We start from the raw sequence: 93,458 nt of genomic DNA, 5'->3' as shown, positions 1-93,458 counted from the left end.
CTATCATACTGTTAATCTGATAAATAGCTAGAAAGAATCCTTTTACCCGAGCGGTTCGATGTTGCTTACCGTAAAAAACGATGTTTTCGGGGAAGATCGAATCAATTATCTTTCTTCTAATTCCCAAATCAGCAGTATCAAAAAGTAGATCAAGACTCTCAGCCATTTCAAGGGCCTTTTTGACTTTTTCTGGAATATCTTGGGTAATGATTGATTCGATTTTTGTCCCTTTGGCTTCCAAGCGCTCTATCTCCTCTTCACAACTTCTTTTTACCATTCGATAATCCTCAATATCCAGTTTTTCATCAATGTACAAATCCCTGATTTTGGAAATCTTTTGTTCCAGCTTTTCTATGGCTGATTTCAGCTTTCTTTTTTCGCTCAGGTCAATTTTATTTTCGCTTAAAAAAGCTTGATTAAAGACCATTTCGAATAAGTCTATCATACCCTTTTTGGGCTTGTATTTCGATAGGAATTTTCTGAAAGAGGTATTTACATCCTTGGCCTTAAACCTCACACCACATTTTGATGTACAGTGGTAATAATGATAATATTGGTTCCTACCTTTTGAAGCACTTGCTGTCAGGTTCCTGCTGCATTTAGGACATTTTAAGAAACCTCTTAAAGGAATCTCTTCTGGACTTACAATTTCAGTCCTTCGTTTTCTCTTTTTCAACTGTAACGAATCTTGCACCCTATAAAACAACTCCTCTGAAATTAGCGGTTCATGTTGGGCTTTTACAAAATGCCCCTTTTCTCCATTAAATTCAGGGACATAAAGCTTTCCACAATAGAACGGATTTCTAACAATCCTCCAAAACTTGTTTTTCCGCAGTTTAGCCCCTCTTCTTCTGGCATGCAAAAGCACCTGTTCTGATGAGTAATTAGCAGCTGCTAGGCTTTCAAAAATCCATTTTACATGAATTGCCTCTTCCTGCTCTATCTCAATAATAGGACGCTTAAAACTGTCCCTAGCATTTCTATATCCAAAGGGTGCCATCCAAAGCCATCTTCCTTCTTTTAATCCTCTCCGCATACCATGAAATATATTCAATGCCCTACGATCATTCTCTACTTCGGGTGCTGCCAGATAAAAGGCCAACATCATTTTATTTTCAGGGATTGACAAGTCCAAGGGTTGTTCGATGGCCTGTGGCTCTACCCCCAGCTTTCGGAGGGTATTGATCATCATATAGGCATCTCCGGCATTTCGACTAAAGCGGTCCCATTTGGTAAAGAGTAAAAGGTTGCTCTTATTCCCTTTCTCTTTAAGTTGTCCAAGAAGTCTCGACCATTCAGGTGTAAGTCTTCAAACAAAACTGGACTTTTATGGATAAAAAATAAGATAGAGTTTCGGCTAATTTAAAGCTAATTTTTGGTTTAGTGTTTTCCTTGCCATCAAGGTTTGTTTTTTGATCGATTTTCTTGCTTTCATCTTTTGTTTTTCCCTTCCAAAATAGACCTCTGCAGGTGTTAGGTTTTGTAGGGATTCATGATATCTATGGTAGTTGTAATGCTGCACAAACTCCTCCATTTTTGCCTCCAATTGTCCGGGGCTGAAGTAATTCTCAAGCTTTACCACATTTTTCATTGAGCGGTGGTAGCGTTCTATTTTTCCTTGGGTCTGCGGGTGCAAAGGCCTTCCCCTGACATGCTTTATGTTTAGATTGTCCAGATATTCCGATAAGCTTTTGGAGATGTAACAGGCCCCATTGTCGGACAACAGCTTTGGACGATTGTCTTCCGCTATGCCCGTTTTCAGCAAAGCCTCATCAATGGTCATCTGCACATCCTTGGCCTTCATGGAAGAACATAACCTCCAGTTGACGATATACCTACTGTAATCATCCAGAACAGTGGACAGGTAGTACCATCCCCACCCATGTATTTTGAAGTAGGTAAAGTCTGTCTGCCACATCTGGTTGGGACGGTTGGTCTGGTCGTGGAAGCTGTCGGATGCGGACATGAGCATAAAACTGGCAGGTGCTATCAATCCATTGGCCTTCAATATCCTGTAAACACTGGATTCGCTGATGTAATAGCGGTACTGGTCAGTAATGGTCCAGGCCACTTCCCTTGGTGACAGCTCGGGCTTTTCCAAGGATATCTCAACTACTTTATCCCTGTCTTCTGGACTGATGCTGTTCCAGGCAGGTTTCCTTTGTGTTCTTTTCCTGGCCAAACCATCAAAACCGGAATCTCTATAGGCCTTGTACCAGCTGTAAAAAGTCGCCCTATTGACTTTCAATTCCTTGAGTGTCCTTGAAACCCCTAAGTCCGAAGCTTCAACCAAACGGATGATCTCCATCTTTTCAGATTGTGTGTAGTGCATATACTTCCCTCTGTTCAGTCGTTTCCATTTAGACTTTTTTTGAGCACTTTGTTCTCCAGGGAAAGCTCGGCTACCAGTTCTTTTAAGGATGTATTCTCATCCTTCAGCTCCTTTACTTCTGACGTATTGGCCTCACGCATGGTGTCCCCATTCAGGCGTTTCTTCCCTGCCTCCATAAAATCCTTGCTCCACTTGTAGTAGTTGGCCTGGGAGATTCCTTCTTTGCGGCAAAGTTCGGATACACTGACTTCGCCACGCATTCCATCTATGATAATCCGAATTTTTTCTTCTGAGGAATAGGTGCGTCTTGTTTTTCTCTTTAGATCACTGATCAGTGCACTGGCACTTTGTTTTTTACTCATTATAGACTGTTTTTAGAGGTGAATAAAGTTAATAAACCTCTATCTTAATTTCATCTCTTAAACTGTCCACTTTTTGCTGACGTCAAACAAAGTAATTTTAGAAAGGTCTGATAAAAAACTATTGTATGGATATGAACAAACATTAAATATTTGTCATCGATAAATCGACTAACACCAGTCGATACTAATTATAAAACTTCCCGAACTGACGAACAGAATCGCGCTTGCCCAACATCACCTGATGATCAATAAATGGATCATTGGTGTCTTCCATCCATTCTTGAAGAGCTTCAAACAGTTCCTCTTTTTTGGATTGTAAGGACTCTTTTTCTATCAAATTCACCTTTTCAAAAGGATCATTATCCAAATCATAAAGTTCCAATTTTGAAGGAGAGGCCAATCGATCAAAAACCTCTCTCACCCATGTCCCTTCATATTTATCACCTCTGGAATAATAATAAGCACTATCCTTATCTATATAAAGGTCTTCATTATCAAAATCCCCTGATGGCAAATTGTAAATCAACTTATATCGTTGATCCCTTACTGTCCTCCTCGGATAATAATTATCGATAAAATGGGTATGGAAATTATACTCAGTGAACAAATAATTCCGGACCTTATTACTCTCCCCATAAACAAGTGGCTCCAATGACTGGCCCTGGACTTCCATTGGCGTTTCAATACCTAGGGCATCCAAAATAGTGGGATAAATATCTATAGTGGACACCAATTCATCTGACTCCTTAATTGTTTCCATTCCCTCTGGATACTTCACCAAAAATGGAATCCTCACGGAATATTCATAAGAAGCTGCTTTTCCTCTTGAAAATGGCGGTCCGTGATCCCCTACAAAAACGATCAGCGTATTGTCCAATACATCCAATTCCTCTAACTTCCTCATCAGCAAACCAATACCTTCATCCAGTCTTTTGACGCAATTATAATAATCGGCTATTCTTTCCAACTCCCCAGGATCATACACCCCCTGAAAGGCAAATGCCTGTACCTCCTCGCTTATTACCTCTTGCTCTGGATGCCCCTTAATGTTCCTGATCAAAGGTGTATGTGGATCAAAATAATTCAGATAAAGAAAAAAGGAACTGTCAGGGCTTGAAGTAATAAATTCATCCACCCACTCGCTTACCAATTCCACATCACGAGTTTCATGAACTTGGTCACTCCTATCCAGATCAAAAGGAAATTGTTCTTTTGGTTCAACATGAAGTTTACCAATCACTCCAGTTTTATAGCCAGCCTGCTTTAAACTAGAAGCAATATTTGGCAAGGTTCTGTTCATGCTAAAGCCTCGATGAGCCAAACCTATCTGGCCATTAAAATGAGGATAAGTACCTGTTAGAATGCTGCTTCTAGATGAGCTACATGAAGCTTGTGTAACATAGGCATTATTAAACTTGATCCCCGAGACGGCTAATCTATCTAGGTTTGGGGTTGAAATGGTACTGTCCCCATAACTGGATAGCTGCAGGCCCAGATCATCAGCCGTTATTACCAATACATTGATCGGGGGCTTAATTTCCCCTTGATTACCTGCTGAAGAACAGCTCATCAAAACCGGCAGGCTCAATAGCAATATCCCCCCTATTATCAAGGTACTTTTGAGTTTTGTCATTTTGGTTAGTGGTTAATAAATTCTTAAACTAATTATTTCCTGCCAAAATCCCCATTTCCAGTCCTCTAAGCTCAGCCAATCCCTTCAATCTTCCTATGGCAGAATATCCCGGATTGGTTTCTTTATGAAGGTCATCCAACATTTGATGTCCATGATCAGGACGAAAAGGAATTGCCTGGGCCCTTTTTTGGTTAAGCTCCACCAGTATTTCCATCACCTTGACCATATCCACATCTCCATCCAAATGATCGGATTCATAGAAATTGCCTTTTTCATCTCTATGGACATTTCTAAGGTGGGCAAAATACACCCTTTCTCCTACTGCCTCTAATATATCAGATACCTTATTATGCTTCCCGGCTCCCAAAGAACCTGTGCAAAAGCAAATCCCATTAAATGGGCTGTCCACCCTTTGAGTTATATCCAATAAATCCTCCTTGGAGGTGGCAATTCTCGGCAAGCCCAGTATGGCAAAAGGAGGGTCATCAGGGTGAATGGTCATTTTGATACCTTCTTCCAAGCTAACATCTGCAATGCTGGTAAGAAAATAGGCCAAGTTTTCCTGTAGCCCCTCTTTTCCAATTTTACTATAGATATCGATGCTCTCCCGCAGAGCTTCCAATGTCACCCCACCTTCAGTAGGAATTCCCATCAAAATAATCTCAGTAAGTTCATCAATCCTTTCCTTTGAAATGGACTTATACCTCTCCTTCACTTCCTGCATAATTTCCTTATCATAAGAACCCTCAGCCCCTACCCTTTGCAATACATGGCAATCAAACAATGCCAAATCAACCCAATCAAAATACAGGGCCTTAGCCCCATTGGAAAGAGAAATACCAAGATCTGTCCTAGTCCAGTCCAAAACCGGCATAAAATTATAGCAAACCGTCTTTATTCCGCAATCGGACAGGTTTTTGAGGCTTTGTCGGTACCTTTCAAGATACATGTCACAATCCTCCCTTCTGGTCTTTATTGCCTCGTGAACAGGCAAACTTTCTACCACATTCCATTTGAGTCCTGCCTGCTCAATAAAGTTTTTTCTCTCCTGAATTGCCTCTATTTCCCAAACCTCTCCATGGGGAATTTGATGTAAGGCCGTTACCACCGAACTGGCTCCAGCCTGCTTGATATCCTGAAGACTTACAGGATCATTCGAACCATACCAGCGCCAACTTTGTACAAGTTTATTTTTTGATTTCATTGAATACTATCTAAAGTTTTAATCCTGAACCATTGGGTATCCAAAAGCTTCCAACTCAGAAAAGCTGAAAGAACCTTTTTCATTATTGGCCACCAATCTCAAATATCTGTAGGCCTTCTTATTATTAAGGAAAACTTCCCACATATTGGAGCATTTGGTATCCGTCTTATAATAGGAAACCACTTCATTTTTAAAAGCCAGTACCTTATAATCATTGAAGTCAGGATCATTTGACGCTTGGATTTCATAATTGGATCTTGAGCTTTCCTCAAACCTTTCCTTTACTGGAATGATGCTCACTTTTTCAATAACATACTCTCCTTCCATATCTACCTGATACCAAGCCTTTCCACTGGAGTTTCCTGCTGTATGCCAATAGGTTTCCCAGTCATTATCATTACCCTTAGCAGCCTCATTTTCCTTTTCTTCTGAAGAGCTGCTTACTGGTTTCCCCTCCAATAAGCTGAAATGTCCATAACTCTCACTGGCCAAATCCTGATAATCGGACAAAACGCCTGCATTTTGCATGATCTTCTGGGCAGCTTCCGGCCATTCTCCATTTTCTACATACACATAGTTGATCAACTGTGCCCATCCTGCAGATGGACATGGAGCATCCCCATAATTGGTATCAAAAATCACCCTATCAGAGCTGCTCATCCAAGCCCTACAAACATGCTCAGCATGGGAGTTCATGCTTACGTTATTTTGCCAACGTGAATCATTGCTCCAGTTATCCGCATAAAACACATCCATTACATTATGGCTGGTGTATGGGACAAAATTCTCTTCAACCAAACAGTTGGGGTAGTAACCATGGGTATAAAGTGTTCCGCCGTCCCTAATCCCCCATTTATGCAAAGAAGAAGATCGGGAAACCTTATTTCTTCTGTAAGTTAATCTCCCAATTGCAGGATTATGTGTAGGCTTGTCCCCAATCCTTGCATGAATTCCTGCATAGGCAATATCAGAAATATCATTATTTTCTATATGTACATTATAGGCCGCAAAAGTATTGATGGCACTGGCCTGATAATAGTCCCTGCCAATATTTCTAATGACATTATTGAGCACATAGGTATCTTTACAAACAGAACTTGGATCACATTTCATTTTGTCCAAATACCATTTTCCGATACTTACCCCCGCCGCACTAAGATCATAAAATTTATTACCTTCAATACGGGTCCTATTGGTTCCCTCATAAGGTTGGATTCCTGATGAACCGTGATGGCGGAATATGGAGTTTTTGATCTGTACATCATCGGTATAGTTCAAAACTACTTGACCAGGAACTTCATTATCATATTCTCCAGTAATTTCTGCTTGGGATCTTCCCAGCATATGTTTTTCAGGATAGAACCAATTTCCATGTTCAAATACAAGTCCATCGAACTGGATATTTTTCAATCTACTTTCAGGAGTACCTTTCAGACTTATCATTCCCTCCAAAACTGGAACATAAGCCTCAACCTCTTCCATATTCTGCCAAGGTAGTGGGTAATAATATATTTTATCCTCTGTGGTATTCAGGCACCATTCACCAGGTTCGTCTAACTCCTCTATGGCATTCACAATAAAATGGTCCATGGCCCCAGAAGCATCTTGCCATGTCGTCCACCATGCAAATCCAGGGTGGGGTAGCCTAAAAATATAAGCATCTTCGGTCTCAATAATTTCCTCCACAGGAATTTGCATCATCTTAAACACCAATAAGGCATGTAGGCTCAAATCCTTAATATTACTGTAAGAATGCCCCATATCCCCCTTGCTAAATAGTATTCCATCATACTTTTCCTCGGTATTGGGATCATCCCACCAAAACCTAGTAGGATGCTCCTTGGTCTTTTTTCTCATCTCAGAGCTTAGCACATCCCCTTCTTTGGGGGCATCCGCAGCTCTAAACGGTTTATTAGACATAGAGATTTGCGCCCTTAATCCATCCACATACAATTGCTTAAAATAAGGAGCAAAACCTCCATTTTCCTTTACAGAGGCTTCAAAATAAGGCTTTCCTGGAACAGGGTTCCAATTTTTAACCTGCTTCCCTGCACTGAACCTTGGCTTGTCTTCACTCAGGTTTTTATAGATAATATCATAGCCATTTGACCCTCCATCTTCAGGGCCAAAAACTACCGTTTCATTCAATTCATACCTACCGCCTTCAATAAAGACATAAAGGTCTTCGCGCATATTTTGGTTTAAGCCCTTTTCTCTGATTAAATCCCTTGCTCCGGCAAGGCTTTTCAAGGCTGTTTTTAAACTTGTTCCATCTGCGCTATCATTTCCATCAGGACTGATATAAATATTGATATGGTCCTGATCCTCGTTTTTTACCGATTTACAGGATTGGATCCCCAATATCCCTACAAGAGTAATGGCCACTACTTTCTTTACTCGCAACATTTATTTTCTCTTTTATTCGTATTCATTCATTATGACCACATCATTAATTCGGAAAGCTGGACTTACCTTTAGACCTATTAGCTTGCCTCTCTCAACCTTTCCCTCAACAGTTGTTTGCTTGGGCGCATGAAGCTTAAATTCCACATCCCAATCTTTTGGCCAGGCTGGAAATAAATAAATCTTATCCTCAAAAGTTTGCATCAGCATTTCTTGAAGCCCAATCATTCCACTCCCTCCCCAGTTATGATCTGGAACCCAGTCATGTCCCGGTCCCCAAAAGGTGGGAAACCTTCTGTCTGAATCTTTCAGTTTTTTTACATTATACTCTGCTGCTTCCTTTGTCATCCCCATTCTGGCAAAGAAAATCCCATCCTGGTGCCAACTAATTACCATATCCTTAGGGAAGTCACCATGTTTCCATGTCTGCTTAAATACTGTCATATCATCTTTGCCCAAATGGAATTGATTGAATGGAAACAATGGGTAGAATTGGGGACACTCCACATTTTGGTATCTCTCCCATGATTCTGCGGGATTTAAAATTTGATCTCCCGCCACTTCACTATAGAAATAACCTGGCAGACGTTCCAAATACCCCTCAAAATAAGACCTTTCCTCTTCAGTAAAATATTCTGAATTCAAGGCCAATATAGATTTTATACTAGCCCTCAGACCTGAGATCAAATCCACCGGATTTTTTGCGCCTCTATAAGATTCACAAGAAGTAGAGGGATAAAGCACTAATTTCCCATTTTCATCTAAGCTATTTCCATCTCTAATTTGCTGCCTTTTTTGATAATGTTTATCAAAAAACACCAAAGCAGATTTTATAAATGGTATATAAGCCGAAATATCATTGCCAGAAAAACGATGGTACTCCAAAATCATATAGGCATGCTCTACCTGCGATTCCCAGTGATAAGAAATGGCAGAGTTTGCCATTACCCCCTTTTCTACCGGTTCATCATAGCCACGAAGTGCATCTGCTCTTGGATCCCCAAAGGAAATTTCCTCACCCCTATTCCGCTGAGTACCATTCTCCCAACCATAGCCTGCTCCCATAGCCAATCCAGATGCAGCCATATATTCGCTGTAAATACCACCCTCATGTCCGAAATTTTTCTTCACTCTAGCTTCCGCTCCTCCAAGTCCTTTTCTGTAAAGCTCAAACTGGGGTAACATGGCCTCAAAATCCCCTGTTTTCAATAATGGCCAATAAAGTAACCGCTGATTTTGAGCGGTAAAAGTGGCACCGCCCCATGCTCTCCAATCAGGTCCAAAATCCCTATTGGATTCTACCATTACAGGGTCAAAAGTAAGGTTGCCCCCGTTAAATTTCGTTGGGTATTCCCCGTAAGCATTCCCTCCCAACTGATACCGAAATAGTTGGTAATTCCTTCCTGCCTGCCATACTTCATTATTGGTATCTGGCCTGTCAGGAAAAATGTTTATATAGCTTTTGTCCCAAAAAGCTTCCCACCAATTCAATGTAGCATTTTTTGATTCCTTTATTGTGGACTTTGCTCTTGAAGCAACATGGCTTAGGCCTTTTTTCCAATCCTCTAAATCTTTTACTTGGGCAATATGGCTAACTACCATTATTTCATGGCATTGAGCTGCCTTTGAACTTTTTATCTTCCAAGCCTTAAACGGTGTCGCTAAGTATTCCCCCTGATAAACCCCGTCAGAAACAAAGCCGGTTCCAAGTAGCAAACCACCAAATACTCTGTTGTTTATATCATCAGTAATTTCTGTGCGATACTCCTCTAATCCTTGTTGCTTAATCAAAACCTCTGGAATCAGGGCATTTCTAGGGTTTTTATGGAAGAACATTACTTCCCCTTCATTTTCAAAGTCGATTTGATCTTGATGAGTGACTACAGTATCACGAAATCCTTCCAAATTAAACATCCCCCAACGGGACTTTGAATTATCCGAAAAAATAGGTTTGTCCTCTATTCTCCAATTTTCATAATAAGCTTCGACATCAACCTCTTTTTCAGAACTTACTTCGACATGAACCACAGGCTGATGAATATCTACCCATAAATTCACCTTGGTTTCAATGGCTTGGTCACTAACCTCTGAAACCCCTGAAATAATAATATTGCCCTGTTCTAAGTTCAATTTCTGAGAAAACTTACTCCCTATCTCAAAAGGATTTGGGCTTATTTTTATACGCACTCGGCCCAATTTTAAGTACTCACCATTTTCACTCAAAGAACCGCTTCTTTGTACATAAAAGAGGATTTCCCCATCTTCTACCCAAACATTGCAACCAATATCACCTCCAACCAAAGGCATAGAACCTGCACTGTTTTTACTTTGTGAATCCCAGGTAATATTATAGTTGTCCAAGCTAGTCCTCTTAACCGGTGCCTGAGCCCTGACCATAAAAGACAAAATCGAAATAAATAAAAAGGATAATAAAGTCCGTTTCATTCTAAATTATTTTTTTAGTGATTTCAATAGAATTTCTTCTCCTTTTTCTGTTTTGAAAGAAAGGGATTTCCCCTTTAGAATTTCCGATGCTTTTCCATCACGGTATATTTGCACCCTTTCACTATGCCATGGATTTATCAAATTACATTCTCGCCCCTGCTCGCTCTCTATGCTTATTTGGATTACCTCTCCATTTTTCAGTTCACTGGAAACCAAAAAAGCTCCATGCACCCTAATATTTTCAAAGGAGGCATCCTTATGCCTTGACCAAACAGGGAACACCCTCAAAACCCCATTATGCCCCATACAAAGCATTTCATTAATGGTATTGGGAACAGTACTGTAATTTTCTATGCCGTGGGGGTTATTCAACTGAAATCCATTAGCATAAGTGTTTTGGGTGTATTGACGGAGTTTTTCAAGAATTACCTCAGGGTCATAGCCCACCCTAACTGCTGCAGGAAAAAAGCTATTGGAACCATTAAAGTCAATCCAGCGCTGCATCACATCTATGGTATTATGGGCCACTTGCAACAAGTCTGGCTCACTGTCCAGACCTATTTGACCAGCCGGATAAATGTGCTGAATACCCAAGGTATTATTCCGCCACCAGTCTGTACCTATTTCTGTATAGCGGAAAACCTTCTTCCCTTCCCTTTCTTGATAGGTATAACTTGACATATTTTTCAGAATATGCTTCCACTTTTTCCTAGCTTGTGAATCCATGTCCAATAGATCACTCATTTCCATTGCCGTCTGCATCACCATTCTCACCAAGCCCAGAGAAAGGATAGGATTCATCGTCCCAACGGTTCCTTCATGGATAGCATCATCATAGATTACATAGCGTCCCTTTTCCCAAGTGAGGTAATTTTTCCAAAAAGTAGCCACACCTTTCACATAAGGATAATATTTAGCTGCTACCGCTTTATCATAGGTCAAATAAAAATGAGTGGACATATTAACCATTCCATAAGCAGCATTGCTTTTTTGACCAAAGAAAAGCCCCTCATCTTCAATATTCCCCTCCTCAATATAGCGGTGCACAAATTTATCCACTATTTCATTCCTTCTTGTGGTCTCGATCCCTACTGGACCTGCACCAACCGGCAACATGATCCCTCCCTGGATTCCAGTTAACTTATCTGAATAATATTCACCCCGATCGATTAAAGCCAATAGAGGAGCATTCACCGTACTTGCCTGCTCAAGGTGATTGGAAGAAAACAACCCATAAAACGGCGCATAATGATTATAATTCAAATGATAATCTCCATTCCAAGCTGGTCGTTCCTTGGTTACCAGACCAAAAATTCCGGGAGGAAAATCAGGGTCTCTACTTAAACTCCCCATATTATATTGGGACAAATAATATTGTTTTTCAAGCAATTCATCCCCTATATTGACCTGTGAGGAATTCCAATATTTTTCCCACCATGCAAGGTGTCCTTCTTTAATGGATGCAAGATCATTTATATCCAGATCTCTCAGTCTATCCACTACTGCCATTTCACAATCATCACTTTTGAAATTACTTGAAAAGGCCAAGACAATGGTTACTGGCTTATCTTCCTGAAGTATAAAAAAAGTCCCTTCATTAGACAGGATTTTCATTCCTACAGCAGCTTTGGTCGGAATATCCACCTCTTTTTCAAATGCCCTACTAAAGAAAACTATACCTTCCTCAGTCTGGGAATATTTGGTACTGGCAGGAAATAATAGATCCATGGGTGGATTTATCGCAGACTCCACTTCCCCAGGCAGGGATAAGTTGAGCTGTACTGGCAATTCCCCTTTTCCCTCCATGCTTAATTCAAGGATCATTAGATCCTCATTGGCAGACATATATACTTCATAACTCACCTTTTGATCATTCTTTTCAAAATTTGCGGTGGTGATAGCCTGTCCTAAATATTGTTCCAAATGATAGGTGGCCCCTTTAAGTGCTGGAATATGAACCTCCATCTTTCCCAATACTGCCGGGAAAGATTCATTATAAGCTGATTTTAGTCTCCAAAAATCGTTTCTGCCAAAATGAAACACTTGTTTCTCAGGGTTTCCTGAAACGGCAACTTTGGTATAGCCATTACCTAAAAATGGTGCATCAACGGATGAACTAGAGGGTATTTTTTGAGGGGCCTTTTTATACAAAATGGGCAAGCGTTCCAGCTTTTCCATAATTGAAATTCCACTGCCCAGTTCTTGGGGATATCCGACATAAATTGATGCAAAAAACATCAGAATAACCAAACAATATTTTAACCGTATTTTACTCATATATTCAAACAATTATACATTTTATTAGGGCAAGTTAACTTTCAATTAAAACCTGTGTTATGCCTATTTTACCTGATATCCCCATTTATTTAACAAATAATCGGAGCTCCGTTTTTAAAGGGGCTCCGAAATTCCTAGTAGTATAATAATTCAAATAAATTAATTCACATATCCTGGATTTTGCTCCAGAACAGCTTCTGTATTTCTTTCAATTTCGCTATATGGTATAGGATACAATTCATTATGAGGCTGAATACTCTCATCTGACCATCTACCATATTTCTGAGTTCTTTCTACCAGTTTACCTAATCTGGACAATGTCAAACGACGTGGCTCTTCATAACTTAATTCTCGAAGTCGTTCATCCAATATATAATCGATATCCACATCACTTGGAACAACTGGAGTAGCATTGGCACGCTCTCTAACTTTGTTGATATCTGCTGCAGCCTTATCTAAATCACCTAAGCCTAAATAAGCCTCAGCTCTTAACAAATAAGTTTCCGCCAATCTCATCAGATAAAAATCCAAATAAGTAATCCCTGAATTTCCAGAAAGAATTCCTCGCTCCACATCTATCATAATTTCTTCTGGATGTTTGTTATGAGTAGTCAACTTGGTTGGATAAGCATAAACCAGCCTCATGGTATCATATTCAGTTGGATATCCTTCAATACCTGCGTTGAAGACTTCCTGAACACTCTGTCCAAAATAGGCAGAGGCAGGATTGTCAAAAGTATAGTCGCGCTCCATATTGTGCTCGGCATTTCGGATATCATTATCCCAATCGCCCTTCCAAATTTCATGGGTAAAATGGTCTGTACCACGAACCCATCCAATCCCTCTCCCTCCATTTTTGGTTGTTGGCCCAATAAATCCAGCCACACCATCAGGATCTTTCAATTGCCAGTATAAAGGAGCTATATATCTCTCAAACTTATATCCAGTTCCCCAGTTAACGTTAGAACCGCCACCACCAGGAATATTAAACTCTACTTGCAATACCAAAATAGCTTCCGTGTTTCCACTTGATCTGTTCTGATTATTTGGTTCAAACAAGTCAAAATAAGCATCACCAGGCATTTCATCAGCACTTGAACCAAATCTACTGGTCATTAAGGCAAAGTTTGGATTCTCAATTACGGCAGAAGCAGCTTGAACAGCCTTATTATATTCTTTCAGGCTGATATATATTTCTGAAAGCAAGTGGTTGGCGGCAGCCTTACTTGCTCTGCCGTCTCCCTTCACATTGTTAATATCAGGCAAATTTGCCGCAGCAAATTCCAAGTCAATAGCACATTGCTGGTATACTGCCTCTCTAGACTCTCTAACAAAGTCTCTTTTTGGAGAAGTGACTTCCTCCAAGACTAAAGGAACTCCTCCGAAAAAGTTAGCCAAGCAATTATAGGCATAGGCACGGAAAAACATTGCCTCAGCTATATGAGCATTTTTTGAGGCTTCATCTGGATAGTCAACACCTTCAATACGTGAAATAATCACATTTGCATCAAAAATAATCCTATACAAATTGCTCCATCTTGAATTAGGTCTACCAGCTGTAGGCACGACTTCATTTTGATAATCTGCATATCCCAAGGTATTTTGAAAACCAGAGGCTAAATCAGTCCCATAATAAACATCACTTTGATTAACATTACCATCCCAAAGATTCCTCACCCTGGCATAGAGATATGCCATAGAACTTTCAATATGCTCAGGTTTTGTAAATGAATTTTCTGGACTATAAAAATCCAAAGGTACTTCATTAAGAATTTCATCTTCATTACAAGACACAAGTCCCAATGAAAACAGCAATAAGAAAATATAATTTATTTTTTTCATCGTTTTTTCAATTAGAATGACACATTTAGACCCACTGTGTAACTTCTCAAAACAGGATATCCGCCTGAAGTTATACCCGTACCTGTCTCAGGATCTAAACCTTTCCATTTTGTCCAAGTAGCAAGGTTTTTCCCACTACCATAAATTTTCAAACCTTTAAGACTTAATCTGTCTAGTAGGAATTTTGGGACATTATAAGAAAGAGAAACATCTTGAAGTCTTACAAAACTTCTTTGTCTGTAAATTGCTGGATCAACTGACCCTGCTGTATTCAATTGTCTATATTCTGCATTTGGATTATTTGGAGTCCAATAATCCCACTCTTCAACTATATTCCAGTTTTTGATATTATCTCCACCTCCCCATGCTCCATCATTTTGAGGACGGTTATTTCCATAATAATATTGTTTACCTCCCTGAATGGAATTGATAAATGCTCTTAATGTCCAGTTTTTGTAAGTAAAGGTATTCTGGATACTGAAGCGATAAGACGGAACAGAATAGCCCAATATCTTTCTATCCTCAGCAGCAGAAATAGTCCCATCACCATTGATATCTTCTATTCTATAATGACCAGCTTTATATCCAGCAATAATATCCTCATCTCCAAGCTGGTAAATCCCCAAAACATTATAATGATAAATTATACCACGGCTTTTACCTATCCACAAGCCACTACTGATTAAATCATCTTCCTTTCCATCGCCATCATTATCCTGGCCTAAAATTGAAACAACCTTGTTTCTGTTCATTGAAAAATTAAAGGTACTCTCCCATTGGAATCCTGACTTTTTCACATTAACAGTGCTAATTGAACTTTCCAATCCCCAGTTGGCTACCTTGCCGATATTGGTATTGATACTGTTAAACCCTGTTATACTAGGCAAATTAATGGAATAAAGAATATCTCTTGTTTGAGTATTATAGTATTCTATATTTCCACGAATCCTTTGTTTCAACACTGCAAAATCAATCCCCAAATTCAGACCTCTAGTGGTCTCCCAGCCTAAATCAGCATTTTCAAGGTTAGCAATTGTTTGGCCAATGACAGAAGAACCCCCATCACCATAAACATAAGAATATCCTGAAGACATTTTCGCCAATGTACCATACCTGCCTACCGTTCGGTTTCCACTTTCACCAAATGAGCCCCTAAACTTTAACAAGTTCAATCCAGGCAAAGTATTTTTCAAAAATGGTTCCTCGGTGGCTGTCCAAGCCAAGCCTAGTGAAGGGAAATAACCTGTTTTTTTATTTTTCCCAAAACCAGAAAATCCGTCCCTTCTTACTGTCCCGGTAAAGAAGTACTTTCCATTATAATCATATTGAGCCCTAGCCATTGAATACAAACTATTTTCTTCATAGGCTGAAGCAGAAACAGTTTGTCTTTCGATATCACCATCTTGAAGACGATTATAACCCAAATCCATATTGGTAAAAATGGAAGAAGAGGTATTGGTGCCTTCAAAAACCCGCTTTTCATGTCCATAAACCAATGTTGCCTTGATTCCGTGAACATCATTGATTTGGGTAGAATAATTAACAATATTATCAATAATCCTATCATAGGCAGTTCCATTATTTTTGAAACCACTGCCCAGTTGATTTTGGGCAAACCTGTCAAAACCAAAACTCCTTGAATTTCTATAGTTATTTGAGAAATTTAGACGGTAAGTCAACCCCTTAACATAAGGGATGGATACTATACCATAGAAATTCCCAACTAGATTCATTCTTTTGTCCAAATCCTCACGTTCTAAAGGCACCAATGGATTGGTCAGTGGGCCCTGAGGGTAAAGATTCAATGAACCATCTTCATTATAAGCTGAAACCAAAGGACTCAACAAATAAGCGGTCCTCATATCCGGTGAACTTCCTGAATAATCAGCAAAAGCAGCAAAACTATTCAAACCAAACGTAAACCATTCACTGATTTCATTCTCCAGATTAATCCTAGTGGTCCATCTGCTATAACTATCATTAATAATATACCCCTCCTGATCTGTATAAGAGGTAGAAAGGTAGTATTTTGAACCGTTGCTATTACCGCTTACGCTAAGGTTATGATTTTGGATGTAACTGTCCTGAGAAATTAGATCCAACCAATTGGTTTCGGTTCCAGCAGCATAGCCATCCGCAACAGTTTGATAAACAAAGGAGGGTTCATAATCTGGATTAGGTTGCGTATAGTCCGGGGCCAAGAAGCTTTTTTCCCATTCCACATTTCTCACTTTTTCAATATAACCTTCTCTATCCAATGGTGTCAAAAGATTCGATGGCGACTGGAATGTCATGGTTCCGCTGTAATTAAACACTGGTTTTGACTCTTTACCGCCTTTTTTTGTAGTAATGATCAACACCCCATTGGCAGCCCTCGAACCATAAATAGCCGTGGAACTGGCATCCTTCAATACATCCACAGACTCCACATCATTAGGATTGATTTCATTGATGTTTCCATTATAAATAACTCCATCTAGTACAATCAAAGGAGCAGAGGATCCTGAAATGGAATTCAAGCCCCTAATTGATAAAGAGGGAGAAGATCCTGCAGTAGTGGTCATCCCCACATTTAGCCCTGGGACAGATCCTTGTAGGGATTGCATGATATTGGTATTTGGGGACTCGCGAAACGCATCAATATCTGCCCTTACTACCGCGCCGGTCAAGTCAGATTTTTTTGAGATACCATAGCCCACTACTACCACCTCATCCATATTGGTTAAATCAGGTGCCAAGCTTACATTTAGTTGATTCTGATTTCCAACAGAAATTTCCTGATTAACATAGCCTATATAAGAGAATATCAAGGTTGAATTCTTAGAGACACTTATTGCAAAATTCCCTTCCAAATCTGTAATTGATCCATTGTTGGTTCCTTTTTCAAGAATAGTTGCTCCAGGAAGTCCTTCACCATTTTCATCCGTGACCCGGCCTTCTATTTTATTATTCCCAGTCTGCGCATTCGTTAAGGAACACGCCAAGAAAAAAATTATAAAGAAAAGAAAAGACAAGCTCTTTTTCTTTTCACCTGTCCGACTCTGCTTCCTTCGGACCATAATGGTAGAATTTCCATTCATAAGATAAGGTTAGTTTTGGTTAAACATTAATTTCAGAACAGTCCTAAAGCTGCTCCAGGATGAGCCTGCTAAATGGCTTCATCAAAGACATTTATCCCGTTCTGCCATAAACTTCAATATAAAATTTAATTTATGCAACCGATTTCATTCTTTTTCACAAAAATATTTGAACGAACATTCAATATAAAACCTATAATTAAACCATATTAACACATAAAACAATAAACCCTACCATATACATGTCAAAAAAACACGTAAAATAAAAAACCAAATATGAAATCGATTTCAATTTTTAATAACATTTCGTAACTTTAATCACATCATATAACCAAATCACTATTTCTGGGAGAAATTCTTCTAAAATAGAAACACCTCACAAATCAGCCGCTTAAATTAAATCTCATAGTTAAGATGATTTAAGCTAAATTTGTAATTTGAGTTTTTATCAAAAAAGTCATGGATAAAGAGATCACTATTTACGATATAGCAAGTGAAACAGGAGTATCTCCTACTACTGTCAGCCGTGCCCTAAACAACCACCCTGCAGTAAAAGATAAAACAAAAAAGAAAATTTTTGATGCCGTAGACAAACTTGGCTATCGATCAAATATTTTTGCCTCAAATCTCAGAAGCAAATTCACCAACAATATTGGGGTAATTGTACCTAGACTTAACAGCTCTTTTCAGTCGGCAGTTTTAGCTGGAATGGAGAAAATAGCCAACGAAGCGGGTTTCAACCTAATCATAAGTCAGTCATTTGAATCTGAAGAAAAAGAAAAAGCAAATGCTAAATCTATGTACAATAGCCGTGTAGACGGACTATTGGTCTCTCTAGCAAGCAACACTAAGGAAATTGCTCACTTCAAACCCTTTATCAAAAAAGGCACTCCTGTAATATTTTTCGACAGAATCGCAGAAGACAGCAATATGACTGGAGTCATCATAGACAATTCAAGAGCCGCGTATAATTCCACACAACATCTCATTGAACAAGGCTGTAAAAACATAGTTCATGCATTGGGAAATCCAAATATCAATATTTATGCTGACCGCCTGAAAGGCTATAAATATGCCTTAATGGATAATGGACTGGCATTCAAAAACAACAATATAATTTTTTCAGATCTTAATGAGGCCTCAGGAGAAGAAATCGCCCATAAAATCCTTTCGATCAAGCCACTTCCAGACGGACTTTTCGTATCCAATGATATTTGTGCAGCGAGCTGTGTGAATCACCTGAAAAAAGCAGGAATACGAATCCCTGAAGATATAGCCATTGTAGGTTTCAACAATGACACAGTATCTAGATTAATAGAACCCAATTTAACCACTACAAACTACCCAGGGTTTGAAATGGGAGAAGTAGCTATGAAAAACCTCATCAACCGCCTGAAAGACAGAAGTGATGACGTTTTACAAAACACAAACACCATTACTTTAAAAGCAGATTTAATAATTAGGGACTCATCTTTAAAAACAAAAAAACTCACAGGTCATAAACGCAATCTGAAGGATGATAAAAAATAATGGTCGACCAAATTATAAACCACCAACTGAAGAGAAGAAAAAGCTATTTCAATTTGTAGCCATAGTTACAGGATGAGCGTATGGAATTAGAATTGTGACTGCCAAAACAATATAGAATGTTATTTTGGCAGAAACAAAATCAACCTGATTGAGGCTCAGAAAAATTTGGGAACAAACTGTTGTTATTATGTTTTGATCCTAATAACACAAGCGCTATTCCCTAACTTATTGGGCAAATTGTACCTGAACAAGGAGATATTCAAACCTTAGTAAATAATGCTTGGATAAATATTAAAAGCCAATACTGGAGGTAATTAACAAGGATTTCCAAATATCTTTCCTTCAAACCAACTAAACAACAGCCTACTCCCTAAGTAGGGAAATAGCCAAGGAACCTATTAGGCAAGGTTCAGGCAGTATTATCAATTTCAGCTACTTGGTTACTCAATATAGAAGCCTAGCCCTTATTGCTTAAGCTGTTTATTTTCTTTAATCTGAAAAATCCTCCTATGTGACTTGAACCATTTTTTCCAGTAAATGGAAGAGATTCCACTGGTTTATTAATCTAAGGTTAGGATTAATAAATCACTTGGGTACTTACAAAAGAAGGAAGGTTCATGTATTGCTCAAATCTACCCCTTGTAACACCCGGGTAATTTTAGCTCAATAAACTATTGTTTCCTAGGATTACAACCTGGCAGTGGTCCTGCTTTTTCTATAATAGAATCACAGCCCATTATCTTCTCACCATTATTCTCAAAAGTATTGTTTCGGGAATGATTATGAGAACCTCCAATTGGAGAATTCTTTATCACATTATTTCGCACTAAGATAAATTGGGAGTAATTATCCAAATAAACCCCATCTACAAACCAATCACCTGCCCAAGGGCTCCTTTCAATGTCATGGATATAGTTTTCTTCAATGACAGTTCCTCTTTGATTTCCTCCAAGGGTGTAAATGGCTCCTCCGTCATCATGTAATTGAACAACATGATGAATGTGATTTTTCCTGATAATATTGCTGTGACAGCCAGTATCATTATATCCTCCTGGCTGGTCACCTATCTGCATGCCACTGTAAGGCATATCATACAATTCATTATGCTCTATTATCATGCCATTGACATTATGGGCCAGAATCCCTCCCCCATTGGTATAGCTTCTACCGCAACGAGTAATTGTATTGTTCCAAATGGCTAAATTATTACTCATTTCATCCTCCCCTGCATTCATCTTGGCATGCACATCTATCTCAATGGCATTTGCCCCTATCTGGTCGAAAAGATTGCCCTCAATATCAGCATTATCCACATTGGCAAAAAACTGCACGCCATTGGCTCCAGTTTTTCGAATGGCACAATTCCTCAACACAAAGCTATCCGCATTTATTGCCTTGATAGCCGCCTGTGGATATGCCTTGTTTCCATATGTCCTATTAAAGGATTGGGAATAAGGCTGAACAAACTGGGTAGCCGATAAGCCAATTTCAGAAGGACTGATCCAATTGGTACATTCAAAACTAATTCCTTCAAACTCCAAGTTTTTTACTGGACTTTCCTTACTTCCCACTACCGAAATCAACACATCCAAAATCGGATATTCAATATCCAAACTTTCCACTTCCAGGCCTTGGTCTACCTTCAGATATAATACACTTTCTTTCCTATCCAAATACCATTCTCCTGACTGATCAATCAACTCATAAGCATTTTCAAAATGAAAAGCGGCATTATTAAAAAAGCCTTCCCCCTTATTAAAGCAGCTAGCACTTTCAGTATCCTGAGGACTTAGCCAAACAAATTCACCCTCTACTTCATGTTTCTTATAACGGGCATTGTGATGGATCCAATGGGGCTGAACCACCAATTCCATTCTCTCCTTATTTTCAACCTCTTCCACCTCTTTCCAATCATCGACAGAAATCCTGTAGCGCTGCTTTGCCACATCCGCTCCTTTCATTCTCAAATAAGGACCAAAATTACTTTCTGACTCTTTATTAGGAAATCTTGCTCTTACAGCCGGCTCTCCATCAATATACAGTTGACGAAACTCATCATACCCCACATGGGCCTTGTATATGTTTTTCGCAGCATCATGAAGTTCCCAGGCCCTTATTTTCTTACCTCCACTGAGTACAGGTTTCTCCTGGTCATAAGCTTTATAAATCACCTTAAAACTATCTCTACCAGCATCATTTGCATTAAATTCAATAGTTCGACTTAGCTCATACCTACCCCTTCTAATATAAACAATCACATCTCCTTCAGACTTCAATTCTCTTACAGCCTGCTTTGCCCTTTCAAAAGAGGCAAAAGGTTTATTTTTTGTCCCAGGATTTTTATCATTACCATCTGTGGCCACAAAAAACTTGGTTTCTTTACCTTTCTTTATCTCATCCGCCTTGACAGAAAAGGCATTCAACACTACAAATAATGCTATAAATAATAATCTCATTGGAATTAGTTTAATTTATTAATTCTAAGGAATACTGCCCCACCATTTCTCAGAAAGCAGGTTTAAATTATTTTTCATTTAATGACCTCCCAAATAATGACAAGGAAATTCAATTGACTTTTACATAAAGGCCTGAATCACTTTCATCATTATTTTGAAGATTTTTCTTCAAACTCACCTAAATAATGATTAACGGCCTTTTCCATCCCTTCTTCTCCATGTAAACTGTCTGTGCCTAACATAAAACTGTAAGGCAAATATAAACTGGCTGATTCTGGATGGTCATTTTTTAAGTCCTTGAACGCTACCCACAGGGACCTATATTCCTCATAAAGTGTCTCTATTTTGGGCTCTGTCCAATTACCAGTCTTTTCTGCTTTAAGTCCCCTTAGCATAATTTCCCAACCGACTTGAATAATACTGTATTTGATACGACCATATGAGGACGAAACCTGAAGGTATTCAATGGCCTTTTCATCCCCACTCTTCACCTCCTGAGCCAAGACTTCTATTTGTTTCCAAATATCTACCGCCTGTTTCTTTTCTTCGATGATTTCCTCCTCAATCCCTTCGGCTAATATCCTTTCAAAGTCCTCATTGGTCTTTCCCCAAGCCTCCTCCGTAAAATCATTAAATTCATCCGTTGTTACTCCTCCCATAAACTGGTCCCTGATCCACCAAGGGTTAATCCTGGTCAGCTTACTACTTCTTCCCAACAGAACTCCCTTTGGCGAAAGCTCTGCGATCTTTTGAAACCTTTTTGCATCTTCCTGATCCATTCCAAGCACTTCCATAGCATACTTGATCACTAGCTCAGATTCTTCCAATGCCATATTATTTGCCCAGCGCCCCAAAACATAGGCATTCAGATCCGGCCAAAGTTCATTTTTGATATAGGGTCCCTTCCATCCTCCACCTCTTGACCAGGTCCAAACCCCTTTGAGTTGAGGGTTATCTTTGATATCATTTAAGCCCTGCGGACCTTCTTGCCCTTCAAATTCCTCAAAACCGTTCAGCACAGACCCTGCTATATAATTCGGATGGGCTCCCTTTCCTTCATACTCCCTTTGGCATTGCACCTCTACAATTTGATCGTGCTTACCTATTCCTAAAGTGGGATTAAATGGAAATGTCCTTAAAAAGTCTCCCTTTGTATGCTTGATGGAAAATATCAGGTTTTCATGTGGTTCTACCTGATTGGTGATGGCCAGATAGACATCAGGCTGGGTATGGAACCAACCAAAATCCCAAGTTCTGTAGAAGAGCTTTTTATTACGCTTTACGCAAATTTCCTCACGTAAAATATTCAATAATTTCACATGGTCCTTAATCCCTTCTTCTCCTTCTCTTACTGGCTTCCCCCCCATATGAAAGGGGGTATCATGCAAATATGTCTCTCCAAATCTTATCACAAGGCCATCTAAATCAGTAAAGCGGTCAAAAATCCCGGAAATTTGAGCCTTGATCAATTTTTCAATCATGGGATATTGGATATTAGGCCTCCTTGCTTTTTTCCCCTCTCCTCCCAAAGTGGAAGAATGGCCGGTCTCCTGACTTCCCATTTCATCACCATACTTTTCCCATAGTGACCTTGGAGCAACAAAAACATCCGTGAACGCATATGCCTCAATACCCGCTGACTCTGTTTCAGCAAGCCTTTCATCAATCCATTCCGCCTTTTGTTCAATCCAATTACTTTCTTCACTTCCCTTTGGTATAATTCCCGCTTCGAAGCCATCATAATCAATGGCACAGTTTACATACCAATGGCCAACCATGCCATTAAATCCCCGGTCTTTAAGAAAGCTTGGATTATTATAGGCAGATTGCGTAAGTGCTTCTCCGGGATTATTATAAACCATATCAATCACATAAGGAAGGCTAGCACTATGCTCTTCCAAAGCTTGTTTGCCTTCTTGGTCACAGCCCATCATCAAAGCAAACATGATGACCATAATGAGATTTCGAAAAAACATATTCATTTTCTTTTATTTCACTTCAAACTCTCCCCTCAATCGGATATCCTGTGAGGAACTGCCCACCTGAATCTCAAAAACACCCGGCTCTACCACCTTTTCCATCTTCTGATTCCATAGACTCAATTCCTCATAAGGTATTTCAAATTCCAATTCAATATCCTCCCCTGGCTCCAGCTCTGGTTTTTGGAAGGCTTTCAAAAGTTTCACTGGAGTAGTGATGGAACTGATTTTATCCCTGACATACACTTGGACAACTTCTTTCCCCTTAAGATCACCGGTATTCTTCACCTTAACTGAAAATTTCACCGACTCACCATTTTCTAGATGTGGAGTTTTAATTTTCAAATCACTGTAATCAAATGTGGTATAACTCAGTCCATAACCAAATTCAAACAAAGGGTCAGGGGTAGAAAACACATAATCCCTTCCTGGTTTTTCTAATGTACCACGTTGCTTATAATATCCTTTTGCAGAAGGTTTATGGTCGTAAACAGCAGGAATATGACCTGCAGAACGAGGCACGGAAACTGTTAGCTTTCCAGAAGGATTGGCTTCACCGAATAATATATTGGCAATAGCATTCCCTCCTTCTTCACCTGGATACCAAGCGTCTAAAATGGCCGGGATATTTTCTTTCTCCCAATTGATGGAGTAAGGGCGACCGTGGATCATTACCAACACGATAGACTTACCAGTTGCCTGAATTTCCTTTATTAGTTCAGGTTGCACCCCAGGGATTTCAAGACTGGTTCTGTCCAATCCTTCTCCAGAGGTATTATGTCTGTCCAATTGATCATTACCCCAACCAATACCTGAATAGATGATACTGGTGCTACCTACTGCCAAAACCACCACATCACTTTCATTCGCCAATTTAACAGCTTCTTCAAAACCACTTTTATCTAAATCAGTGATTCCGCAACCTCTGGCATAGTTAACCTTTACATCAGTGCCCACATAACTCTTTATACCTTCCAATAAGGTCACTCCATAATCATTGCTTTTGGTAACCGAATAATCTCCAAACTGTACCTGATCCCCATTTGGACCAATTACAGCAATGGATTTCAAAGCCTCTTTTTTAAGGGGAAGTAGATTATTATCATTTTTCAAAAGGATGATCGACTCTTCGGCCATTTTCCTGGCCAGTGCTACACTTTCCTTTTTTCTGATTTTGCTTTGTATATCCGCTGGGACAATATAAGGCTTGTCAAATAAACCAGCCCTGAACTTGGACAATAAAACCCTTCCCACAGCTTGGTCCAAAACCGCTTTATCCATTTCTCCACTTTCCACCAATGCTTTCAATTCTCCATAGGCATATCTTGATGGGGCTTCCAGTTCCACCCCTGCTGTCAATGCCATATGGGCCGTTTCTTTTTTACTTTGGGACACTCCATGGAAAAACTCAAGCATATTGATGGCGGTATAATCGGAAAAGACATAGCCCTCAAAGCCCCATTCTTTTCTCAAAATATCCGTCAATAACCAGTCGCTAGCATGAACTGGCACACCGTCCACCTCATGATAACCCGGCATGATACTGTATATATTGGCTTCCTTCACTGCCGCTTCAAAGGGCACCAAATGCCTACTTCTCAACTCTCTTTCTCCCACAATAGCTGGAGCGATATTGATCCCCGCCTGAGGCACGCTATAGCCTACAAAATGTTTGGCAGTAGCCATCAAGTAATCATCTGGAATATGTGTTTTCGTCACTTCAGGAGCCCCTTGGACACCGGTAACAAAAGCCACTCCCATTCTGGAAACCAAATGAACATCTTCCCCATAACATTCTTCCAAACGTCCATATCTTGGATCTCTGGCCAAGTCAAACAGGGGACTCAAAGCCTGATCCACGCCGGATGATGAAGCTTCTCCAGCAATCACCTCTGCCATTTGAAAAACCAATTCAGGGTTCCAGGTGCTGCCCTGGCTAATAGCTTGTGGAAAAATGGTTGCTCCAAGGGCCATCTGACCATGTAAACATTCTGCAATCTGAATGGCAGGAATTCCCAAACGGGTATTTTCCCGTAAATACCGATCTGCTGCTTCTGAAAACTGGGCAATTTTATCATGTTCGATAAATGGACTTTCCAAACAGCCTATGCTCCCTCCATTAAATAAGGCTTCCAATGAGGCACTTGTTACCTGACCATTTTCATCCATTTTAAGATCTTTCAAACTCTTCATGGAAAGCTGATCTATTTTTTCCTCAAGGGTCATTCTGGACAATAGATCTTTAACACGGTCCTCCTTTGAGATTTTAGGATTCTGATAAGGGTATTCATGTGTTTGGGCGATCACTTTTCCGATGAGTAAAATTGAAGCTAAGAACCCAATAAATACCTGTTGTTTAATCATTGTAAATTTATTTATTATTTTTATTCAAACCCATATTCCTAAATACGACTTAACTGAATACAACTATTTCAGAAGCATTTTTTGCAACAAATTAAAATGGGTAAAAAAACCATTCATTAATTATTCTATATTATTTTAGATAAACCAATCGCATTAAGTTAAAGCTATAGGTACTTTTCCATTCACTTTTGAATAAACTCCCACCCTAACCTGACCCCAACACTAGTTTTTTTTTTTTCGGAAAGTGCAATTTCCCTACCGATGCAACTCCCCTCTCCAATCAAAACCACTTTACTAAACCTTGATTACACCCTAAAGAGGTTAAATCCTGGACCTTTTCCAAAACTCTTTGTATTGTTTCTAAAAGACGTTTTTCAGTTCCGGCATTATTGTTATTGCCTTTAAGGAAACCAGAAAGTAAATATTGGGCATTCCCCTCCAAAAAACAGCTCATCATTAATAAAACGTATAATAATCCTCTCATATAGGTTAACTTCATTAGTCTAACAATCCAAGACCGATGGCAATCATGATTTTTTTTAGGTATAGTCATTTTTTGAAAAAGATGGATTTGTAAGTTCCTGCTAAATTGATCTCAACAAACTTAAACTATTAAAGAAATCGATTTCAAACATTATCATATGGACTTAAAACGGTATACACAATAAATACAAGACTAAATGAATCTATTTATCATACCACAAATATACATAAAGCAATTAAAAATGAAATCGATTTCATTTTTAATTGCAGCAAATATGGATACATGTTTTATTTAGAAACTATTATATAGTAACCTTGAAACCAGTGCTAAATTTCTAACTAATCATACCAATTTCATTTAATAAAGAGTTCGCCCTAGGCAACTCCTGGTCCAGCGAATAGGCTCATAAACAATTATCCTTGTATTAATTTCATCAGAAAGTTTCGAAATTATTCCCAAATCCTCCACAAATCGGTTCGAAACAAGTACCGAGTGGTCAACAACTCGGTCCAAAGTTGATTTTTTTCGACTTTGGACTTATTTTTTTTTTAAAGGCTATCATACTGTTAATCTGATAAATAGCTAGAAAGAATCCTTTTACCCGAGCGGTTCGATGTTGCTTACCGTAAAAAACGATGTTTTCGGGGAAGATCGAATCAATTATCTTTCTTCTAATTCCCAAATCAGCAGTATCAAAAAGTAGATCAAGACTCTCAGCCATTTCAAGGGCCTTTTTGACTTTTTCTGGAATATCTTGGGTAATGATTGATTCGATTTTTGTCCCTTTGGCTTCCAAGCGCTCTATCTCCTCTTCACAACTTCTTTTTACCATTCGATAATCCTCAATATCCAGTTTTTCATCAATGTACAAATCCCTGATTTTGGAAATCTTTTGTTCCAGCTTTTCTATGGCTGATTTCAGCTTTCTTTTTTCGCTCAGGTCAATTTTATTTTCGCTTAAAAAAGCTTGATTAAAGATGATTTCTAATAAGTCTATCATACCCTTTTTGGGCTTGTATTTCGATAGGAATTTTCTGAATCCCCCGAATTTGGAGGTTTAAAAGAGGTTTTTGTATAAAAGCTATATCTTACTATAATATCAATACATCATCAGCACACCGCAGCATACTTTTTTTAAAATTCTCATTTAATTTTCTTGATAAGTAATATAAAGGGGAAATTATACGAAAACCACCTATATCAATATGTTATTGGTCATACTTAACTCTCCCTTGGTACTTATGGAGCTTAAATAGCTGATAATTTATTTTATACAATAGAACTTAAACATATATCTCAATTGCGAGGTCCATTCTAATAAATAATTCTAAATACCAGATGCAATTAGTTTTTGTTACTCTTAACCTTTTACAGAAGATAAGTTTTTAACAATTTCCAATAATAACCATGAAATTCAAACTCCTTTTACTAATCGGAGAATTCCTCCTATTTCATTGTCCGCATACCCAAATAACCATCTATAATTTCAATTCTGACTGGAAAGTGGAAAAATGAAAGACCGCAAGTACCCCATAGTTCAAAGAGTTTCTTAACTCAGGGCATACAAATAATTATGCAATAATATAATCACATAAACCCCATATAAACCAAATCATGAACAATTACATAGCTTACAAAAAGACAATACTACTTATGGCATTGACGTTTTTATTTGCTTGCCATACGGCCATTGGCCAAAAACATAATATTAAGAATGATACATTTTGGGACACCCAAGATGGTGAACCCATTTATAGCCAAGGCGGTGGCATTTTCACTTTTACTGACCCTGAAGATGGGGTAGAAAAATACTATTGGTATGGTGTACATTATGAAGAAGCTGAATTGTACCGGGAGGATCCATCAGTTACCCATAAGCGTACCAATTTTAAGGCTGTCACCTGCTATACCTCTACGGATTTGGTCAACTGGAAATCTAAGGGCCCCGTACTGGATAAGGCAGAAGTTGAAGAAAATTACCAGCGTGTATTTTGGATGGGAAGATTGGGCGTGGCCTATATAAAGGAAATGAACAAATATGCCATTTTAGTCCAGCATAACAGCAATGTGCTTATTGCCCTTTCGGACAGTCCCAATGGTCCTTTCAAATGCCATAACCGATTAGACATGACCGATAGGATCGGTACGCCTAACACAGGCGACCAAACAGTATTCACCGATCCTGACACAGGTATTTCTTATTTAGTATATTCTTATGGAAAGGGTAGACATAAGATTTATATTTCTGAAATCGGTGTAAAGGACGGCAAAGTGGATTTACTTGATGTCACCCAAATATTCAAAGGAAAGGGTCGTGAGGGAAATTGCATGGTAAAATATAACGGCAAATACTATGTTTTTGCCTCCAACTTGTACGGCTGGGACTCTTCCTTAGCTTATTATTTAGTTTCTGATGATATTCGAGGCCCATACTTGCCTGAAAATAAAATGTTGATTACCCCGGGAAGTTATGATGACTATGCCCATATTACTCAGACAGGCTTTTTTGTGAATGTAAAAGGGAGTAAAAAAGAAACCGTCATATATTGTGGAGATCGCTGGGCAGACTTTGCGGGAAACGGTTTGGGATATAACCAATGGTGTCCAATTTCATTTGACGGAGAGACACCATTCTTTAACTCCCTAAACTCTTGGGATTTGAATGAATCGACAGGAGAATGGAGCGTTGCGGAGGATAATAATTTTGTAAAAAACAGCAGTTTTGAAGCTGACAGAAAGGCCATACCTAGTGGCGTAAAACCCATACAAGAACAACTTTTAGGGTGGCATTCAGAGGTTAAACAAGGCAGTACCATTGTCATTGACGATGAAGAATCGCCTGTGCTAAACCATGCCAATACCAAGGAAGACAGAATGCATGTCGTTGGGGAAAGAAGTTTGAATATCTCTGATCAGGTCACCTTCAAAAGAAAGGTTTATCAGATCATCACCTCTACGCCTTATGTAAACTTGGAAGATGGTACCTATACCCTATCGCTGAAAGTCAAAAGCACAGGGAGTTTTGATCGATTGGTAGCCTATGCCGAAAGCGGAGCACATCAAAAAAGTGTAAACTTGGGGCAAGCAGATGATTGGAAAACCGTAAGACTCGAAGAAGTCAACGTTACCAACGGTAAAGTTGAAATAGGATTTATTGCACATGGAGCTGCAGGCGCAAGTTGTCAAATAGACGATGTAACGTTCGTCCCTAGCAATGTCCTGGCTTATCAGAAATAATTTATTAGGGGCAAATTCCAAAAACGGAAAAGGCTTTCATGGAATTTTGTCCATGAAAGCTTTTTTTTCAGCAAGAACTTATCTTTATTTTATTGCTCCCTCAGAGGACAGCCGCCATCTAAAATATTCATCCAAGACATTGAGAGCAGGCTCACTAGGCACAGGCCCAACTTGAAGCGGATCAGTTAAGTACATTACTTTAGGATTAGCATGGTTGAAAACCGGCCATTTTTCCAGTCCATGACCGTTTGGATCACCATGCTTGGCAAAATTTGTCCAGTAGGCAGCCATTTTATTGGAAAGCGTTATATCCGATGCATTATTTCCAGCCCCTACTTTATCCAAAGTCTGAAAGACATAGGCTACATCCTGACCATGTGGTGAACCATGGCCATATCGAGGAGAATCTTTCGGATATTCGGGATGTTGGTCAAAGTAATATAGATAAACGTTCGAATTCCCTGTTTTGGACTGCAAGTTTGCCCAAGCCCATGTATGCCAACCAAAAGCAGCATCACGGTTAAGGTCCCTTGCAGACTTTGGGATATGGTTCTCTCCCACAGGATATACCTTCAGTAATTCATCAGCAAACCGACCATAGCGGGTTTTAGTATTCTTGATAAATTCCTCAGGGCTCCTTTCACGGGTAAAACTAAGGCCTTCATCGGAATTATAACCTATGAGTACAGGCACATCATTATATTCCCCCTTTTGATAACTATGGTATTGGTTCTCGGTAATAACATGGCCATCCACTATCGGCCAAGCACCGCCCAGCCCCATTCCCAAGGGCAGTTTAGCAGCGCTAAGCTCACGTAACGCTTCCAATGAGGAAGCTCCTGCCTTTTCGGTATATGCTTTCCCATCTATTTCTGCTTGGTCCAAGCTTTTCATGTTTTCTCCGGGAAAAGTCTGAGGGCGCGTAGGCCCAAAAGAACCTCCACTCTGTGAAATCGCCCCTTGAAACAAGCCATTTGCCAAGGGTGATGCACAGAGCATACTTACCGATATCCCCCCTGCCGATTCTCCAAAGATGGTCACCTTATCGGGGTTGCCTCCAAAGGCCTTGATATTTTTCTTTATCCATTTCAAACCGGCGATTTGATCCAAAAGACCATAATTCCCCGAAACGCCATTGGGGTTTTCTGCACTCAGTTCTGGATGAGCCAAAAAACCTAACTGACCTACCCTATAAGCAATGCTTACTACAACCACACCTTTTTGGGCAAGGTGTTTTCCTGTAGTGACAGGATCGGCAGTGGTACCAAAACTAAAACCGCCCCCATATATCCACACCATGACAGGTAAATTATCCTCCGGTGAGTTGGCTGGAGTCCAAATGTTCAGATACAGGCAATCTTCGCTTTTACCGGAAGCAGGATTTCCGGGTTGATAGGGCGAAGGCGCATAGCTAGTGGCTTCTCTGATGCCCTCCCAGGACACTGGAGGTTGAGGAGCCTTCCACCGGAGTGCTCCTACAGGAGGCTGAGCAAAGGGTACTCCCTTAAACACCGTTATGCCATTTTCTTCTTCACCCTGCAATACACCTTGCGCTACCTCTACCTGCAAAAGATCTTTACCAGGCCAAACTGCTGATATTAACAGAAAGGTAATCAACAAGATACCGAAACTAACTATTTTATTGTTCATAGGTTTATAGCTTAAAGTTCTTTGATTTTACTTCCCAACCGGGGTAATTGTCCAGCTCATATTCAAGGAACAAAGCACTATGGTCCTCTTCCTTAAATTGCCAGTTCAGCCAATCCAAAGCTATCCTCGCAAAAGAGCCTCCATATTCTTGATTAAATGTTCCCCCATGGCCCCCTTCCAGCAAGTTTGCCAATACCACTGGAACCTGATCGATGCGCTCATAATCCATTAATGCATTTTCGGTTGCCACATCAGATTCTCCCCCTACAATGTATATAATCTCTCCATGTAGGAAATTCAGCGATTCCTTGCTCGCCCCAGCCATGGTCATATCACCCATACCCGAATTGAACATCATATAGCTTTTTACCCTAGGGTCATCAGCAATGGATATGACCTGGGCTCCACCACAAGATTGGCCAGCAGCGACTATTTTATTCGTATCAAGCACATTATAATATTCACTATCGGATTGTTGGGACAATTCTATAACCTTATCAATCGCTCTTCTTAGTTCTTTATCTGGGGTATGTTCGTGTATCCTTTCCTCAATGGTCATCTGTAGTGTACCGATGGCTACAATCACATAACCATGAGAGGCAACTTCTGTCAACAAGCGTTCGTGGTGTATAGAGGAATTCATACAGCCTCCATTCGCCCAAACCACAAGGGGCAACTTTCCTTCTTTTTCAATAGCAGCAGCCAAATCCTCAGGACGGTAAACCACAAAATCTTTCATGGCCCTTTCCGAAAAGGCCTTGGCAGGAAAAGGACCACTCCCCCCTCCATCGATTTCCTTGATTTTTTCAGCTTGAGCAAATCCAAGTCTAATGGATATCAAGGAGATGACTAAACATAGCAAGCTATATTTCATGATTGTTTTAGGTTAGGTATTAAACTTTGACTAAATAGGTCTTTTATTGTCAAATAATAAAAACAGCCCCCTCCAAATATACACTTGAGGGGGCTGTTTTCAATTATTAAGTACAAAGGCTTCCAACCCTTCTAATCTTAGGAAAGCCGCTTTCATTAATGCTGCACAAAATCGAATGCCCGGATATTACAATACCTACCGGGACTCCCGTCTGGCTGGGTAGTCAGGTACCCAACGGCTATTTGGACCGGTCCTTCCTGTATTTCAAAATCTACCTTGAGGTCTCCAATTGGTTTCCCCGTAACGATATGGGCATAACCTATTGCTGTATCAATATTTTCTACATCTGGCAGTTCACTTCCTAATGTTACCACCAAATAAGCGTCATCATCTTCCGTAAGGTTGGTATCTCTAAGATCCTTAATTTTAAATGTAAAATTACCTGCTGGGACTTCGAAAGTCTGGTAAATCTTACCATTGGTAACAGCAGGAGCTCCCCATCCCGACTCCAAATTAAATATATTACTATTCCATTCATCCCATCCACCATAACCTCCGTGGATTTTAGCATTATCATTGGTGATCCAGCCTTCCAGATTTCCCCATCGACCACTTCTTTCGCTGGCTGCGAAGGGCACCTGCATATTTTTCATATAAGTGACCTTTGGAGAAATATTGTCCAAGGCAGTGCTGAAGGTGTCCAAGGCATGTGGTTCAGGTTTATAAAAGGTCCTTATTTGAAAGTCTTCCCCCACCTGATAACCTTCCAGCAATAATTCTGAACTTTCCACTGGTACTGTCAGGGTATGTTCCATACCACCGGCATCCACATAAGTCACTTCCGAGTACAGGGGACCCGCCGAGGGATCGAGATCACCGAATTGGACAATGGTATTTTGGTCCCAAACTGTAAGATTGGCACTTTCCACTGGTCGATTATTTAATGCCAACATATACCTATCTCCGTAGGCGGATCCAGTAGCATACACAGGAACTGATTCGTTGCCTGCATTATCGATGGTCACCACTTCAAAAGTATAATTGTTCTCTTCCAATTCATCAATCTCATGTTTAAGTGTATCCACTCCAGAAGTTTTGGTAACAGGAATCAAGATAGACTCCGCTCCTGCGTTCCAGGATATCCTCGCCTCTGTGATTTTTGGGTCTGAGGTAAGTAATCCCCATATCATTACCTTATGATCTCCCCCTATTACTTGAAGAGAATCCACCTTTCCGCTATAAGTCCTTTCCCCATCAGGAATAAACTCCTTATAATCATCCATTTGACTACAGGCCATTATCATTGCCATAGGAAGGATAAGGGCCAATCTATTGAATATATATCTTATGTTCATATTATTGCTCATTTAAACTGATAAAATCACCTTGGGTCTCCATATACTTGCACCTCTCCTATCGCCATATAAGTACTTCCACCCCAATTTCTAATTGAACGAATTCTTAAATAGCGAACTTTTGGAGCATCAATATCAAATTGCCAGTTTAATCCGGAATTAGCCACTCGATAGTCTTCATCACTCTGCTGACCAAAAGGCAAACCAGAAGGTTTAGTAGCAGAGTAGGTACCTAGCTTCACCCAATTATCATAACTTCCATCAGATGGCGGATCGTCAGACCCCCATACTTCAAATTCTTTCAAATTACCTAAGTAATAATAAGTCCTTCCATTATAATATTCCGGATAATCCCAAATCACTATCCTACTCATTTTAGCTTCCACTCCTACATCAAATGTAATGGTATGTGGTCCAGAAACGACCGCCTGCGTCATGTATATGGACGGCCAATTCATGATTTCTCCATCCCACATGCCCGCCATAGATGTGGAAGGGTGATGGGGTGAATCTCCAGGCAATTGCATTCCCCTATAATTAGCTTTGGACAAAGCTGTCTCATAAAATGGAGCAATGTCTGCATAGACAGTATCCGTATAGTTTAACCACCTGTCCCTAACTGTAAATGCAAACTCATGAACCAGCGTATCCATGCCTCGCAAAGCATAATTAATGGTATCGGTAGAAGTATAGATACTGTTTGGATCCACTTCCCATTCATCTAATTCATTCTTTTCCATGATCAAAATCGCTACGTCCTCTCGTTCAGGATTAAGCGCATTTACTTGTATACCCCCAAATGATGCTTTGACATCGAGTGATTCATACACATCCCATACGGGGGCTTTTTTGGGCTTAATGACCACTGTAACTGGCTCGGATTCCATTTCATTTCTATTCACTGAATAAAGCTTGACTTCATGGTCAAGCGTATCAGAAAACCCCTCTACCATCAGTGAATTATTGAAATAAGAGGATTTCACTTCTGCTTCTTCCCCATTGCTACGTTGATATACGGCTTTTACATAAAGTAAATCCGGATCATTCGGAACGGCATAGAATATCTTGGCCTTTCCTGGCATATTTTCCACCGAAGTTTCAAAAACAGGTCCAGGAGGAGTACTTCCCTTAGAATAGGGGCTGTGCATTTCTTCCACTTCACAGGCAAGGATTCCCATTGCTAAAAAGAGGGAACATATCCAATTTATTTTATTATATCGTTTCATTGTTTTTGTCGTTTGAATAGAAAATTACCAACCTACGTTTTGAACCAAATTGGGATTTTGAATCAATGTGCCTTCATTAATAGGCCAAAAATAATCCCTTGGTGCAATGAACCGCTGTGTAAAAAGAGTACTTACCTGATAATAACTATTGGTGGTTTCCCCTTTCATGTTCCAGCCTTTGATGGGTTGATTAAGCATCTCATTGGCCTTTTTCCAACGTTTCAAATCCCAAAACCTGTGTCCTTCAAAAGCCAACTCAATAAGTCTTTCCTGATGGATGATTGTCCTCAGCCCATCCTTTGTTGAAAACTTCTCTGGTTGTCTGGAATATTGCGTCCAGCTTTCCTGTACTCCCATTAGGCCTGCACGTACCCTTACTTTATCCAAGTATTCAAACACTGTAGCATTTGGCCCCTCCACTTCGTTCAAGGCTTCTGCATACATCAAGTAGAGGTCGGATAATCTAATTTCTGGCCAATCGTATGTCCTATAGGTAGCACCTGAACTGCTCATGGATTGATTCCAGTCTACCAATTTCTTGATGAAATAACCGGTAACATTCTTGTGAAATGCATGATTGCTCCCTGCATAATCCACAAATTTAGACCTGAGCACAAAGGTTCCTTCATCAGAATTGGTTGGGCTGTCATATTTGTACCATTTTCCTCCATCAAAACTCAGGGATGCATAAAAGCGAGGTTCCCTATCAAAGTTGATGCGTGCCGTTTCAAAACCTTCTTCAATATAGAAGCGTTCCTCATGAGAGGCCGTTCGCAATTGTTCGAGATCGGAGAAATCCAAAGTTTTGTCCTCTTCAATAGGCACCCCATTCTGAGAATAAAACTGTCTGGCTATTTTCATTGGGGCAGAAAGGATTTTCCGTGCATTATTGTGGTTATGTTCTGTGGACAATGGTGCCATCGCATGTCTTTGAAGTTCTAGGGCTGCTGTTCCATTTGAATTGCCCCAAATATGCTCTGGATTCCATCTTTCACAAACTGCCTGTCGAATACTGAGCTCAGTAATGGTCGTATCTGTAATGTCTAGACCAGTCTCGGTAAATGTATACAACCTATGTCCAGCGGCCTCGGCCACTTGAATGGCCTCGGCTGCTGCATCCGCTGCCAATTGCCATTTATTCTCATCGTATTCAAGATTAAATAACGCTTCGCCACCTGGTCCAATCAGTGAAGCCATATCCGCATTGCCGTTAAATAATGGACTTGCTGCCATCAATAACAATTTCGCCTTCAAAGCTTTGGCCACTGGGCTGGTAATCCTGCCCATCTCCGTATTCCTGTCCGCAATGGATTCGGGCAATTTCTCTGCAGCCTGGTCTAACAGATCTGCAATGTAGTTAACCACCTCATCCACGGGTTTCCTTTTTACATTCACTTCCTCTTCAGAAGCGTCAATCGGTAAATTCTTATCAATTATAGGGATAGGGCCATACATCCTTAGTAGGTAGAAATGGAAATAGGCTTTCAGGAATTCAGCTTCCCCAATCCATCTCCTTCTTTCTATTTCTCCAAGGTCAGGAACACTCCCGGGCCTCTGTAATCCTTCCAAAAAGATATTACAATGGCGAATTCCAACAAAAATCCCCCCGTTCCACACATCCACATAAGGATTGGCCCTTCTTTGATTGCCACGGGCAATTTCAAAGGGATCACTGCCAATACTGGTCTGATAAGGAATCCACATTTCATCACCGGCCAAAAAACCTATATTACCATTGGTCTCCCCATTCCTGGGCATATATGAATACAGGGTAAACAGGTATTTTTCGGCTTCATTCCGTAATTTAAAGGCATTGTCAATCGTGGCCACATTATCAGGTACCACATCGACAAAATTTTCACAGGATGTCCCTGCAAACATGCAGAGCATGATTAGTCCTACTACTGAGTATTTATAGTTATTTTGATATTTCTTCATATTGATTGGTTTTTAGAAATCCACGACCACACCTAAGCTATAGACTGACTGTACAGGATACCCCAGTCCTTCTCCTCCCATCTCGGGATCCCATAAGTCAAATTTGCTCCAAACTCCCAAATTGGATCCTGTACCATAAAACCGTACATATTCAAGGTCAAATTTCTCTGCTATTCGAGCGGGAAGGGTATACCCAACTTCCACATTCTTCAGTCTTAAAAAGGCCCCATTCCTCATCCACCAAGTGGATAGTTGATTATTGTTTTCCACAAAAAAGTCACTCATCCTAGGCCAAAAGGCGTACAAATCTCTATTCTCCTCAGACCAATGGCTTTCAGCAACTATATCCAACAAACCATTCTGAGCACCCCCATTCAACACGAATGGAGAAATATTCTGGGAATTGATAAAGAGGGATGTGCGTGCTGCCCCCTGAAAAAAGGCACTGAAATCCCAATTTTTTATTCCCAATGTTCCCCCAAAACCATAGATGATCTCAGGAGTTTCCGGATGCCCAATAGGCACACGGTCTAAGGTAGATATCACGCCATCATTATTCATATCATGGTATTTGATATCTCCACCCATATAGGTTCCAAATTGGGCAGGTGAATTGGCCACCTCCGCATCATCTACAAATAATCTTTCTGCGATATAGCCATAGCGCTGACCTATCCTTTGACCCAACTGGGACAAGTAACTCAAATTATCTGGATAGTTATTTTCATCTATTTTGAGTATTTCACTGGTAGCATAAGTGAAATTACCTCTCAAGTTCACCCATACATCCCTACCCAATGATTTGTTATAAACCAAGGTAGCATCAACACCTTTACTCATGGCCTCTCCTGTGTTCGCACTTACATCAGCCATAAGCCCCATGGTAGCACCTAAATAGGCCCTCGGCTGAAGGATATTGTAACGTTTCTGCTCAAAGACATCTACTGTAATATCCAAAGCATTGAACAAAGTCATGTCAAAGCCCAAGTTTACCTGTCGGGATCTTTCCCAGGTAACATTGATATTGGGATATCTGGAAATGGACACTCCAGGGCGGTTATAGCCAAATTCCTCACCAAAACCGGAACCATAGGTTCCATCGTTCATATTGACCTCTGATAAATAGAAGAACCTATCTTCCTCTCTCCCGATCGCATCATTTCCGATCCACCCTACTGTGGCACGTAGTTTTAAATGATCTATGACAGATTTAACAGGCTGAAAAAACTCCTCATTGGATATCCTATAAGCTAGACCAATAGAAGGGAAAAAACCAAATCGGTAATTTTGTGCAAATCTCTCAGAACCATTATAACCAAAGTTAAACTCCGCCAAATACCTATCGTCATAACCGTAGGTAAATCTTCCGGAAAGTCCTGTATTTCGAAAAGGCAATGATTCCTGCAAGGTGAATTTACTTCCGTCCTCATAACTATTGAAAATGGCAATCAACATCCCTGATACAGCGTGCTTTTCGTTGAAGGTCTTGGAATAATTCATGGCCCCTTCAAAATATGTCCTAAGATTTACTTGACGTTCTCCTGGATCAAAACTCAGGTATTCAGAACCCGGTGTCCCTACAGAACTAGGCCCTCCATCATTAAGGGCTGTCAATAGGACATCTCCACTTAAGGGATCTAACCTAGAGCTATAATAGAAAGGACTATAAGACCTGGAAACATCATATCGAGCAAAACGCTTCAAATACCCCATAGCCCTGAATTTCAAGCCTTCTGTAATCATATCCAGATCCTGCTTGATCTGCATTTGGGGCTGTATCATAGAGGTTTTGTAGACTTGGTAGCCCCGCACCATTTCAGCATAAGGATTGGTCAGTAATGTAGTACTTCCTCTTCCTGTTATCGCTCCTCCAAACATAGGGTGCTCTATATAAGGCAATAATTCTTGGGGATAAACCGCTGGAAACATCACCGGATTGGACCAAATAGCGCGATTAAAAGTTCCTGCTCCTCCACCTATTGGGCCGTTATAATCATCAAACTGACCGTACATCTTCACATTAAGTTCGGTAGTCGGGGTAAGCGTTACATCCACATTGGTCCTCAGTGAATAGTTGTTCAGCTTGATATTACTGTTAAAGTTATTGATGGGATCTACTTTAAGCACCCCATTATCCACATTATAGGTACCAGCAATATAAAAACGGGCTTTTTCACCTCCACCACTGGCACTCATATTATAACTTTGGTTGACCGTATAATCTTTTATCAACTGGTTAATCCAATTATTACTAGGATAAAGCAAAGGATCAGCACCAGCTTGAGTATTGACGATTTTGGTCTGCGAATAAGGTAATACCGCATTAGGGTCACGGGTAAGTGCAGCCTCATTGGCCAGGTTCATATAGGTAATATTGTCTGCAAACTGGAAATTCTTGGTATTTGAAGAAACCCTAGTTTCTGCTCTAAAGTGAAACTTAGTCTCACCCCGTTCTCCTGATTTGGTATTAATCAAAACTACTCCGTTAGCACCTCTGGCGCCATAAACGGCCGCTGCAGTGGCATCTTTCAGCACAGAAAAAGATTCAATATCATCTGGTTGCAGACGTGCCATATCCCTACTGGTAGATTCTACTCCATCAATCAAAATAAGTGGATTAACCTTTCCTGCTCCAAATGAACCTAAACCACGAATAAAAAACTGGGAATTGTCCAAACCTGGCTCACCACTTCTTTGAAAAGCAATCATACCAGACACGCGACCAGCCAACATATTGGTAAGGTTACTGGTAGGCCCTTTAAGTTCTGTAGGATTTACCGAAGTGATGGAGCTTACCAAACTTGCCTTTTTCTGCATACCGTAGCCAACTACCACCGCCTCGTCAAGTTGCTGAAGATCCTCTACTAAGCTTACCTCCACTTGAGTTTTATTGCCCATATTGATCTCTTCTGTCTTATAACCAACAAAAGAAACTACTAATATTACATCCGTTCCTTCCGGTACATTGAGTGTAAACTTTCCATCGATATCAGTAACAGTTCCGATAGAAGCATTTTTCACCTTTATCGTTGCACCGGGAATACTAGTGCCATCCTCTGCAGAAAGTACCGTACCAGTAATGGTCTTTTCATCCTTCCGTATGGATTGGATGACTTGTCGTCCTTTTTGGACATGAATTACATCATTAACACTTTTGAATTCTAAACCTGTATTGATGGATACATTTTCAAGGATATTTAACAAGGAAGCATTTTCCATCATCAAACTTTGATTGGGAATCGCTGCCAGTTTTTCCTCATCATAGGCAAAATTAAACTGGGTTTTACCTTCTATGATTTGGAATAAAGTCGTAATCGGGACTTTTTCCACATGAAGGGATAAATAGACCTTGCTCAGGTCTTTTTGCTGGGATTTCAGTCCTCCAGCTATTGTAGTTTGGAACAGGAGTAAAGCCATGACAAAAGCCAATCCCATTTTCCAAACAAGCAATCCATGATAATAAGGTATTCTTGCTGTCATATTTATTTGGGGTTAATTGTTAAACTATATTTAGATATTGGTTAATGGTTATTTTCTACTTTGAACTGACCAAAACAGTCCTTCCTTTGATCTTAAAATTCAGGTTTGACGAATGCTCCAAACCAATCAATACATTGGGGAGGCTTTGGTTTACAAACTTTGCCGTGTATTTACCGTGGAGTTTAAGAGCTGGATCCACCTTAAAATCGATATCATACCATTTTGAAAGTGTATTGAACACTTGTTCATAGTTTGATTGATTAAATTTGATGATCTTATCTTTCCACCCTATCAATTCCTCATAGTCAAAACCTGATTTTCTCATTGCCGGAAGATCAGGCGAGTAATAGGACACTTCACCTTTTTCCAGATAACTGACTAGTCCTTTTTTACTTTTCACCTCCACTTTTCCTGACATTACTGCTACATGCAATTCCTCTTCGTCATCATAGGCTTTAACATCAAAAGAAGTCCCTAGTACGGTGGTCGTGATTTCTCCACTTAAAATACTAAATGGGTGTTCCTCATCTCGCTGGACTTCAAAATATGCCTGCCCTTGCAGCTTCACAGACCTATTGGTTTCAAAATTGGATGCATAGGACAGAACAGAACCTGCGTTTAAAGTGACTTTGGTACCATCTGGCAAAAAGAAAACTTTCTTCATTCCTCTAGGTACTTCCTTTTCTACCCATGTAAGTTTTCTATTATCAAAGCCATTTTCATGTAACTCCATTACTTTCCCCAAAATGAGTACCCCCATCAATAATAAAGAAGCTGCAATCCCTCTGACCCAATAGGAAGTATTCCTCCTCAACCTATCTCTGTGATCCTGGATTCTTTTTTTCTTATAAATGGAGTTTTCCACCAAAAGCGTATCTAACAATTTCTCGCGATCCATAAGCCCCATGGAATTCTCCTCTTCCAGCTGCATACTGTGCAAAAGATCTTTGGCATGTTGTAGCAATTGGATTTTATCCGGGTGTATTTGGCACCATTTTTCCCATGCTTCATTGGATTCGAAAGTAGGATTATTCACCCACTCAATGAACTCGGGAAATTTCAGAAAATCTTCAATGGTATTTGGATAAAATCCTTTCATCAAAACCTCAACTTTAATAAGTGTCTCTTTTACATATATAGAGACTTAAAAAGTCAATGTTCCATCGAAAAACATGAAAAAAAATAAAATTTTCTACCAAACAGCTTAAAAATCAACAAAAAAACACTCACACAATCACCTCATTACCAAATAACTACACCTAACCCCTAAACAAAAAAATAACCTTATCTATCAACATATAAATAACTCTCCCGATATCAATAATGAGCTCACAAAAAGATCATCTTGGTGTTTGTTTAACATATTGGACAATCCCTTTAATGACCTGTACAATAAATTTCTAGCCGATTCTGGATTGGAATACCCCAATATATCAGCTACCTCCTTAATGGACATCCCTTCAAAAAAATGAAGCATAATCACTTCTCGCTGTTTTATAGGAAGCTTTTTGGAGGCATTCTCCAGCATAATCTTTGAATTGGTAGTAAAATTGGTTTGTATGGATTTCATCTCAGGGTCCACCTTTAATTTAAATCCGTCCTGCCGATCATAACTATCCTGATAAGCAATTTTATTGTTCCTCTCCAAGGTTTTGTAAAGCCTACGCCTAAAACTAGAATACAAATAAAATTTGATGGATTTGGGTGTTTTGATCTTATCCCTTTTCTGTACAAGGTAAATAAAGAGGTCATGGACGACATCCTTTATCAACTCTCTATCATGGGTCAGCTGCGTTCCATAATTATACAATTTGTCCACATAAGTATTGTATAACTGTTTTAAGGCTTGATCACTACCATCTACAAAATCAAGCCATATTTCCTCTTCATTGATGATAGGAGATACTTTTACTTTATATTTTGGCAGGCTGGTGGTGCTTAAAGCATAATCTGGTTGTGCATGATTCAGTTTGGTCATTCTGGGCATTGGTTCATTATTATTGAATCTATTAAGCATGGTATTTCTTTAAAAGGAAAAAAACACCTAAAACCTCAACAACAATATAAAGTGTATTATCAACAATTAAAAATCCTAATAGCGTTTTATATAAATTTGTCCTAACAAACAAAAAATTGAAACTGCCATCATTCCCCATAGAAAAAGAGGGGAATCTCTCCCCTCACACTGAATCTAATAGAAAGCATTATGGTTTTCAATTGCTTTAAAACAATCGTAATTATGTATCAATTAGAACAATTGATAACCTATTTACCATACCCCTCATAAAAGGCCGGATAGATTTCAATATTTTCATTGGCCGCTCCATTTCTGTCAAAAAGGTCTCCCCATCCAGGAGAGGTAGCTTCCCAGATAAAGGTTCCAAGTCCCAAACCATTGGGAAGATTTTTCACGATCTCATTGACTTCCTTTTTATATTCCTTGTATTCAACTACGATGATGGGTTTTTCATATCGATTGGCCAATTCCGTCAAATTGGCTTCCATATTATCCAGCTCACCATGCCATTCCGGATAATATGACTGGCCGATAATATCAAAAACCACATCCCTACTAATGATTTTGTCAAAAAATTTGATCGAATTCTTTAAATCATGGGCCTTGGCGATATGTACCATGATGTCGATATTGGGATCTACTGAACGTACAGCAGCACTTGCACACCTCAATAGTACACAAAAAGACTCTGCTTGATCCCCTTCTATCTTCCCTACCGGCCATAGCATCCCGTTATGAATCTCATTTCCAATTTGTACCATCTCGGGAGCCACTCCTTCATCAATGAAACGCTCCACGACCCCTTTGGTATAATTATAGATTTTCCTTTCCAGTGCAGATCCTTCTAATTCTTCCCATGCCGCAGGCATGAACTGTTTCCCAGGATCTGCCCATGTGTCACTATAATGAAAATCAAGAAGAAATTTCATCCCTGATGCTTTAACCCGCTTGGCCATTTCCAAGGTTTCTTCTAGACCACAGTAACCTTCTTTGGAATATCCGTTTTCTGAAGTCGGGTCTACAAAAAGTCGTAACCTGATCCAGTTAAAACGATGGTCCTTCAATATCTCTACGACATCCTTTTCCTTTCCTTGGTCTGAATAACTTACTCCGCGCGACTCCATTTGCGGCACAAAGGAAATATCTGCGCCAATTACGGGCCTTTGTGCTTTTACAGTTCTAGCCTGTGGCTGTTCTACTACAGGACTCTTCTCAGGATCAGTATATTGATCGTATATATTGTCATATACCGCGAATAGCTCTCCTGCAGGTTTGCCCTCCTGGTCGAAAAGGGCACGAAGAGGTTCCCATGCCATGGTTCCATACCCCAGACCATTAGGAATCGAGCGAACAATATCATTGATGCGTTTTACATTATCCAAGTTGGCGCCATATTCACAAACAGCAATCGGCTTTTTATAGGTATTGGCCAAGTCATATAAATTGGCTTTTAGATCGTTATAGGTACCGTGCCACTGCTCATAGTAAGAAAGTCCGATAATATCATAAACGGCACCATAGTCCTTCATTTTATCCAAAAATTCACGGCACAATTTATTTTGGCCACCTAGTGCCAAATGGACCATTATCTTGGCATTGGGAAGGACCTCTCGGACAGCTTTTTGTCCCGATGTATAAAGTCCCATCAAAGATTCCCAATCTTGATCGGTGGCATTATCCATTACTTTTCCCTCTGGCCATACCATACCGTGGTTGATCTCATTTCCTATCTGAATGACATCAGGAGCTACTCCCGCTTCCTTAAAAGTGGTTAATACCTTATGGGTATATTGATATAAGCTATCTTGAAGAGGCTTTCCAGTAGCTCCCTCCCATGCTGATGGTTTAAATTGTTTATCAGGATCTGCCCAATAGTCACTATAATGAAAATCCAGTACAAATTCCATTCCCGCCTTTTTGATGCGTTTGGCCATTTCTAGAGTACGGTCGAGACCGCAAAAACCTTCCTTGGAATAGCCTTTTTCAGCAGTCGGATCCACAAAAAGCCGCAAGCGAACGGTATTGAAATGGTGATTTGCCAATAGCTCAATGGGATCTTCTTGCTCACCAATTTTATTCAGGTATGTCGCTCCCCTTGCTTCCATTTGGGGCAAAAATGAAATATCAGCTCCGATGCGGTAATCTATTTCCTTTTGACAGCTAAAGCAAGATACTGCCAAAATCACTAGCGTAAATAAATTAAGAATTGTTACGTTATTTCGATTCATAATAGATGGGTTATTTGTATTGTTATGGGTTTTTCAATCTACGGTCAACTGTCCACTGCTATGCTATACCGCTTCCCGGACACTCGTTGTTAAGTTATTAAATCGTTCTATCCGTATTCATCTCTCCTAACTCATGGAATTTTCTTCTTTTGTACCTTCCATAAGGGGGATTGGGAAAGACTGCTTGGCTTGCCCTGGAATAGTGCCGCTGCCTCCTGGTCTCCCTTTAATTGCCATAGGTACCATGCAGTAGCTACCCTAGCAAATTCACCACCATGAGGCTGAGCATAAGTTCCCGCATGTCCCACATCCATATTCCCTACAAAAACAGGTACATGATCAATCCGCTCAAAATCATCCATTCCATTCTTATAGGCGATATCGCTTTCCCCGCCTAGTAAATAGAGTGTGGGAGAATGTAGTTTTTCTAATTGTTCCTTTTTGATCTGTGGCATCCCTGGCATTCCAGCACCTGGATAGGGCAATATACCGCTATTACATACCACGACAGTAGTCACTCTTGGGTCAGGTGCAGCTTCTAAAGTCTGTAAACCTCCACAAGACATCCCACTCACCGAAATATGGGCGGTATCCACTTTTCCATAATACGGACTGTCCTCATCTTTATTGCTGGCAATGGCCCATTCAATGGCATCAATCAACTGGGAGGAATACGATTTACCTTTCTTTTTTTCCCCTTCAGCAGGCATTGGTCCAATGGCAATCACCAAAAATCCGTGCGAAGCTACTTCACTCAAAAAATTCACATGCTCCCATGGGGAATTGGCACAGGCCCCATTGCCCCAGGCGATGATTGGTAGCTTTTCCTCTTTGCCAAAAAGGCCTATGTCTTGAGGCCTAAAGATGGTATGCGTGGTCAGCGAAGGATCCATTTCCATAATAGCTGGGTATGGCCCTGTACCTCCATCTTCCACAATCCTTGATTTTTCTTCCTGGCCCATTGCTGGATGGAACAGCTGCAAACCGCCTAAAATAACAGCTAGTATGAAATAGCTGATAATTTTCCCCTTTCCTGAATTATATCCAAGCTCTTCTAATCTTTTTATCATGTTCATGTCATCTAATTTGTACTGTTTTTATCCTTTAACCCTTACCAAACCACTTAGTCAAAAAGTGCATAGGCCTTTTCCAAAAACAAGGGGTACAATGGATCTGCTTTGAACATGTTCATATAAAATAAGACTATTAAGTCCTTTTCAGGATCTACGATATAGGCAGTGCCCAACATCCCTCCCCAAGCAAAAGCAGCATTGGAAACGGCAGGGACTGGCTTCTTCATATCATTATGAAGTTCGAAGCCCAAGCCAAACTGAAACCCCTTTCCCCCTGAATTATCAGATGGAAGCTGATTTTTGGTAGTCATCAATTCTATAGTTTCTGGCTTTAAGATTCTTTTACCGTTAAATTCACCCTTGTTCAACAACATTTGACAGAACTTGGCATAATCTTCAATGGGCCCGTTCAATCCTATAGCCCCCTCACAATAAGTTTGTTGTTTGCTCACCGCTCCTTCAGCATACATCGTCAAACCAGGTTCTAACTTACCATCTGTTGCGCTATAAGGTTTGACAAATCGTGAAATACTACTGGAAGGGTAATACCAATCGGTTTCATCCATTCCCAATGGCTCCAAAATGGTCTCTTTCACGTACTCCCTTAATGGTTTTCCGGAAATACGCTCCACCATATATCCTAACATATTGCTACTAACATGGTAGTTCCACTCAGTTCCAGGATCAAAACCCAATGGATATTCAACCAGGGCAAGCATTTCATCTTCGAGATATTTAGATTGATAGTTTCCACCAAAGCTGTGCTGTCCATTTGGAACACGGTCAATACTCCTTCCTCCAAATCCGGGAGGCGTACCTCCTCTTTTACCTTCATTTCTCCGAATTTGCCCTACCAACCCTGCATTTAAACCTGATGAATGTGACATCAGGTGCGCAAAGGTCATCGGGCTCTTTACTGGTCTGGTTTCATAGCTTCCATCTTCATGCACTTTGGTGACCACTTCATTCGGAATTTCAGGAAAATACTTGGACACAGGCTCATTTACCTTTACCAAGCCTTTTTCCACAAGGCTCATAAAAGCTACTGTGGTAATGGCCTTGGTCTGAGAAAACAATACATAGTAATCATCAATAGTAGCTGGAACTTGATTTTCAACATCCTTCATTCCAAAAGCCTTTTTGTAAACCACATCTCCTCCTTTTGCTATAAATACAGACACACAGTTCAATTTTTTCTGTGCTACAAAAGCCATTAACAAGCTATCAACCTTTTTTACTCGCTCTTCATTTATTCCCATTTCAGACAAATCAGGAGATGGGTTAAAATACTCGGGAAGGCTTGTTTTTTGTGCACTTGAACAAATGCTATTGGATATGCAAATGACCAATAATATTGAAATCTTAAAAATATATTTCATGGTTGTTTGGGTTGTTAATAGAGTAAAATAAAGCATGGTTAACCTTTTCAGGACAATATATATAAATTAGGTGTATTTTATACAATTAAACAAGGTAAAACGCTCATGCACTGCGACAAACATCTTTACCACCTGAGTAAAATTAAAGAGGATCTAAAAGACCTTTAAAAAGTTGGGCATCTGGTTTTGAACATAAACCATGAGTTTTCATTGACATGGAATAAGCTCTTTATATCATAGAGACTTGAGATGGAGAAATTCCATCGATATAAGTGATTTTTTTTTTAATTATTAGCGTTTTCTATTTTTCTTCTTATTACGATCAAAAATATTCCTATAACTGAGTTGCCCCACAAGGAAAACACTTTGATATCACTTGATCCAATAGATGAGATTATCCTTGCCTATTAAATATCAAAAGAGTACAAGGGACTTTCCTGTACTCTTTTGATATTAAACTTAACTTGTGGAGTTTTTAACAGATCCGCTTTTATCTCTCTTCTAAATATATTCCTCTTGCCTACTAAAATACCCAGCCAATGCACTCCCCATAAGCAATTGCAGCGAATGGTATAACATCAGAGGTAACAGTACGATACCCAAAACTGCCGGATCTGGAAACAGAACACTACCCATAATAGCTCCATGGACCAAGGATTTCTTTGAACCGCAGAACATCAACGTCACCCGATCTTCAAAAGGTAATTTCATTTGACGGGCGATACCATTCATGACCGATATGACCAATAAAAACAATACAGCCATGCCTATGGCAAGAAACCCTAGCATGGTAGCTGGCATCCCATCGAACATATTATCAAAAAAAGCATTGGAAAAGGAAGTAAATACAATAGTCAGGATCACTCCTTGGTCAAATAGTTTCAGTTGATCTCCATACTGCTTTGCCCATATCTTCAATTGGCCATGCATTAACAATCCAAGAAAAAAGGGGATCAGAATTTGGATACCTAGTTTTGAAATGGTAGGTATAAACTCAAATGCTTGGCTGCTCCCATCATGGTCCATAAAAACCTCCATCCATAAAGGGGTAATTGTGATTCCCACTAAACTGGATATGCTCGCATTAAATATGGCAGCGGGAACATTTCCACGGGCAATATTTACCATAACCACCGAGGAGGACACGGTGGAAGGAAGTGCAGCAAGGTACATTACTCCCAACCATATCACTCCAGCTGGCTTTCCCATTAAAAGAAACACAAACCAAACAATTAGGGGAAAAACCAGAAAGGTGGTCAATTGGATGACAAGGTGTAGCTTCCACTTGCCTATAGCTGACTTCAACTGTTGCGGATCCAGCTTTACCCCATAGAAAAAGAAGATCAGGGCATTGCCTATTGCGACCATTTTGGCCCATGGAACCGGGCTGTGATCAGCTCCAAAACCAGGAACTAGATAAGCTATGAGGATCATGATCAATAATGTCAAAAAGAAACCGTTTAACCCTACTTTTTGCAACCTGTTGAGCATATTTGTCATCGATATTACTTAATTATTTGTTAATTATATTGCTTATCATTCTTATAGGCCATGTAATATACCTGCGGGAGAACGGTAAGCGAAAGCAACATGCAGACGATCAGCCCTCCCACGATCATGATGGCCAATGGTTTTTGGACTTCCGAGCCCATCCCTGTGGACAGTGCTGCAGGCAACAGACCCATTGCCCCCATCAATGCGATCATCAAAATCGGCCTGATCCTGGAATAAACCCCATTGGCGATAGCCTCTTTCAGTGGAACACGATCCATAAGTTGCTGCTTGATATTTCCAATGAGGACAATTCCATCTATGGTGGCCACTCCGAATAAGATTATAAACCCAATTCCAGCCGAAATCCCAAAGGTAGTCCCCGTCAACCATAAGGAGAGGTAGCCCCCAATAAATGCAAAAGGAATGGTCAAGAAAGACACCAAGGTATCCTTGAAATTCCCTTGAAAATTCATGTATAGCAAAAACATGATCAAGAGAATGGAAACGGGTACGATCAAGGCCAATTGCCTGGTAGCACGCTCCTTGCTTTCGAATTCTCCAGCCCATACCGTGGTAAGGTGCGCTGGGAAATTAACTTTTTCCGCTACGCGTCGCTTGGCTTCTTCAATGGTGCTACCAAGGTCCCGCCCTTCAATACTGAATCCGATTCCAATATACCTGCTGTTATCCTCTCGATAGATAAAAGCCGGTCCCGTATGGAAATCCACCGTGGCAATTTCCTTGAGGGGAACCTTGCCCCCATCCATCGTCGGTATAAGGATTTCCCTTATCCTGTCCTCATTGTCTCGGTAATTTTCTTCATACCTGACACGGACATCAAAGATCCTTTCACCCTCGTAAAAATTGGTGGCCGCTTGTCCACCGATGGCCATGGACACCACTGCCTGGGCATCGGCCACATTTACGCCATACCTGGCCATTTTATGGTCGTGCAGTTGGATACGAAGCTCAGGCAGTCCAATGTTCTTGTACACATTCAGGTCCTCAATGCCCTCAACTCCTTCCAAAGCCTTGGCCACTTGGTCAGCATATGCTTCCAGTTCGAAAAGGTCATGCCCGAATATTTTGACGACCAAAGAGCTTTTCACCCCGGCCACATATTCCTCCACGTTATCCTGAATGGGTTGACTAAAGCCGAGCACGACCCCGGGATATATAGACAACTCTTTTCTTATTTCCCCAATCAGGTCATCTTTGGAGATGTCCCGTTCCCAATCTCCCTCAGGGTACAACTGAACATGAAATTCAATGTTAAAAAAGCCCGTAGGGTCGGTACCGTCATTTGGCCTTCCCGTCTGGGTGAGCACAAACTTCACTTCCTCAAAGGACCGCACCTTTTCCTTCATTTCCTTGGTGATCCTGACAGACTCGGTGAGGCTTATGCTATTGGGAAGCGTGGCCCTGGCATAGATCGCTCCTTCATTTAATTTCGGCAGGAATTCGGATCCATGCTTGGAAAACCCTATGATACTGGCTATCAACAGCCCTCCAAATACCGCGATGGTCGCCTTTTTGTTTTTGGCACTCCATAAGTACAATCGGTACAATCCCTCCCTGCTCCCCCTGGTAATCCGGTTATCCTTCTCCACAATGTCCTTGGTCAGCATGACCTTGCACATGGCTGGCACGTAAGTAAGGCTAAGGATAAGGGAACCTAGCAGTGCAAAGCCCAAGGTATAGGCCAATGGGCTAAACATCTTGCCTTCCACCTTCTGAAATGAGAATATGGGCATCAAGGCCACGATCAAAATGATCAGGGCAAAAAAGATGTAATAGGCTACACTGCCAGCACTTCTTTTGATAATTCCGGATTTCGAAATCTTGTTGAACCGCTCCATGCCCAAGTGGTGTGCCTTCCGCTCCAAGCTGACGAAGACTGTTTCTGAAATCACCAATGTCCCCTCCAGCAGCAGACCAAAATCTAGGGAGCCCATGGATATTAAATTGGCCGGCATTCCTAAGATCTTCAGCATGATGATCGCAAAAAGGAATGCCAAGGGAATGACACTGGCCACGATTACGGTCATCCGCCAATTGTACAGGAATATGAAGACCACAATGGACACCAAGATGATCCCTTCCACCAAATTTTTGGTCACGGTATTTACTGTAATGTCTACCAGTTCTGTCCGGTCCACAAACGGCTCAATTTTCACATCTTTAGGAAGTATCCTGGAGTTGAGTTCGGTGATTTTTTCCTTCAGGCTCCCAATCACTTCATTGGGGTTTTCTCCCCTGAGCATGATTACGATCCCTTGGACCAGATCGTCTTCGTCCTGAAGCCCCACTTGGCCTAATCGGGGCTTAGCGGAGACCTCTACAGAAGCCACATGTTTGACGAGTACTGGAGTTCCTTTGTTTTCTTCAACGATGATATTGCCGATATCATCAATATGATCCAATAATCCTATCCCCCGAACCACATAAGCCTGATCGCCACGCTCGACCACATCCCCTCCTACGTTCACATTACTATTGCCCACAGCTTCGAATACATCGAGCGGAGAAAGGTCGTAATTCGCCAGTTCGGTAGGATTGATTTTGATTTCATAGATTTTCTCCTCTCCCCCAAAACTCACAATGTCGGCTATGCCCGGGACCGCTAGCAATTCCCTTTCCACCACCCAATCATGCAATGCAGTGATTTCTTTGATAGGTCGATTGCTACGCAAAACATATCGGTATATCTCCCCTGTAGCTCCAGATGGCGGCTCTATTTCAGCATCCGCCCCATCCGGAAGGTTTACGGACTGTAGCTTATTGGCCACATACTGTTGGGCGTAAAAGTCATCAGATTGATCAAAACCGATGGTGACCACAGAAAGTCCAAATAAAGAAATGGACCTTACCGAGGTCTTCTTCGGCACCGTATTCATCACCTTTGAAATGGGCAGGGTGATAAACTTCTCGACTTCTTCAGCACTCCTTCCCGGCCACTGGGTAATAATCCGCGCCCGCGTATTGGTCACATCTGGAAAAGCCTCTATCGGGGTTTTGGTATAGGAAACGATTCCTGCTACTACCAACAGTAGGATGGCAAAGAAAACCAGTACGGTATTTCTAAGGGAAAAAGCAACAATTTGCTGGACCAGTTTATGCATATCGATTAGTGGTTAAGCTGGTTTTTTAACTGTTCATAGATCAAGAGCTGATTAGAAGCCACTACCTTTTCACCTTCCTCTAAACCACTTTTAACGTACGCTATTCCCTCGTTCATCAATAGCAATTGGATGTTCTTAACGCGAAGGTCACAATCATCCTTATAAATGACTGCGTAGTAGGTGCTGTTATCGAAAACAAGGGTATTGGCGGGAATGCTGATGGCCGTCTCGTTCCGTTCATTGGCCACAGTAACATCCACTACCATTCCTGGTTTCAGCCGATGGTCTTGATTGTCCAGCACCACCCTTCCTTTCAGCACCTTTTCTTGATTTTGGAATATTTCCGAGAGGTGATCAATCTGTCCTGAAAAAACATCATCCGGATAAGACAAGGACGAAACGGCTGCTGCCATCCCTTGATGGATCTGGGAAAGGTTGCCTGCATAAATATTGACCATGGCCCATACCGCATCCAAGTCCGCCAAGGTGAATAATGGGGTATCATCGGCTACAATCTGCATTCCAGCGGTTATGTTCTTTGCGGTAACCACACCAGCCGAGGGAGCGAAGACCTGAAAGACGCTCCGTTCGGGACTGGCGCGGTATAGGGATAGATTAGCATTGACTTTCTCCAACTCAGCCTCAAGTGAAAGCTGGAGGCTCTCTGCCTCCATAAAGTCACTTTCTGAAGCAAGTTTGTCCTCAAACATTGACTTTTTGGCTTCTAGTTGTCGTTTTGCTACCCTGATTTCACTTTCCAATCGCTTTTTGTCTGCTTGAAGGGCGCTAAGCTCTGGGCTGACAATGTCCATCAACAACTGGCCTGCTGCTACTTGTTCTCCCAAGGAAAAATAGGTTTTGGTCACCACCCCGCTTACAAGGCTTGTAAAGTGGATCACCCTATCGGGATCAGGCTCTATTTTCCCAGTTAGGGGCAGGGATTCTTTGATTTTCACCTTCTCCGCACTGACCAGACGCATTCCTTCTTTGAGCTTTCCTTCCAAGCATAGCCTTGAAATTTGGGCATCTGGTTTAGCCGTTTTCCTAGGACCACAAGCCATCAGCGTGGACAATAACAAAACGGCTAAAAACCCATATTTTTTTATTTTTCTGTACACTTCCATCTTATTTGAATCTTTTAAATATCCCCGTGAATGGTTGATTGCAATGTTTCTATTTTATTCTTGATGGACCTTTTAGTATCGAGAAGGATTTCTTTGTTTTCGAGATAGGCCTCCAAAAAATCCAAATACTCCAACAGGCTAATATTCCTTTCAGTGAAATTTCTGATGTAATTTTCCAAAAGCCTATCCAGCTCCTCGTCATATTGTCCGTCTATGTCTTGATAGAACTCAATTTCCTTCATCAGGGAAAGGTATGCTCTGCGCACTTCGGCCAAAACAGTGGCTTGCTTGTATTGGGACCGATAAGCAGCCTGTTTTTGGTTAAGCTGTGCCCGCTTAATATTACCCTGATTGCGGTCGAAAAATGGCAGATCGATACTTGCCCCAAATCCAATAAAATCCAGCATGAAGTTCCCTCCTCTATCGTAGCCTACCTTGAGGTTCAGGTCTGGAACCCGCTGAGACTTTTCAAAGGTCAACTGCTTTTCTTGCATCGTTTCCTCCAGCATGGCTCCTCTAAGATCCGGCCTGTTTTCCAATGCCCTGTTCTCCAATTCGCCAAGCGTTATTTGGACTATTTTTTCAAACTCTGGAAAGCCCTCTTCCAATTCCAATTCCAGTATGGTCCCTGAGGGAAGGTTCATGAGTAGGGAAAGTTCTTGCTGTAAGGAAATCAGGTCTTCCTCTGTTTCAAACAAGGCTTTCTTCAGTTCCAATTGGGCAGCCATTAACCGGACATACTCTGCTTTACCAGTATTTCCAAGATTTACCTGCTTGCCCATTGCGACTTTTAATTGGGAAAGGGATTCATATTGCCCGGTCAAAAGGGATTTGCTCCTTTCCAGGTACTCCCATTGGTTAAGCAGTTCCCTAAAGGACTGTTTGAGCTCTCTGAGAAAATCCTTGAAATAGGCCTCTGATTGTTCAACAGCAACTTCCTCCACCGCGATAAGTTTTCTGCGCTTCCCTGCCGTTTGAACGAGTTGCTCAAGCGCCATGGACATTTGAAGGTTTTTGCCAAATCCTCCTACCAGAGGGGGTAATTCCTCCCCAAAATACCCCAGCTGCCCAGGCGACGCCCAAAGGTTTACTTCATTGATTTCCAAACTGGGATTGGGCCAAAGTTGGGCCTGCCATTTTTGGGCGAGTGCTTTTTCAATCTCCAGCTTTTCGGCCAAAATCATGACGCTGTTTTGGAGGAGATAGGCCTCACAAGAAACCCTGTCCATCCTGAGGGTATCAGCCTGAGCCTGATTTGAAAGCGATTGGCCCCGAAGACTTGGGACACCGATCGCTGTCATCATAACTAGGAATAATAGGTAATAAATGTGTTTGTTGCGCATCTTTGCCTGTTCTTATACAGGTCAAAGGACATCAAAACGACCTTAAAAAAGCCTTAATGGAAATAAAGATTACCTTAAAGGTAAGCGCAAGGTGAATTTATTAGTGTTCTTTTCTGGGATGGAATAGGTAATATCTCCTTCATAAACCTCCATGATCTTTTTGACCAAGGCAAGTCCAAGACCATTGCCCAAAATGCCCTTACTGTTGACACCTCTAAAATAAGGCTTGAACAGGTACCTCACTTCTTTTTTGGAAAGGGTTTCTCCTTTGTTGGTAAATTCGATGGACAACATTTCCTGACTTACCTCTATCAGGATATTGGCCATGCCGCTATGCCCATATCTGATGCAGTTGGTAAGAAGGTTTGACAATGCCGCCCGGATCAATGATTCGCTTCCCGAAAACACCAATGTTTCAGGGGCTTCGATACTGCTCCCAAAATCTATTGAAAACATAAAGTCCGGATAAATGACCGACAATTCTTCGCACAGGTCAAAAAGCAACTCATCCACCCTTAAGCTTTTTTCTTCCAGCCCAGTACCGGTATCTTTTTTTGATATCTCCAGCAAGACATTAATCACCTCGGAGATTCCCATCGTCATGTGTTTCTGCTTGGCCAATAATTCTTTCAATTCCTGACCATCTTCCATTTGCTCCATTTTCTCGAAATTGGACACCAGTACAGCAAGTGGCGTTTTGAGTTCATGGGAAATATGATGCGTGGCATTTTTCTGGAACATAAGGGCCAGGTCTATGCGATCCAGCAGCTCATTGAACTTATCAACCAAAGCGTCCAACTCCACGGACTTGCCCTGAGGAGAAAGCCTAAATTTACTAGCTCCAATTTTATACTTCTGAATGGCCATAGCCACTTTATCGATAGGTGCGGCGATGCGTTTGGAAAGAAAAAAGGTAATTACTAATAGCAAAAAGGAAATAGCAATAAAGGTCCCGATAAGGATATTCCTGAGAAAATACAAATTGGTATACCCAAATTCATCATAGGCCTTATATACCCCATAGTAGGCATTTTCACGTGTCTCCCAATACATTCCGACCACATCATAATCTCCTTCTTTGATGGCCACCCAACGGACATTGGGAGACAATCCACCCAGAATTTTCTCCAATGAGGTAATCTGGGTATCATCGAGCGACCTATATACCTGTTCTTTTTTTCCATTAAAAATCACCAACTTTTCATTGAGCATAGAGTCGATCGTGGCTCTTTTAAAGGATTTGAGCATTTCCGAGTCCATCTCTGTAAATCCGGACAGGTAATAGAGTGTGGATTTGATTTTTTCCTGTTGTCTTTGATGAAACTCCTCTATTCTATATTGCTTAAAGACCAGATATACAGTAAGTAGACATGCTCCTAATAGGGGAATAATACCAACAGAAAAGTAACGGAGTATTTTTGTTCTAATGGTCATCTTCCTGTTTGTAATAATAACCGTAACCTATTTTTGTCCTGATGGCTGATTTTCCAAATGGCTTGTCAATCTTATTCCTCAAAAAATTGATATAAACTTCGATGGTATTTGTAGAAGAGGATATGTCAATCGAAGTACCCCATATCTTCTGGATCAATTCTTTTTTTGACACAGGATTTCCATTGGCTTCCATAAGGGACTCAAGCACCTGGTATTCTCTGGGTGTCAAATCAATAACTTTCCCTTCTTGGGTAACTTCTTTGCGATTTTTATCTAGCTGAAGCTCCCCTATAACAAGAAAATTATTTTCAACTGCAGTTTTACTGCCAATACCACGCTTAACTAATGCCCTAATTTTCATCAGCAGTTCCTGCATGTAAAACGGCTTAGTAAGATAATCGTCTGCCCCTGCCTCGTATCCCATCACCTTATCTTCCAGTTCATTGAATGCAGTTAGCATCAGAACGGGAGTATGTGGGTCAAACTTTCTAAAATGTTTACATAGTTCAAATCCGTTCCAACCAGGAAGGTTAACATCCATTAATACACAGTGGAATGCCTCACGTCTGAGCAGCTTTGAGGCAATCAAGCCATCAAACACCGGAACAACCTCAAACCCTTCAACAGTAAGGGTATCAGCAATATTTTTGCTTAGTTCAGCATCATCCTCAACAATTAGTATTTTTTTCATCAGATTAGTATATAATAATGCAATATAAGCATCCCTTTATGTAGGTCTCTCCCATTCAATTTGTAGATGGAAACGGATAAAACAAATGGACAGTTGCCCTATAGAAAAGACTTTTCTATTATAACAATAATACCTAGCTTGGATTTGAAAATTTAATCAAAAACAAGACGATTATCTCTCTAAAACTCGAATTTCAATTACTCCCCTGTAATTCAAATGAGATCAGTATTGATCCCCTACTTTTAAAAGTTGGTTCAGAACAATCTTTTAAAACAGTTTAATTTCCCCACTGTCTATGAATAAATTCGAAAAACACTCGGTTTTATTTACATTGGTTTTGCTTTTCATGTAGATTTCATATCAAAATGAAATCAGGAGTGGCTAGAAACAAAAACCCAAAAAGAAAAAGTATCACCAATACCGAATAGTAATAAAGATATCAACAAGGAAAACATATTTTTCTCAATGGTTCCCCAATGATTAATTACCCCAGGGCCCTTCATTTTTTTACTTTCAGTAAAGCAGTCATAATTTTTTAATAACTCCTCCAAATCCACCACAAAGCTGTTCAATATAAATACCGAATGGTCAACAATAAGTAAAAAGCTGCATTATATAATGCGGCTTTTTTTATTTTAGATCAAACTGCTTTGAAGTTTACTTTTAAAAATATGAGCACCAAAAGAGATTATTTATTTCAAAATCTTATCATAAAATACCGGATCAATTAATATTATCCTCAAAGTTTTAATTCCTATTTTTTGATCCTACCTTCCAAAGGTTTTTTATTCAATTTAGAATAACATTTGGGCAGTCAAATATCTTATTCTCTTTACATGATCCAACAATAAATCAAGCTCTAAATAACCAAATCTTACATAATGGTTATTCTAGGCTTTGGGTAATAATAAGCCGTAAAAGATAAAAACTATCGGGCAATTATTGAAAGAGAGAGACAAAGCTGCATGTACTCAGATGACAAAATTTCATGGAAAATGCTTTTACAAAGTGTTTGTCCAATGACTTGAAAAAATCACTATCATAATATACACCACTTTAATTGGCCATTTCTGCCATTTCTATCCCCCCAATCGATTTCTTAGTAAGCATAACCTATATCTTCTTTACTTACAATGGCATAATCACTAAAAGCATATCTCACTTCAAAGCAACACTGGTTTTAATAGCCTAATTTTACAACCTAGAGTTACAATATTAATTCCAACAATAGCTTACATAAATTTATTTTATCGTAACTGATCCAAGAGTAAGTGCTCAATTGGATTATTAAAAACTGCTGAACCGCTTTTGATTGCCATTTTCGTAAAACTCTCTTCGATGCTCATTTTTTATGACATAAACTTTCCCATCCATGGTATGTTCAAATGTTTTCTCTTTTACAACGGTAAAGGTTTCCTTTGCCCTTTGGCTATTTTGAATCATTTTGTCATAGATAACCACATCCAGTTCCTCATTATTTAGATAATAATTCTTTTGAGTAAACCTTTTATCCAAACGTTCATCATAAATCTGCCTCGTAATTTCCAGAAAAGTCTTCATATCGATTAAGTTCCTCCACTGACAAAGTAACATTCAAGCTTTATCATTCTTCTTAATAATAGGATTCAATTTAATTTCCTAAAAAGGTGTTTTTGATTGAGCCCATGTCAAAAATGACTAAATTTTAACGCTTTTACTTACAGAAATCTGGATAGGAATTATATAATTCACAGTTCTATTTCTTACCCAAGAGAAACCAAATCACCTTACATTAGTGAAAAACAAATTAAGCTTCCCAAAAACCGGATACTCCAAAAAGACAAAGCTATTACCACTTCCATGTTTTTAATGAAGGAACCTGAACAAAACTATGCTTTCAGAAAACACATGGCAGGGAAGAAATAGATGTTTAAGACTTCGAATAAGTCTAAAATTATTCAAGGTTTCGTATTATGCCCTGCCTAAGCTCCGGAGCATTTTTATATGATCAAAAAGTGCCGCAAAAAAAGACCTTTTCACTAAATAAGGATGACCAAACTCCTTTGCTGTTTTTGAAACAATCTTTGACAGTTTTCGATAATGAACATGGCAAATATTGGGAAATAAATGATGCTCAACCTGGAAATTAAGCCCTCCAATTAACCATGAGAAAAACCTGCTTTTCGGTGCATAGTTACTAGTGGTGGCCAATTGATGCAATGCCCATTCATTATGAATTTCTCCCGCTTCATCAGCTTGGATAAACTTAGTGCCCGGTACAATATGAGCCGTTTGAAAAACAAGACTTATACAAATTCCGGTAACGAAATGCATACTTAAAAAAGCCAAAACAACAATATAAACAGGTAGTTGTACCATTATTAATGGCAAGATCAGGGCATAAGAATAATAAAGGATTTTCCAACCAGCAATTTTTAAAAGTTCTTTTTTGAAACTCCCTGATTTATTAAAAAAACCCATCTTATTATAGCGACAAGCCCTGACAAAATCCTTCATTGTAATCCATGAAATAGTGGAAAGTCCATAAAACAGCCAAATATATAGGTACTGAAAACGGTGTATCCAATATCTCTTAGCATTAGGGGAAAATCGTAAGAAAAATGGCACGTTAATGTCATCATCTCCTTTTTCTATGTTTGTGTAAGTATGATGAAGGACATTATGTTGGATTTTCCAAACGACAGAATTAGCCCCTATTAAATTCATAGTATAGCCCAAATACCTATTGACAATATGGTTCTTAGAATATGAACCATGAATAGCGTCATGCATTATACCCATTCCTACCCCTGCCATGCCAAAGCCGCTAATAATATATAAAGCAAAAAGCGGAATAGTGTGCTGTATTACTCCAGAACCAATAAAAACTAGGGGAATAAAGAAGATGGATAGCATAAAAATAGTTTTTACTACCATATTTCCATTTCCATATTGGCTAGTCCCACTATTTTTAAAATAGTCATTCACTCTAGTTCTTAATGTTTTGGCGAATCCTGATTTATTGCCATTTGTAAATTTTAAACTTTTCATTATACATAATTTATGAAGCTTTCACCTCAATTGACATCTTATACCATTCTGCATTTAGTAGAAATACTTCATTTGCAAAATTAGTGCTTGTTACTAAGTTGAAGCTTTTATTATTATAATACCTTACACAATGATCAATAGAGATTGTATATATCACACTTATAGTATTATTTAAATATTATTTTTAATAATATTGATTACCCTTATGTATTCTTTGCAAGAGGTTGGATATCAATTTTAGTTGATTGGAAAATCCGAATCTTTTAAAAAGTGAACGATATTACCAGGTTAATTTAAGCTTGGAATTATTTATAAGATTTTTGAATTAGATACCTCTTTTCGCATTCAATATACATGAGTTTCAAGATCAATTCATTTTCTTTATTATCAATTTGGTTTATATGGATGTTTGGGAATTCCTCGAAATGATCCAATTACTGGCTGATGGTAAGGAAAACATTAAACCAAAAAATAGCTTTAAATTTACCGAAATGCTATCTTACTTTTTATCCACAACAGTCCAGTTTTATTTTAAGAATTACAGTCTATTCGCTTAATAACTTTTGCTTTTACCATACCATAGATCAATGATTTTCCTTATCAAAAAAATCCAAACAGGACTTGTAATAAGCGAGACTGAAATAGTTGAAATCACTAATTGATAGGTGTGTTCTGAAATAAGGCCGGTGTAAAAACCTGTTGCTCCTAAGATAAAGCTAAACTCCCCAATCTGGGCCAAGATAGCCCCTGTAAACAAACTGTTTTTCCAAGATTCACCCAAAAAACGAACAATTATGGCATTAATAAAATTATTTGTCATAAAAGCCAATAAGACCATAATGATGATTAATCCGGAGTTGGAAATTAAGAAATCCAAGTCTATCAGCATTCCTATTGACACAAAAAACAATGCCACAAAAACGATTCTAAACGCATGAAGGCTAGTATGAACCCATGTTGTTTCTTTGGCCTTCGAAACGATAATACCCGCCACAAAAGCCCCTAATGCTGAAGAAATCCCAAAAAAAGCAGTTAGAATAGAAAAACCAAAACAAAATGCGAAAGCAATAAAAACTTGTATTTCATGATCTTTTCTAATCAAATCTCCAAATGGCAAACTCACCTCCTTCTTTTTCAATACCCATATAGATATTCCAAGGATTAGCAATCCCCCCACAATTTGTTTGATAATATCAATAGCAACAGGAGTTGATCCAGATAGGTAGTTAAGTAAGATTAACATTGGCACTACCAAAATATCCTGCACCAATAAGATCCCTATAATGTTTTGACCTAAATGTGATGTAATCAAACCCTTATCTTGTAAATAACTGATAACTATGGCGGAACTGCTTAAACTAATAACCAGGCCAAGAACTATAATTTGAGTTAGCTGCCACTGGAAAATAGCTCCAACCCCCCAGATAGTGGCCAAACTAAAAATCACTTGAAAAAAAGTACCTATTACAGGTATGCGCCAATTGGCAATTATTTTTGGAAGAGAAATTTCCATTCCAATGAAGAAAAGTAATAAGACTAGCCCAAAAGAACCCAAATTGGAAATGAGTGATTCATCATTTACAAGTTGCATCCCATAGGGACCAAATACCACTCCTACTAAAATATAGGCTGTTAAATAAGGTTGCCCCAAAATTTTAAAAATAAAACTGACAACAATAATCCCAATGGAGAGCAAAACCAATATAGAAAGTATGGGATCTACTTGTGCTACAGTCAGAACACTATTAAAATTGATTTTTTCCATACCGGATCCTATTGTTTATTTATTCTTTAAAACATAAATCCGCCAAATTTGAAAATCCATCCTAATTTAGTTGATTGCCGTTTTTTGTTTCACCTAAAAATAGTCCTCCCCTATCTATAAACAACAGCTTTCACTAAATCAGAGATGCGTAAAACGATTAACTTGGGATTATTATACGTGTGACTTCCAATGTGTTCTATTTACAAAGAATCCTTATTATAGCTTCTCCTTATAAAACTTACAATTTTATTCATCCTATAGAACATATAAGGAGTCAATATCGCTGAAGTTCTGCAAATAACAACTCCAATTCAGCCCGGGTTTTCTTTAGCTTTTTGGATAAGCGATCAAGCATGCTATTCCTGTCTTCACTATCAATAATAAAATCATCATCGCTAAGAAAAGGAAACCTTCTTTTAAGCAAAATCTTCTGCTCTCTCCAACTCCTTACTATTTTCATATACTTTCAATCGATTTAACTTTTAATAAAATTATATTTTGCCCAATCTTCTTTTATTGGACAAATATCCTTTTAATAGATTTTTCAAAGACTTGTAATACGCCTTGAGATTTTTTTGTGATACCCATGACGCTGAACCAGGAGCTATATCAACAGTCATTTCGTCCAAGTACTTTAGAAGCTCCGGATAGTTTCTGTCAATATTTAAAATCAACTTTATAATAGCTCTGTTTATTTTCTCCTCGGACTCCATTTTAATATTAATTTACTGACCTAACTCTACTTCTTCATATCCACTTTTGATAATAGTAGAGATCATTTTGAACCTCATATTTGCTTTAATACTACTGGATAAATGAGCAGGAATAATAATAGACTGTCCTGAGTTTATAATTTTATGGCTACCATCAATGATGACTTCCGCTTTTCCCTCAACAACCTGAATGAAGTTATCATAAGGGGATTTTTTTTCTGACAGTATCTCTCCCGAATCAAATGAAAGAACAGTGATGTTTCCTGTTGCTTTTTTTATAATGCTTTTACTAATAATTGAATTTGGAAGATAATCGATCAATTCCACGATGATTAATATTTCTGATTTTCGCATATCAAAATGCCCCATGAGTTTTTATTTATATCCGTTTAAGAACCCAAAGACATGTAAGAACTAAACATGCTAAAATCACATAAATCTTATAGCCTTCTTTGCCATTATATTCAGTAAGTGCCCCAACAACAAGTCCTACACCAATCAAATTATCAACAAATCCTTTCATAATTCATCCTTCCACAAGAAGCTCAAAAGAAATAACTTCTTCTTGCCTCCAAAGATAAAGATGATCAAAATCCACCTGTATAGTGTTACAGTTGAAATATCTTTTCTTGTATATTTCTCACCTTTTGGTTTTTTATTGTCCCCCTCCTTTCGAATGAAATTGTGACAAAAAATCAAAAATCAACTTTTACTCGCTTGAAAGATGAGAATAAAAACAAACCATAATATTGCCCAGTTTCCAAATAATAAGGTCCAGATTTCATCATCATACCTTTTTCCCTCAGAATACGCTTAATCTTTTTTTTTGGGGACACTTTTGACATGTCAAATACCTACTATAAAAACTTAAACACAATAATTTATAGCTTAATAAGCCAATTTGAAAGAATCCTTGCTGACCAAAAGTAAAGGAAAAAGTTTTTTACCCTTATTATATTAAATATACACAGCAGAAATGCTTTATGATAAATATAAAGGCTATATTTAGTAGAAGATACCCATCATAACCCGCTGAAATAATGAAAGTTACAGCAAAAAGAAAAGAGTTCAAATTTTCGCCAGATTCTAGTAGAGTCGTAGCTAGATTTTTCTGGAATGGACAAGAACGGACTGAAAAAATGATCGATAAGGTGCTTTTAATGGACGAAGAGCAGGTCCAATTAACTTTGGAACAGACACTGCGGGAATTTGCAAGTCGCCACCGAAATATTTCAAAGATATTCTTCAAGCATTTTGAAAAAATTCTGGAGTTGATCGGTAAGATGAATGGCCATTATGAGACCCTTACTGATTCCCAAAAAATGTTGATTGGTTCTTATTGTACGATGGAATATTCTATTGAATCAGCCGCAATATTCAACCCATCTATCATCAAGGATTTCGATCAATCCTACCTTGAGGAGGGCGAAGTTAGAGTGATACTATCTTTTAGGGCTACAGGAGAAGGACATATTTCTTCCATTGTCTTCCGAAGAGGAATCATCGACAAAAACAATGACCTGCATGTTATGAAATCAGGGGATCAAATCGACTTGGCTGAAGTAACGCATAAAAGGTTGTATGATAAAAAGCGATTTATCAAAAAGCTTAATGAAATGAATATTCCTAAGAAATATTCTAAATCTATCATGGAAGACCTTCCTGCGAATTTTGAATATTATGCATTAACCACCGCTGTTGCAAAAATTTTGGATGACAAATCCATCAGCCTTGAAAGAAGAATGGCTTTGAACGAGATAACCTGGCTGGTAGACTCATTTTATGATGTACAATTCCACTTGGACTCAGACCTAACAGAAAGGGTACTTTTTCCCATATCAAATTCAGAAAACAAAGGGATTGAAGATGCTCGATTTGTAAATTTTATAGAGAGCGATGGAACAAAGAAGGTGTATGCTACTTATTCAGCGTATAATGGCCATACCACCTTACCAAAACTACTCTCAACAGAAGATTTTTATACTTTCAGGGTAATGCCCCTTCATGGGGAAGGTGCACAAAACAAAAACCTGGCCTTGTTCCCTAAAAAAATTAAAGGCCAATATGCGATGCTTGCAAGGATTGATGGTGTAAACAACTACATTATGTTTTCTGACAAAAGCACCCTATGGAATGACCCTATCAAGATTCAGGAACCTAAATCCCCTTGGGAATATACCCAAATAGGGAATTGTGGATCACCAATCTGGACAAATGAAGGTTGGTTAATAATAACGCATGGCGTTGGACCGATGAGGCGGTATAGTATAGGGGCATCCCTTCTTGATCTGGAAGATCCTACTAAAGAAATTGGAAGACTAAAGGAGCCTCTGCTTACACCGCTGGAAAAGGAAAGAGATGGCTATGTTCCGAACGTAGTCTATTCTTGCGGTTCCATTATTCACAATAACAATTTAATTTTGCCCTACGCCGTTTCCGATTATTCCTCAACTTATGCTGTCATATCGATGGATGAGCTCTTAGAAGCGCTTAAAAACAATTAGGCTTTATTTGTACCTTGAAGTACTTTCCTATAGGCCAAAATATAATTTTCGACCATTTCATTTATACTGAATTTTTCTATCGCATGTGCTCGGCAATACTCCGGGGATATATTGTCTATGAGCCCAACCTTTTCTACGGCATCCTCCACATTTTGCACTAAATAACCGGTTTTGCCATCCTTAATAAGCTCTCGCATGCTCCCTCTATCAAAAGCAATGACTGGCGTCCCACACATCATTGCCTCTATCACACTTAATCCGAATGGTTCCTCAAAATTGATAGGATGAAGTAAAGCCTTACTCCCACCAAGTAGTTTTTTTCCTCTATCTGGCTCAAGATTTCCCAGGTAACATACCAAATCATCGTCGATAAAAGGCTTGACCTTTTCTTTAAAATAGACTTGATCTTGAATCAAACCTGCAATAATCAAACGATGGTTTGACCTTTTGGCTATTTCAATCGCCACATGAGCACCTTTCTCTGGATGAATCCTACCAAAAAACAAGAGATAATCCTCTTTAACTGCTCGAAATTTATAAATCAAGGGATCAATCCCGTGATAAACAGTGGCAATATAATCCAGCTCTTTTGACCTATCAGCATCGGAAATGGATACATAAGCAGTCTTTGCGTTATATTTCTTATAAACAGGAATGATTTTAGGGGATGAAAAACCATGTATGGTTGTAATCATGGGTGTTTTTATCAATGCAGAGTATGTAAGTGGGAGAAAATCAAAATGATTATGAATGATATCAAACTGATGGGCATGCTCCATTAGATTACTTATATGCAAACACTCTGCTACTTTGGGATCCACAGCCCTATCTTCTTCATAAGGAACCACACATGCTGATTCTAATCTCCCTTTAGTAATGGAGTCGGCAGTTGCAAAAAGGGTAACATCCATACCTTTCTCCAAAAGTCCTTCACAGATATTGGAAGCCACTTGTTCCCATGGCCCATATTTTTTAGGAGGTGTGCTCCAGGCAATAGAAGAGAGAATGGCTATTTTCAATGATGTATTTCTTTATTTAAACGATTAATTTTATTTTCGGATATCTCTGCCTCTTCGCTTTTATAAAATTCCTCATGGGCTTGCAGCACAATCAAATGGGATACTAGATAGGCAAGAGAACTCTCCGCTCCCTGGTTTCTATTCACTCCGTAACTTTCAAAACCGTCGCAGCAACCTTTTGTCTCAAAATCATACAGACTCATTCTAAGATCATTTTCTCCTAAAAACCACATAAATGAAGTGAATAGTTTTTGTAGATATTCATTTTTCCTTGTAAGTAGAAATGCTTGATAGTACATTAGCACCATTGACAAGGCATCTATGGGTTGTTGGGCATAAACTGATCGATGACCATTTTTGACGTACCACTCTTTATTCCCAATAATTGATAAAAAACCACCTTTCATGGTATGCGAGGTCAGAAAATCCATGGTTTCCATGGCGATTCCCAGCACCTCATCATCTTCCAATATTTCAGCAGACTGCATCAAGGCTAGTGGAAGGATTCCATTATCATAGGCCAAAAGAGACTCAAACCATTGCCAATCTGAAGAGGATTGTCTTTTATACTGTAAGACCAGCTTATTTGTCAGTACCCTTAGCAATTCAATCATTTTTTCATCAAGCATATTGGTTTTCAAGTAATAACTTATCCCAATTATCGTATTGGCGATGCTTCTAATTGATCTTAGATTTTCAAAATTTGGTACCGCATCAAAAAACAATAATCGACCTGTTTGGAAATATGCATCGTTTGGGGCATTTCCTAAAAGGTAACCTAATGCCCAAATAGTTCTTCCAAACGAATCTTCAGAGCCTACCTCATCCTTGAAAGTTCTGTTAAATCCCAGAAAGTTCTTAAAAGTGCCATTTGGATTTTGCATATAATGAATATAACTCAGGTAAATAGGCATATACTCCAATGCCAGTGGATCACGTTTCTGCTTATATGCCATTAGTACCATAAAAAGTGCCCTAGCATTATCATCCAAGCAATACCCTTCCTTGAGATTGGGAATCCCGTATTTTGCATGTTGAATAATCCCGGTATCATCGGTCAGTCGCTTTATATGCGCTAATGAAAACTTAGGCATTAATTGAATATTCAAAATGATTTTTCTTTTTTCTGTATTGATTGGTACTTCTTCTAGAACAGAATTTATAAGATGCTTATACTTTCTCCCTATCTCAGGCCAGGTTATGGTCTTTCCGTATTCAAGTGCCTTTTCTTTGATCCCCTTTAGCTGGTCAGGATTATCGAATAAGCTGTTCAAGAGCAAGGAAAGTTCTTCATGGTTCTTAAAATCGAAAATTTTTCCCTTACCATTTGCCAGAAGTTCTTCGGCATGCCAATAGGGTGTAGACGCTACTGCACAGCCGGCCCCAAAAGCATAACTGAGGGTCCCACTGGTTATTTGGGCTTTGGACAGATAGGGTGTAATATAAACATCGCAGGCAGTGAGGTATCTTATCAGTTCACTTTCATCAATAAACTCATTTATAAATAATACATGGTCTTGCACATCCAAATTTTTCGCAAGACGATGAAGATAATTTCGGTACTCTTCTCCAGCATATTTGATTACATTTGGATGGGTTTTTCCCAATATTAAATAAATGGTATTGGGATATTTTTTTATGACCTCAGGAAGCGATTTGATTACCGTTTCGATGCCTTTATTGCGGCTGATAAAGCCAAAGGTTAACAATACCTTTTTACCATCAAAGCGAAAAGTTTTTCTCACTTCAGAAGCGTCATAGTGGATATCAGGGACCCCATGTTCTATTAAATTTATCTTTTCTTCGGGCACAAGGTATATTTCTTCGAGCAATTTAACGGCCTTATTACTCATCACCACGATCGCTTTGGCCATTCTGCATATCTCTTTAAAGATAATCTTTTGATTATATGAAGGGGTGTCAAGAACTGTATGAAGCGTAACAATAAATGGCATTTCAAGCTTATGAAGTAGAGGAAGAATATACACCCCGCTTTCTCCTCCAAATATTCCAAACTCGTGCTCAAGAACACAAAGATCCAAACCACTTAAATTTATAAAATCAGCTGCTTCAAGATAATCTGATTGCTGGTCCTGTTGCAATTTCATCCTCACCTCTTTGGGGTAGATATATTGACCATCATTATCACAGAGTGCTATGACATTACCTTCATATCTTATGTCATCATCTTCAAACGCTTTTTTTATATTTTGCTGAAGATTTTGGGTGAAGGTACCGATTCCACACTCTCTTGGAGGGTAAGTACTTATATATCCTATTTTCATGCTTTTCTACCTAGTAATAATAAAATCATTTGAGTAATATCATTCTTCATTGTATTCTGAGAAGGATTTCTATTGTTTTAATCCACATATAGACACATGTCTTACAAGTAATTGAACAATACCTGAAGCATTTTCCAGAAATCACTAATCACAGAGTTTCCTTTAATACTTCTTTAACTCCAAAGTTATATACCACTGGTTTTAAATAGCTTACATTAAACAAGTATACATTTATATATATCACAGATTTACAAAGACTTCAATGGCCAATAGTTATCTTAAAACAAGTTTGATCCTAAAAGTGACTAGTGTAGCAAACAGTATATTTATTGGCAAAAAAAATGAACCAAACGCAACAAAGCCTAAGAAGATTTCCGGATACGAACACTTATAAACCTCATAATTAAACAGTTATAAGTATCCAGAAAAGTGCACCTAGCGAGGGAAATCCAAAATAATAAATATAAGACCGTGAAACAGTACCTTGGAGCATTCGATTTTGCAGCGTTTGCGAAGGGCCTTAAGGAAATGAGTTGGCTCGCCTGGATTTCATACCTCCCCTAGGCGAAGTTTGCCCACTTTTTCACCAATAGCCTGTCCCCAAAGCTTTAGGTAAAATTGCAAAGCATTCATAAAGACCCTCAAGAATATACATGCCCCTGAATAAAAGGCAGGAAAGTTTAAAAATAAGCTGGAACCTTTGTGAATTTGGCTACAAGAAGTAAAACGAATACTCATAAAATAGATCAACCAATCTCTTAGTCCTAAAATCCCACTAATATAATCCTCTTTCAAGCCCCATATCTACCCTTCATATTGAAATCTTTTAGCAACCTCTTCTCTGATTCCATCAAAAAATGGAGTTTTACGTTCTTGAACACACTTAGCAGCATACAGGTAAAGGGCTGCACTCCAACTTTGCCAATCTTGCCCACAGGGGAGACCATCCTTTGGCCTTAACCATTCATTAAATCCAAAAGATAATTTACGGTCCTTTGACTTTTTTACAAGATAAGTAAGGCTTACCAGTTTCATTTCGGCTAGGTCATATTTATGTGCTGCTACAAGTGAACATATATAGATACTACATATAAAAGGCCAAATCCCTCCATTATGGTACTCGCCAGGCATGTTAAATTTCCTGTATCTAGAGTGCCAGTCCGGATCTCCCGGTTCAATAAAAGGAAAGAAATTAGGAGGCAGGTCTGATGTTTGCTTTCCTTCATTCTTTTGCTTTTGGCACCATTTTTCAATCCATTCAATGATGGCTTCAGCCCTTTTTAAGGAGGCTATTCCTGATAAAATGGCCAGGCTGTTACCCAATAGATCAAATCGGTCACTACGAAAAACTTTATATCTCCACAATGAATAGTAAGGAGGATTCTCCCATATTAATCCTTCATGATCACCTCTCAATTCTTTATTTTTGTCCAGATTAAGAAACCTTATCTCCTTAAAAAGTTTCGAAGCCCTTTTTCTACAACCCAAAAGCATCAGAAAACTAAATACCAGGGTATTTACAAACAAGCCATAACCAATTACCCATTGTTCATCACGCCAATCACTGGTGGGCAGTTGGGCAACAAGGTATTCATCACTGGGACTCTGGTATTCCATCCATGTCAACGATTTTTTAACCGCCTGCTCTAAAAACAGAGGTTCTCCTACTATTCTTCTGAAAACACTTACTCCCAATAAAAATAACGGAGTGGTATCACTTGCCCCTCTATTATCCACTTCGTGAACCAAAGAAGAAATATGACCTTTGGGAGATTGGTTTTGAGCAAGTATTTCCAGTACCTTTCGGGTACTCTTTATCAACTTTTCATTTCCGGAAACCGCCACCCCTAAAATTGAAAACATAAGATCCCTGGTATAGGGCTCTGGATATCCAAATCCAGCTGTCCTGGGCAATCCCTCAAAAGGACCGTCAGCATTATAAAGTAAAACGCTCAAGGCTGCTTTCTTGGCTTCCTCAATTAATCTATTGTTTTCAGAATCCACGTCTCCTCCTAATTAATTCCTAGCCTATCTTGAACAATGCTTACAAATTTTCGGGCTACTACACGGTAGTCAAAATTAGTGACAATATACTTCCTCGCCCTTTCCCCTATTTTATCACGTAAACCCTTATTATTCATTAGTTTCAACAAATATTTAGCAATGTCATTCACATCTGCTCTATAATCCACTACTCTCGGGCTTTCAAAGACCACTATATGAGGCGCTTCATAACCTGCCTCGATACCCAGCTCAGCCTCATTTATTTCGATTTTTTGAGCCACTCTTGCCAAAAAACCCGTTTCATTGTGCACAATGGTATCCAACATGCCCATAGCTTTAATACCTATGACAGGCTTTTTGCACGCTCCGGCTTCAATTTGTGGCATACCAAATCCCTCCAATCTCGAGGGGGCAGCATAAATATCACATGCTGCAATCAGATAGGGCATAAAATTCCGTGAAACTGTATTGGTAACATATTGAACCCTCTTTTCAATCCCTAATAATCCCGAAAGCTCTCGATCAACTACGTTCTGAAGATTAGTCCTTTCTTGAGGCCATACTTTACATATATATTTCCAGTCTGATACTTTATTTTCAATAATGGCCAGTGCTTTCATCACCTCCTGGGCTCCTTTTGAAGTGGCATCACCTCCAACTGTAAGGATCATCAACTGATCGGAAGAAATTTCAAGAGCCGCTCTTATGGCCAAAACTTTTTCGTCCTCCGCCGAGACTGGACAAAATATATCTGTTTTACATCCCACAGGCAAAACTTCGATATTCTCGCCCTTTATACCATCACGAATATACATTTGTTTCACCCAGTTTGAAGTAACCAAAATAAGGGGAAGCTTATTTAAAACCTCGCGAAAATTACCGACAAATCCGTCAGCAACAAGCCAGGGAACGGCCACTAACCCGTGTCTATTTGGATGAATAACTATATCCTGAATATGTCCCCAATACCCAATCCCTACCACTATATCAGGCCTAAACCAACGGTAATACCACTCTTTCTCTTGTGAAGATTGAAAATGAACTGCATAGGCATCAACCCCTATCTCCAACAGGCCTTGATACAACAAATCACCCTGGGTAGAAAGTCCTCCAGGAGAAGGGGGATAGTCATATAATACCAATACCTTCATTTCCTTGAATGTTTTTTAAACCATTTAGAGGCATCCTCAGCATTTAGAAAACACCAAAAAGCTTCCGTCCAATTGCACGCCTTAAATTCCCAGCTCTCATTGGAAAAACCATATACGCTGCTGATTAATGCCCGCTTTGCTTTAAAAACATTCCCTCCAAGCGGTAAATGAAAGTGGGCATCAGGAATAGGTTTGGGCACATGACGCATGTTGTTGTCGCGATAGGCAAAAAGCCATAATTCATCAGTCTTGATACGCTTCTCTTCCCATAATTTTATAACTGATTTACCGATTTCTTCATGCCTGAGATGTCGGGTATATTCACCATAAGGACTATGGGAAAAAATCAAATTCACTGGTCTACAAGACAATAAGTCCACTATAGTGTCTTCAAGTATATTTAAATCTAAAGGATTTTGTTCAGGTCCATCGTCAAGGTCAGCCATTATGCCCTTTGCTCCAAACATTTCCAGAGCTCGATAAAACTTAGGAGCTCTATCTCCATCATTTGCCCTACAAAGACAAATGATGGTCCAGTTCCAATCAGGATTTTCTAAAATTAATCCTCCTGCCCAAATGGTCTCATCATCAGGGTGAGCCACCAGGACAGTTGCATTTATTTCTTTTGGATTGTTTGTTTCTTCATGCATTTCCCTGCTATTATGATAGGTTTATAATTCGATCGATTATAAGACCATTGTAACGACGAAACCTTTTATTAAGAACAAATGATATTCATACCAAATCATCCAGTCCACCAGAAAGAGATAGTAGCATTAATAAGAAGTTCTATTTGGTCAACTTTTTTTACTCCTATTATACTTCAAAAGAGCGGTTTTGAGTACTTATTAAAACAGAGGAGAGATAGAAAGTCATGCACAGTAGCAGGGCAGTGACCTAGTATTGTGCCCCCATAAGCACTTATCATTCACAAGGTGTGATTTATGGGAAATGAGCTAAACTAATCTTTTTGCTCTTTTTCCCTTCTTTTTGCTTCTTTAGCAGCCCGCTTTTCTTTTAAATTTCTCACCGGCTGCTTTTTGTCTGATTTCGATTTACTGTTTTTTTCCTTAGTCATCTTATTTGATTTTAGTAGAAAAGATTATCTTACCAAGAAATCTAAAGATATCTCACAAAATAAACCTTACAGTAAAAAAAATAAACTTACACATATCACACATCCTTCCCATTTATCTTCATTGATTAAAACAGCTTGACAGATCTAAGTGGATAAATTCATTTTATAAACAACAAATAATCGAACCCTCTAAAATTTAAAAACATTTTATGGACTCATAATCTGTTAAAAGATAAGGGGGGATCATCTCTCTTCGGAATGGAAAATGCCATCAAGCTCCTTAATAGTTGTAAAAATATTGGCTTATCGCGATGAGGGATAGAAGGATTCCTAAGCTTCTTACAACCAAAATATTGAAAGGTATGTCCCCATGCTTTTCTAGGACTTAAGGTGTAGACTAGCCTAAGTCTCTGATAAGAGCAACACGGCTAAAACACGGGATAAACACGGCTAAACTAGGGGGTAAATACGGGTTAAAGGAGCAATATTAAAAATGTTATATTCATTAATATGGACCATTTTCACACCAGTAACCTGATTTCCCACTGCCTGTCCTCCATGGTCCTAGCTGGGCCAGTAGAAAGGTTTATACAATCATTTCTGTGAGATCTGTGCTGTTTTTGAGAGAATGTTTTGAAGGCTAAAATATACTGGTGAAATAGCGGATATACAGATTTACAAATTCTCCAAGTTCTGATTCCGTTTCTTCTTCAACTTTTTGTAATAAGAAGGAGTAAGACCTGTAACTTTTTTAAATTGATTGGAAAGATGGGCGGCACTACTATAATGTAGTTTATATGAAATTTCCGAAAGACTTAGCTCGTCATACAATAGCAATTCCTTGACCCTTTCGATCTTATGAAGAATAATAAACTGCTGTATGGTTATACCTTTTACTTCAGAAAAAGTATTAGCAAGGTAAGTATAATCATAGCCCAATTTCTCACTTATATAATCTGAATAATTAGTTTTAGGCAATTCATCTTCATAATGGACCATTTCAATTATTAAATTCTTTATTTTTTCGATAAGTATACTTCTTTTATCCTCCAACAACTCCAAGCCGGATCTCAACAAATTCTTGGCAAATTCCTTTCTCTGCTTTTCCGATATTTTTTCATGAAGATCTACAGTTCCCAATTCGACTACAAAATGTCGAATCCCTAATTTTTTAAGTTCTTCTTTCACCATCATTTTGCATCTGAGGCTGACCATATATTTGATATAGAGTTTCATTTTTTTCCAATTGGTCCCTTTTAAATAACGGATACTGAAATTGACTGGTTATATACGAAGCTTAAAACTTTGCACTTCAAAATGATACCGGTCTTGCCTTATCTCATTTTTTAAGATGCCTCTACTTTTTATTCTAGACTTTCATATAAAAAAAGGTCATGCATCCTTGAATAGTTCAAGTAAGCATGACCTTTAATCATTCATCATCAAGGTAAATAACCCTGATAATTAATCATTTAAACCCGTTCAACTCTGACCGCATTCAAGCCTTTTCTACCTTGCTCTACCTCATATTTCACCTCATCATTTTCCTGTATCTCATCAATTAATCCACTTTCGTGGACAAAAATATCATCTCCATTATCATTCGGTGTAATAAAGCCGTAGCCTTTGGAATCGTTATAGAATTTTACTGTTCCTTCATTCATGTTTTATTGAATTTTTATTTGTTATTAATTTATTTTTAGTCAAAGGGTTTCGCGACAACCATTGCCTGCTCAAATGATATACATCAACTTAAACTTATAGGCAATCATACTTACAAACCTCCACCCTTATGATATTTTGATAAGATTTTATCTAGTGGCATTCATTCTTGTCTTACTAACTATTTCCCAGCCACCTGAGCATTTTGAAATGGGACTTTAAAGCCTCCCAAAACGACACCTTTGAATAATAAGGCAACTGATATTCTGCTGCTGTTTCCCTCACAATAGGAGCTATTTTATGATAGTGTACATGACAAATATTCGGAAACAAGTGATGCTCAATTTGGTAATTCAACCCTCCTATAAGCCATGAAAACACTCGGTTCTGTTCTGAATAATTGCAGGTCGTCAGCAATTGGTGGATGATCCTTTCTCCTTTTACTTCCCCATCTTTATTCATTTTTGGAAAAGCTACTTCAGGCATTATATGGGCTGTCTGAAACACCAATGAAATGCATAAGCCTGTCACAGCATGTAGTAGCAAGAATGCCAACAGTATTTCTCCTGTGCCAAATGGTGAAAACAGAATAGGTAGAAGGAGAATGAAAGTATAATAAACCATCTTCCAGGCCAGCATCTTTAACAAAGTATTGAGATAAATATGCTTTCCTTTCAGTAAGCCCATTTTATAATACCTATCAAGCCTGATAAAGTCCTTTGACGTTACCCATGATAAAGTAGACAAACAATAAAAAAACCAAGTGTACCAATGCTGATAGGCATGTAAACGATTTTTCTTTGCATGAGGTGAGAATCGAAGGAATAACGGAACATTGAGGTCATCGTCTCCTTCATCAATATTGGTATAGGAATGATGAAGAACATTATGCTGGATCTTCCACACGGTTGCATTTGCCCCAACCATATTCAGACTATAACTCAATAGTTTATTTATTTTCCTGTTTTTTGAATAGGTTCCATGGATAGCATCATGCATAACCCCCATGCCAATACCAGCCATTCCAAAACCACTTAAGACGAAACACAGGAACAACTGCCAGCTTTCATTAAACAATCCCAAAATAACCAATAGAACAGGGATAAAATAAAGCCCGAACATAAAGAAGGTTTTGAGAATCATTTCCAGATTTCCAAACTTGGATTTTTTGGCTGTCTTAAAATGGGTATTAACTCGGCCACGAAGGGTAATGGAGAAATCAGACAATACTGACTCCGAAAATCTAATGTTTTTGATATAAAGGGTATTTAGGTAATAATAATGAAACTTCGGCTTTCATATTAAGTATGATTGGTAGACTTAATTCATATTGCAGCCTAATGCTAAATATGAATTAAAAGTAGAAAAAAGAATTAAAGCCGATTGAAGGAAAACTCTTGAAATGCTACTCAGGCTCTTATTCCGCCATCATTAATCAAGGCGATCATTTTTTTGGGATCTGCCTTTTATCTTATTCAGTAAAGGTAGTAAAAGATATTGAATTACTACCTTTTCTTATTAAAAAGAGGTTCCTATTATTCTCAATGCAGTCAATAAATACCTTTGACTGAGTCATTACCCTAAAAAGCATATAAGCCCCTCATATTATCTAAATGTGTGATTCATGTAAGATTAATCAATCACTTTATAACAGATTTACTTTAAAAAAACCTAAACTTCAGTAATAATTAAAAAAAAGAATCATGAGCAAACAATTCGTACAAAACAGCTATAATCCAGGCGATATAGTATACGCTAAGGTCAATCCCAGTTTAAAACTGATTATAAGAAGGTATATTGACCAGATATATTATTGTAAAATATTTGAATTTCCAGAAAAAAAAGAGCTGGTTTATTTCGAGAGGGAATTTGTCCCTAATGCTATTCTAATAGAAAAAAACAAAGAAATGCGGGAGAAATAAAAGACACATATTGATAAGCGCCAAATTGCCTTTCAAATAAAACTTATGGTTTCTTGCCTAGTATAGTAAACCACAAAAATTTCGTAAAGAAGGTATTTCAAATGCTGATGCTTTAAAGAACTATATGATTATCCGTTTTAACACCAGTAAACTTATTTCACACAGCCTGTTCCGATTTATCGGGAGACTCCACGGATCTAAACAGATTTAAATTAGTATTTCTTAAAGATATGTATTCTCTTAATTGGGAATGTTTTGAATGGTAAAACTTACTGGTGCAATTGCAGATATACATAAAGAACTATTTATCCCCATCTCTCCAACATTGCCGGGAGAAAAACTCTATACCCAAATTTTAGTTCTATATAGATAAAGTATTTATCGCTTATATAAACCTCTTAACCTAAGGCATTAAATATACCTTGTTGGTGCACTGATAAAATTGGTTTAAAGCTTTCAATATTGGACTTATACAAACAGTAGCGGATTTTAGTATATGGGTTTAAATCCTGATTTATTCTTTTTTCGATCGTATCAACATACGAAAGATTATCCTTCAAAGCTTCATTTAAGGCACCTTCAGTAAAATCGCTTTTCAATAATAGAATTTCTTGGACAAAACTATCAACCTTGTATTCTGCAAAATCATAATGAGGAAAATATTTCAATGCAACAAATAAGAACCTGAATACATCCAGTGTTTTAAGTGTTTCGATTCGCCCTCCCTTTTTCAGCCTATAATTTATCTTGTTTTCTTCTTTCAAAATTTCTTTTTGAATATTTGAAAATTCTTCATCTGCGATTTCAAAAAGTGCTGAAAGCCTATTAATTCTTCTTTTCAAACTCTGTGGTATGCTTTTTTTGTATTTTATTTTATGATCTAATACACTCCAAGCATCCTGTATAACTGTTCGAATTTGAAGCTCAATTTGAATATTTTTAAACCTATCTACATCGTCAATACCTTTCAGTCCCCGTTTCAAGACCAATTGCAGATGCAAACTTTTGTAACCAAATTTATCCTCCGTCTTTTCTAATTGGCTTGATTTGTCCGTTATTTCCAGCTCTTTGAAGTACTTCCTTAGTCCACGTCTTATTTCATACACCTCTTCAGCATAAAAACAAACAGCACGAATGCCAATCAAATCTGTAAGGTAATAACTGATTTTGAAGTCCTTTTCTTTCGTGTCAATAAATGGCAAATACTTTCTTGTGAATTTATTGACGCTTTCCTCGTAGCTTTTTATTCGTCCCTTAACCAGTTCCACTTTAGGTATAGCACCAATTAATTGACAGAAGAAATCAACAGACGCATTATGATAGGGTAATTGAGTCTCATACCAAATCTTGAATTCTTGTATATTCTTATCAATCTCGTTCATTGGGCAATATTTGCAATTAATATTTCATATTTAATAACGAAATACATGATCAAGCTCCTTAAGCTTTAAAACACCTTTCCTGACAAGGTAGGTGTTTTTATAACAAAACCCCATAGGCACCCGTACAAGGAATTGGACAAAAAACAAAGCTACTATTCTTTCCAATTTTATAATTTATCCACTTTTTGGTCACTTATTCTGCTCAAAGGGATATTTTTAAATAAACTACAGTTCATTATACAAACAAACTTAGACGGTTTATAATCCCCGGCAAGGGGAAGCAGATTCCTGAGGCCATATAACCAATATCAGAAATACTGCTCATCTTCCTTGCCCCATATTCAAAACAACACGCAATTAGAAATCTTTCATCTAAAAAAGTGTTTGACCAGAATTTAGCCTATCCGATTGATAGTAGCATTAAAATAGAATGGACCTCGGAGTGTTCAAAGGACAGGCACTTCCTCTAAATAGTATTTACCATATTCAAATCAAAGCCTTTAACTATCAACCAAATTGCCAAAACTATTTCCAACAATGCTGTAGGAAGAGCTAATAATATATAGATAGGTGTGATGATGTTTATAACACTAAACATCAGTAGCAGGCTCGCAAGAACACTGCTCAATACAGTAGCGATAAGTCCCCAAACAGATAGCCATTGAGGGACTAGTTTTGATTGGTACAGTATATAATAAAACATCAAGTTGCCAACACTCAGGGTTAAGGGCATTGCCACATGATTGATTAAATCTCTCCCCGACCGTAATAAATTATCCAAAGTTTGAAAATAGGATAAGTCGGGGCTGCCTGATTTTACAAATTCCTGACTTAAGACCAGCAGAAACAATATGCTCATCCAGCCTATGAGAATGAAAATCACAGAAATAATTCTAAAAACTAGAAAACCAATCGTCAAACCATTATTCACTTTTTTTAATATTGAATATAGAATAATAGGAATACTGGCATAAATGAGGGCTAAAATAAACTGCATGAAAGCCCTAATTATTATTGAGTTTGCATGGATAGAAATATTTGCAAGATTATCCAGCTTATCAATAACTGGATCTATACTTAGAATACCTACAACTATGCTAAGAATTAATAATGCACCAACAACAATTGATTTTTTCCTGGTCAGGTTCATGATATTTTTATTTATTAGATTTTGTACAAAAATATCATGATGGCATTTTCACCACATTGACTTAAGTTAAGAAGGAATTTATTTGTTCATTAATCTTTTTCTGATTCGACTCAAAGATTCTGGTTTAATTCCCAAATAACTGGCTATTTGACGTTGAGATGCTCTTTGGAGCAAATCGGGCCTTGTTTTCAGTAAATTTAAATAGCGCTCTTCCGGACTGGAGGTTTTAAATCCAGCAAAAGATGCTTGTTGCTTGTTTAATATTACTTCAGCTATCACCCTTGATAAGGATTCCAATTGCGGATACTTTTGAAACATTTCTTTCTCCACTGTGGGATTACCTACATTTACCACTGTATCCTCTAAGCATTCTAGGTAATAGGGAGAAGGAATTGGCTTGCCAAAATTGGTGGGGGTAACAACTTGCTCTTCCGTATAAAACTCTATGGTATTTTCTTCACCATCTCTCAAAAAATAACTTCTAATACACCCTTCCAAAATAAAATAACATTCATTAGAAAAGTCTCCTTCCTTTAGTAGAACAGTCCCTTTTTTATAGCTTTTAAAAAAAGCACTTTCATAAATTGCCTTCTCTAAGTCCTCTGTAATTGTAGTGTAATTTGATAAATATTTTAATATTCTATTTTCCAAAATTCAATACTTTTTGTTTTGTAATACAATACTTAGATGTGGCATTTAAAATGGGCAAATAATGGTTGGGTGACGAGCTATAGCCTCCCTGATGAAATTTACTTGTAGTTTTATTGACTTGATAAGCCTGATGTAAATATCATTTTAAGTAAAATCGGGAATGATGAATACCGAATCTTTATTATCACCTAATAGTAGCTGATTTTTTCATCATCAATGTAAAACAATATTGGCAATAAAGTTAGGGTGGGAATAGTCCACTTTTCCGGTTTCGTATATTTCATTGGCTATTTCCAAAGCTTCAAATCCTGTTTCTACTTCCTTGACCTTAAATTGTTGTGTAGCATGTTTTGATTCAATTAATTCCAAATTAAGGGATTCAGCATAATCTATAAATGCTGATTCAGCTATAGTTTCATCATTATTTTTTGTTAAAACCTCACTTAATAAAATCAAATAACTCATTGGGTCATCATCAGATGAATAAAACACTGGAGTTGCAGAATATATTTCTGAATCATTATTGAGGACTATCAAATAGTTTTTTAAATCTGTGCAATCATTTACACCATTTATATTTACTTGAAACCTGTCATTATCTGAACCCCTTCCCATCTTGTTAGTATCAATAAATGGGTGTTTTTCTAAGATGGATCTTGCTTCTTCCCTACTCAAACCTTTTTGTTCAAGCTCTATCCAAACTTCATATAATGAAGGTTTGAAGTATATTTTACCACCACCTGAATAATAAAAGTATTCATCATTGCATAATTGGGAACTGGATGCATTCTCATCATCTTCACAGGAAGAAAATATCATTAGTCCCATCAGAATTAAAATATATTTTCTCATTGTCTTTTTATTTATGAACACAAAAAGATAAGAACCTAGGTATCCTATAATAATTACCTTTAAACAATATTGCTGTTATTCCCTGAACGGAAATATACCGTGAATTGCTACATTAACACAGTAAACAATCATTGATAATATTAAAAAGACAGACAAAATTATATATAAATGATAAGGCGGGTTTTAATCCCCGCCTTAAATCCTAATTTTGCAGTTTTGTTGGATACCATCCATTTCATTGATCAGAGAAGATCGTAGACCTATGAAAGGAGAACAAATTAGCTAAACGATTTTTTTCCAAACCATTTTTTATATCTCTTTTGAAAATCAAGTAAACTGTCATCCCTTTTATATCATTGAAGTTCTTCACAATAAAAGCCATGATATTGAATTGCTTTTAAAACGGCAGCAGCTTTAATCATTTGGCTCTCTACTCGAAGGATATTGTCGCAATCCTCCAAATCAAAATTCCAACGACCATGTTCAGCTATTAAGCGGTTTAATGTGGGCTGAACTATTTCAATCTCCCAGTTTTTTGTAATTGATGTTTTAAATACCAAAACTGTTTTCATTCTAATTGATATTGGCTAGCGTTCATAAAAAAACGGAGGTTCAACACCTAAAGCACGTAAATAAACATAAGCTTGTCCGCGATGATGGATTTCATTATCAATAAAATAGAAGATCGAAGACCAAACAGTACCCTCATATTGACCAAAAGCTTTAATTTTTTGTTGAAACTGCTCGGGTTTTACCTGTGCCCAATAGGTGTTTATTTCAACTGTGGCTTCATCCCAAAGTTCAAGAATCTTTGATTTGCTATTACCATGATTCACCTCTTCAATTAGCTTCTGGGTTTCCCCAGTAGCAATTTCCTTAATGCCTGGACCAGCAATGGCCAAAAGCTCCATCACCATATCAGCAAAAGTACGCATGCCACCTATGGTGTAGTTAAAAAAGGCTTCTTCAGGAAAAGCTTCAATAAGCCTCCGGGTTAATCCTCTGTGACCTTGCCAATGTACCAATAAATCAGCAGGTGTAATTACTGGTTCCAATAATGTGTTTGTTGTTGATTCCATAATTATATTTTTAATTGTTTGATACCAAATTATGATGGACTGGTGACAGCTTTATGTCAGGAGGGAAAATGAAATTTTAAAAATGTCTGTTGACATGCCTTTGTCACTTGGCCAAGGTGTATTTGCAAGATATAAGAAGTGAAGTCATTATGTTGAAGTCAAAATTTCAAATATACTTCCGCCTGAAGTCCTATCTTTGGGTAATATGTTATGTCATTATGGGTTTAGATACGGTAAAACGATTTGATAGAATTGTAGCTATACTTATTCAGCTACAGTCCAAACATATAGTAAAAGCACAAGAATTGGCTGATAGGTTTGAGGTGAGCCTGCGTACCATTTATCGTGATATACGAACGCTGGAAGCATCTGGTGTACCTATAATAAGTGAGGCTGGTGTGGGGTATTCCATTATGGAAGGATACCGTTTGCCACCAGTGATGTTTACTAGAGAAGAAGCAGGAAGTTTTGTTGCTGCAGAAAAGCTAATGCAGAAGTTTGTAGATAAATCCTTGGGCAATTACTACGAATCTGCAATGATGAAGTTAAAATCGGTCTTACGCGGTCGTGAAAAAGACTGGATTTCTGCTCTAGAATCACAAATATTGGTTGACCCTATACATAAATTGTTTAATGACAATTTACCGAATGCCCTTGAAACCTTGTTTGAAAGTATCGCTGAAAAAAAACAGGTGTTTTTAAAATACCAGGCCTTAAATAAAGAAATACCTTCAGAACGTTTAGTAGAGCCTGTTGGTATTTATCATGAATCCGGGTTTTGGTATGTATTGGCATTTTGTCATTTAAGAAAAGACTATAGACAGTTTAGAACCGATAGAATGCTGGCGATTAAGTCCACTCAACATAATTTCACCAGAGAACACATTTCCTTAGATGAATACCGCAGCCAGCATGAAAATATACCAAAAACAAAAGTGGTTATTACTGTGGATAAAAGTGTGGTACGGTATATAAATAACAGCAAAATGCAATACGGTTTTGTGTCTGAAAAAGTCAAAGGAAATCAAGTAGAAATGACATTCATGACACCCTATATTGAACATGGTTTTTCAAGATGGTATATTGTGTTTTCAGATTATGCTAGGATAATTGAACCTGAAAGCCTAAAAATCCGCGTAAAAGAGATTTTGGAAAAAGCGATTACCCAACTTTAAATGCACTTTTAACCTATTTAATCTAGTATGAAGGCCTGAGGGATCGCATATTTATAAAGCTTTATCTATTTCTTGGTCGCTGTCCGCCCGCCTACTTATAGTTCTTATTTGTTAATCCCAAATAAACGGTCGCTCTACTCCCATTCCTCTCAGGTAGGATATAAATTGTCCCGCGTGGACAGATTCATGATACCCTATTCGTAATAAATATTGTCCGAGTGGTTTCAATTCCCCATTTCCAGGATGAACTATATGAGTATCAGCAAGTGCTCTGTCAGAGAATTGCTGGACGCTATTTAGAAATGTTTTTCGATACGGTTCAGCAAATGTAAGTTCATCTTCAACGCTCTTAAATGGTCTATTTTCCCATGGAGTTCTGTAGTTTGACATATCACCCTGGTTAATGATAATATTCCATCCGTAGTCAGCTTGTAGGACGTGTCTAACCATTTCAATTGCAGTCATTGCATTTTCATCAGGTTTCCAATTATAATATTCTATTGGAAGTCCCTGCCATAATGCTATGCTTTTGCGTCTTATCTCATTAAAATTTAAAATGATTAATTCAGCTTGATTCATTGTTAAATTTAGAAAAGGATCTTTTTAATTTTTTCTGGAATTTTGATTCTCAACTGCTTTAGAAAAACCAAATACTTCAATGGCATAAACATCAAAGCTATAAATTATTTCAACTAATATATTATTTACTTCTTTCGCAATTCCTGTTGATCAGCATTTCTTGAATTATAAATCCACACCAGCATGGCATGGAGATGTATTCCATTTCATGCAGAAGGTTGCTCAAAGAACAAATACCAGGTATTCATTAGTCCCCTCCTTGGGTATAAAATATGCCCATCTTCATTTGGCACTTTTTTCAAAAATAATGATGGCTACTTTTATGCATGAAACAAGCATTAACAAATGCTATTTTTCTTTTTGTATATTGATAATTCAAATCAACCAGCTGCATCTATGAAACAACACCTTTTATGGGCAATATTATTATTCATACCCCTATATGCAGTTGCGCAATCTGATAATAACCATCGTTCATTTGTTGAGCATTTTGAGGACACTGGTTTAAATCAATTTAGGTATGGTTCTACCGGTACCAAAGCCAGCTTTAAATACAAGGTGGGCGTGAGCTCTCCTTCTGAGCCGGACACTAAAATTCTTTCCTTTAAAATAGATCCGGAGGATAAGGCAGGTGCAGGACGTGGACCTGAAATTATCTCAAAAGACTTTACGCATTTTGGTACTTATTCTGCGCGGTTAAAAGTTCCAAATGTGAGAAATATTCAGCCGAATGTCGGCGCAGTAGTAGGATATTTCACCTACCATAAGGACCGTTTGGCCGGACTGAGTGAAATAGACTTTGAATGGCTCCCTGCTGATCCTACAATTATCTATATAGGTACATGGACGGGCGGGCAATCCGGTGAATTAAAACGAATTGGCAGGACAATCAATCTTGCTAAAGGAATAATCTATGAAACGACCTATAGAGAAGGTCATGCAGGTAAACGTGAGCCTTTAAGCGGTAAACAAAACCAACCTGAAACCATTATGGCCATCCCGGACTTTGATGCCTCATCTAGATTTTACACCTACGGTTTTGATTGGTTTGAGGACCGAATCAGGTGGTGGATGATTCATCCCGACAGTGGTAAAAAGGTGATATTGTGGGATTATCAGGGATCCACCAGGGGCATACCACAAAACCCAACGCGTTATCGAATGAATTTTTGGCATACTGCCGATTGGCCAGTCGAAACGAATTCATTATCTATAGAAAAACCCTTACAGCCATACGAATTGGAGGTAGACTGGATGTCATATCATCCATATAAAAGTACTTTGCAGTAAGTAGTACAATTTCATGGAATTCTTCAATCCCCACTGGGAAGCGCTTTGTAATGACCATAATAGGAAAAGAAAGCAGAACATAGTTACTATTCCTAGAAGGGGTATTATTGGAAAATCAAGTTTTTTAGGGCCATCAGCCAAACCATTGACCAATATAATACCCACAAACATTTTGAATCAATGGACTATAAAAAAATAAAACCGGAACTTTCATCAGAAAGCATCCAACCTTCATTATCAGCTAAATAAAGGCGCACAACCTTTAGGATATGACCTTTATCGAAATAGATAGGACTACGAAGGATATTTGAATAGATAATCATCAATTTTAAAAAGATGACCATCGTCCTCTATTTAAAACCTGAAAATTGATATTATTTATCAATTACAGCTTTCAATTCATCGATGTTTGAAACAGTTGAAAGTGCTCTTTTTAGCGCTCTTCCGTTAAATGGTTTGTTAAGTATTGCATTAGCCTTAGAAATAGTTTGATTTTCACTTTCAGGGATAAAAGCTGAGATAATAACAACTGGACCAGTTCTTATTTTATTTGATTCACAAAACTCCAAAATATCTGTCCCTTTGCCATCTTCAAGATGCATATCCACCAGTAATAAGTCATACTCATTTTTCAGAAGTAGGCTTTTGGCCTCCTTTAAGGTACCTGACACCGTGGTTTGGATATTTTCTTTTTCCAACATCCTGCTGGTCACTTCTTGCATAAGTATATCATCATCTATCAATAGCGCCTTTTTCCCGTGAAATGAATGTATCAATTTCTTTTTCTTATCATCAACAGGCAGCTCGGATGGTTCCAAATATAGATCAAAATAGAAGGTGGCTCCGGACTCTTTACCTTTATTTTTCCCAGTTACACTTTTTACTTTAAGTTTACTGTCCATTTTTTTTAGGATCTTATTAGAGATGGTTAATCCCAAACCTGTCCCATTCTTTTGCTTACCTTCTTTCGTTTGACCATATTCTTCAAAAATCTTTGCTTCATAACCAGTTGGTATGCCCGGACCTGTATCACTTACTTCAAAACGATATTTATTCTTGTTTTCAGCCCTGGAATTCAACTGTCTACACCTTATGGTAATTCTTCCATTATTGGTAAATTTCAAAGCATTGTTCACCAAATTACCTATAACCTGTTTGATCCTTAGTACATCTATTAGGACTTTTGGAGATGCTGTATCACATTGAACCACAATATCAGTACTATTTTTTTTGGCCAATGATTCGAAAAGCATGCTGATTTCATTCATAAGATCAGGTAATACCGCAGTTTTATTTCTGATGGTAAATCCTTCTGCTTTAAGTTTGGTATAATCCAACACATCATTGACCAAGTTCATCAATATCCGCTCTGTCTTCAACAGGTTCTCAACCAAATTCCTTTGGTCACCATCCAGGCTTGTCTGACCTAGCTCCTCAGTCAACCCAATAATCGCATGTAGCGGCGTCCTGATCTCATGGCTTACTTGCGCCATGAGTTTTAATCTTTTTGCTGAAGTTTTAATAAGATTATTGCCTTTATTCATTTTAAGCCTGTTATCATATGATAAGTATTACCATGATTTATCATCAGAATTTTAATAACTCAGATTCCATTAATAAGGTTTATTACAAAAAGAACCTATTTAAACGACTGAAAGCAATAGTTAGTGTCAATTAGACATAAACAAAATGCCAAGAATCAAGACCCAACACCTTATAAACCAAAGCATTAACTGCTAATATCAATAACCTCTCCTGTTATAATGCGGGATATGATTTTCTTACCAAAATCATGAATTCCATTTCGAAATATATAAAAATAAAAGAGCTTTTCTGACATCGAAAAAATAAAACAAAGCCCTTGAACTACCTATCAATATTTATTTATAATTCATTTATTATAACTTAAAAAATTTTAATTAAATAAACCATTATCAATAAACATAAAACCCAATTTTATATAGATTAAAGCCAAAATAATCTCTAGCTTCAAATAATTTAAAAAACAATAAAAAAAACACTAACTACATTTAAACTAGAATTAAATCGAACAAAACTCTAAACTCATTCACAAAATTCCCCATCTAAAGGGCCTTTGTCGTCCCCAATTGAAAGAAGCTGTACTCTTTCTTCCTACTTAAGTAAAACAATATTGATGATTTCTTTTTCCGATTGTTCACAAATACAATAAGTCTACCTTAGGGGAACAAGTAAGCATATTGAACAATTTCGTTTACCATAGAAAGAATAGTTCATTAAAAGCAAAAGATAGCCCTCCCTATCTCTACCTCACAAAAAAGCACCACGTTTTCTTAGAGTTTAGCAAAAATAAAGACACTGTTAACGCGAGAAAAGGGATAGGAGTCGGAAGATCATTAGAGGGACAAACGTGAAGAAAACATTCAGAGACTGTTTTTAGCAAGTAGCCAGCTTACAAGTCAGTCATTCTCGTTTAATAGGTGATTCCCCCTTTTTGATCATATGCTTAAGGGTATTACTTTGAACTTATATTTAGAAGGCCATTAAGGGAACTTATAGCTAAGGGATTTTGCATTAATTGGGTGCTGTTTTCCTGTAACTGCCCAAGTCTATCTTTATGGCTACCTCCCTTACGATTTTTTTAATGTTACAGAATATTTAAATTTGCCTTGCAAATAATCACGGTTAAATAATAATCAGCCAGTTGATAGGCATCTGAACAATGGAAAGAAAGAACAATAGGAACTTACCTGTCATGAAGTTGATTTCAACTATCATGTTACCTATTGTGTTGAGTCTGTCCTTATTACCCTGTTGTCCTCCAATGGACACTTGTTCCGATCAGACCAAGCATAGTTGTGATGATGCTCCCTTACAGGGCACTGCCCCAAGCTCAGGATTATGTTCTCCTTTTTATACCTGTGGAAATTGTCCTGGGCTTATATTTGAACAAGTTGATTTCCCTACCTTAACCGTTGAGAAAATAAACAAGACAATTGTTGGAGATCTATCTGAATTCAAACCCTTATCCTTGACAAATTCACTTTTCAAACCTCCACAGGCCTGATCTGTTTTTTTACTTAAAAGTAATTTTAAATTACCATTTAAACTTTCCGATCAAATAACAATTCATAAACACCGTGAAATACATTATCACAGGAATGCTATTGCTATGCCTATTGGGTACGGCTATGGCCCAGAATACTTTTACAGCAACCATAAAGGACAGGGAATCAAAGAAACCCTTATTGGGCGTGTCGGTCTTTATTCCACAGTTGGAAAAAGGAGCTGCAACCAATGCAGAGGGAAAGGTTTCAATTGATGGAATTCCCAACGGGACCTATGAGATATCGGTCCAATATATAGGTTACCAGACAATAAAACTGGAAAAGTCCTTTCCTTTAGAAGATCAAGAAGAATTTACACTTCTGATGTCCCATGCAGATGAGGAAATGGAAGAAGTGGTCATCACATCCACCAGAAGCAGCAGGACCATAGAAGATATCCCTACGCGGGTGGAATTTATTGCCGGGGAAGAACTGGCAGAAAAAGGAAATATGAAACCTGGCGATATCCGTATGTTGCTTAACGAAAGCACAGGAATTCAGACCCAGCAGACCTCGGCGACCAGTTATAATTCCAGCATCCGCATCCAAGGGCTTGATGGAAAATACACCCAATTATTAAGGGATGGACTTCCCTTATATTCAGGCTATTCCGGAGGCTTAAGCCTGATGCAGATCGCTCCTTTGGACCTGAAGCAGGTAGAAGTGATCAAGGGGGCTTCTTCTACCCTCTATGGTGGCGGGGCTATTGCAGGCTTGGTGAACTTGGTTTCTAGAACTCCCGAAGAAGACCGGCAACTCAATTTTATGGTTAACGGAACCTCAGCACTGGGGCTGGATGTCAGTGGTTTTTATGCAGAAAAATATGGCAAAATAGGGACCACTGTATTTGCTTCATACAATAAGGGAACCGCCTATGACCCTGCTGGTATTGGGCTGACTGCCATCCCTAATTTTGAACGGTATACGGTAAACCCACGGCTCTTCCTGTATATTGACAAGGAAACGGATATAAACTTGGGTTTTAACTTTGTTACCGAAGATCGTTTGGGAGGAAACATGGATTATGTGAAAGGGGACAGCAACACCGGTTATTTTGAGAAGAACAATACTGACCGATTGTCCACTCAGTTTGATGCTACTCATCGGTTTTCTGACCATTCACGTATCCAGCTGAAAAACAGTATAAGTTTCTTCGAAAGGTCCATTGCCATTCCTGACTATACCTTTGGAGGAAAGCAGGTTTCTACCTTTTCAGAACTTAATTACGCTACCTATGGAGAAAAGGTAGAATGGATCTTGGGAGCTAACCTATGGACGGAAAATTTTGACCAAAGGCATGGAGATCCCGGACAGGATCTTAGCTTTTCAAATTATACTACTGGAGTATTTGTTCAAAACACTTGGAATATGGCCACGCAATGGGCACTGGAAACAGGATTGAGAGGAGATTACCAAAGCCAATACGGGGCTTATCTGCTGCCACGCTTTTCATTGATGTTCGAACCCAATGAAAGGATTACTTTCAGAACAGGAGGAGGACTTGGATATAAAACACCTACCCAATTTACCGAGGATACCGAGCGACTTCACTTTCAAAATATTCTCCCCATAGATGTTTCCAAGACTAAGGCTGAGCGCTCTACTGGGATTAATCTGGATGTCAACTATAAATGGCCTATTTCCGGAGAATTAAGCCTAAGCACCAATGCCCTTCTGTTCTACACACAGATCGATGATCCAATGATATTGGTTAGGAACAATGAGGAGATGTATGAATTTACCCAACCGAATGGTTATATCAACACCCATGGTTTGGAAGCCAATATGAAATGGACTTACCATGATTTCAAACTGTTCTTGGGCTATACCTTTGCAGATGTAAATGAGCATTATGGAAATGAAACCACGGAGTACCCTTTGGTGGCCAAGCACCGACTGAATAATGTATTGATGTATGAAAAACATGGGGACTTCTGGATTGGACTGGAGGCTTATTATTTCAGCCCTCAAAAACTTTCTGATGGAAAGACCGGAAAATCCTATTGGATTATGGGAATCATGTCTGAGAAAAAATTAGGCAAGCATTTTTCCCTTTTTCTGAATTTTGAAAACATGTTGGATACCCGTCAGACCAGGTTTGACACGATCTTCACAGGAAATATTGACGATCCTCAGTTCAGGGATATTTATGCCCCAGTGGACGGTTTTGTAATTAATGGGGGCTTTAAACTCAGCCTTTAAAAGGAATTTTATTAATTGAACAAAAGGCCTGTCATGATCTTGTTGACAGGCCTTTATTTATGGTTCATTGATTCAAAAAAGGATCAATTTATTCATTTTGACCTAACCTGCACAATAGGAACAGTCAGGTTCTCCGACCAACATTCCTCTATCGTCCAAACTGTATTTACAACATTCCCTGAACCGTTGCTTTAGAATATTTTTCGCCCGCCTGACCCTAGCTTTTAGATTGGCTAGTGACATCCCTAAGTGAAGAGCTGCCTCCTGCTGCTTCATTCCTTCCAAGTACACCTTTTCTATGCATACCCTATAATTTTCGGGTAGCTCTTCTATAAACCTGTCAAAACAGCAGAATTTCTCCGATGAACCTTGGGTATTTGAAAGGTTACTGATATGCTCTTCAGATAATAGGGAACGTTCTCTGAAATGGTCCATGGTTTCATTTCTTGCAATTTGAAAAATCCATGACTTGATCTTCTCGGGCTTTTTTACCTGGTCTATATGCGTATGGATTTTTAATATGGTGTTCTGGAAAACATCATTGGAGATATCCTTGTTCTTCACCTTTTTCAGGATAAAAAAATAAAGCTGCTCGCCATATTTTTCCACTATTGCACGGGATGTTGTTTCCATGGTAGATTAGGTTAAGCCTTTCCATTTAAGATTGACAACAACTACATTTTTGACAATCGCATTTTTCACAAGGGCAATTGCTTTCCAAACAATTGACACAGTTACATTTTTGGCAATCACAATTGGTGCATTTACAAGTTTCCATAATTTTCTAAATTTTTGTTTCAACAAGTAGACGCCAAGAGCCCAAAAAGGATACTATTTAATTTAATAAAAATTGGAATATTTCTAAATATAGATATTATAATAACTGCCTGTTCCTATTAAATATATCCTGTTCGAAATACCACCAAAAAAAATATAAGCCTTGTCGAAACATCTCCTCGGCATTCCCTCTAGCTCTGCTCTTTGATACTACCAGACCCTAAAAGTATAATTCTTTCAGCATAACTGTTATTATAAATACTATAAACAGTACCAGGAAGTAACCTACTCGCCCATCCAATATATAAATTCATGAAATGAGTTAACAGCCTCAATATTTTAAAGGCAATAAATCCGTACTAACTTTAATTCACAGATCAGTCCCTTATTTTGTTCATTATCTCCCTGCTTTTTACCGTATCATATATAATCTTTAAAAACTTGATCTCATCCGATCGATTAAATTCTATTATATCAACCACGTCAAAATCAGCAAGCTCATTATTTTTCAATGTCCATTTGTAATTAAAATACAAGGCAAGGTTATTGGAAGCCTTCTCCGAAAAAATGCCCTTCAGCTCCAATACTGAAAGAATAGTATCAGAAAACAGTGTTTTGTAAAATTCAGCAGCTTTCATTTTCCCATACAAAGGAGACTCTACGGTACCATTTTCAGCAAATAATGAAATGATTTTATCTGAATCTCCTTTTTCTAGAAATTCGATATATTGGCGAGCTATTTTAGTTCTTTTATCCATTTTTATTTATAATTCAATTCAGTTTTCACCGTACTTTTGACCAATTTTTCGTCCGAGAACAATGGGAATCACTGAATACCATCTATTTTCAGACATAGACAGTCCTTGGACCAATGGATGGCAATTCCTTTCTCTCCCCACTTTTCCAAGTTCTTCACTTTCCCATAATAGTCGTTACGATCTCCTATATCCAGTCATGACTAAATTGATCGAATAATTTCATTAATAAATTCTTAACCTAAAAAACGTAATAATTTATAATAATATCCACTTTATTTGATGGAACAAACCGCCCTTCCATGCCATTTGATGAACAACCAGACCAAGAACTTTTGGTCCTCATAAAAAATGGGGACGCTCCGGAAGAGATAACCGGGAATTCAGGGAGACTTTTCAACCCCTATTTGAAGCATATGGGGTAGATCTTGTTTTACAGGGGCATGACCACACCTATGGGCGTGGGCATAATATTTCCACAGGCGTTTCAGGAAAACCTGTTAAGGGAAAAGGTCCGGTTTATGTGGTCTCGGTCAGTGGTCCGAAAATGTACGAACTGACAATGGACAAATGGATGGACCGAGCTGCATCGGAAACCCAACTTTACCAATTCGTTACTATAGATAACGAAAAGCTGAGCTATAGGGCCCATACGGCCACTGGACAACTCTATGATGCCTTCCATATTGTAAAAGATAGGAAAGGGAACAATTCATTTTTCGATGGAGCTGATAAGGCCATAGAGGAAAGGACATCCCTTCCTCCTCGAAAATTACAAGAAAAAACAGCAGAGGAGCTGAAAGAATACGAAAAGGTATACCCTAACAAACAATAATTCATCCAACCCCAAAATCTTGGATGTATTATTGTAGTTTAAGGAGACTTCCTCATAACTCTGAATACCTCATCAAGTGTGAAGCAAAGTGATCTCGAAGTACCCAACTTGCGCGTACGACGAGATTACTTCTCTTCGCTATGACTACAATCGCAGTGATGTGGGCACACAGACTATACATCAGTATTTTTTAATCCTATATTAAAATCTTCTTGGGCAAATTATAAAACAAGGGTGAAATACATTAATGTGGCATTGCTGGGGAACACAATTCCCTGATTTGTTGAGATAAAGACCTGATTTTATCAATCAGTTATTTTAAATGGCTGGTTTAATATTTTGATTCACACTAAAAAGATTTTCAGGATCGTATTGCTTTTTTATTTGGGCCAAACGGCTATAATTATGCTTATAGCTTGCTTGCACACGTTCCTGGCCTTCGTCCATCATAAAATTAGAATAAGCTCCTCCTGATGAATAGGAATGCAAGGCTTCCCAATAATCCTTACACCATTTCGTAATCTTATTGGAGTTTGCTGGATCTGGATCCACACCTACAATAACCCCTGCATATTTGGCATCACGATAAGCCCAAGGAGTGTCCTCTGCGCCCACTCTACTAGCTGCTCCACTGAGTGGGTATAAATGCATTTGAGAAAGCGGAGTGGGTATGGTAGAACCAAATTTGAAATGTTGTTTTCTTACTTCTGGTCCTAATTCATTAAAAAAGTCAGCACGCCAATACCACTGAAGTCCGGGGGGAAACAATCCATCAAATAATGTCTGTATAGAAGGGTATGGCATTTCTCCTAGGTGTTCAAATATAGGATTTTGAGCAAGGATAGGCTTGAAAATTTCTTTAGCTTTATCCATGTCCCCAATATAGCACCACACTATTCCACAGAATTGCTTATGATGCAATGCCTCAGGGAATGGAGGACCGGGAATTTCCAAAGTGGCGATAAATCCATTTAATTCATCGGGGGCCTTATTGATGAAATCTTGGTACCATTTCATTATTTCATCTGTTTTTTCAATAGGCCACAAAGTAGGACCTCCAAAAACAGTCTTTACCTTATGAGCTTGAAATTTAAAAGAGGTAATGATTCCAAAATTACCACCACCTCCTCGAATGGCCCAGAATAAATCCGTATGTTGTTTAGCGTTTACCGTTACAAAGGAACCATCAGCCAATACCATATCAGCTTCTAACAAGTTGTCTATGGTAAGACCATACTTTCTTGCCAGGTAACCAATTCCTCCTCCAAGTGTTAATCCTCCAACTCCGGTGGTAGAGATAATTCCTGCTGGAATAGCAAGTCCAAATGCATGTGTTGCATGGTCCACTTCTCCCCAAAGGTTTCCTCCACCCACCCGAACGGTATTATTGGAGGTATTTACATGGACAAACTTGATCCCTGATAAATCGATCACCATTCCACCATCACAAATACCCAATCCTCCACCATTGTGGCCACCACCTCTAATCGCGATTAATAGATTGTTTTCTCTGCCAAAATTCACGCATGCAATCACATCAGCCACATCCACACATTTAACAAGCATTCCTGGGCGCTTGTCAATCATTGCATTATACACCTTCCGTTCTTCATTATAATCCGGGTCTTCCGGTAGCGTTATTGTTCCCCTAACCTGTTTGGTAAGATTTTCAATTAAAGTAGCATTAATCTTTTGTGTAGACATGATGGTGTGGGCTTGTCTGATTTAATATATCGAATTTTACCAATATTTCAAAGACAAATACTTGATTTACAAATAGATAATTTGCAATATTTCGATATCTTATTCGCCCAATAGTGATCTGGAACTCCATAGTCTAGGCACCGCCGAACCTGTTCGCCCACAGTGACAGTCGAGGAATATCGTTTTTTACTTATTTCTTACTTCCTCCTCCAAATCTCTCCTGACGCTAAAACGATCTTTTGATTGTCTCCCTTTAGGGTTCCTAACCATTACTATTTAGCTATCTACAATACAATAGTATAAATAGAGATAAAATTTGAACCTTCCCTAGGCGTTCCCATGACGTCTCCTCTTTTTTGCTACCTTTTCCCTGAAGAAACGAAATGCTCTCCAAAGCCACAATATAAAGCCCAAACAATCCGTTGTTTCAAGTCTTTAGCACAGCGGTGACTTGGAACTTAATATAGTAGGAGCCTGCTTGGCAGCAGACAAGCCTCCAGACTCCCTTCAAACCCATTATCCTACCCTGAGAATTACAAACCATTACATCCTCAGCCCAATAATCAACACGCTTTCCCCCCTTACCGAACTCCCCTCCCAATTCTCAATCCCCCAATCCCACGATTCGACAATTCAACAATTAACCGATTAAACTACCCTCACCCCCTAGCCCCCTAAAGGGGGAAGTAACTCCACCCCATCATATCCCTACCAGATCAATACCTCCTTGGCATGTTTCCTTTCGTTGGTCCTGA

Annotated in this window: 65 protein-coding genes and 1 pseudogene; 10 read left to right on the top strand and 56 right to left on the bottom strand. The window is 38.7% G+C overall.

The features are described 5' to 3' along the window. The 10 genes and pseudogenes from H7U17_RS19945 to H7U17_RS19905 all read right to left on the bottom strand — a co-directional run. The coding region (locus H7U17_RS19945) for a recombinase family protein (protein ID WP_230981513.1) at nucleotides 1-1,000 on the bottom strand (1,000 nt) is incomplete at its 3' end. A gap of 66 nt (nucleotides 1,001-1,066) precedes the next feature. Continuing rightward, a pseudogene (locus H7U17_RS20690) lies at nucleotides 1,067-1,240 on the bottom strand (recombinase family protein); the annotation flags it as partial. 117 nt (nucleotides 1,241-1,357) lie between these two features. Beyond that, nucleotides 1,358-2,694 (bottom strand): IS3 family transposase gene (locus tag H7U17_RS19940; RefSeq protein ID WP_394353729.1). Its coding sequence is split into 2 segments (ribosomal slippage): nucleotides 1,358-2,356 and nucleotides 2,359-2,694, totalling 1,335 coding nucleotides; the frame shifts between segments, so codons are not numbered across the junction. A gap of 184 nt (nucleotides 2,695-2,878) precedes the next feature. Beyond that, a complete protein-coding gene (locus H7U17_RS19935; RefSeq protein WP_186758611.1) occupies nucleotides 2,879-4,327 on the bottom strand; it encodes a sulfatase family protein in 1,449 nt (482 codons plus the stop codon). Nucleotides 4,328-4,355: 28 nt separating this feature from the next. Then, entirely contained in the window at nucleotides 4,356-5,531 is a 1,176-nt protein-coding gene (uxuA, locus tag H7U17_RS19930; protein WP_186758610.1) for a mannonate dehydratase, read from the bottom strand. 18 nt (nucleotides 5,532-5,549) lie between these two features. Then, nucleotides 5,550-7,937 (bottom strand): discoidin domain-containing protein, encoded by a 2,388-nt coding sequence (locus H7U17_RS19925; RefSeq protein WP_186758609.1) that lies wholly within the window; start codon nucleotides 7,935-7,937, stop codon nucleotides 5,550-5,552. Nucleotides 7,938-7,949: 12 nt separating this feature from the next. Beyond that, on the bottom strand, nucleotides 7,950-10,379 hold the full coding sequence (locus H7U17_RS19920; protein ID WP_186758608.1) for a DUF5703 domain-containing protein: 2,430 nt from the start codon (nucleotides 10,377-10,379) through the stop codon (nucleotides 7,950-7,952). Between the two features lie 6 nt (nucleotides 10,380-10,385). Next, nucleotides 10,386-12,557: a glycosyl hydrolase family 95 catalytic domain-containing protein gene (locus H7U17_RS19915; protein ID WP_186758607.1), complete on the bottom strand. Its 2,172-nt coding sequence runs from the start codon at nucleotides 12,555-12,557 to the stop codon at nucleotides 10,386-10,388. Between the two features lie 258 nt (nucleotides 12,558-12,815). Continuing rightward, nucleotides 12,816-14,498 (bottom strand): RagB/SusD family nutrient uptake outer membrane protein, encoded by a 1,683-nt coding sequence (locus tag H7U17_RS19910; RefSeq protein ID WP_186758606.1) that lies wholly within the window; start codon nucleotides 14,496-14,498, stop codon nucleotides 12,816-12,818. An 11-nt stretch (nucleotides 14,499-14,509) separates the two neighbouring features. Next, the gene (locus H7U17_RS19905; RefSeq protein ID WP_186758605.1) at nucleotides 14,510-17,578 is read right to left on the bottom strand and encodes a SusC/RagA family TonB-linked outer membrane protein; all 3,069 of its coding nucleotides are present in this window, start codon (nucleotides 17,576-17,578) and stop codon (nucleotides 14,510-14,512) included. Between the two features lie 456 nt (nucleotides 17,579-18,034). Here H7U17_RS19905 and H7U17_RS19900 point away from each other — a divergent pair, with 456 nt between their 5' ends. Next, a complete protein-coding gene (locus H7U17_RS19900; protein ID WP_186758604.1) occupies nucleotides 18,035-19,105 on the top strand; it encodes a LacI family DNA-binding transcriptional regulator in 1,071 nt (356 codons plus the stop codon). A gap of 671 nt (nucleotides 19,106-19,776) precedes the next feature. Here H7U17_RS19900 and H7U17_RS19895 read toward each other — a convergent pair. The 4 genes from H7U17_RS19895 to H7U17_RS19880 form a co-directional block, all read right to left on the bottom strand. Beyond that, on the bottom strand, nucleotides 19,777-21,561 hold the full coding sequence (locus H7U17_RS19895) for a right-handed parallel beta-helix repeat-containing protein (protein WP_186758603.1): 1,785 nt from the start codon (nucleotides 21,559-21,561) through the stop codon (nucleotides 19,777-19,779). A 149-nt stretch (nucleotides 21,562-21,710) separates the two neighbouring features. Next, nucleotides 21,711-23,537, bottom strand: a complete 1,827-nt coding sequence (locus H7U17_RS19890; protein ID WP_186758602.1) for a hypothetical protein — start codon at nucleotides 23,535-23,537, stop codon at nucleotides 21,711-21,713. Nucleotides 23,538-23,549: 12 nt separating this feature from the next. Then, nucleotides 23,550-25,904, bottom strand: a complete 2,355-nt coding sequence (locus H7U17_RS19885; protein ID WP_186758601.1) for a glycoside hydrolase family 3 N-terminal domain-containing protein — start codon at nucleotides 25,902-25,904, stop codon at nucleotides 23,550-23,552. A 980-nt stretch (nucleotides 25,905-26,884) separates the two neighbouring features. After that, nucleotides 26,885-27,388, bottom strand: coding sequence for a hypothetical protein (locus H7U17_RS19880; protein WP_186758600.1), 504 nt, complete (start codon nucleotides 27,386-27,388; stop codon nucleotides 26,885-26,887). Nucleotides 27,389-28,002: 614 nt separating this feature from the next. Between H7U17_RS19880 and H7U17_RS19875 the strand changes: the two genes are divergently transcribed. Further along, the gene (locus tag H7U17_RS19875; RefSeq protein ID WP_186758599.1) at nucleotides 28,003-29,625 is read left to right on the top strand and encodes a family 43 glycosylhydrolase; all 1,623 of its coding nucleotides are present in this window, start codon (nucleotides 28,003-28,005) and stop codon (nucleotides 29,623-29,625) included. A gap of 84 nt (nucleotides 29,626-29,709) precedes the next feature. Here H7U17_RS19875 and H7U17_RS19870 read toward each other — a convergent pair whose 3' ends face one another. From H7U17_RS19870 to H7U17_RS19765, 22 genes are all read right to left on the bottom strand, one after another. Further along, a complete protein-coding gene (locus H7U17_RS19870) occupies nucleotides 29,710-31,275 on the bottom strand; it encodes a carboxylesterase/lipase family protein (RefSeq protein WP_186758598.1) in 1,566 nt (521 codons plus the stop codon). Between the two features lie 4 nt (nucleotides 31,276-31,279). Beyond that, nucleotides 31,280-32,149, bottom strand: coding sequence for an alpha/beta hydrolase (locus tag H7U17_RS19865; RefSeq protein WP_186758597.1), 870 nt, complete (start codon nucleotides 32,147-32,149; stop codon nucleotides 31,280-31,282). A gap of 155 nt (nucleotides 32,150-32,304) precedes the next feature. Next, nucleotides 32,305-33,504 (bottom strand): DUF4998 domain-containing protein, encoded by a 1,200-nt coding sequence (locus tag H7U17_RS19860; RefSeq protein ID WP_186758596.1) that lies wholly within the window; start codon nucleotides 33,502-33,504, stop codon nucleotides 32,305-32,307. Between the two features lie 26 nt (nucleotides 33,505-33,530). Beyond that, nucleotides 33,531-34,730: a DUF5000 domain-containing lipoprotein gene (locus tag H7U17_RS19855; protein ID WP_186758595.1), complete on the bottom strand. Its 1,200-nt coding sequence runs from the start codon at nucleotides 34,728-34,730 to the stop codon at nucleotides 33,531-33,533. A 24-nt stretch (nucleotides 34,731-34,754) separates the two neighbouring features. Continuing rightward, on the bottom strand, nucleotides 34,755-36,668 hold the full coding sequence (locus H7U17_RS19850) for a RagB/SusD family nutrient uptake outer membrane protein (protein ID WP_222439253.1): 1,914 nt from the start codon (nucleotides 36,666-36,668) through the stop codon (nucleotides 34,755-34,757). A 12-nt stretch (nucleotides 36,669-36,680) separates the two neighbouring features. Next, nucleotides 36,681-40,148 (bottom strand): SusC/RagA family TonB-linked outer membrane protein, encoded by a 3,468-nt coding sequence (locus tag H7U17_RS19845; protein ID WP_222439252.1) that lies wholly within the window; start codon nucleotides 40,146-40,148, stop codon nucleotides 36,681-36,683. A gap of 55 nt (nucleotides 40,149-40,203) precedes the next feature. Beyond that, nucleotides 40,204-41,247 (bottom strand): FecR family protein, encoded by a 1,044-nt coding sequence (locus tag H7U17_RS19840; RefSeq protein WP_186758594.1) that lies wholly within the window; start codon nucleotides 41,245-41,247, stop codon nucleotides 40,204-40,206. Between the two features lie 192 nt (nucleotides 41,248-41,439). Next, the gene (locus H7U17_RS19835; protein WP_186758593.1) at nucleotides 41,440-42,165 is read right to left on the bottom strand and encodes an RNA polymerase sigma factor; all 726 of its coding nucleotides are present in this window, start codon (nucleotides 42,163-42,165) and stop codon (nucleotides 41,440-41,442) included. Between the two features lie 248 nt (nucleotides 42,166-42,413). Further along, nucleotides 42,414-44,393, bottom strand: coding sequence for a glycoside hydrolase family 53 protein (locus H7U17_RS19830; RefSeq protein WP_186758592.1), 1,980 nt, complete (start codon nucleotides 44,391-44,393; stop codon nucleotides 42,414-42,416). A gap of 131 nt (nucleotides 44,394-44,524) precedes the next feature. Next, nucleotides 44,525-45,463, bottom strand: a complete 939-nt coding sequence (locus H7U17_RS19825; protein ID WP_230981510.1) for a poly(ethylene terephthalate) hydrolase family protein — start codon at nucleotides 45,461-45,463, stop codon at nucleotides 44,525-44,527. Between the two features lie 53 nt (nucleotides 45,464-45,516). Next, on the bottom strand, nucleotides 45,517-46,845 hold the full coding sequence (locus tag H7U17_RS19820) for a serine hydrolase domain-containing protein (RefSeq protein WP_186758591.1): 1,329 nt from the start codon (nucleotides 46,843-46,845) through the stop codon (nucleotides 45,517-45,519). Nucleotides 46,846-47,346: 501 nt separating this feature from the next. Beyond that, complete coding sequence (locus H7U17_RS19815) at nucleotides 47,347-48,336, bottom strand: bile acid:sodium symporter family protein (protein ID WP_317172781.1); 990 nt, start codon at nucleotides 48,334-48,336, stop codon at nucleotides 47,347-47,349. A gap of 29 nt (nucleotides 48,337-48,365) precedes the next feature. Next, on the bottom strand, nucleotides 48,366-51,461 hold the full coding sequence (locus H7U17_RS19810; protein ID WP_186758589.1) for an efflux RND transporter permease subunit: 3,096 nt from the start codon (nucleotides 51,459-51,461) through the stop codon (nucleotides 48,366-48,368). A gap of 5 nt (nucleotides 51,462-51,466) precedes the next feature. Then, nucleotides 51,467-52,585: an efflux RND transporter periplasmic adaptor subunit gene (locus H7U17_RS19805; RefSeq protein WP_186758588.1), complete on the bottom strand. Its 1,119-nt coding sequence runs from the start codon at nucleotides 52,583-52,585 to the stop codon at nucleotides 51,467-51,469. 14 nt (nucleotides 52,586-52,599) lie between these two features. Then, nucleotides 52,600-53,889: a TolC family protein gene (locus H7U17_RS19800; protein ID WP_186758587.1), complete on the bottom strand. Its 1,290-nt coding sequence runs from the start codon at nucleotides 53,887-53,889 to the stop codon at nucleotides 52,600-52,602. A gap of 108 nt (nucleotides 53,890-53,997) precedes the next feature. After that, nucleotides 53,998-55,362 (bottom strand): sensor histidine kinase, encoded by a 1,365-nt coding sequence (locus tag H7U17_RS19795; RefSeq protein WP_186758586.1) that lies wholly within the window; start codon nucleotides 55,360-55,362, stop codon nucleotides 53,998-54,000. After that, nucleotides 55,352-56,053, bottom strand: a complete 702-nt coding sequence (locus tag H7U17_RS19790; RefSeq protein ID WP_186758585.1) for a response regulator transcription factor — start codon at nucleotides 56,051-56,053, stop codon at nucleotides 55,352-55,354. The genes H7U17_RS19795 and H7U17_RS19790 overlap by 11 nt, the downstream gene beginning before the upstream one ends. 1,287 nt (nucleotides 56,054-57,340) lie before the next feature. Further along, the gene (locus H7U17_RS19785) at nucleotides 57,341-57,613 is read right to left on the bottom strand and encodes a hypothetical protein (protein WP_186758584.1); all 273 of its coding nucleotides are present in this window, start codon (nucleotides 57,611-57,613) and stop codon (nucleotides 57,341-57,343) included. A gap of 390 nt (nucleotides 57,614-58,003) precedes the next feature. After that, nucleotides 58,004-59,083 carry a fatty acid desaturase family protein gene (locus tag H7U17_RS19780; RefSeq protein ID WP_186758583.1) on the bottom strand — a complete coding sequence of 360 codons (1,080 nt, stop codon included), beginning with the start codon at nucleotides 59,081-59,083 and terminating at the stop codon, nucleotides 58,004-58,006. A 553-nt stretch (nucleotides 59,084-59,636) separates the two neighbouring features. After that, nucleotides 59,637-60,848 (bottom strand): cation:proton antiporter domain-containing protein, encoded by a 1,212-nt coding sequence (locus H7U17_RS19775; RefSeq protein WP_186758582.1) that lies wholly within the window; start codon nucleotides 60,846-60,848, stop codon nucleotides 59,637-59,639. Nucleotides 60,849-61,122: 274 nt separating this feature from the next. Further along, nucleotides 61,123-61,308 (bottom strand): general stress protein CsbD, encoded by a 186-nt coding sequence (locus H7U17_RS19770; protein WP_186758581.1) that lies wholly within the window; start codon nucleotides 61,306-61,308, stop codon nucleotides 61,123-61,125. A 265-nt stretch (nucleotides 61,309-61,573) separates the two neighbouring features. After that, nucleotides 61,574-61,930, bottom strand: coding sequence for a cupin domain-containing protein (locus H7U17_RS19765; RefSeq protein ID WP_186758580.1), 357 nt, complete (start codon nucleotides 61,928-61,930; stop codon nucleotides 61,574-61,576). A 671-nt stretch (nucleotides 61,931-62,601) separates the two neighbouring features. Here H7U17_RS19765 and H7U17_RS19760 point away from each other — a divergent pair. Continuing rightward, a complete protein-coding gene (locus tag H7U17_RS19760) occupies nucleotides 62,602-64,065 on the top strand; it encodes a glycoside hydrolase family 130 protein (RefSeq protein WP_186758579.1) in 1,464 nt (487 codons plus the stop codon). On the opposite strand, the gene H7U17_RS19755 is transcribed toward H7U17_RS19760, so the two are convergent. From H7U17_RS19755 to H7U17_RS19720, 8 genes are all read right to left on the bottom strand, one after another. Next, the gene (locus H7U17_RS19755; RefSeq protein WP_186758578.1) at nucleotides 64,062-65,084 is read right to left on the bottom strand and encodes a glycosyltransferase family 4 protein; all 1,023 of its coding nucleotides are present in this window, start codon (nucleotides 65,082-65,084) and stop codon (nucleotides 64,062-64,064) included. The two genes, H7U17_RS19760 and H7U17_RS19755, sit on opposite strands and share 4 nt — an antisense overlap. Then, a complete protein-coding gene (locus H7U17_RS19750) occupies nucleotides 65,081-67,369 on the bottom strand; it encodes a glycosyltransferase family 4 protein (protein ID WP_186758577.1) in 2,289 nt (762 codons plus the stop codon). Before H7U17_RS19750 ends, H7U17_RS19755 begins: the two co-directional genes overlap by 4 nt. 804 nt (nucleotides 67,370-68,173) lie before the next feature. Continuing rightward, the gene (locus H7U17_RS20780) at nucleotides 68,174-69,373 is read right to left on the bottom strand and encodes a glycoside hydrolase 100 family protein (RefSeq protein ID WP_186758576.1); all 1,200 of its coding nucleotides are present in this window, start codon (nucleotides 69,371-69,373) and stop codon (nucleotides 68,174-68,176) included. A gap of 8 nt (nucleotides 69,374-69,381) precedes the next feature. Then, nucleotides 69,382-70,524: a glycosyltransferase family 4 protein gene (locus H7U17_RS19740; protein WP_186758575.1), complete on the bottom strand. Its 1,143-nt coding sequence runs from the start codon at nucleotides 70,522-70,524 to the stop codon at nucleotides 69,382-69,384. Further along, nucleotides 70,521-71,174, bottom strand: coding sequence for a PIG-L deacetylase family protein (locus tag H7U17_RS19735; protein ID WP_186758574.1), 654 nt, complete (start codon nucleotides 71,172-71,174; stop codon nucleotides 70,521-70,523). The genes H7U17_RS19740 and H7U17_RS19735 overlap by 4 nt, the downstream gene beginning before the upstream one ends. A gap of 1,103 nt (nucleotides 71,175-72,277) precedes the next feature. Beyond that, nucleotides 72,278-72,838, bottom strand: a complete 561-nt coding sequence (locus H7U17_RS19730; RefSeq protein ID WP_222439251.1) for a helix-turn-helix domain-containing protein — start codon at nucleotides 72,836-72,838, stop codon at nucleotides 72,278-72,280. A gap of 236 nt (nucleotides 72,839-73,074) precedes the next feature. Further along, complete coding sequence (locus tag H7U17_RS19725; protein WP_186758573.1) at nucleotides 73,075-73,266, bottom strand: cold-shock protein; 192 nt, start codon at nucleotides 73,264-73,266, stop codon at nucleotides 73,075-73,077. Between the two features lie 175 nt (nucleotides 73,267-73,441). Continuing rightward, a complete protein-coding gene (locus tag H7U17_RS19720) occupies nucleotides 73,442-74,386 on the bottom strand; it encodes a fatty acid desaturase family protein (RefSeq protein ID WP_186758572.1) in 945 nt (314 codons plus the stop codon). A gap of 581 nt (nucleotides 74,387-74,967) precedes the next feature. Here H7U17_RS19720 and H7U17_RS19715 point away from each other — a divergent pair. Then, a complete protein-coding gene (locus H7U17_RS19715; protein WP_186758571.1) occupies nucleotides 74,968-75,186 on the top strand; it encodes a hypothetical protein in 219 nt (72 codons plus the stop codon). A gap of 398 nt (nucleotides 75,187-75,584) precedes the next feature. Here H7U17_RS19715 and H7U17_RS19710 read toward each other — a convergent pair whose 3' ends face one another. The 6 genes from H7U17_RS19710 to H7U17_RS19685 form a co-directional block, all read right to left on the bottom strand. Further along, on the bottom strand, nucleotides 75,585-76,568 hold the full coding sequence (locus H7U17_RS19710; RefSeq protein ID WP_186758570.1) for a GTP pyrophosphokinase: 984 nt from the start codon (nucleotides 76,566-76,568) through the stop codon (nucleotides 75,585-75,587). A 466-nt stretch (nucleotides 76,569-77,034) separates the two neighbouring features. Then, on the bottom strand, nucleotides 77,035-77,718 hold the full coding sequence (locus H7U17_RS19705) for a DUF4386 domain-containing protein (RefSeq protein WP_186758569.1): 684 nt from the start codon (nucleotides 77,716-77,718) through the stop codon (nucleotides 77,035-77,037). A 78-nt stretch (nucleotides 77,719-77,796) separates the two neighbouring features. Beyond that, nucleotides 77,797-78,369 carry a Crp/Fnr family transcriptional regulator gene (locus H7U17_RS19700; RefSeq protein WP_186758568.1) on the bottom strand — a complete coding sequence of 191 codons (573 nt, stop codon included), beginning with the start codon at nucleotides 78,367-78,369 and terminating at the stop codon, nucleotides 77,797-77,799. A gap of 213 nt (nucleotides 78,370-78,582) precedes the next feature. Then, a complete protein-coding gene (locus tag H7U17_RS19695) occupies nucleotides 78,583-79,221 on the bottom strand; it encodes a hypothetical protein (protein ID WP_186758567.1) in 639 nt (212 codons plus the stop codon). Nucleotides 79,222-79,574: 353 nt separating this feature from the next. Next, nucleotides 79,575-79,793 (bottom strand): hypothetical protein, encoded by a 219-nt coding sequence (locus tag H7U17_RS19690; protein ID WP_186758566.1) that lies wholly within the window; start codon nucleotides 79,791-79,793, stop codon nucleotides 79,575-79,577. Between the two features lie 15 nt (nucleotides 79,794-79,808). Continuing rightward, nucleotides 79,809-80,300 (bottom strand): DinB family protein, encoded by a 492-nt coding sequence (locus H7U17_RS19685; protein ID WP_186758565.1) that lies wholly within the window; start codon nucleotides 80,298-80,300, stop codon nucleotides 79,809-79,811. 122 nt (nucleotides 80,301-80,422) lie between these two features. Here H7U17_RS19685 and H7U17_RS19680 point away from each other — a divergent pair, with 122 nt between their 5' ends. Beyond that, complete coding sequence (locus tag H7U17_RS19680; protein WP_230981509.1) at nucleotides 80,423-81,475, top strand: helix-turn-helix transcriptional regulator; 1,053 nt, start codon at nucleotides 80,423-80,425, stop codon at nucleotides 81,473-81,475. 111 nt (nucleotides 81,476-81,586) lie between these two features. On the opposite strand, the gene H7U17_RS19675 is transcribed toward H7U17_RS19680, so the two are convergent. Further along, nucleotides 81,587-82,054 (bottom strand): DinB family protein, encoded by a 468-nt coding sequence (locus H7U17_RS19675; RefSeq protein WP_186758564.1) that lies wholly within the window; start codon nucleotides 82,052-82,054, stop codon nucleotides 81,587-81,589. Nucleotides 82,055-82,450: 396 nt separating this feature from the next. Here H7U17_RS19675 and H7U17_RS19670 point away from each other — a divergent pair, with 396 nt between their 5' ends. Further along, complete coding sequence (locus H7U17_RS19670) at nucleotides 82,451-83,344, top strand: glycoside hydrolase family 16 protein (protein WP_186758563.1); 894 nt, start codon at nucleotides 82,451-82,453, stop codon at nucleotides 83,342-83,344. Nucleotides 83,345-83,718: 374 nt separating this feature from the next. Here the strand turns inward: H7U17_RS19670 and H7U17_RS19665 are convergent, their stop codons facing one another. After that, nucleotides 83,719-84,837: an ATP-binding response regulator gene (locus H7U17_RS19665; RefSeq protein WP_186758562.1), complete on the bottom strand. Its 1,119-nt coding sequence runs from the start codon at nucleotides 84,835-84,837 to the stop codon at nucleotides 83,719-83,721. A 1,208-nt stretch (nucleotides 84,838-86,045) separates the two neighbouring features. Between H7U17_RS19665 and H7U17_RS19660 the strand changes: the two genes are divergently transcribed. Next, nucleotides 86,046-86,390 (top strand): hypothetical protein, encoded by a 345-nt coding sequence (locus H7U17_RS19660; RefSeq protein ID WP_186758561.1) that lies wholly within the window; start codon nucleotides 86,046-86,048, stop codon nucleotides 86,388-86,390. A gap of 73 nt (nucleotides 86,391-86,463) precedes the next feature. Further along, entirely contained in the window at nucleotides 86,464-88,632 is a 2,169-nt protein-coding gene (locus H7U17_RS19655; protein ID WP_317172780.1) for a TonB-dependent receptor, read from the top strand. 102 nt (nucleotides 88,633-88,734) lie between these two features. Here the strand turns inward: H7U17_RS19655 and H7U17_RS19650 are convergent, their stop codons facing one another. The 3 genes from H7U17_RS19650 to H7U17_RS19645 form a co-directional block, all read right to left on the bottom strand. Then, on the bottom strand, nucleotides 88,735-89,265 hold the full coding sequence (locus H7U17_RS19650) for a sigma-70 family RNA polymerase sigma factor (RefSeq protein ID WP_186758560.1): 531 nt from the start codon (nucleotides 89,263-89,265) through the stop codon (nucleotides 88,735-88,737). Nucleotides 89,266-89,600: 335 nt separating this feature from the next. Then, nucleotides 89,601-89,723, bottom strand: a complete 123-nt coding sequence (locus tag H7U17_RS20750; RefSeq protein ID WP_262891712.1) for a hypothetical protein — start codon at nucleotides 89,721-89,723, stop codon at nucleotides 89,601-89,603. A 63-nt stretch (nucleotides 89,724-89,786) separates the two neighbouring features. Next, nucleotides 89,787-90,167: a nuclear transport factor 2 family protein gene (locus H7U17_RS19645; protein ID WP_186758559.1), complete on the bottom strand. Its 381-nt coding sequence runs from the start codon at nucleotides 90,165-90,167 to the stop codon at nucleotides 89,787-89,789. Nucleotides 90,168-90,466: 299 nt separating this feature from the next. Here H7U17_RS19645 and H7U17_RS20745 point away from each other — a divergent pair, with 299 nt between their 5' ends. Both H7U17_RS20745 and H7U17_RS19640 read left to right on the top strand, forming a co-directional pair. After that, a complete protein-coding gene (locus tag H7U17_RS20745) occupies nucleotides 90,467-90,589 on the top strand; it encodes a hypothetical protein (RefSeq protein ID WP_262891711.1) in 123 nt (40 codons plus the stop codon). Nucleotides 90,590-90,711: 122 nt separating this feature from the next. Further along, nucleotides 90,712-90,999 (top strand): hypothetical protein, encoded by a 288-nt coding sequence (locus tag H7U17_RS19640; RefSeq protein WP_186758558.1) that lies wholly within the window; start codon nucleotides 90,712-90,714, stop codon nucleotides 90,997-90,999. A gap of 318 nt (nucleotides 91,000-91,317) precedes the next feature. On the opposite strand, the gene H7U17_RS19635 is transcribed toward H7U17_RS19640, so the two are convergent. Continuing rightward, the gene (locus H7U17_RS19635) at nucleotides 91,318-92,703 is read right to left on the bottom strand and encodes an FAD-binding oxidoreductase (protein WP_186758557.1); all 1,386 of its coding nucleotides are present in this window, start codon (nucleotides 92,701-92,703) and stop codon (nucleotides 91,318-91,320) included. Nucleotides 92,704-93,458: the final 755 nt, after the last annotated feature.

The sequence above is a fragment of the Echinicola salinicaeni genome, from assembly GCF_014280965.1.
GTDB classification, from domain to species: Bacteria; Bacteroidota; Bacteroidia; order Cytophagales; family Cyclobacteriaceae; genus Echinicola; species Echinicola salinicaeni.
Note: the sequence above shows the minus strand (reverse complement) of the source record. Positions and strands in the feature narration are given on the sequence as shown.

Bases quoted from the DNA above. Each gene is read 5' to 3' on its own strand.
- H7U17_RS19815 (WP_317172781.1), bottom strand. From the start codon at position 48,336: ATGCTCAACAGGTTGCAAAAAGTAGGGTTAAACGGTTTCTTTTTGACA.
- H7U17_RS19865 (WP_186758597.1), bottom strand. From the start codon at position 32,149: ATGAAATATAGCTTGCTATGTTTAGTCATCTCCTTGATATCCATTAGA.
- H7U17_RS19790 (WP_186758585.1), bottom strand. From the start codon at position 56,053: ATGAAAAAAATACTAATTGTTGAGGATGATGCTGAACTAAGCAAAAAT.
- H7U17_RS19715 (WP_186758571.1), top strand. From the start codon at position 74,968: ATGAGCAAACAATTCGTACAAAACAGCTATAATCCAGGCGATATAGTA.
- H7U17_RS19675 (WP_186758564.1), bottom strand. From the start codon at position 82,054: ATGAATCAAGCTGAATTAATCATTTTAAATTTTAATGAGATAAGACGC.
- H7U17_RS19705 (WP_186758569.1), bottom strand. From the start codon at position 77,718: ATGAACCTGACCAGGAAAAAATCAATTGTTGTTGGTGCATTATTAATT.
- H7U17_RS20750 (WP_262891712.1), bottom strand. From the start codon at position 89,723: ATGAATTTATATATTGGATGGGCGAGTAGGTTACTTCCTGGTACTGTT.
- H7U17_RS19640 (WP_186758558.1), top strand. From the start codon at position 90,712: ATGTACGAACTGACAATGGACAAATGGATGGACCGAGCTGCATCGGAA.
- H7U17_RS19820 (WP_186758591.1), bottom strand. From the start codon at position 46,845: ATGAAATATATTTTTAAGATTTCAATATTATTGGTCATTTGCATATCC.
- H7U17_RS19785 (WP_186758584.1), bottom strand. From the start codon at position 57,613: ATGAAGACTTTTCTGGAAATTACGAGGCAGATTTATGATGAACGTTTG.
- H7U17_RS19740 (WP_186758575.1), bottom strand. From the start codon at position 70,524: ATGAAGGTATTGGTATTATATGACTATCCCCCTTCTCCTGGAGGACTT.
- H7U17_RS19670 (WP_186758563.1), top strand. From the start codon at position 82,451: ATGAAACAACACCTTTTATGGGCAATATTATTATTCATACCCCTATAT.
- H7U17_RS19845 (WP_222439252.1), bottom strand. From the start codon at position 40,148: ATGACAGCAAGAATACCTTATTATCATGGATTGCTTGTTTGGAAAATG.
- H7U17_RS19650 (WP_186758560.1), bottom strand. From the start codon at position 89,265: ATGGAAACAACATCCCGTGCAATAGTGGAAAAATATGGCGAGCAGCTT.
- H7U17_RS19635 (WP_186758557.1), bottom strand. From the start codon at position 92,703: ATGTCTACACAAAAGATTAATGCTACTTTAATTGAAAATCTTACCAAA.
- H7U17_RS19760 (WP_186758579.1), top strand. From the start codon at position 62,602: ATGAAAGTTACAGCAAAAAGAAAAGAGTTCAAATTTTCGCCAGATTCT.
- H7U17_RS19735 (WP_186758574.1), bottom strand. From the start codon at position 71,174: ATGCATGAAGAAACAAACAATCCAAAAGAAATAAATGCAACTGTCCTG.
- H7U17_RS19810 (WP_186758589.1), bottom strand. From the start codon at position 51,461: ATGCATAAACTGGTCCAGCAAATTGTTGCTTTTTCCCTTAGAAATACC.
- H7U17_RS19925 (WP_186758609.1), bottom strand. From the start codon at position 7,937: ATGTTGCGAGTAAAGAAAGTAGTGGCCATTACTCTTGTAGGGATATTG.
- H7U17_RS19900 (WP_186758604.1), top strand. From the start codon at position 18,035: ATGGATAAAGAGATCACTATTTACGATATAGCAAGTGAAACAGGAGTA.
- H7U17_RS19915 (WP_186758607.1), bottom strand. From the start codon at position 12,557: ATGGAAAAGCTGGAACGCTTGCCCATTTTGTATAAAAAGGCCCCTCAA.
- H7U17_RS19910 (WP_186758606.1), bottom strand. From the start codon at position 14,498: ATGAAAAAAATAAATTATATTTTCTTATTGCTGTTTTCATTGGGACTT.
- H7U17_RS19825 (WP_230981510.1), bottom strand. From the start codon at position 45,463: ATGATAAAAAGATTAGAAGAGCTTGGATATAATTCAGGAAAGGGGAAA.
- H7U17_RS19685 (WP_186758565.1), bottom strand. From the start codon at position 80,300: ATGGAATCAACAACAAACACATTATTGGAACCAGTAATTACACCTGCT.
- H7U17_RS19780 (WP_186758583.1), bottom strand. From the start codon at position 59,083: ATGAAAAGTTTAAAATTTACAAATGGCAATAAATCAGGATTCGCCAAA.
- H7U17_RS19890 (WP_186758602.1), bottom strand. From the start codon at position 23,537: ATGTTTTTTCGAAATCTCATTATGGTCATCATGTTTGCTTTGATGATG.
- H7U17_RS19860 (WP_186758596.1), bottom strand. From the start codon at position 33,504: ATGAACATAAGATATATATTCAATAGATTGGCCCTTATCCTTCCTATG.
- H7U17_RS19875 (WP_186758599.1), top strand. From the start codon at position 28,003: ATGAACAATTACATAGCTTACAAAAAGACAATACTACTTATGGCATTG.
- H7U17_RS19695 (WP_186758567.1), bottom strand. From the start codon at position 79,221: ATGAGAAAATATATTTTAATTCTGATGGGACTAATGATATTTTCTTCC.
- H7U17_RS19935 (WP_186758611.1), bottom strand. From the start codon at position 4,327: ATGACAAAACTCAAAAGTACCTTGATAATAGGGGGGATATTGCTATTG.
- H7U17_RS19870 (WP_186758598.1), bottom strand. From the start codon at position 31,275: ATGAACAATAAAATAGTTAGTTTCGGTATCTTGTTGATTACCTTTCTG.
- H7U17_RS19920 (WP_186758608.1), bottom strand. From the start codon at position 10,379: ATGAAACGGACTTTATTATCCTTTTTATTTATTTCGATTTTGTCTTTT.
- H7U17_RS19720 (WP_186758572.1), bottom strand. From the start codon at position 74,386: ATGTTCGGGCTTTATTTTATCCCTGTTCTATTGGTTATTTTGGGATTG.
- H7U17_RS19730 (WP_222439251.1), bottom strand. From the start codon at position 72,838: ATGAAACTCTATATCAAATATATGGTCAGCCTCAGATGCAAAATGATG.
- H7U17_RS19805 (WP_186758588.1), bottom strand. From the start codon at position 52,585: ATGGAAGTGTACAGAAAAATAAAAAAATATGGGTTTTTAGCCGTTTTG.
- H7U17_RS19665 (WP_186758562.1), bottom strand. From the start codon at position 84,837: ATGGCGCAAGTAAGCCATGAGATCAGGACGCCGCTACATGCGATTATT.
- H7U17_RS19690 (WP_186758566.1), bottom strand. From the start codon at position 79,793: ATGAAAACAGTTTTGGTATTTAAAACATCAATTACAAAAAACTGGGAG.
- H7U17_RS19750 (WP_186758577.1), bottom strand. From the start codon at position 67,369: ATGAAAATAGGATATATAAGTACTTACCCTCCAAGAGAGTGTGGAATC.
- H7U17_RS19835 (WP_186758593.1), bottom strand. From the start codon at position 42,165: ATGCTTAATAGATTCAATAATAATGAACCAATGCCCAGAATGACCAAA.
- H7U17_RS19855 (WP_186758595.1), bottom strand. From the start codon at position 34,730: ATGAAACGATATAATAAAATAAATTGGATATGTTCCCTCTTTTTAGCA.
- H7U17_RS19895 (WP_186758603.1), bottom strand. From the start codon at position 21,561: ATGAGATTATTATTTATAGCATTATTTGTAGTGTTGAATGCCTTTTCT.
- H7U17_RS19840 (WP_186758594.1), bottom strand. From the start codon at position 41,247: ATGAAAGGATTTTATCCAAATACCATTGAAGATTTTCTGAAATTTCCC.
- H7U17_RS19660 (WP_186758561.1), top strand. From the start codon at position 86,046: ATGGAAAGAAAGAACAATAGGAACTTACCTGTCATGAAGTTGATTTCA.
- H7U17_RS19880 (WP_186758600.1), bottom strand. From the start codon at position 27,388: ATGATAGACTTATTAGAAATCATCTTTAATCAAGCTTTTTTAAGCGAA.
- H7U17_RS19795 (WP_186758586.1), bottom strand. From the start codon at position 55,362: ATGACCATTAGAACAAAAATACTCCGTTACTTTTCTGTTGGTATTATT.
- H7U17_RS19775 (WP_186758582.1), bottom strand. From the start codon at position 60,848: ATGGAAAAAATCAATTTTAATAGTGTTCTGACTGTAGCACAAGTAGAT.
- H7U17_RS19765 (WP_186758580.1), bottom strand. From the start codon at position 61,930: ATGGGGCATTTTGATATGCGAAAATCAGAAATATTAATCATCGTGGAA.
- H7U17_RS19850 (WP_222439253.1), bottom strand. From the start codon at position 36,668: ATGAAGAAATATCAAAATAACTATAAATACTCAGTAGTAGGACTAATC.
- H7U17_RS19770 (WP_186758581.1), bottom strand. From the start codon at position 61,308: ATGAAAATAGTAAGGAGTTGGAGAGAGCAGAAGATTTTGCTTAAAAGA.
- H7U17_RS19905 (WP_186758605.1), bottom strand. From the start codon at position 17,578: ATGAATGGAAATTCTACCATTATGGTCCGAAGGAAGCAGAGTCGGACA.
- H7U17_RS19885 (WP_186758601.1), bottom strand. From the start codon at position 25,904: ATGATTAAACAACAGGTATTTATTGGGTTCTTAGCTTCAATTTTACTC.
- H7U17_RS19725 (WP_186758573.1), bottom strand. From the start codon at position 73,266: ATGAATGAAGGAACAGTAAAATTCTATAACGATTCCAAAGGCTACGGC.
- H7U17_RS19645 (WP_186758559.1), bottom strand. From the start codon at position 90,167: ATGGATAAAAGAACTAAAATAGCTCGCCAATATATCGAATTTCTAGAA.
- H7U17_RS19830 (WP_186758592.1), bottom strand. From the start codon at position 44,393: ATGAATCGAAATAACGTAACAATTCTTAATTTATTTACGCTAGTGATT.
- H7U17_RS19710 (WP_186758570.1), bottom strand. From the start codon at position 76,568: ATGAACGAGATTGATAAGAATATACAAGAATTCAAGATTTGGTATGAG.
- H7U17_RS19800 (WP_186758587.1), bottom strand. From the start codon at position 53,889: ATGATGACAGCGATCGGTGTCCCAAGTCTTCGGGGCCAATCGCTTTCA.
- uxuA (WP_186758610.1), bottom strand. From the start codon at position 5,531: ATGAAATCAAAAAATAAACTTGTACAAAGTTGGCGCTGGTATGGTTCG.
- H7U17_RS20745 (WP_262891711.1), top strand. From the start codon at position 90,467: ATGCCATTTGATGAACAACCAGACCAAGAACTTTTGGTCCTCATAAAA.